General features: G+C 71.5%; 102 protein-coding genes and 1 riboswitch. Of the genes, 50 read left to right on the forward strand and 52 right to left on the reverse strand.

What is annotated here, in order from left to right:
* Window positions 1–164: 164 nt before the first annotated feature.
* The 9 genes from ACGFZS_RS03565 to ACGFZS_RS03605 form a co-directional block, all read right to left on the reverse strand.
* Window positions 165–1,736 carry a DUF1996 domain-containing protein gene (locus ACGFZS_RS03565; protein WP_365680125.1) on the reverse strand — a complete coding sequence of 524 codons (1,572 nt, stop codon included), beginning with the start codon at window positions 1,734–1,736 and terminating at the stop codon, window positions 165–167.
* Window positions 1,737–1,910: 174 nt separating this feature from the next.
* Window positions 1,911–2,561 (reverse strand): response regulator transcription factor, encoded by a 651-nt coding sequence (locus ACGFZS_RS03570; RefSeq protein ID WP_359225918.1) that lies wholly within the window; start codon window positions 2,559–2,561, stop codon window positions 1,911–1,913.
* On the reverse strand, window positions 2,546–3,817 hold the full coding sequence (locus tag ACGFZS_RS03575) for a sensor histidine kinase (RefSeq protein WP_393793731.1): 1,272 nt from the start codon (window positions 3,815–3,817) through the stop codon (window positions 2,546–2,548). Before ACGFZS_RS03575 ends, ACGFZS_RS03570 begins: the two co-directional genes overlap by 16 nt.
* Before the next feature lie 174 nt (window positions 3,818–3,991).
* Window positions 3,992–5,002, reverse strand: a complete 1,011-nt coding sequence (locus ACGFZS_RS03580) for an NAD-dependent epimerase/dehydratase family protein (protein ID WP_393793732.1) — start codon at window positions 5,000–5,002, stop codon at window positions 3,992–3,994.
* A gap of 66 nt (window positions 5,003–5,068) precedes the next feature.
* A complete protein-coding gene (locus tag ACGFZS_RS03585) occupies window positions 5,069–5,659 on the reverse strand; it encodes a winged helix-turn-helix domain-containing protein (RefSeq protein WP_355729705.1) in 591 nt (196 codons plus the stop codon).
* A 118-nt stretch (window positions 5,660–5,777) separates the two neighbouring features.
* Window positions 5,778–5,900, reverse strand: coding sequence for a hypothetical protein (locus ACGFZS_RS03590; protein WP_355729704.1), 123 nt, complete (start codon window positions 5,898–5,900; stop codon window positions 5,778–5,780).
* Window positions 5,901–6,088: 188 nt separating this feature from the next.
* Entirely contained in the window at window positions 6,089–7,120 is a 1,032-nt protein-coding gene (gene glnII, locus ACGFZS_RS03595; RefSeq protein WP_393793733.1) for a glutamine synthetase, read from the reverse strand.
* A gap of 285 nt (window positions 7,121–7,405) precedes the next feature.
* Entirely contained in the window at window positions 7,406–8,110 is a 705-nt protein-coding gene (locus ACGFZS_RS03600; RefSeq protein WP_393793734.1) for a hypothetical protein, read from the reverse strand.
* Between the two features lie 119 nt (window positions 8,111–8,229).
* Complete coding sequence (locus tag ACGFZS_RS03605) at window positions 8,230–8,598, reverse strand: arsenate reductase family protein (protein ID WP_393793735.1); 369 nt, start codon at window positions 8,596–8,598, stop codon at window positions 8,230–8,232.
* Between the two features lie 231 nt (window positions 8,599–8,829).
* On the opposite strand from ACGFZS_RS03605, the gene ACGFZS_RS03610 reads away from it, so the two are divergent.
* The gene (locus ACGFZS_RS03610; RefSeq protein WP_355729697.1) at window positions 8,830–9,144 is read left to right on the forward strand and encodes a hypothetical protein; all 315 of its coding nucleotides are present in this window, start codon (window positions 8,830–8,832) and stop codon (window positions 9,142–9,144) included.
* A gap of 288 nt (window positions 9,145–9,432) precedes the next feature.
* Here ACGFZS_RS03610 and ACGFZS_RS03615 read toward each other — a convergent pair whose 3' ends face one another.
* Complete coding sequence (locus ACGFZS_RS03615) at window positions 9,433–10,617, reverse strand: winged helix DNA-binding domain-containing protein (RefSeq protein WP_393793736.1); 1,185 nt, start codon at window positions 10,615–10,617, stop codon at window positions 9,433–9,435.
* A gap of 168 nt (window positions 10,618–10,785) precedes the next feature.
* Here ACGFZS_RS03615 and ACGFZS_RS03620 point away from each other — a divergent pair, with 168 nt between their 5' ends.
* A complete protein-coding gene (locus ACGFZS_RS03620) occupies window positions 10,786–12,126 on the forward strand; it encodes a DUF2252 domain-containing protein (RefSeq protein ID WP_393793737.1) in 1,341 nt (446 codons plus the stop codon).
* Window positions 12,127–12,447: 321 nt separating this feature from the next.
* Here ACGFZS_RS03620 and ACGFZS_RS03625 read toward each other — a convergent pair whose 3' ends face one another.
* Genes ACGFZS_RS03625 through ACGFZS_RS03640 form a run of 4 tightly spaced genes read right to left on the reverse strand, consistent with a single transcriptional unit; the run spans window position 12,448 to window position 16,105 of the window.
* A complete protein-coding gene (locus ACGFZS_RS03625; protein WP_393793738.1) occupies window positions 12,448–14,178 on the reverse strand; it encodes a phosphoenolpyruvate--protein phosphotransferase in 1,731 nt (576 codons plus the stop codon).
* Complete coding sequence (locus ACGFZS_RS03630) at window positions 14,178–14,447, reverse strand: HPr family phosphocarrier protein (RefSeq protein ID WP_365680149.1); 270 nt, start codon at window positions 14,445–14,447, stop codon at window positions 14,178–14,180. Before ACGFZS_RS03630 ends, ACGFZS_RS03625 begins: the two co-directional genes overlap by 1 nt.
* 9 nt (window positions 14,448–14,456) lie before the next feature.
* A complete protein-coding gene (locus ACGFZS_RS03635) occupies window positions 14,457–15,077 on the reverse strand; it encodes a histidine phosphatase family protein (RefSeq protein WP_393793739.1) in 621 nt (206 codons plus the stop codon).
* Window positions 15,068–16,105: a Gfo/Idh/MocA family protein gene (locus ACGFZS_RS03640; RefSeq protein ID WP_393793740.1), complete on the reverse strand. Its 1,038-nt coding sequence runs from the start codon at window positions 16,103–16,105 to the stop codon at window positions 15,068–15,070. The genes ACGFZS_RS03635 and ACGFZS_RS03640 overlap by 10 nt, the downstream gene beginning before the upstream one ends.
* Before the next feature lie 439 nt (window positions 16,106–16,544).
* On the opposite strand from ACGFZS_RS03640, the gene ACGFZS_RS03645 reads away from it, so the two are divergent.
* From ACGFZS_RS03645 to ACGFZS_RS03665, 5 genes are all read left to right on the forward strand, one after another.
* Window positions 16,545–18,461 carry a beta-glucoside-specific PTS transporter subunit IIABC gene (locus tag ACGFZS_RS03645; RefSeq protein ID WP_393793741.1) on the forward strand — a complete coding sequence of 639 codons (1,917 nt, stop codon included), beginning with the start codon at window positions 16,545–16,547 and terminating at the stop codon, window positions 18,459–18,461.
* An 8-nt stretch (window positions 18,462–18,469) separates the two neighbouring features.
* Entirely contained in the window at window positions 18,470–19,915 is a 1,446-nt protein-coding gene (locus ACGFZS_RS03650) for a glycoside hydrolase family 1 protein (protein WP_393793742.1), read from the forward strand.
* Window positions 19,916–19,994: 79 nt separating this feature from the next.
* Complete coding sequence (locus ACGFZS_RS03655; protein ID WP_393793743.1) at window positions 19,995–20,861, forward strand: PRD domain-containing protein; 867 nt, start codon at window positions 19,995–19,997, stop codon at window positions 20,859–20,861.
* Window positions 20,848–21,174 (forward strand): PTS transporter subunit EIIB, encoded by a 327-nt coding sequence (locus tag ACGFZS_RS03660; RefSeq protein WP_393793744.1) that lies wholly within the window; start codon window positions 20,848–20,850, stop codon window positions 21,172–21,174. The genes ACGFZS_RS03655 and ACGFZS_RS03660 overlap by 14 nt, the downstream gene beginning before the upstream one ends.
* Before the next feature lie 235 nt (window positions 21,175–21,409).
* The gene (locus ACGFZS_RS03665) at window positions 21,410–21,694 is read left to right on the forward strand and encodes a hypothetical protein (protein WP_355725993.1); all 285 of its coding nucleotides are present in this window, start codon (window positions 21,410–21,412) and stop codon (window positions 21,692–21,694) included.
* A 21-nt stretch (window positions 21,695–21,715) separates the two neighbouring features.
* Here ACGFZS_RS03665 and ACGFZS_RS03670 read toward each other — a convergent pair whose 3' ends face one another.
* From ACGFZS_RS03670 to glnA, 4 genes are all read right to left on the reverse strand, one after another.
* Window positions 21,716–22,300 (reverse strand): hypothetical protein, encoded by a 585-nt coding sequence (locus ACGFZS_RS03670; protein ID WP_355726073.1) that lies wholly within the window; start codon window positions 22,298–22,300, stop codon window positions 21,716–21,718.
* A gap of 2 nt (window positions 22,301–22,302) precedes the next feature.
* The gene (gene htpX, locus ACGFZS_RS03675) at window positions 22,303–23,223 is read right to left on the reverse strand and encodes a zinc metalloprotease HtpX (RefSeq protein ID WP_355725996.1); all 921 of its coding nucleotides are present in this window, start codon (window positions 23,221–23,223) and stop codon (window positions 22,303–22,305) included.
* A 150-nt stretch (window positions 23,224–23,373) separates the two neighbouring features.
* On the reverse strand, window positions 23,374–23,631 hold the full coding sequence (locus ACGFZS_RS03680; RefSeq protein ID WP_355725999.1) for a hypothetical protein: 258 nt from the start codon (window positions 23,629–23,631) through the stop codon (window positions 23,374–23,376).
* A 114-nt stretch (window positions 23,632–23,745) separates the two neighbouring features.
* A complete protein-coding gene (gene glnA / locus ACGFZS_RS03685; protein WP_355726002.1) occupies window positions 23,746–25,155 on the reverse strand; it encodes a type I glutamate--ammonia ligase in 1,410 nt (469 codons plus the stop codon).
* 211 nt (window positions 25,156–25,366) lie between these two features.
* Here glnA and ACGFZS_RS03690 point away from each other — a divergent pair, with 211 nt between their 5' ends.
* The gene (locus ACGFZS_RS03690) at window positions 25,367–25,834 is read left to right on the forward strand and encodes an RDD family protein (protein WP_393793745.1); all 468 of its coding nucleotides are present in this window, start codon (window positions 25,367–25,369) and stop codon (window positions 25,832–25,834) included.
* Between the two features lie 89 nt (window positions 25,835–25,923).
* Here ACGFZS_RS03690 and ACGFZS_RS03695 read toward each other — a convergent pair whose 3' ends face one another.
* Window positions 25,924–27,555: an FAD-dependent oxidoreductase gene (locus ACGFZS_RS03695; protein ID WP_393793746.1), complete on the reverse strand. Its 1,632-nt coding sequence runs from the start codon at window positions 27,553–27,555 to the stop codon at window positions 25,924–25,926.
* Between the two features lie 212 nt (window positions 27,556–27,767).
* Between ACGFZS_RS03695 and ACGFZS_RS03700 the strand changes: the two genes are divergently transcribed.
* The 7 genes from ACGFZS_RS03700 to ACGFZS_RS03730 all read left to right on the forward strand — a co-directional run bounded on the left by ACGFZS_RS03700 (window position 27,768) and on the right by ACGFZS_RS03730 (window position 32,964).
* The gene (locus ACGFZS_RS03700; protein WP_365680171.1) at window positions 27,768–28,838 is read left to right on the forward strand and encodes a SchA/CurD-like domain-containing protein; all 1,071 of its coding nucleotides are present in this window, start codon (window positions 27,768–27,770) and stop codon (window positions 28,836–28,838) included.
* A 39-nt stretch (window positions 28,839–28,877) separates the two neighbouring features.
* Complete coding sequence (locus ACGFZS_RS03705; RefSeq protein WP_355726012.1) at window positions 28,878–29,291, forward strand: cupin domain-containing protein; 414 nt, start codon at window positions 28,878–28,880, stop codon at window positions 29,289–29,291.
* The gene (locus ACGFZS_RS03710) at window positions 29,288–30,556 is read left to right on the forward strand and encodes a beta-ketoacyl-[acyl-carrier-protein] synthase family protein (protein ID WP_359225948.1); all 1,269 of its coding nucleotides are present in this window, start codon (window positions 29,288–29,290) and stop codon (window positions 30,554–30,556) included. Before ACGFZS_RS03705 ends, ACGFZS_RS03710 begins: the two co-directional genes overlap by 4 nt.
* Window positions 30,553–31,797 (forward strand): ketosynthase chain-length factor, encoded by a 1,245-nt coding sequence (locus tag ACGFZS_RS03715; RefSeq protein ID WP_393793747.1) that lies wholly within the window; start codon window positions 30,553–30,555, stop codon window positions 31,795–31,797. Before ACGFZS_RS03710 ends, ACGFZS_RS03715 begins: the two co-directional genes overlap by 4 nt.
* Window positions 31,798–31,864: 67 nt before the next feature.
* On the forward strand, window positions 31,865–32,116 hold the full coding sequence (locus ACGFZS_RS03720; protein ID WP_355726020.1) for an acyl carrier protein: 252 nt from the start codon (window positions 31,865–31,867) through the stop codon (window positions 32,114–32,116).
* Window position 32,117: 1 nt separating this feature from the next.
* The gene (locus ACGFZS_RS03725; protein WP_359225952.1) at window positions 32,118–32,597 is read left to right on the forward strand and encodes an SRPBCC family protein; all 480 of its coding nucleotides are present in this window, start codon (window positions 32,118–32,120) and stop codon (window positions 32,595–32,597) included.
* A gap of 34 nt (window positions 32,598–32,631) precedes the next feature.
* Window positions 32,632–32,964, forward strand: coding sequence for a TcmI family type II polyketide cyclase (locus ACGFZS_RS03730; protein WP_355726025.1), 333 nt, complete (start codon window positions 32,632–32,634; stop codon window positions 32,962–32,964).
* 75 nt (window positions 32,965–33,039) lie between these two features.
* Here ACGFZS_RS03730 and ACGFZS_RS03735 read toward each other — a convergent pair whose 3' ends face one another.
* The 6 genes from ACGFZS_RS03735 to lipB all read right to left on the reverse strand — a co-directional run bounded on the left by ACGFZS_RS03735 (window position 33,040) and on the right by lipB (window position 38,449).
* Window positions 33,040–34,035 carry a methyltransferase gene (locus ACGFZS_RS03735; protein ID WP_393794113.1) on the reverse strand — a complete coding sequence of 332 codons (996 nt, stop codon included), beginning with the start codon at window positions 34,033–34,035 and terminating at the stop codon, window positions 33,040–33,042.
* Window positions 34,036–34,150: 115 nt separating this feature from the next.
* Complete coding sequence (locus tag ACGFZS_RS03740) at window positions 34,151–35,236, reverse strand: nitrous oxide reductase family maturation protein NosD (protein ID WP_393793748.1); 1,086 nt, start codon at window positions 35,234–35,236, stop codon at window positions 34,151–34,153.
* 150 nt (window positions 35,237–35,386) lie between these two features.
* A complete protein-coding gene (locus ACGFZS_RS03745; RefSeq protein ID WP_393793749.1) occupies window positions 35,387–36,088 on the reverse strand; it encodes a DUF4191 domain-containing protein in 702 nt (233 codons plus the stop codon).
* A gap of 69 nt (window positions 36,089–36,157) precedes the next feature.
* Entirely contained in the window at window positions 36,158–36,355 is a 198-nt protein-coding gene (locus ACGFZS_RS03750; RefSeq protein ID WP_089101191.1) for a hypothetical protein, read from the reverse strand.
* A gap of 249 nt (window positions 36,356–36,604) precedes the next feature.
* Window positions 36,605–37,570: a lipoyl synthase gene (gene lipA / locus ACGFZS_RS03755; RefSeq protein WP_365680183.1), complete on the reverse strand. Its 966-nt coding sequence runs from the start codon at window positions 37,568–37,570 to the stop codon at window positions 36,605–36,607.
* 75 nt (window positions 37,571–37,645) lie between these two features.
* On the reverse strand, window positions 37,646–38,449 hold the full coding sequence (gene lipB / locus ACGFZS_RS03760; protein ID WP_393793750.1) for a lipoyl(octanoyl) transferase LipB: 804 nt from the start codon (window positions 38,447–38,449) through the stop codon (window positions 37,646–37,648).
* Window positions 38,450–38,696: 247 nt separating this feature from the next.
* Here lipB and ACGFZS_RS03765 point away from each other — a divergent pair, with 247 nt between their 5' ends.
* Window positions 38,697–40,178 carry a regulator gene (locus tag ACGFZS_RS03765; RefSeq protein ID WP_393793751.1) on the forward strand — a complete coding sequence of 494 codons (1,482 nt, stop codon included), beginning with the start codon at window positions 38,697–38,699 and terminating at the stop codon, window positions 40,176–40,178.
* A 258-nt stretch (window positions 40,179–40,436) separates the two neighbouring features.
* Here the strand turns inward: ACGFZS_RS03765 and ACGFZS_RS03770 are convergent, their stop codons facing one another.
* Both ACGFZS_RS03770 and ACGFZS_RS03775 read right to left on the reverse strand, forming a co-directional pair.
* Window positions 40,437–41,792 (reverse strand): NAD(P)/FAD-dependent oxidoreductase, encoded by a 1,356-nt coding sequence (locus ACGFZS_RS03770; protein WP_393793752.1) that lies wholly within the window; start codon window positions 41,790–41,792, stop codon window positions 40,437–40,439.
* Between the two features lie 160 nt (window positions 41,793–41,952).
* On the reverse strand, window positions 41,953–42,846 hold the full coding sequence (locus tag ACGFZS_RS03775) for a TIGR01777 family oxidoreductase (RefSeq protein ID WP_393793753.1): 894 nt from the start codon (window positions 42,844–42,846) through the stop codon (window positions 41,953–41,955).
* Between the two features lie 74 nt (window positions 42,847–42,920).
* Between ACGFZS_RS03775 and ACGFZS_RS03780 the strand changes: the two genes are divergently transcribed.
* Window positions 42,921–43,409, forward strand: coding sequence for a GNAT family N-acetyltransferase (locus tag ACGFZS_RS03780; RefSeq protein ID WP_393793754.1), 489 nt, complete (start codon window positions 42,921–42,923; stop codon window positions 43,407–43,409).
* Window positions 43,410–43,421: 12 nt separating this feature from the next.
* Here ACGFZS_RS03780 and ACGFZS_RS03785 read toward each other — a convergent pair whose 3' ends face one another.
* On the reverse strand, window positions 43,422–44,606 hold the full coding sequence (locus ACGFZS_RS03785; protein WP_393793755.1) for a MarP family serine protease: 1,185 nt from the start codon (window positions 44,604–44,606) through the stop codon (window positions 43,422–43,424).
* 191 nt (window positions 44,607–44,797) lie between these two features.
* On the opposite strand from ACGFZS_RS03785, the gene ACGFZS_RS03790 reads away from it, so the two are divergent.
* The gene (locus ACGFZS_RS03790) at window positions 44,798–45,649 is read left to right on the forward strand and encodes a peptidoglycan recognition protein (RefSeq protein ID WP_393793756.1); all 852 of its coding nucleotides are present in this window, start codon (window positions 44,798–44,800) and stop codon (window positions 45,647–45,649) included.
* A 72-nt stretch (window positions 45,650–45,721) separates the two neighbouring features.
* Window positions 45,722–45,970 (forward strand): hypothetical protein, encoded by a 249-nt coding sequence (locus tag ACGFZS_RS03795; protein WP_393793757.1) that lies wholly within the window; start codon window positions 45,722–45,724, stop codon window positions 45,968–45,970.
* Between the two features lie 3 nt (window positions 45,971–45,973).
* Here ACGFZS_RS03795 and ACGFZS_RS03800 read toward each other — a convergent pair whose 3' ends face one another.
* The 7 genes from ACGFZS_RS03800 to ACGFZS_RS03830 form a co-directional block, all read right to left on the reverse strand.
* Window positions 45,974–46,492 (reverse strand): DUF4240 domain-containing protein, encoded by a 519-nt coding sequence (locus tag ACGFZS_RS03800; RefSeq protein WP_365681014.1) that lies wholly within the window; start codon window positions 46,490–46,492, stop codon window positions 45,974–45,976.
* Window positions 46,493–46,548: 56 nt separating this feature from the next.
* The gene (locus ACGFZS_RS03805) at window positions 46,549–47,538 is read right to left on the reverse strand and encodes a helix-turn-helix transcriptional regulator (RefSeq protein WP_393793758.1); all 990 of its coding nucleotides are present in this window, start codon (window positions 47,536–47,538) and stop codon (window positions 46,549–46,551) included.
* A 169-nt stretch (window positions 47,539–47,707) separates the two neighbouring features.
* Window positions 47,708–50,410, reverse strand: a complete 2,703-nt coding sequence (gene aceE / locus ACGFZS_RS03810; RefSeq protein ID WP_393793759.1) for a pyruvate dehydrogenase (acetyl-transferring), homodimeric type — start codon at window positions 50,408–50,410, stop codon at window positions 47,708–47,710.
* Window positions 50,411–50,889: 479 nt separating this feature from the next.
* Entirely contained in the window at window positions 50,890–51,513 is a 624-nt protein-coding gene (locus tag ACGFZS_RS03815) for a GntR family transcriptional regulator (protein WP_359225980.1), read from the reverse strand.
* 159 nt (window positions 51,514–51,672) lie between these two features.
* Window positions 51,673–53,469 carry a 2-oxoglutarate dehydrogenase, E2 component, dihydrolipoamide succinyltransferase gene (gene sucB / locus ACGFZS_RS03820; RefSeq protein ID WP_393793760.1) on the reverse strand — a complete coding sequence of 599 codons (1,797 nt, stop codon included), beginning with the start codon at window positions 53,467–53,469 and terminating at the stop codon, window positions 51,673–51,675.
* 68 nt (window positions 53,470–53,537) lie between these two features.
* Window positions 53,538–54,926: a dihydrolipoyl dehydrogenase gene (lpdA, locus tag ACGFZS_RS03825; RefSeq protein ID WP_365680207.1), complete on the reverse strand. Its 1,389-nt coding sequence runs from the start codon at window positions 54,924–54,926 to the stop codon at window positions 53,538–53,540.
* Between the two features lie 302 nt (window positions 54,927–55,228).
* Window positions 55,229–56,779 carry a leucyl aminopeptidase gene (locus ACGFZS_RS03830; protein ID WP_393793761.1) on the reverse strand — a complete coding sequence of 517 codons (1,551 nt, stop codon included), beginning with the start codon at window positions 56,777–56,779 and terminating at the stop codon, window positions 55,229–55,231.
* 393 nt (window positions 56,780–57,172) lie between these two features.
* Here ACGFZS_RS03830 and ACGFZS_RS03835 point away from each other — a divergent pair, with 393 nt between their 5' ends.
* Window positions 57,173–57,955: an endo alpha-1,4 polygalactosaminidase gene (locus ACGFZS_RS03835; RefSeq protein ID WP_393793762.1), complete on the forward strand. Its 783-nt coding sequence runs from the start codon at window positions 57,173–57,175 to the stop codon at window positions 57,953–57,955.
* A gap of 54 nt (window positions 57,956–58,009) precedes the next feature.
* Here the strand turns inward: ACGFZS_RS03835 and ACGFZS_RS03840 are convergent, their stop codons facing one another.
* On the reverse strand, window positions 58,010–58,804 hold the full coding sequence (locus ACGFZS_RS03840; protein WP_393793763.1) for an adenosylcobinamide-GDP ribazoletransferase: 795 nt from the start codon (window positions 58,802–58,804) through the stop codon (window positions 58,010–58,012).
* Window positions 58,805–58,933: 129 nt separating this feature from the next.
* On the opposite strand from ACGFZS_RS03840, the gene ACGFZS_RS03845 reads away from it, so the two are divergent.
* Window positions 58,934–59,701 carry a hypothetical protein gene (locus ACGFZS_RS03845; RefSeq protein WP_393793764.1) on the forward strand — a complete coding sequence of 256 codons (768 nt, stop codon included), beginning with the start codon at window positions 58,934–58,936 and terminating at the stop codon, window positions 59,699–59,701.
* Here ACGFZS_RS03845 and ACGFZS_RS03850 read toward each other — a convergent pair.
* The 3 genes from ACGFZS_RS03850 to cobT all read right to left on the reverse strand — a co-directional run bounded on the left by ACGFZS_RS03850 (window position 59,638) and on the right by cobT (window position 63,524).
* A complete protein-coding gene (locus ACGFZS_RS03850) occupies window positions 59,638–60,375 on the reverse strand; it encodes a hypothetical protein (protein WP_393793765.1) in 738 nt (245 codons plus the stop codon). The two genes, ACGFZS_RS03845 and ACGFZS_RS03850, sit on opposite strands and share 64 nt — an antisense overlap.
* A 49-nt stretch (window positions 60,376–60,424) precedes the next feature.
* Window positions 60,425–62,206: a phosphatidylglycerol lysyltransferase domain-containing protein gene (locus ACGFZS_RS03855; protein ID WP_393793766.1), complete on the reverse strand. Its 1,782-nt coding sequence runs from the start codon at window positions 62,204–62,206 to the stop codon at window positions 60,425–60,427.
* Between the two features lie 238 nt (window positions 62,207–62,444).
* Window positions 62,445–63,524, reverse strand: coding sequence for a nicotinate-nucleotide--dimethylbenzimidazole phosphoribosyltransferase (cobT, locus tag ACGFZS_RS03860; protein WP_393793767.1), 1,080 nt, complete (start codon window positions 63,522–63,524; stop codon window positions 62,445–62,447).
* A 153-nt stretch (window positions 63,525–63,677) separates the two neighbouring features.
* On the opposite strand from cobT, the gene ACGFZS_RS03865 reads away from it, so the two are divergent.
* Window positions 63,678–64,652 (forward strand): class I SAM-dependent methyltransferase, encoded by a 975-nt coding sequence (locus ACGFZS_RS03865; protein WP_365680224.1) that lies wholly within the window; start codon window positions 63,678–63,680, stop codon window positions 64,650–64,652.
* Window positions 64,653–64,735: 83 nt separating this feature from the next.
* Here the strand turns inward: ACGFZS_RS03865 and ACGFZS_RS03870 are convergent, their stop codons facing one another.
* Window positions 64,736–65,935 (reverse strand): bifunctional adenosylcobinamide kinase/adenosylcobinamide-phosphate guanylyltransferase, encoded by a 1,200-nt coding sequence (locus ACGFZS_RS03870; RefSeq protein ID WP_393793768.1) that lies wholly within the window; start codon window positions 65,933–65,935, stop codon window positions 64,736–64,738.
* Between the two features lie 202 nt (window positions 65,936–66,137).
* On the opposite strand from ACGFZS_RS03870, the gene ACGFZS_RS03875 reads away from it, so the two are divergent.
* Window positions 66,138–66,350: a hypothetical protein gene (locus ACGFZS_RS03875; protein ID WP_234542644.1), complete on the forward strand. Its 213-nt coding sequence runs from the start codon at window positions 66,138–66,140 to the stop codon at window positions 66,348–66,350.
* Window positions 66,351–66,402: 52 nt separating this feature from the next.
* Here ACGFZS_RS03875 and ACGFZS_RS03880 read toward each other — a convergent pair whose 3' ends face one another.
* The 3 genes from ACGFZS_RS03880 to ACGFZS_RS03890 form a co-directional block, all read right to left on the reverse strand.
* Window positions 66,403–67,485: a S1C family serine protease gene (locus tag ACGFZS_RS03880; RefSeq protein ID WP_393793769.1), complete on the reverse strand. Its 1,083-nt coding sequence runs from the start codon at window positions 67,483–67,485 to the stop codon at window positions 66,403–66,405.
* Between the two features lie 71 nt (window positions 67,486–67,556).
* Complete coding sequence (locus tag ACGFZS_RS03885) at window positions 67,557–68,258, reverse strand: methyltransferase domain-containing protein (protein ID WP_359209434.1); 702 nt, start codon at window positions 68,256–68,258, stop codon at window positions 67,557–67,559.
* A gap of 83 nt (window positions 68,259–68,341) precedes the next feature.
* Window positions 68,342–69,016, reverse strand: coding sequence for a DUF3043 domain-containing protein (locus tag ACGFZS_RS03890; protein ID WP_393793770.1), 675 nt, complete (start codon window positions 69,014–69,016; stop codon window positions 68,342–68,344).
* Window positions 69,017–69,216: 200 nt separating this feature from the next.
* Between ACGFZS_RS03890 and ACGFZS_RS03895 the strand changes: the two genes are divergently transcribed.
* From ACGFZS_RS03895 to ACGFZS_RS03920, 6 genes are all read left to right on the forward strand, one after another.
* Entirely contained in the window at window positions 69,217–70,008 is a 792-nt protein-coding gene (locus ACGFZS_RS03895) for a PspA/IM30 family protein (protein ID WP_365680235.1), read from the forward strand.
* A gap of 28 nt (window positions 70,009–70,036) precedes the next feature.
* Window positions 70,037–70,315 carry a hypothetical protein gene (locus ACGFZS_RS03900; RefSeq protein ID WP_294008958.1) on the forward strand — a complete coding sequence of 93 codons (279 nt, stop codon included), beginning with the start codon at window positions 70,037–70,039 and terminating at the stop codon, window positions 70,313–70,315.
* Window positions 70,316–70,436: 121 nt separating this feature from the next.
* Window positions 70,437–71,681, forward strand: a complete 1,245-nt coding sequence (locus tag ACGFZS_RS03905) for a sensor histidine kinase (RefSeq protein ID WP_393793771.1) — start codon at window positions 70,437–70,439, stop codon at window positions 71,679–71,681.
* On the forward strand, window positions 71,678–72,361 hold the full coding sequence (locus ACGFZS_RS03910; RefSeq protein WP_393537259.1) for a response regulator: 684 nt from the start codon (window positions 71,678–71,680) through the stop codon (window positions 72,359–72,361). The genes ACGFZS_RS03905 and ACGFZS_RS03910 overlap by 4 nt, the downstream gene beginning before the upstream one ends.
* A 172-nt stretch (window positions 72,362–72,533) precedes the next feature.
* Complete coding sequence (locus tag ACGFZS_RS03915; protein WP_393793772.1) at window positions 72,534–75,647, forward strand: efflux RND transporter permease subunit; 3,114 nt, start codon at window positions 72,534–72,536, stop codon at window positions 75,645–75,647.
* A gap of 200 nt (window positions 75,648–75,847) precedes the next feature.
* Window positions 75,848–78,112 carry a PQQ-binding-like beta-propeller repeat protein gene (locus ACGFZS_RS03920; RefSeq protein WP_393793773.1) on the forward strand — a complete coding sequence of 755 codons (2,265 nt, stop codon included), beginning with the start codon at window positions 75,848–75,850 and terminating at the stop codon, window positions 78,110–78,112.
* A 15-nt stretch (window positions 78,113–78,127) separates the two neighbouring features.
* Here ACGFZS_RS03920 and nadA read toward each other — a convergent pair whose 3' ends face one another.
* The gene (gene nadA / locus ACGFZS_RS03925; RefSeq protein ID WP_393793774.1) at window positions 78,128–79,324 is read right to left on the reverse strand and encodes a quinolinate synthase NadA; all 1,197 of its coding nucleotides are present in this window, start codon (window positions 79,322–79,324) and stop codon (window positions 78,128–78,130) included.
* A 245-nt stretch (window positions 79,325–79,569) separates the two neighbouring features.
* On the opposite strand from nadA, the gene ACGFZS_RS03930 reads away from it, so the two are divergent.
* A complete protein-coding gene (locus ACGFZS_RS03930) occupies window positions 79,570–79,926 on the forward strand; it encodes an iron-sulfur cluster assembly accessory protein (RefSeq protein WP_355726892.1) in 357 nt (118 codons plus the stop codon).
* A gap of 72 nt (window positions 79,927–79,998) precedes the next feature.
* On the opposite strand, the gene ACGFZS_RS03935 is transcribed toward ACGFZS_RS03930, so the two are convergent.
* Together ACGFZS_RS03935 and ACGFZS_RS03940 are read right to left on the reverse strand one after the other, a co-directional pair.
* Window positions 79,999–81,930 carry a hypothetical protein gene (locus ACGFZS_RS03935; protein WP_393793775.1) on the reverse strand — a complete coding sequence of 644 codons (1,932 nt, stop codon included), beginning with the start codon at window positions 81,928–81,930 and terminating at the stop codon, window positions 79,999–80,001.
* A 112-nt stretch (window positions 81,931–82,042) separates the two neighbouring features.
* Window positions 82,043–82,252: a hypothetical protein gene (locus ACGFZS_RS03940; protein ID WP_393793776.1), complete on the reverse strand. Its 210-nt coding sequence runs from the start codon at window positions 82,250–82,252 to the stop codon at window positions 82,043–82,045.
* 133 nt (window positions 82,253–82,385) lie between these two features.
* Here ACGFZS_RS03940 and ACGFZS_RS03945 point away from each other — a divergent pair, with 133 nt between their 5' ends.
* Window positions 82,386–83,360, forward strand: a complete 975-nt coding sequence (locus tag ACGFZS_RS03945) for a carbohydrate kinase family protein (protein WP_393793777.1) — start codon at window positions 82,386–82,388, stop codon at window positions 83,358–83,360.
* Between the two features lie 87 nt (window positions 83,361–83,447).
* Here ACGFZS_RS03945 and ACGFZS_RS03950 read toward each other — a convergent pair whose 3' ends face one another.
* On the reverse strand, window positions 83,448–84,827 hold the full coding sequence (locus ACGFZS_RS03950) for a cysteine desulfurase/sulfurtransferase TusA family protein (protein WP_393793778.1): 1,380 nt from the start codon (window positions 84,825–84,827) through the stop codon (window positions 83,448–83,450).
* 325 nt (window positions 84,828–85,152) lie between these two features.
* Here ACGFZS_RS03950 and coxB point away from each other — a divergent pair, with 325 nt between their 5' ends.
* From coxB to ACGFZS_RS03970, 4 genes are all read left to right on the forward strand, one after another.
* The gene (gene coxB, locus ACGFZS_RS03955) at window positions 85,153–86,115 is read left to right on the forward strand and encodes a cytochrome c oxidase subunit II (protein WP_355723396.1); all 963 of its coding nucleotides are present in this window, start codon (window positions 85,153–85,155) and stop codon (window positions 86,113–86,115) included.
* Window positions 86,112–87,845: a cytochrome c oxidase subunit I gene (gene ctaD / locus ACGFZS_RS03960; RefSeq protein ID WP_355723393.1), complete on the forward strand. Its 1,734-nt coding sequence runs from the start codon at window positions 86,112–86,114 to the stop codon at window positions 87,843–87,845. Before coxB ends, ctaD begins: the two co-directional genes overlap by 4 nt.
* The gene (locus ACGFZS_RS03965) at window positions 87,842–88,240 is read left to right on the forward strand and encodes a cytochrome c oxidase subunit 4 (RefSeq protein WP_355723390.1); all 399 of its coding nucleotides are present in this window, start codon (window positions 87,842–87,844) and stop codon (window positions 88,238–88,240) included. Before ctaD ends, ACGFZS_RS03965 begins: the two co-directional genes overlap by 4 nt.
* Before the next feature lie 155 nt (window positions 88,241–88,395).
* A complete protein-coding gene (locus tag ACGFZS_RS03970) occupies window positions 88,396–89,658 on the forward strand; it encodes an Ig-like domain-containing protein (RefSeq protein WP_393793779.1) in 1,263 nt (420 codons plus the stop codon).
* An 80-nt stretch (window positions 89,659–89,738) separates the two neighbouring features.
* Here ACGFZS_RS03970 and ACGFZS_RS03975 read toward each other — a convergent pair whose 3' ends face one another.
* Window positions 89,739–90,140, reverse strand: coding sequence for a hypothetical protein (locus ACGFZS_RS03975; RefSeq protein ID WP_393793780.1), 402 nt, complete (start codon window positions 90,138–90,140; stop codon window positions 89,739–89,741).
* Between the two features lie 178 nt (window positions 90,141–90,318).
* Between ACGFZS_RS03975 and ACGFZS_RS03980 the strand changes: the two genes are divergently transcribed.
* The 7 genes from ACGFZS_RS03980 to ACGFZS_RS04010 all read left to right on the forward strand — a co-directional run bounded on the left by ACGFZS_RS03980 (window position 90,319) and on the right by ACGFZS_RS04010 (window position 99,665).
* Complete coding sequence (locus ACGFZS_RS03980; RefSeq protein ID WP_355723383.1) at window positions 90,319–90,939, forward strand: heme-copper oxidase subunit III; 621 nt, start codon at window positions 90,319–90,321, stop codon at window positions 90,937–90,939.
* Window positions 90,940–91,015: 76 nt separating this feature from the next.
* Window positions 91,016–91,828, forward strand: a complete 813-nt coding sequence (locus ACGFZS_RS03985) for a cytochrome c (RefSeq protein WP_365680259.1) — start codon at window positions 91,016–91,018, stop codon at window positions 91,826–91,828.
* On the forward strand, window positions 91,825–92,883 hold the full coding sequence (locus ACGFZS_RS03990; protein ID WP_359209475.1) for a Rieske 2Fe-2S domain-containing protein: 1,059 nt from the start codon (window positions 91,825–91,827) through the stop codon (window positions 92,881–92,883). The genes ACGFZS_RS03985 and ACGFZS_RS03990 overlap by 4 nt, the downstream gene beginning before the upstream one ends.
* On the forward strand, window positions 92,880–94,517 hold the full coding sequence (locus tag ACGFZS_RS03995; protein WP_393655229.1) for a cytochrome bc complex cytochrome b subunit: 1,638 nt from the start codon (window positions 92,880–92,882) through the stop codon (window positions 94,515–94,517). Before ACGFZS_RS03990 ends, ACGFZS_RS03995 begins: the two co-directional genes overlap by 4 nt.
* A 133-nt stretch (window positions 94,518–94,650) precedes the next feature.
* Complete coding sequence (trpD, locus tag ACGFZS_RS04000) at window positions 94,651–95,715, forward strand: anthranilate phosphoribosyltransferase (protein ID WP_393655231.1); 1,065 nt, start codon at window positions 94,651–94,653, stop codon at window positions 95,713–95,715.
* A gap of 91 nt (window positions 95,716–95,806) precedes the next feature.
* Window positions 95,807–95,923, forward strand: a riboswitch (SAM riboswitch).
* A 164-nt stretch (window positions 95,924–96,087) separates the two neighbouring features.
* Window positions 96,088–97,449 (forward strand): aminotransferase class V-fold PLP-dependent enzyme, encoded by a 1,362-nt coding sequence (locus tag ACGFZS_RS04005; RefSeq protein WP_393793781.1) that lies wholly within the window; start codon window positions 96,088–96,090, stop codon window positions 97,447–97,449.
* Between the two features lie 68 nt (window positions 97,450–97,517).
* Complete coding sequence (locus tag ACGFZS_RS04010; RefSeq protein ID WP_393793782.1) at window positions 97,518–99,665, forward strand: PQQ-binding-like beta-propeller repeat protein; 2,148 nt, start codon at window positions 97,518–97,520, stop codon at window positions 99,663–99,665.
* A gap of 20 nt (window positions 99,666–99,685) precedes the next feature.
* Here ACGFZS_RS04010 and ACGFZS_RS04015 read toward each other — a convergent pair whose 3' ends face one another.
* Together ACGFZS_RS04015 and ACGFZS_RS04020 are read right to left on the reverse strand one after the other, a co-directional pair.
* Window positions 99,686–99,967 carry an Lrp/AsnC ligand binding domain-containing protein gene (locus tag ACGFZS_RS04015; protein ID WP_355723363.1) on the reverse strand — a complete coding sequence of 94 codons (282 nt, stop codon included), beginning with the start codon at window positions 99,965–99,967 and terminating at the stop codon, window positions 99,686–99,688.
* The gene (locus ACGFZS_RS04020) at window positions 99,964–100,716 is read right to left on the reverse strand and encodes a rhomboid family intramembrane serine protease (RefSeq protein ID WP_393793783.1); all 753 of its coding nucleotides are present in this window, start codon (window positions 100,714–100,716) and stop codon (window positions 99,964–99,966) included. The genes ACGFZS_RS04015 and ACGFZS_RS04020 overlap by 4 nt, the downstream gene beginning before the upstream one ends.
* Window positions 100,717–100,869: 153 nt before the next feature.
* On the opposite strand from ACGFZS_RS04020, the gene ACGFZS_RS04025 reads away from it, so the two are divergent.
* From ACGFZS_RS04025 to ACGFZS_RS04045, 5 genes are all read left to right on the forward strand, one after another.
* Entirely contained in the window at window positions 100,870–101,109 is a 240-nt protein-coding gene (locus ACGFZS_RS04025; RefSeq protein WP_207821641.1) for a hypothetical protein, read from the forward strand.
* 39 nt (window positions 101,110–101,148) lie between these two features.
* The gene (locus tag ACGFZS_RS04030) at window positions 101,149–102,492 is read left to right on the forward strand and encodes an NYN domain-containing protein (RefSeq protein ID WP_393793784.1); all 1,344 of its coding nucleotides are present in this window, start codon (window positions 101,149–101,151) and stop codon (window positions 102,490–102,492) included.
* Between the two features lie 211 nt (window positions 102,493–102,703).
* Window positions 102,704–103,738 carry an NlpC/P60 family protein gene (locus ACGFZS_RS04035; RefSeq protein WP_355723355.1) on the forward strand — a complete coding sequence of 345 codons (1,035 nt, stop codon included), beginning with the start codon at window positions 102,704–102,706 and terminating at the stop codon, window positions 103,736–103,738.
* A gap of 263 nt (window positions 103,739–104,001) precedes the next feature.
* Window positions 104,002–105,018: an NlpC/P60 family protein gene (locus ACGFZS_RS04040; RefSeq protein WP_393793785.1), complete on the forward strand. Its 1,017-nt coding sequence runs from the start codon at window positions 104,002–104,004 to the stop codon at window positions 105,016–105,018.
* Between the two features lie 66 nt (window positions 105,019–105,084).
* The gene (locus ACGFZS_RS04045) at window positions 105,085–106,245 is read left to right on the forward strand and encodes a hypothetical protein (RefSeq protein ID WP_393793786.1); all 1,161 of its coding nucleotides are present in this window, start codon (window positions 105,085–105,087) and stop codon (window positions 106,243–106,245) included.
* Window positions 106,246–106,266: 21 nt separating this feature from the next.
* On the opposite strand, the gene ACGFZS_RS04050 is transcribed toward ACGFZS_RS04045, so the two are convergent.
* Window positions 106,267–107,502 (reverse strand): glycosyltransferase 87 family protein, encoded by a 1,236-nt coding sequence (locus tag ACGFZS_RS04050; RefSeq protein ID WP_393793787.1) that lies wholly within the window; start codon window positions 107,500–107,502, stop codon window positions 106,267–106,269.
* Window positions 107,503–107,612: 110 nt separating this feature from the next.
* Here ACGFZS_RS04050 and ACGFZS_RS04055 point away from each other — a divergent pair, with 110 nt between their 5' ends.
* Window positions 107,613–108,755, forward strand: a complete 1,143-nt coding sequence (locus ACGFZS_RS04055; protein ID WP_393793788.1) for a glycosyltransferase family 4 protein — start codon at window positions 107,613–107,615, stop codon at window positions 108,753–108,755.
* A gap of 127 nt (window positions 108,756–108,882) precedes the next feature.
* Window positions 108,883–110,466: a GMC oxidoreductase gene (locus ACGFZS_RS04060; protein WP_393794114.1), complete on the forward strand. Its 1,584-nt coding sequence runs from the start codon at window positions 108,883–108,885 to the stop codon at window positions 110,464–110,466.
* Between the two features lie 25 nt (window positions 110,467–110,491).
* Here the strand turns inward: ACGFZS_RS04060 and ACGFZS_RS04065 are convergent, their stop codons facing one another.
* A complete protein-coding gene (locus ACGFZS_RS04065) occupies window positions 110,492–112,288 on the reverse strand; it encodes an AMP-dependent synthetase/ligase (RefSeq protein WP_365680280.1) in 1,797 nt (598 codons plus the stop codon).
* Window positions 112,289–112,604: 316 nt separating this feature from the next.
* On the opposite strand from ACGFZS_RS04065, the gene ACGFZS_RS04070 reads away from it, so the two are divergent.
* Window positions 112,605–113,402, forward strand: a complete 798-nt coding sequence (locus ACGFZS_RS04070; protein WP_393793789.1) for a metallophosphoesterase — start codon at window positions 112,605–112,607, stop codon at window positions 113,400–113,402.
* Window positions 113,403–113,439 lie beyond the last annotated feature (37 nt).

Consider the following 113,439-nt stretch of genomic DNA (forward strand, 5'->3'; position numbering starts at 1 on the left):
CCCGGGCCGCCCCCCCGGGGGGGGGGGGCGGGGTCCCCCCCCCCCCCCCCCCCCCCCCCCCCCCCCCCCCCCCCCCCCCCCCCCCCCCCCCGGGCGGGGGGGGGCCCCCCCCCCCCCCCCCCCGCTTCTTCGTGCTACCGGCTACCGGTCAGCCGGTGCTCCGACTACTGGCACTTCTTGCCGGAGTTGATGCAGTTGGCGATGGTGGTCGCCAGGTTGTTCTTGAAGACCGCGATGAAGTCGTCGTGGTCGGTCGCCGACTTGTGCAGCTGCTCCGGGAAGCCGTCCACCGCGTAGGCGTTCTTCACCTGGCCGTTGACGATGCTCGGGGGCGTGACGTTGTAGACCAGACGCATCGTCAGCTGGGGGATCGCCTTGAAGCCGTTCCCGCAGACACCGCTCGCCGGGTCCGCGAACGCGACGTGCGTGCGGTGGTTGGCGCTGTCGATGTTCGTGCCGTCCCAGCAGCTCTGGAAGGCGAAGGTGCGGACCACCTGGCTGCCCTGCGGGCAGATCGGGTACTGCTCGGTCAGCTGGACCTTGTTCTCGAAGCCGGTGCAGCTCCAGTGCGCGTTGGCGTTGGCCAGACCGTTGGTCGTGGTCTTGGCGTCACCGGTGATGATGCGCAGGAACTGCGGCATCGCGGTGACCTTGCTGGCCGGGGAGCCGACGTACTTGATCTGCGCCTGGACCGGGGTCAGGATCTTGCCGACGTTGCCCTCGGTGCCACCGCCGGCCGCGTTCTGGTCGAAGTCCTGCGAACCGTCCTGCTCACGGACGACCGGCCAGTAGTACGCCGACAGGTCGCTCTGGTTCTGGCAGCTGGTCTGGTCCGCGATCAGCGTGTCGTTGGTCGCGAACGCGTCGACCTTCTGGTTGCCGACGTAGTCGTGCAGGTGGTGCGCGCCGTTGGTCACGCCGGGCGCCACGATCACGTTGTCGGTGTTGTGGTTCTTGTTCGCGTTCACACCGCACTTGGTGGTGAAGGAACCGGTCGACGCCTGCTGGCCGTTCTGCGGCTTGCCCTGGACGTTCGCGGCGACCTTCGTGATGTCCACGAAGTCCGCGGCGGTCGGGCCGTTGCCGGCCTGTCCACCGATGCCCACGTCGACCGGGGTGCTCGCGCTGGCGCTCGGGGCGGCGGTGGCCTGGCCGCCGCCGTTGTTCTGACCGCCGTTGTTCTGGCCGCCGTTGTTGTTCTGGCCGTTGTTGTTGTTCCCGCGGCCACCGTTGTTGCCCCGGCCACCGCCGGCGGTGGTCTGGTTCGCGGTCTGCGTGGTGCAGGCCGCGAGCTGCGCCAGCGAGCTGTTGAACTGCCCGCCGACCCGCGTGATGTCGAGCCGGATCCGGTCGATCGTGGCCGCCCGCTTCTCCTTCAGGGGGCCGACGATCGCGTTCTGCACGAAGTTGGCGTCGTTCGCCTGCGCCTGGCGCGTGGAGGCGAGCCGGGAGTAGGCCTCGGTGATCTGCTTGTCGAGGTTGGCCAGCTCCGTCGCCACCCCCTGCTTGGCCTTGGCCGGCACGCTCGTCAGCTTCTGGCCGACGTCCGGGCAGGCGATGGTCGCGACCGTGGCGGCAGCGGCTTTGGTGTAGTTCTGGGCAGAGTTGTTCGACTCGTGAGCCGAAGCGTTCATCTGTGCCCAGAGCAGCCCGCCCCCGCCAAGCGCTATGGCCGCCGATGCGGCAATGGCCTTGACGGCCAGCGGCGAACGGCGTTTGCGTATGTTGCGTCCCATGGAACTCCTCAGACCTTCCTTGCGGGGCGGCATCGAGGCGCCCGACAGGAGTGAAGCGGCGCCTTCTCATACGCACCTCATCTCAGAGGTGTTCAGCCGCCTCACAAATTCATCAGAGTTTTGTTACGCACTTGCGGCACAACTGCCGTTTGAGCTGCGGAAGTTCCGGGAAAATCAGCGATCGCGGTCCAGGTAGGCCAGCACTGCCAGGACGCGCCGATTGTCGTCGTCCGACACCTCAAGTCCGAGTTTGGTGAAGATGTTGGAGGTGTGCTTGGCGATGGCCCGTTCCGTGACCACGAGCTGCGCGGCGATCGCCGCGTTCGAACGGCCCTGCGCCATCAGCTCCATGACCTCCAGCTCGCGCGCCGTCAGGCCGCCGAGCGGCCGGTCGTCCGCCCGCCGGGACAGCAGCTGCTGGATCACCTGCGGGTCCATGGCCGTACCGCCGGCCGCGACCCGCCGTACCGCGTCCACGAACTGCTCCGCGTCGAACACCCGGTCCTTCAGCAGATAACCGACCCCGCCACTGCCGTCGGCCAGCAGCTCCCGCGCGTACAGCTGCTCCACGTGCTGGGAGAGCACCAGCACCGGCAGCCCCGGCCGGTCCCGCCGCGCCCTGAGCGCGCACTGCAGCCCCTCGTCGGTGTGCGTCGGCGGCAGCCGTACGTCCACCACGGCCACGTCCGGCTCCAGCTCGGCCAGCGCCCGGGTGAGTTCGGGGCCGGACTCGACGGCGGCGGCGATCTCGAAGCCGTAGGCCTCAAGCAGCCGGACCAGCCCATCCCGGAGAAGGAACAGGTCTTCGGCTAGGACAACACGCACGGGATCTCCATGGTGACCATGGTGGGACCGCCCGCGGGGCTGCTGACGGCCAGGACGCCGTCGAATGTACCCAGCCGCCGCTCGACCCCCGCGAGCCCCGACCCGGCGCCGATCACCGCGCCGCCCCGGCCGTGGTCGGTGACCGTCGCACGCAGCATGCCGTCACTGTGGTGCAGATCCACCCAGATCCGGTCGGCGCCGGAGTGCTTCACCGCGTTGGTGAGCACCTCGCTCACCGCGAAGTACGCGGCCGACTCCACCGGCGCGTCCGCCCGGCCCGGCAGCTCCACCGTCACCTCCGTCGGCACCGGCAGCCGCAGCGCCAGCGCCCGTACGGCGTCACCCAGCCCGCGCTCGGCCAGCACCGGCGGATGGATCCCCCGGACCAGGTCCCGCAGCTCGCCCAGGGCCTCCACGGACGCCTGCCGGGTCTGGGCGAGAAGCCGCTTGGCCTGCTCCGGATCCCGGTCCATGAGCATCTCGACGGTCCCGAGATCCATGCCCATAGCCACCAGCCGCGCCTGCGCCCCGTCGTGCAGGTCCCGCTCGATCCGGCGCAGCTCGGCCGCCGAGGTGTCCACGGCGTCCTTGCGGGTCTCGGTCAGCACCCGTACCCGCTCCACGAGTTCGCCCTTGCCCGGGTCGAGGACGGCGGCGGTGAGCCGGAAGTGGGCGGTGAGGAGGGCCGGGACGTAACGGAAGGCGACGACCAGGACGACGGCGCCGAGCGCGGCGGCGGCCAGCGCGGTCGGCTGGTCACTGACCGGCACGAACCCGTACCAGTACGTCTCCCCGTCCGCGAGCACCCGCCACAGCCCGGCCGCCAACGCGAACCCCTCGACCGGGTAGACCAGCAGCACCGCCGGCAGCAGCGCGGTCATGAACCCGGCCGTCATGTCCACCGGCAGCCACAGCAGATCCCGCCAGACCTGCCGGTCCTGGATCATCACCAGCGTCCTGGTCCACGGGTTGGCGCCCTCCGGGACCGCCCGGTACCCCGACCGGATCCGCACCCCGCACCACTCGTACGCGAGCCGCCGCCGCACGTCCGCCACGTCCCGCACCCCGCCCAGGACCCACGGCGTGGTGACCACCCCGACGCCGATCGGGATCAGCGCGAGGGAGACGGCGGTCAGCGTGAAACAGAGCACCGAGACCGGCAGGACCACCAGCGCCAGCACCAGCCCCCGCACGGCGGCCGGCAACACCTCCCGCGCTCGCACGCGAAAGCCGCCACCGTTCTTGTTCGTCGTCATGGCGCCAGTCTGTCCGACCGTCCCGGCGGCGGTCACTGGCCCGAAGCCCCATGTCAGGGGGTGGTGCCAGGTACACCCCGGGGACGTGAAGCGCCCCCGAAGGGGCGCGGGGCCGTGCCAGACATGCGGCTCCGCCGCGTGGGCGCGACCAGCCCCCACCGGCCCGCACACTCATCACAACCCACCCCTCGAAACCCCCAACACCCGCGCCTCGACCTCCGGGTCCAGCCCCGGCGCCGTACGATCCGCCCGCACCGGCCCCGCACCCCCGACCTCCCGCAGCCAGCGCCACGTGTCGGCCACCGTCTCCTCCGCCGGCCGGCACACCAGCCCCGAGGCCAGCGCCCGCGACACGTCCGCGCGGTGCACACCGTCGTACGACTCGCTGCCCTGCGGCACCCACACCGGCAGCTGGGTCCACGGCTCGATACCGGCCGCGAGGATCGGCTCCGGGTCCGTCCAGCGCAGCTCGGCGTCCGAGCCGGTGACCCGCCGGCAGGCCTCAAGGAGTCCGCCCATCGTGGTGATGCCGCGCGGGCCGATCAGGTTGTACGGCCCGGACAGGCCCCGCTCCACCGCGCCGAGGGTCCACTCGGCGAGGTCGCGGGCGTCCACGAACTGGACGGGCAGCTCGCGGGGGCCCGGCGCCAGCACCGGGCCCCCGCGAGCGATCCGGTTCAGCCACCACGGCAGCCGGCCGACGTTCTCGTACGGCCCGAGGATCAGCCCGGCGCGTACGAGGACCGAGCCGTCCGGACCGAAGGACTCGACGGCGGCCAGCTCACCGCCCCGCTTGTCCTGGGGGTACTCGGTCCGCTCCGCGTCCGCCGCGGCCCCCGTCACCAGGGTCGCCTCCTCGGTGTAACCGGCCGGGCGCGGCCACGCGTACACCGAGAGGCTCGACACGTACGCGTACCGTCCGGCGCGGCCCCGCAGCAGCCGTGCCGCCTCCCGTACCGCCCGGGGCGCGGCCGACCAGGTGTCCACGACCGCGTCCCACTCGGTGCCGTCGTCGAGGGCGGCGAGGCCCCCGGGCGCGGTGCGGTCGCCGTGCAGCGACCGCACCCCGGGCGTGGGCCGGTTGCGTCCCCGGTTGAGGACGGTCACCTCCCAGCCGCGCCCGAGCGCCGCCTCGACGACCGACCGTCCCACGAACTCCGTACCGCCCAGCACAAGAAGTCTCATGCCGGTGATCGTGCCCGGCCGCGGCGCCCGGGGGAACGGGACTCTGCCGAGGGCAGAGCGGGTTCCTCAGCGGCCGGTCGGCGGGGTGTACTTGTAGCCGACCCGGCGCACCGTCTGGATCGCCTTGCGGTGCTCCGCGCCCAGCTTGCGGCGCAGCCGGGCGACATGGACGTCGACCGTGCGGCCGTCGCCGACATGGCCGTAGCCCCAGACCGTGGTGACCAGCTGGTCGCGGGTGTGCACCCGGTTCGGGTGCGTCACCAGATGGGCGAGGAGCTCGAACTCCAGGTAGGTGAGGTCGAGTTCGCGCCCGTCGACCTGGGCGGTGCGCTGCGCGGTGTCGACGGTGACGAGCGGCCGCGGGCCGCCCTGCCCGGCCGCCGGGTCCGGCGCGGCGGCCGGCTCCGGGCGGTCCGGGACGGCGACCGGCAGGAACGGCGGCTGCTGGTCCGCCGGGACCAGCACCAGGTAGCCGATCATCGGCGGCTGGCCCGGCAGGGTGGGCAGGGTGTGCTGCGGGGCGGGCAGCCAGGTGGCGCCCGGCGGCAGCAGGTCCGTCATGTCCACGACCTCGTCCCGGTCGACGGCACGCAGCCGGTGCCGGGCCGGTGAGGAGGCGAGGGCGGGAGCGGGGGAGAGAGAACGAGTGGTCGCCATGAGACGTCAGCTCTTTCGCGCGAGGAGTTCGTCGGTCGGGACGACGGCCGCGATTCGTGGTCGGGCGCGCCGGGGACGTACTGCGTTCCGCGCTGGCCGAAGGCCGGGGTGTACGGCTTTAGAGGGCCCGCGCGTTCATCGCGCGGCAACACACCCGGTCGAAGTCGTGGTGCTGACGGGAAGGCCAGAACGGCTCCAGGTCATGGCGACCCGTCGCGGTGTCCTTCTGGAAGCTGGCCATGGGCCCATTGAAGCAGACACAGCCCCGAAACAGGACCCTCCTCTCACTGCTTGGACGCCTCCTTGGCGAGATGTTGACGCCGCTTGCCCGGCCGGACGGACCGGCGGCGGTGCGGACGTGCTCACGGGCATGCGGAAGGGGCGCCCACCGCACGCGGTGGGCGCCCCTTCTGACGAACTGTCCGCGGATCAGACCTGGTCGGCCTTCTCCAGGGCGGAGCAGCAGGTGTCGACGATCAGCCGCGTCACGACGTACGGGTCGACGTTGGCGTTCGGGCGGCGGTCCTCGATGTAGCCCTTGCCGTCCTTCTCGACCTGCCACGGGATACGCACCGAGGCACCGCGGTTGGACACGCCGTAGGAGTACTCGTTCCACGGGGCGGTCTCGTGCAGACCGGTCAGGCGGTCGTCGATGCCGGCGCCGTAGTTCTTGACGTGGTCCAGCGGCTTGGAGCCCTCACCGAGCGACTCGCACGCGGTGATGATCGCGTCGTAGCCCTCGCGCATCGCCTTGGTGGAGAAGTTGGTGTGCGCGCCGGCGCCGTTCCAGTCGCCCTTGACCGGCTTGGGGTCGAGGGTGGCGGAGACGCCGAAGTCCTCGGCGGTGCGGTAGAGCAGCCAGCGGGCCACCCACAGGTGGTCGGAGACGTCCAGCGGGGAGACCGGGCCGACCTGGAACTCCCACTGGCCGGGCATGACCTCGGCGTTGATGCCGGAGATCGCGAGGCCCGCCTTCAGGCAGTTGTCCAGGTGCGCCTCGACGATCTCGCGGCCGAAGATCTCGTCGGCGCCGACGCCGCAGTAGTAGCCGCCCTGGGGGGCCGGGAAGCCGCCCTCGGGGAAGCCCAGCGGGCGGGAGCCGTCGAAGAAGGTGTACTCCTGCTCGATGCCGAAGATCGGCTCCTGCGCGGCGAACTTCTCCGCGACCTCGGTCAGCGCGGCACGCGTGTTGGAGGAGTGCGGGGTCATGTCGATGTCCAGGACCTCGCACAGGACGAGGATGTCGTCACCGCCGCGGATCGGGTCCGGGCAGGTGAAGACCGGCTTCAGCACACGGTCCGAGGAGTGCCCCTCGGCCTGGTTCGTGGACGACCCGTCGAAGCCCCAGATCGGCAGCGTGTCGAGACCGGCGGGAGCACCCGCGATGATCTTCGTCTTCGAACGCAGCTTGGCCGTCGGCTCGGTGCCGTCGATCCAGATGTACTCAGCCTTGAAGGTCACGGGCCACATCCTTCGGGGTGGGTCGGGCGCACATGCGGGTGCTGCGGCGCTACGGCACTGGGGCGCCAGCGTTGATGTGCGCGAGCCTGTCAACAGGCGATTTCCCGATCATTGCTCGAATGTGAACCCCGTGTTACCTGGCGGTTCTGTGGCACGACTCACGTTGTGGGGCCGGTACGGGCGGGGTACGGAGCCCATTTCGGACGCCGTCCCGCGTCCGAGCGCGGCGGTCGCCGGCTTTCCCTCCGTGAAAGCCGGCGACCGTGCCTCGGCGTGTGGTTCGGGTCAGCCGACCTTCTCGATCACGGCGCGGCGGATCAGGAACTTGCCGGGTTCCCGGACCTGTTCGAAGGCCGCGTTGTTGAGCAGGACGCAGCTGCCGGAGACCGAGGTGACCTTCACCGTCGTGGACTTGTTGTTGTCCAGGTTGGTGACCTTCAGCGTGGTTCCCGCCGGGAACTGGTTGCTGGAGGCGGCCGGGGCGCCGGCCTCGCCGGAGAGCGTGACGGTCGAGCCCTTGCAGACCTGCTGACCGGCGGCGGCACCCCCGGTGTTGCCCGTGTTACCGGTGGCCGCGCTCTTCGAGGGCGCCGGCGTGGCCGCCTGCTGCCCGGTCTGACCGGTCTGGCCCGTCTGCGTCCCGTTCGCCGCCTGGGAGCCCTGAGCCGACTCCCCAACGACGCAACCGGACGCCTTCTGCTGGACCTTGATCTGGTCGATGACCGCCTGCCGGTTGGCGATCCGGGCCGCCGACTGGGCGTCCGGGTTCGCCTGTTGCCCGGCGATGAACTTCTCGTTGTTGCCGAGGGCCGTGGCCAGCCCCGAGCAGACGGTCGAGTCCGCGGCCGACGACAGTGTCCTGGCGTTCTGCGGGGTCTGCGCGGCGTTCGAGGTGGACGCCAGGGCGAAGGCCCCGCCGCCCGCCACCGCGGCGGCGCTGACCAGCAGTGCGACCTTCTTCTTTGCGCTGAGTGTTCTCCTACGCGACATGCGCGCCTCCTGAGGAAGTGGGGGAGCGTACGTCGGTAGGTACGAGATATCGAACGGCGTTACTCAGCGGTTACCGGAGTTGCCGAAGTAACCTGTGTCACACCTGTGTTGAGGATTGTTCAGCTCTGTTTCCTGGCCAGCGCTTCCCGTACGGCGTCGTCGGTGCGGGCGACGAGCGCCGTCCCGTCGTCGGCGGTGATGATCGGCCGCTGGATGAGCCGCGGGTGCTCGGCGAGGGCCGCGATCCACCGGTCCCGCGATGCCGCGTCCCGCGCCCACTCCTTCACCCCCAGCTCCTTCGCCACCGCCTCCTGGGTGCGGGTGATGTCCCACGGCTCCAGCCCGAGCCGTTCGAGTACGGCCCTGATCTCGTCCTCGCCCGGCACGTCCTCCAGATAGCGGCGGACGGTGTAGTCGGCCCCCTCGGCGTCCAGCAGGCCGATCGCGCTACGGCACTTCGAGCAGGCGGGATTGATCCAGATCTCCATGCGCACGACGGTACGCGAGCCGCTGTCCGAAGCCGCTCTGTTCGATTTGGGGGAGTGTCGTGGGAGTTTCCCCGAGTCCATCCCGCCCCAGTCGAAATACCCTTTCCCACCTGGGCTGTTCAGTGTCTCGCGGGCTGTCTCGTTGTCAGTGGTGGCCGGTACACTGGAAGCAGTGTTCGAGAGAGTCGCCGGGGCGTCCGGAGGCTCTCCGTCCGCGACAGGAGGATGCCCGTGCCCGCTGCCGCACTGAAGCCGAAGCCGTTGCCGACCCAGTCCACCGCCAAGCGCGCCGTCCTGCTCGACTCGCCCTACGCGCCGGCGGAGAAGCGCCCGCTGCCGGCCGGGCGGCCACGCGAGTGGTATGTCACGCACAACCGCCGCCTCAAGGCCATGCGCCTCGCCATCGCCCTGCTCGACTCCGGCGTCTACCTGCCCAACCAGGCGCGCAACGAGACGATACGGAGCACCGCGCAGGACATCGGCATCCACCCGCCGTCGGACACGACGTGCCACATGGTGCGGGCCCTGATGCGCTACTCCCGCTGAACCGCAGACGCCGGGTGCCGCACACTCGCACGGCACCCGGCGTCCGGCACCCTTGCGGGGCTCAGCCGAGTCCCTGCCGGCCCACCCGGCGTCCCTGCCGGGCTCGCCCGCGCCCTTGCGGGGTTCAGCCGAGTCCCTGTCGGCCCACCTGGGGTCCCTGCCGGGCTCGCCCGCGCCCTGCCGGGCTCGCCCGCGCCCTGCCGGGCTCGCCCGCGCCCCGCCGGTCCCACCCGCGCCCCGCCGTGCTCAGCCGCGCCCCGCCGTGCTCAGCCGCCCCCCCCGCCATGCTCAGCCGCTCAACTCCCGTTCCAGTGGCGTTCGGAACCGTGGTGTGACCTTTGTGGTTCCCAGCCAGCCGCGCAACCGTGCCGCCGCGTCCGCGACCGCCTCCTCGGCGTCCCGGCGTACGCCGGGATCGAGGAACCGCCAGACGATCTCCCCGTCGGTCCGCTGGGCCCACCCGCCGACGACGCGCCCGTTCCACCACACCGTCGGCCCCACGTTGCCGCTGCGGTCGAAGAGCGGTGGGCGCAGTTCCGGCGCCAGGTACCAGTCGCGTTGCCGCCAGGCCATCGCCGTCGGGTCGAGGCCGGGCAGGAGGGCGGCCCAGGGTTCCGGCGGGGCGACGACCGGCGCGAGGTCGTCGGCGGCGACGTAGCCGGTGGTGCCGTCGTCCAGGGACACCGGCCGGGCGCCGACGGCCGCCAGGGTCCGGCGGACCTCGGTCACCCGCCACCCCGTCCACCACTGGAGGTCCGCCTCCGTGGCCGGGCCGCAGCTGGCCAGCCAGCGGTTCAGCAGGACGGCCCGGGCCTCGGCCGGGTCCGTCTCCGGATGCTCCGGCGCCACCGCCCAGCGGAACTGGCTCGACGTCCACGAGCCCAGCGGCCGGCCCCGCACCACCTTGCCCTCGACGCCCAGGACCCGCAGCAGGCGGGTCGAGACGGTGTGCACCCCCTCGTAGCTCCGGCCCGCCGCGTAGGCGAACTGCTCGCGCAGGCGCGGTTCGTCCGCGGCCAGCTCCGCCGCCGTCGCCTGGCCGCGCCGGGCCAGCGCGGCCAGCGCCGACGTCTCGACCTCCGCCAGCCAGGCCGCGTCCGGGGCACCGGCCGTGGCCATGTCCTTCAGCAGGGCGGCCCGCTCCCGGGCGGCCACGGTCAGGCCCGTCGAGGCGTGCACGACCGCGGTGAGGTCCGCCGGGAACACGAACACCGTGTGCCGCATGCCGTGCATCCGCACCAGCGTGCGGTCCGTGTACAGCGCGCGCTCCGTCTCCGGCACGGTCTTCGCCGGGTCGGCCAGCCGCGCCCCCACCGCCAGGTGCACCGTCGCCGGGTCCGAGCCGTGCAGGGCGACCAGCGAGTCCGCGACCTCCTCCGGACCCGCCGCCCGCGCCGGACCCGCCAGCCGGTGGCGCACCGCCAGCCGGGCCCGCCGCTCCGCCACCCCGATGTGCCGCTCCGCGCCGCCCATACCGACCTCCAGACCCCCGCGAGACCCCCGTGGACTCCCGTACCGCATCCTGCCCGACGCCTCTGACAGTCACCTGTTCGCCGGACTCGACATGCGGACGCCCCCGTCTCTCCCGTTCACTGCGATCAGCAGGTGACGGAGGGAGCAGTCGACCGAGGGGAGCGCAGCGTGACCACACCCGCCGACCGGGCCGCCCGCGGCAGGGCCGCCCGGAAACGCGCCCCCCGCTCCACGCACGCCTTCTGGCTGCCGTCCGTCGACCGGCCCGACCCCGTCACCGTCCTGGAACGGCAGGGCCGCGACCGGGTGCCCGAGCTGCTGCCCATCCGGTACGGGAGGATGGCGGCCTCGCCGTTCGCGTTCCTGCGCGGCGCGGCCGCCGTGATGGCGGCGGACCTCGCCGCCCAGCCGAACTCCGGACTCGCCGTGCAGTTGTGCGGCGACGCGCATCTGCTGAACTTCGGGCTGTACGCCTCCCCGGAACGGGCCCTGGTCTTCGATCTCAACGACTTCGACGAGACGTTCCCCGGCCCCTTCGAGTGGGACGTGAAACGGCTCGCCGTCTCCGTCGCCGTCGCCGCCCGCGAGAACGGGCACAGCGATCCGCAGGCCCGGTCCGCGAGCCGGGCGGCGGTGGCCGGGTACCGGACCGCGATGCGGCGGCTGGCGGGCCTCGGCGAGCTGGCCGTCTGGTACGAGCGGATCGACGCCGACGGACTGCTGCCCCTGGTCCGCTCCGCGCGCCGCCGGTGCCGGATCGAGGACAGCCTCACCCGGGCCCGGCGCCGCACCAGCCTGCACGCGCTCGGCACGCTCACCGAGGTGGTCGGCGGCCGGCGCCGCATCATCCAGGACCCGCCGCTGCTCGAACCCGCCGGCGCGTCCGACATGGCCTCGCTGCGCAAGATCTTCAGCGACTACCGCTCCACCCTCGCCGGGGAGCGCCGGCTCCTCCTGGACCGCTACCGCTTCGTCGACGCGGCCCGCAAGGTCGTCGGTGTCGGCAGCGTCGGCACCCGGTGCTTCATCGTCCTGCTGGCCGGCCGGGACGCCGACGACCCGCTCTTCCTGCAGATCAAGGAGGCCCGGACGTCCGTACTGGAGCAGCATCTGCCGAGCGGACCGTACGCTCATCCGGGCCATCGGGTCGTCGCCGGGCAGCGGCTGCTGCAGGCCGCCGCGGACATCTTCCTCGGCTGGATGACCGGCCCCCAGGGCCGCGCCTTCTACTGGCGCCAGTTGCGCGACATGAAGGGCGCCGCGGAGGTCGCCGCCATGGACCCGAAGGGCCTGCGCGCCTACGCCGCCCTGTGCGGTACGACGCTGGCCCGCGCCCACGCCCGCTCCGGCGACCGCATCGCCGTCGCCGCCTACCTGGGCGGCACCGACACCTTCGACCACGCGGTCACCGACTTCGCCCTCGCCTACGCCGACCAGACCGCCACCGACCACGCCACCCTCGACGCGGCCGTCACCGCGGGAATGCTGTCGGCGGCGCGGGGGGTCTGAACAGGCCCCGCCGCCGTGCGGCACCGCCCATCCCGGCGAGATGCCGGACACCGCGCGAGCGGCAGGCCCGCGTGAGGTCTCCGGCACCGACAGCGTGGGCCTGCAAGGGCGCCGGCGGAGGCCGGCTCACCGATGGCGCCGGACTGCGCGGCGTGCCCCCCCGTGCGGCGGCGTCGCCCGCGACACGGCCGCACGGTCTGGCAGGACCGGCCGTTGCGCGGGACCGTCGTGCCGGGACCGGCCGTTGCGCGGGACCGTCGTGCCGGGACCGGCCGTTGCGCGGGACCGTCGCGCTGTGTCCGGGCGGTCGGGGCCCGGTCCTCAGGCACCGGCGTCATCGAGCCGGAGCAGGCCGATCACGTCCGGATCCGCGAGGGCGAGGGCGGCGGCGCGCGCCTCGGGGGCGCTCCGCGCGGACAGGGCCGCTTCCGCGATCTGCGCGCACCGGGCGAAGGAGTGACGGCGCAGGGCGTGACGCACCGCGGGCAGCGCAGGCGCGGACATCGACAGGCTCGTGACACCCAGGCCGGTGAGGGCCAGCGCCATCAGGGGATCGGAGGCCGACTCGCCGCACACCCCGACCGGCTTGTCCGCGGCGGTCCCGGCGCGGGCGACCATCGCCACGAGGTCGAGCACGGCAGGCTGCCACGGGTCCAGCAGGTCGTGCAGGCCGCCGGTGAGACGGTCGGCCGCCATCGTGTACTGGGCGAGGTCGTTCGTGCCGACCGAGACGAAGTCGACCTCGGCGAGGAACGACGCGGCCCGCAGCGCGGCCGCCGGGACCTCGATCATCACCCCGACGGTCTCGACGCCGTGGGCGCGCGCGAGCCGGGCGAAGACACGGGCCTCCTCCGCGGTGGAGACCATCGGAGCCATCACCCGGACCCGGCCGCGATCGGCCGACGGCAGCGCGCGGGTGGCCGCGCCGAGCGCGGCGAGCTGCTCCTCCAGCAGTTCCGGCATCGTGCGGACGAGGCGATGGCCGCGTACACCCAGCGCCGGGTTCTCCTCGGGTTCCTGGCGGGCGAACGCGAGGGGTTTGTCCGCGCCGGCGTCGAGGGTGCGTATCGTCGTCGCGGCACCCCGGGCCGCCGCGAGGGCGCGCGTGTACACCGGGGTCTGCCGGTCGCGCGACGGCGCCCGTACCGCGTCCAGGAAGAGCACCTCGGTGCGGAAGAGCCCCACCCCCTCGGCCGCCGAAGGGCCGAGCTGTTCGATGTCCTCGACGGTGCCGACGTTGGCGAGCAGGGCGACCGGGCGGCCGTCGGCGGTCGCGCCGGGTGCGGTGTCCTCGGCCAGCGCCCGCTCGGTTCGCGCCCGTGCGCGCAGGGAGCCGATCAGGGAGTCGTCCGGGTCCGCCGTGACCGTTCCGGTCGCGGCGTCGACCGCGACGAGGGTCCCCTCGGGGATCAGCGTCACCCCGGCCGCCCGCACGACGCACGGGATGCCGAGCTGCCGGGCGATGATGGCCGTATGCCCCGTGGGACCGCCGGACTCCGTGACCAGGGCGGCCACTCTCGTCAGGTCGAGCGAGGCCGTGTCGGCGGGGGAGAGATCGACGGCACAGACCACGGACGGCTCGCGCAACTCGGGCAGGCCGGGAGCCGGCAGCCCGAGGATCCGGGCGACCGCGTGGTCGCGCACACTCCTCAGGTCGGTCGACCGCTCGGCGAACAGGCCCCCGGCGGCCGAGAGCAGCGCGATGATCTCGCCGACGGCGCCGTCCACGGCGGCGGCCGGTCCCTCCCCCCGGCTGATCCGGGCACTGATCCGGTCGGCCAGATCCGGATCGGCCGCCATGCCGGAGGTGGAGCGCAGCACGTCGCCGAGCGCGCCCGGCGCGCCGGTGGCCCGCCGGAGGAACTCGTCGGCCACCTCGGCCAGCGCCCGCAGGGCGGTTTCCCGCGCGGGCCCGGCGTCCGCGGGGTCGCTCAGCCGCAGCGCGTCCGGCGGGATCAAGGGCGCGGGCCGGACCACGGCGAGCGGGGCGACCGCGGCCGAGCGGCCGACGCCGAGTCCGGACGTCGTACGGGGCTGGTCGGCGGTCGTCATCACTGTCCGTCGAGTTCGGTGGCGAGCAGGGCCGCGAGCCGGTCGAGCGCGGGTCCCGCCGTCTCGTCGTCGGAGGCCAGGACGACCTCCTCCCCCTCCTTGAGGCCCAGGCTCATCAGCATCAGGGTGCTGCTGACCGAGACGGGGTCCCCGCCGCTCCTGCGGATGGTGATCCGGTAGCCGCTCCCGGTCGCCGCGCGGGCGAAGGTGGCGGCCGGTCGGGCGTGCAGCCCCTGCGAGCACAGCACGGTGGCATGGCGTTCCGGCATTTCCGGCTCCTAAGAAATAGAGGGCTCAGCGGTGGAGTACGGGGGTTCGAAACCCACGTCGACCGGCTGCGCGCGGAACCCGTCGAACTCGACGACGGAAACGCTGCAATTGCCGAGCGGTACGACGCCGGAGGCTCCGGCGAGTGTCAGATACGTGACGAGCGTGATGCCGTGACTGACGACGAGGACGTCACCTTCGGGGTGGGCGCGCGTGATCCGTCCGAAGGTGCCGGCGATCCGGGCGAGGTACTCCGCGGCCGGTTCCCCGCCGGGAAGTCCTGGATGCGTTCCGTTGATCACATCCGCAAAGAACTCGCGAGGTTCGACATGGTCGAAGAGTTCGCTCTCGGGGCGGCCGTCCAGTGCGCCGAACGCGTACTCCCGCAGTCCGTCGTCCGTCCTCAGCCGTAGTCCTGCGTGGTGGCGCAGGATCTCCCGGGCGGTGGCCGTCGTCCGTCCGGAGGGGCTCGCCCAGGCCGCGGTGAACCGGACGCCGGCCAGGTGCTCGGCGGTGGCGCGCAGCCGGGGCAGGCCGTCGGGGACCAGGGGCGAGTCGCACCAGCCCTGGAGCCGCCCCGCCGCGTTGTACTCGGTGCGCGCGTGCCGGACGAGGTGCAGTCTCAGTCCCATCGCCGTCCCGCCGGCCGCGCGGGGACGGCCCCCGGTACCGGTTCCGCGCCGCCGAGCACGGCGGCGCGGATCTCGTCCAGGGCCCGCATCACGGCGACGCTCTCGTCGAGCGGCGCGAGCGGGCTCTCCGGCACGCCCTCGCGCAGGCACCGTTCCACCTCCAGAGCCTGGAAGTGCAGGCCGCGGCCGGCTGTCCGCGGTGGGTCGTAGCGGCGCAGGACTCTGCCGGGGCGCCCGGCGTCGTACCGGGTGAAGCCCGTGCCGGTGAACCAGTACGGGTGGAGTTCGATCCAGCCCTCCGTGCCGATCACCGCGGCACTGTTCGGGCCGGGCGTGTCCATGCCGGTGAGGGTGGTGGAGGAGGTTCCGCCGTCGTGCCGCATCCGGACCGACGCGCTCGTGTCGACGCCGTCCGTCGTCGCGGAGCCCGTGGCGGTGATGCGGTGCGGGGCGCCCAGGAGGTGGAAGGCGCACGAGATCCCGTACACCCCGAGGTCGGCGACGGCGCCGCCGCCGAGCGCCGGGTCGTAGTGCCGCCCGGTCGGTGAGTCGTCCAGCCTCTGGAAGTGGTGGGTGACGAGGCTCCTGAGCTCCCCGACCGAGCCGCGGGCCAGTTCGGCGCGGAGTTCGGCGAAGGCCGGCAGGAAGCGGGTCCACATCGCCTCCATCAGGAACACCGAACGGCTCCGCGCCGAGGCGACGAGCCGCTCCGCCTCCGGAGCGTCGGCCGTGAACGACTTCTCCACCAGCACCGCCCGGCCCGCCTCGATCGCGAGGAGCGCGTGCTCGGCGTGGAAGGGCTGCGGAGTGGCGACGTACACGGCGTCCACGTCCGGATCCGTGACGAGGGCCTCGTAGGAACGGTGGGACCGGCCGATCCCGGTCTCCCGCGCGAACCGCGCCGCACGGCCGGGGTCGCGTGCCCCGACCGCCGCGACGCGCAGGCCGGCGGCGGCGAGATCGGCCGCGAAGACACGGGCGATCTTGCCCGCCCCGAGGATCCCCCACTGGACGTCATGTGTTCGCAAGCGCACACTCCCTTGGCCGTCGATTGCCCCTGCGACCGGACGCAGGCACAAAAAAAGACCCGGGAGCGAGTGCCTCACGACAACTCGTCCCAGGTCTTGCCCGGCTGGCGCCGGTCACAATCCGTGCCCCGAACCGTAGCCGCGGCTCCACCGGGAGTCAACGGCGGCCACCGCCGGGTCGTATACGAAGCCGAAACCGGCCCGGCCGCGCAATTGGGTCCGTCGGAAGTCTGGACACCGATAAAACATGCCGTCTACTGTCTCGCCCCAAGACACCTCCAGGTGTCCTGGAAAAGCTGGGATTGTTACTGGACCACAGGCAAAACCCAAGCTGAGATCTGTCCTTCCCCTTCGGGGGAGACGGTCACGGCTTGGGTTTTTTTGTTGCCCGGCACTTCGGTGCGCGGGTCCGGAGACAGCGGGGCTTCGAGGAGGAGCCGTGGCAACAGACAAGTACGCAACGATCGCCGAAGACGTCCTGAGGGGCGTCGGAGGCAAGGACAACGTCAGATCCCTCGCCCACTGCGCGACCCGGCTGCGTTTCGTTCTGGTCGATCCGTCCAAGGCCGACAAGGCCGCCGTGGAGGCGACCAAGGGAGTCATCACCGTCGTCGAGGCGGGCGGCCAGTTCCAGGTCGTCATCGGCAACACGGTGAGCAAGGTGTACGAGGAGGCCGTCGCCCAGGGCGTGGACGGGGGCGGGGGCGGCGCCGGCGGCTCCGGAAACCTGCTCGCGCGGACGATCGACCTCGTCACGAGCATCTTCACCCCCTTCCTGTGGACCCTGGCCGCCGTCGGCCTGCTCAAGGCGTTCCTCGCGGTCGCGGTGAAGATCAGCCCCGGCTTCGGCGCCACGTCGACCTACGCGATCTGGTTCGCGACCGCCGACGCGGTCTTCCAGTTCCTGCCGATCCTGCTGGCCGTCACCGCGGCCAAGCGGTTCAAGGCCAACCAGTTCACGGCGGTCGCCGTCGCCGGCGCCCTGATCTACTCCGCGACCATCGCCGTCATCCCCGGCCCCAAGGGCGTCGCGATGACGCTCCAGGCCTTCGACGCGGCCGGCGGAAAGCTGACCTTCCTCGGCATCCCGGTCGTGATGGTCAACTACCTCTCCGCCGTCATCCCGACCATCCTCGCCGTCTACTTCCAGTCGCAGGTGGAACGCCTGGTGGAACGGGTGGCACCGGCCGTGCTGCGCAACTTCGTCACTCCGCTGGTCACGCTCGCCGTGGTCGTCCCGGTCTCCTACCTCGCCATCGGCCCCGCCTCCACCTGGGTCGGCGACGGCCTCGCCTCCGGCGTCGACCGGCTGTGGGGCCTGGCCCCGTGGGCGGCCGGCGGTGTGCTCGGCGGTCTCTGGCAGGTCTTCGTCCTCTTCGGCGTCCACTGGGCCTTTGTCCCGATCATGGCCCAGCAGCTCGCGACCACGGGCCACTCCGACCTGACGGGTGCGCTGTTCGCCCCGGTGCTGGCGCAGTCGGCCGCGACCTTCGCGGTGTTCCTCAGGACCCGTAACCGCGATCTGAAGGGCGTGGCCGGTCCGGCCGCCGTCTCCGCCTTCCTGGCGGGCATCACCGAGCCGGCGATCTACGGCGTCACCCTGCGGCTCAAGCGTCCGTTCGTCTTCGCCTGCGTCGGCGGCGCGATCGGCGGCGCCGTCGCGGCGGCGGGCGGCTCGGCGGTGGACGGTTTCGTCGTGCCCGGCGCCATCACCGTGACCGCCACTCTGGGCCTCGGCAACTTCGCCCTCCAGCTGATCGGCTGCGCGGTCGCCATGGCCGTGGCCTTCGCCCTGACGCTCGTGTTCGGCTTCAAGGACCTGCCGGTGGCGGACGCGAGGACGGTCACCGGCGACGAGGCGGCGAAGGGCGCGGGAGCCGCCCCCACCGGCACGGCCGCCGAGGACGTGGTCGCCACGCTCCAGACGCCGGTCGCGGGCCGGGTCGTTCCGCTCGCCGAGGTCCCCGACCAGGTGTTCGCCTCCGGGGCGATGGGGCAGGGCCTCGCGGTCGTCCCCAGCGAGGGCAAGGTCTACGCCCCCGTCTCCGGGACCCTCGTGAGCGCCATGCCGCACGCCTTCGGCATCCGTACCGACACCGGGGTGGAAGTCCTCGTCCACATCGGCCTGAACACCGTCGAACTCCAGGGCCGGGGCTTCACCCCCGCCGTCACCCAGGGGCAGCGCCTGAACGCCGGCGACCTGCTCGCCGACGTCGACCTCCAGGTGATCACGGACGCGGGCTACGACCCGATCACCGTGCTGATCGTGACCGACCCCGGCGGTCACAGCGCCGTCGTCCCCACCGCCACCGGCGACGTGGCCCGCCGCCACGCCGCACTCGACCTCATCGGCTGAGGAGCCCCATGACCGACCCGACCACCGCCCACCGCCCCTTCCCCGCGGACTTCCTGTGGGGCGGAGCGACAGCCGCCAACCAGATCGAGGGCGCCCACGACGTCGGCGGCAAGGGCGTCTCCATCCAGGACGTCCTGCCCCGGGGCCTGGCCGGCCCGCGCACCCAGCACCCCACACCCGACAACCTCAAGCTGGAGGCCGTCGACTTCTACCACCGCTACGCCGAGGACATCGCGCTCTTCGCCGAGATGGGGTTCTCCGTCTTCCGCTTCTCCATCGCCTGGAGCCGCATCTTCCCCCACGGCGACGACGAACTGCCCAGCGAGGAGGGGCTGGCCTTCTACGACCGGGTCCTCGACGAACTGGAGAAGCACGGGATCGAGCCCCTGGTCACCATCTCCCACTACGAGACGCCGCTGGCCCTCGCGGAGAAGTACAACGGCTGGGTGAGCCGCGAGCTGATCGGCTTCTACGAGCGGTACGTCCGCGTCCTCTTCGACCGCTACGGCCACCGGGTGAAGTACTGGCTCACCTTCAACGAGATCAACTCGGTGCTGCACGCCCCCTTCATGAGCGGCGGCATCGCGACCCCGAAGGAGGAACTGTCCCGGCGGGACCTCTTCCAGGCCGTCCACCACGAACTCGTCGCCAGCGCGCTGGCCACCAAGATCGCCCACGAGACGGTACCGGGCATCCAGGTGGGCTGCATGGTCATCGCCATGCCCCTCTACCCGCTCACTCCCGACCCCGCCGACGCACTGGCCGTGATGCACGCCGACCACGCCAACCTGATGTTCGGCGACGTCCATGTGCGCGGTGCCTACCCCGGCTACGCCCTGCGCCATCTGCGCGAGAACGGCATCGAGCTCGACATCACCGACGAGGACCGTGAACTCCTCACCCACACCGTCGACTTCGTGTCCTTCAGTTACTACATGAGTATCTGCGAGACCGCCGACCCCGAACGCCGCAAGGCGGGCGAGGGCAACATCATGGGCGGTGTGCCGAACCCGACGCTGCAGGCCAGCGAGTGGGGGTGGCAGATCGACCCGACGGGTCTGCGCATCGTGCTGAACCAGTTCTGGGACCGCTGGCAGAAGCCCCTGTTCATCGTGGAGAACGGCCTCGGGGCCAAGGACGAACTGGTCGTCGTGGACGGCCGGCCGACGGTGCGGGACGACTATCGCGTCGCCTACCTCAACGACCACCTGGTGCAGGTCGGCGAGGCGATCGCCGACGGCGTCCACGTCCTCGGGTACACCACCTGGGGCTGCATCGACCTCGTCAGCGCCAGCACCGCCCAGCTGAGCAAGCGCTACGGCTTCATCTACGTCGACCGCGACGACGACGGCGAGGGCACCCTCGCCCGGTACCGCAAGCAGTCCTTCCACTGGTACACCGACGTCATCCGCAGTCAGGGCGCCACCCTGGAGCGGGGCGACGGGAGCTCCTAGTCCCCGGCACGACCTCGGCACGGCTCAGGGGCGCGGTTTATGCTGCCCCTGGGCCGTGCCAGTAAGGACTCACGCAACGATGCGCGTCAAGAAGATCTTCAACAACAACGTCGTGCTCGGAGTCGACGAGAACGGCACCGAGACGGTTTTCCTCGGGCGGGGACTGGGATTCCAGGTCAAGCCCGGCGACGCCGTGGACGCCGGCCGGGTCGAGCGCCAGTTCGTGGCCCAGGCGATGCCCGCCGAGCGCCTCGCCGCCCTGGCCGCCGAGATACCCCTCGACGAGATCGAGGTGATGGAGGAGGTCGTCGCCACGGCGCGGGCCAGGCTCGGTGAGAAGATCAGCGCACACGTCCTGCTGCCCTTGGCCGACCACGTCCACTTCGCGATCGCCCGCGCCCGCGCCGGAGCCTCGATCGAATACCCCCTGAAATGGGAGATCGAGAACCTGTACCCGGCGGAGGCCGAGATGGGCGCGGTGGCCCTGGAGATCATCGAGCGGCGGCTCGGCGTACGGATGGCGGAGAACGAGGCCCTGCCGCTCGCCCTCCACTTCGTCAACGCCCAGATCGGGTCCGGCGACATCGCCGCGACCGTGCAGCTGACCCAGTGGCTCAGGGTCGCGCTGGAGACGATCGGCGAGGACTTCGGCGTCATGATCGACCAGCGCTCGCTCCCGGCGGCCCGGTTCCTGACCCATCTGCGCTACCTCTTCCTGCGGGCCCGGGACGGCAAGCAGTCACCCGCGGTGGCCGACCAGGTCGGCGAGGCGGTCAAGAGCGCCCGGCCGCTCGCGTACGCCTGCGCCGAGCGGCTGGCGCTGCGCATGGAGGAACTCTTCGAGTGGAACGTCGGCCGGGAGGAGATCCTCTACCTCGCCCTGCACGTCAGCCGGCTGACGGCACGGACCGACGACCCGGCCGAGGACACCCATGTCGGAGCGTAGCGACGCGTCGGCCTCCGCCGCCGAGTCGGCCGCCTCGGTCGAGTCGGCCGCCTCGGTCGACTCCGCCGCCTCGGCGATTCTGTCGGCCGTCGGCGGCCGGGAGAACGTCGCCGGGCTGACCCACTGCTTCGTCCGCCTCCGCTTCCGGCTCCGTGACGCGGCGGCCGCCGACCTGGACACCCTCGGCGCGCATCCCGAGGTCGCCTTCGCCGTGTGGCAGGCGGACGAACTGCACGTGGCACCCCGCCGCGGCCTCTTCGCCCTGGCCGCGCGGCTGCGGGAGACCTTGAACGGCGGCACCACCGCGCCCTGACGGCATCGCCCTGCGGACGGCCCTCGCGCCCGTGCGGAAAACGGGATGCACGCCCAGTGACCGGATCCCTACGCTGGATGCGCGTTGCGGAGTCGGCCACCACCGCTTTCCACAGGAACGTCCGCACCCCGGGGGTGCGGGGCTACGCTGCTGCGCAACCGACGGACGGCCGCCCGTCCCCCGCGTGCCGTCGGATCCGTCGACCGCTCACACACCCACGCCACGGAGACCCGTCATGGGCACCATCGTCCTATCCGGAACCGTCGTTCTGGTCATCCTCGGCTTCGGCAACCACAACTGGTGGCTCGCCGCCGTCGCCCTGCTCTTCCTGTACGTCCAGTACGGGCGGAACTCGTCGTCGGCCTCCTCGTCGGGCGGTTCGTCCGGCGGGGGAGGGGGCATGGCCAGCGACTACAAGACCTACCGCGAACGCCGTGACCAGCAGGCCAAGTGGGAGCGCCGCTACCGCCGCGAGCGCCCCTTCGAGGTCCGGCGCCAGCAGAACGAGAAGGGCAAGTAGCGGGCGGCTGCTCCCGGCCGGTCAGAGGCCGGGGGCACCCCACACCGGGAACCAGCGGCTGAGGTCCTGCTCGGTCCTCAGGTCGTTCGCGAGTGCCGCCTTCACCTGCAACTCCAGTGCGCTGTCCCGCCGTTGACCGGATCCGGGCAGCGGAGCGAAGGGATAGAAGGTGCCCCGCTTGTAGAGATAGACGAGCGCGAGCCTGCGCTCGCGCTCGTCCTCGAAGGCGGCCAGGGAACAGAGCAGTTGCGGGCCGAAGCCGTTGACCTCCATCGAACTGTTCACCGCGTGCAGGTCGTTGACCAGCTGCGGGAGCTGGTCGGGGGTGCGCCGGGAGATCAGCCAGGAGTATCCGTAGTCGTCCTGGTGCAGCTCCACCGGCGGACCCGCGCGGTCCGCGTCGGCGTCGAGCAGCGCCTGCACCTCCCGGTGGGTCTGCTCGAAGGCCGCGCCCTCCACCGTGGCGAAGCACACCGCGCCCTCGCCGGTCGGCGTGAACCCGGCCGCGGCCTGCAGTGTCACCGCCGCCGAGGGCAGCGCGAACAGCTGGTCGAGGTCGGGTGCGACGGGCTTCGTACGGCCGAGCAGGATGTCCAGGAACCCCATGCTCACCCGGCCTTCCCGGGCGTCGCCGCCTCGCCCAGCTCCGCCGAGATCCGGCCCAGCTGCTCAAGCCGCTGCTCCAGGGGCGGGTGGGTGGAGAAGAAGCGCTCGATGCCGGGCTCCTTGCCGGTGGCCGGAGTGAAGTAGAAGGCGTTGAAGGCCTGCGCGGTGCGCAGGTCCTTGGTCGGGATCCGGGCGATGTCGCCGGAGACCTTGGTGAGCGCCGACGCCAGCGCGGACGGCCGGCCGGTGAGCTGCGCGGCCGCGCGGTCGGCGGCCAGCTCGCGGTACCGGCTCAGTGCCCTGATCAGCAGGAAGCTGATCGCGTACACGGCCGCGGAGACCCCGATGACGGCGGCGAACACGGCGGCCGTGTTCTGGTCCCGCCGGCCCCCGCCGAAGAGCTGCGAGTAGAAGGCGAACCGCACGATCAGCCCGGCGATCACGCCCAGGAAGGAAGCGATCGTGATCACGGCGACGTCCTTGTGCGCCACGTGCGACAGCTCGTGCGCGAGCACGCCCTCCAGCTCGGCGGGCTCCAGCCGCCGCAGCAGCCCGGTCGTCACACACACCACGGCGTGATCGGGATTGCGCCCGGTCGCGAACGCATTCGGCATGTCCATGTCGGACACGGCGACCACCGGCTTCGGCATGTCCGCGATCGCGCACAGCCGGTCCACCACGGCATGCAGCTCGGGATACTCCTCCCGCTCCACGACCCGTCCGCGCATGGCGAACATCGCGATCCGGTCGGAGAACCAGAACTGCGCCACGAACATCGCGCCCACCAGCACCACGACCAGCAGCCACGACTTCAGCAGCACGATCAACGCGGCAACGAAGCCGACGTACAACAACCCGAGCAGGAACAGCGTGACCGTCATCCGTACGGTCAGCCGCCGGTCGCTCCGGAAGCGGCTCTGCATCTCGCCTCACCCCGCAGTCAGGCACTCGTCCCGCTGTCCAGTGTGCACCTGCCCGGGCCCATGGAAAGGTTCCGAACGTCCCTAGTAGCGGCAAAAGCTCCCTGTGAGCCCGGGTCCCCCTTTTACGCGGCCAGTACCGGCCAGTACCGGCTAATACGGCGCCCGCGTCTGTATGTACCCCAGCAGCAGGATCACCGCCGCCACGCACCCCAGCACCAGAGCCGTCGACATCCAGGGCGAGCGCCGCGGCGCCACCGGCCCCGGATCCGCCCGGAACGGCGCCGGCTCCGGCGGATTCTCCTTCCACCGCGCCGCCAGCATCCGCGCCCGCGCGGACGGCTCCTTGTGCTCCGCCTGATCGGCCCAGCGCAGATCGAACTCGCGCTCCTCGTCCCCCTGTTGCGTCATCCGCTTCCCCCCCGTCTCGAACATCAGTACCGACGCACGATACGACGGCGCCCCCGCCCGGAGAAACCGGAACGGGGGCGTCGAGGAACGGCTCAGGCGTCGATCACACGTCGATCACACGTCGAAGTACAGCTCGAACTCGTGCGGGTGCGGGCGCAGCTGCAGCGGGGCGATCTCGTTGGTGCGCTTGAAGTCGATCCACGTCTCGATCAGGTCGGGCGTGAAGACGTCGCCGGCGAGCAGGAACTCGTGGTCGCGCTCCAGGCGGTCGAGGACGGCCGGGAGGGAGGTCGGGACCTGGGCGACGTTCGCGTGCTCCTCGGGAGCCAGCTCGTAGAGGTCCTTGTCGATCGGCTCGGCCGGCTCGATCTTGTTCTTGATGCCGTCCAGGCCCGCGAGCAGCAGGGCCGAGAAGGCCAGGTACGGGTTGCCGGAGGAGTCGGGCGCGCGGAACTCGACGCGCTTGGCCTTCGGGTTCGAGCCCGTGATCGGGATACGCATCGCGGCCGAGCGGTTGCGCTGCGAGTACACCAGGTTGATCGGGGCCTCGAAGCCCGGGACCAGACGGTGGTACGAGTTCACCGTCGGGTTGGTGAAGGCGAGGAGGGAGGGGGCGTGCTTGAGGATGCCGCCGATGTAGTAGCGGGCGGTGTCCGACAGGCCCGCGTAGCCGGCCTCGTCGTAGAAGAGCGGGGAGCCGCCGGCCCACAGGGACTGGTGGACGTGCATGCCCGAGCCGTTGTCACCGAAGATCGGCTTCGGCATGAAGGTCGCGGTCTTGCCGTTGCGCCAGGCCACGTTCTTCACGATGTACTTGAAGAGCTGCAGGTCGTCCGCGGCGGCGAGCAGCGTGTTGAACTTGTAGTTGATCTCCGCCTGGCCGGCGGTGCCCACCTCGTGGTGCTGGCGCTCGACCTGGAGGCCGGACTTGGCCAGCTCCAGGGAGATCTCGGCACGCAGGTCGGCGAAGTGGTCGACCGGCGGGACCGGGAAGTAGCCGCCCTTGTAGCGGACCTTGTAACCGCGGTTGTCCTCCAGCGCGCCCGTGTTCCAGGCACCCGCCTCGGAGTCGATGTGGTAGAAACTCTCGTTCGCCGAGGTGGCGAAACGGACGCTGTCGAAGACGTAGAACTCGGCCTCGGGACCGAAGTACGCGGTGTCCGCGATACCGGTCGACGCGAGGTAGGCCTCGGCCTTCTTCGCCACGTTGCGCGGGTCACGGGAGTACTGCTCGCCCGTGATCGGGTCGTGGATGAAGAAGTTGATGTTGAGCGTCTTGTCCCGGCGGAACGAGTCCACCCGGGCGGTCGACAGGTCCGCGCGCAGCGCCATGTCGGACTCGTGGATCGCCTGGAAACCACGGATCGACGAACCGTCGAACGCGAGCTCCTCGTCCGGGTCGAACGCCTCGACGGGCAGCGTGAAGTGCTGCATGACGCCCGGCAGGTCGCAGAAACGGACGTCGATGAACTTGACGTCCTCGTCCGCGATGAACTTCTTGGCCTCGTCGGCGTTCTGGAACATCCAGCTCCTCCTACTCCCGGCCGTTCCCGTGCCGGGGTGGTAGTTCGTTTGTGCGGCCAGTGCGGTGGCACACGCTGTCCTCGACCCTAGGGACGGGTGATTTCTCGGGCGTGACCCATTTGTTTCGCTGAAGTTAACCGGGCTCGCTTCCACGGTAGCCCGTGGCACCCCGCCGACCCTGGTGCCCGGCCGGGCCCAGTACCGTGGACGGGTGGACAACAGGCAAGCAATCGGATCGTGGCTCTCCGGACCCCGCGCGGCCATGGAAGAGGCGGGCGCGGAGTTCGGGTACCGGGGCGAGCAGCTCGGTCTGCCGGAGCAGGGACCGGGCTCCATCGCCCGCCCCGGCAGGCGGCTCGGCGCGCTGGTCGTGGACTGGGCGCTGTGCGTGCTGATCGCATACGGCCTGATCACCGACGGCTACAGCCCCGCCACCAGCAACTGGGCACTGCTCGTCTTCCTGATCCTGGGCGTCCTCACGGTGGGCACGGTCGGCTTCACGCCGGGTAAGCGGCTCTTCGGGCTGCGGGTGGTCGGTGTCGAGACGGGCCGGGTGCAGCCGCTGCGCGCGATCGCCCGCACGGTGCTGCTGTGCCTCGCGGTTCCGGCGCTGGTGTGGGACCGGGACGGCAGGGGGCTGCACGACCGGCTGGCGAAGACCGTAGAGGTACGGGTCTGAGGTAGGCCTTCGGCAGCCGGCCGGTGGGGGCTGAGCGCGCCCGCGCGGCGGAGCCGCATGTCGATACGGCCCCGCGCCCCTTCGGGGCGCTACCTCTTCCGCAGAACCTGCCCCAGTACCTCCCGCAGCTCCGCCTCCGCGTCGCCCTCCGCCGGGCCCTCCGCGCGCCAGGCCACGAAGCCGTCGGGCCGGACGAGTACCGCGCCGTCGGCCGTGACCCCGTGCGCTGCCGCCCAGTCGGTGTCCTCCGTGTCGTACACGAGATCACCGGTCGGCCCGATGCCGTACGCGTCCAGGCGTACCCGCTCCGTGTCCGCGATCCGGCGGGCCGCCATGTGCCAGGGGGAGGCGGCGTCGCTGAGCAGGACCAGTGAGCGTTCGTAGAGGTCGAGGGTGGAGACGCGGTCGCCCGCGCGGCGCAGCCACAGGTGCGGGGCGCGGCTGCCCGGCTCCCCCGTCAGGTTCATCCCATCGGGTACGACCGGCCGGCCGGGGTCGGCGCCGAGCACCGCGCCCTTCGGGTAGCGGTAGCCGAGGACGATGTTGAGGATGCCGCCGCGCTTGCCGGCGCCGATGCCGGGGGCGGGCGCGAAGCCCGGGTGGCTGTGTTCCACCGAGCGGGCGGAGGCGCGGGCGCTGGTGGCGAGGGCGACCGGGCGGCGCTCTGCGTCGTAGGAGTCCAGGAGCCCGGGGCCGGCCCAGCCGTCGAGGACCGCGGCCAGCTTCCACGCCAGGTTGTGGGCGTCCTGGATGCCGGTGTTGGAGCCGAAGGCCCCCGTCGGGGACATCTCGTGCGCGGAGTCGCCGGCCAGGAAGACCCGCCCGGACGCGTACCGTTCGGCCACCCGTTCGGCCGCCCGCCAGGAGGCCCGGCCGGTGATCTCGACGTCGAGGTCGGGGACGCCGACGGCGCGCCGGATGTGCCGGGTGAGGCGCTCCTCGGTGAACTCGTCGAGGGTCTCGCCGCGTTCGGGGTGCCAGGGCGCGTGGAAGACCCAGCGCTCCTTGTTGTCGACGGGGAGGAGGGCGCCGTCGGCCTCCGGGTCGGTGAGGTAGCAGCAGATGAAGCGGCGGTCCCCGACGGTCTGGGCCAGCAGCTTGGAGCGGAAGGTGATGCTGACGTTCGCGAACAGGTCGCCGGGGCCCGTCTGGCCGATGCCGAGCCGGCCGCGGACGGGGGAGCGCGGGCCGTCGGCGGCGACCAGGTAGTCCGCCCGGACGGTGTACATCCGGTCGGAGTCACGGTCGCGGACGTACGCCGTCACTCCTTCGGGGTCCTGTTCGAAGGACTCCATCTCCTGGAAGTAGCGCAGTTCGCCGGTGAGGGACTCGGCCGCCTGGCGGAGTACCGGCTCCAGGTCGTTCTGGCTGCACAGGCACCAGCCCGTGGGGCTGAACCGGGCGAGTCCGCCGCCCGGGTCGATCTCCTTGAACAGCCATTCACCGGCGTCGCCGACCAGCGTCGGGGTCTGCAGGATGCCGTGGTTCTCCGCGAGGAGTGAGGCCGCGGACTTGATGTCGGGCTCGATGCCCGCCTTCCGGAACAGCTCCATCGTCCGCACGTTGTTGCCCCGGCCGCGTGGGTGGATCGAGGTCCCGGAGTGTCTCTCGACGAGCATGTGGCGGACGCCCAGTCGGCCCAGGAAGAGGGACATGGACAGGCCCACGAGGGAGCCGCCCACCACGAGGACGGGGACCTGGTGATCGGTTTTCCGGTGCATCGGGCACTCCAGAGGCGGGTGTTGGTGCGGCAGGTGCGTTGCAACGTCCATGCCCGTCCGGGCCCCCTCGGGAGGGGTTCCGCGTGCTCAATCACCCACCTGGTTCACGCGAGTCGCGCGCTTCGGAGGACCGGCACAGGATCAAGAAGCGCTGACGCCGCGTCATCGGCGAAGGCGCCCGCCGCTGCCCCCGCGAAGGAGATGTACGAAGCATGACGACGCTCTCGGAAAAGGTTTCGGAAAAGCCGACCCGAACGACCCGCCCGCTGTCGACCCGGGTCTCCCAGTCCGTGTTCGACGGCTCCCGGCTCCGGGTCGTCCTGCTGGTCGACGTCTACGACGGCGCACAGCAGCAGTTCCTGGAGGCCTACGAGCAGCTGTGCAACCAGGTCGCCCAGGTGCCCGGTCACGTCAGCGACCAGCTCTGCCAGTCCATCGAGAACCCCTCGCAGTGGCTGATCACCAGCGAGTGGGAGAGCGCCCCGCCGTTCCTCGCCTGGGTGAACAGCGAGGAGCACGTGGAGATGGTGAAGCCGCTGCACAACTGCGTCCGCGACACCCGCTCGCTCCGCTTCCACGTCGTCCGCGAGACCGGCGGCCCGGCGGCGGACTCCGTACGCACCCTGCAGGCCGAGCCGCGGATGGGCGACGGCGTGATCCGCCACGCGCTCACCTTCACGGTCCGGCCGGGCAGCGAGGCCGAGGTCGCGAGGATCCTCGCGGACTACGCCTCGCCCGAGGCGAAGGTCGACGACTCCACCCGGCTGTGCCGCACCTCTCTCTTCATGCACGGCAACCGGGTGGTGCGCGCCATCGAGGTGCGCGGCGACCTGATGGCCGCCCTGCGCCACGTCGCCCGGCAGCCCGAGGTGCGGGCCGTCGAGGAGGCCATCAACCCCTATCTGGAGCAGGACCGCGACCTCGACGACCAGGACTCCGCACGGGTGTTCTTCACCCGGGCGGCGCTGCCGGCCGTCCACCACGTCGGCGCCGAGGACCCGGCCGAGGGCGAGCGCCACGCGCTGTACTACCCGGCCCGTCCCGGCTGCGGGATGCGGCTGGCCGAGCTGCTCGCGCAGCAGGACGAGGGCGCGGCCGAGGACCCGGCGAGCCCGGTGCTGCACAGCACGGTCTTCCAGCGCGACGACGTCGTCGTACGGCTGGTCGAGCAGCGGCCCGGCACGCCCGTGGACGTCACTCCGGCGCACGCCCTGACCGCCCTGCTGGACGGCGACGCGGTGCGCATGCAGCTGATCACCGACCGCCGCTCGCCGGACGCCTGACCCCCCACCGCCGCATCACCCCCAGGGAGGAACGCAGACATGCAGCCCATTCCGAAGATCGTGGACCTCAGCGAGGTCGAGCCCAACACCAAGCGCGGCGGCGATCTGCGCGCCATGCTGACGCCCGCCACGGTGGGCTCCACCAGCGGTTTCATGGGCGTGGCCATCGTGCAGCCGGGCGACCGCATCGGCGAGCACTACCACCCGTACTCCGAGGAGTTCGTGTACGTCGTCTGCGGCGACCTGGAGGTCGACCTGGACGGCGAGCCGCACCCGCTGCGGCCCGAGCAGGGACTGATGATCCCGATCAACATGAAGCACCGCTTCCGCAACGTCGGCAATGTCGAGGCCCGGATCGTCTTCCACCTCGGCCCGCTGGCCCCGCGCCCCAGCCAGGGTCACGTCGACACGGAGGAGACGGAAGCCGTCGCCGTGGGGCAGGTCCGGTCGTGACCCGGCGCGTGGCGGTTACGGGCATAGGCATCGTGGCTCCGGGGGGTGTGGGCGTACCGGCGTTCTGGGACTTGCTCGCCTCCGGCCGGACCGCGACGCGCGGCATCACCTTCTTCGACCCCTCCGGCCTCAGGTCGCGGATCGCCGCCGAGTGCGACTTCGACCCGGCGGCGCACGGCCTGGACGCCGAGGAGATCGAACGGGCGGACCGTTACATACAGTTCGCCCTGGTCGCCGGCGACGAGGCGGTCCGGGACTCGGGGCTCGACCTCGGCCGGGAGGATCCCTGGCGGGTCGGCGTCTCCCTGGGGACGGCCGTGGGCGGCACCACCCGCCTTGAGCACGACTACGTCCTGGTGAGCGGCGCGGGTCAGCGCTGGGACGTGGACCACCGGCAGGCGCAGCCCCAGCTGCACCGGGCGTTCTCCCCGAGCACCCTCGCCTCCGCGGTGGCGGAACGCTTCGGCGCCCAGGGTCCGGTGCAGACCGTCTCCACCGGCTGCACCTCGGGCCTGGACGCCGTCGGCTACGCCTTCCACACCGTCCAGGAGGGCCGCGCCGACATCTGCATCGCCGGTGCCTCGGACTCCCCGATCTCCCCGATCACCATGGCCTGCTTCGACGCGATCAAGGCCACCTCACCGAACAACGACGACCCCGAGCACGCCTCGCGCCCCTTCGACAACCGCCGTGACGGGTTCGTCATGGGCGAGGGCGGCGCGGTGCTCGTCCTGGAGGAGGAGGAGCACGCCAAGGCCCGCGGCGCGCACATCTACTGCCTCCTCGACGGCTACGCCACCTTCGGCAACGCCTACCACATGACCGGTCTCACCAGCGAGGGCCTGGAGATGGCCCGCGCCATCGAGACCGCCCTGAACCACGCCCGCCTCGACCCCACCGCCATCGACTACGTCAACGCGCACGGCTCCGGCACCCGGCAGAACGACCGCCACGAGACCGCTGCCGTGAAGAAGGCGCTCGGACAGCACGCGTACAGCACGCCGATGAGCTCCATCAAGTCCATGGTGGGCCACTCGCTCGGCGCGATCGGCGCCATCGAGGTCGTCGCCTGCGTGCTCGCCCTGGCCCACCAGGTCGTCCCGCCCACCGCGAACTACGAGACCCCCGACCCCGAGTGCGACCTCGACTACGTGCCGCGGGTCGCCCGCGAACGCAAGCTCGGCGGCGTCCTGTCCGTGGGCAGCGGGTTCGGCGGCTTCCAGTCCGCGGTGATCCTGACCCGGCAGAGAGGACGGACACGATGAGCGAACCGCCTGCCCGGCGGGCGGCCGTCACCGGCATCGGTGTCGTCGCGCCCAACGGATCCAGCACCGAGACCTTCTGGAAGTCCGTCCAGGAGGGACGCAACGTCCTCGACAAGGTGACCCGCGAGGGCTGCGAGCACCTGCCCATGAAGGTGGCCGGCGAGGTCCGCGACTTCGACCCGGCGGCCGCCGTCGAGGAACGCCTCATCGTCCAGACCGACCGCTTCACGCACTTCGCGATGGCCGCGGCCGACCTGGCACTGGAGGACGCCCGGCTCGGCCGCGCCGACACCGACGGCGCGCCGTTCGACATCGGCGTGGTCACCGCGGCCGGCTCCGGCGGCGGCGAGTTCGGCCAGCGCGAGCTCCAGCAACTGTGGGGCAAGGGCAGCCGGTTCGTCGGCCCCTACCAGTCCATCGCCTGGTTCTACGCGGCCAGCACCGGCCAGATCTCCATCCGGCGCGGCTTCAAGGGACCCTGCTCGGTGGTCGCCGCCGACGAGGCCGGCGGTCTGGACGCCCTCGCCCACGCCGCCCGCGCGGTGCGGCGCGGCACGGACGTCATCGTGGCCGGCTCCACCGAGGCGCCGATAGCTCCGTACTCGGTGGTCTGCCAGCTCGGCTACGAGGAGCTCAGCCGGGAGACCGACCCGGCCCGCGCCTACCGCCCGTTCACCGAGCAGGCCTGCGGGTTCGTGCCGGCCGAGGGCGGCGCCATGCTCGTCGTCGAGGACACCGGCTCGGCCCGTCGGCGCGGACTGCCGGTCCGGGCCACCCTCGACGGGCACGCCTCGACCTTCACCGGGGCGTCCCGCTGGTCCGAGTCCCGGGCCGGGCTCGCCCAGGCCATCCGCGGGGCACTGGCCGAGGCCGGCTGCGCCCCCGAGGAGGTCGACGTGGTCTTCGCCGACGCCCTCGGCGTCCCGGAGGCCGACCGGGCGGAGGCGCTGGCCATCACCGACGCCCTCGGCGCGCACGGCAGACGCGTGCCGGTCACCGCACCCAAGACCGGGATCGGCCGGGGCTACTGCGCGGCCCCCGTCCTGGACACCGCCGCCGCGGTGCTCGCGATGGAACACGGCCTGATCCCGCCGACCCCGGGTGTCTTCGACATCTGCCACGACCTCGACCTCGTGACCGGCAGCGCCCGCGCCGCCGCACCACGCACGGCGCTGGTCCTCAGCCGGGGACTCATGGGGTCGAACTCGGCGCTCGTGCTGCGCCACGGCGCGGCCGGGTGATCCGGAGAAACATCCGGAGAAAACCAGCTGCCCAGCAGCGAAGGCAGCGGAGAAGAAGGAGTTCCCTATGAGCATCACCGTGGACGAACTGTCCGAACTCATGAAGAAGGCCGCCGGCGTCACGGTCTCCCCGACCGACCTGCAGGAGCGGTCCGACAGCGGCTTCGACGCCCTCGGCGTCGACTCGCTCGGCCTGCTCGGCATCGTCGGCGAGCTGGAGAACCGGCACGGCGTGCCCATGCCGGTCGACGCCGAGCGGTGCAAGACGCCCCGCCAGTTCCTCGACCTCGTCAACAGCGCCATGCCCGCGGGAGCCTGACATGACCGGACACACCCAGAACGAGATCACCATCGCAGCCCCCGTCGATCTGGTCTGGGACATGACCAACGACGTGGCCAACTGGCCCCAGCTGTTCAGCGAGTACGCCAGCGCCGAGATCCTGGAGGAGGAGGGGAACAAGGTCACCTTCCGGCTGACCATGCACCCCGACGAGAACGGCAAGGTGTGGAGCTGGGTCTCCGAGCGCGAGACCGACCGCCCCGGCCTGAGCGTCCGGGCCCGCCGCGTGGAGACCGGCCCCTTCGCGCACATGAACATCCACTGGCGGTACGAGGAGGTACCGGCCGGCACCCGCATGGTCTGGACCCAGGACTTCGCGATGAAGCCGGAAGCCCCCGTCGACGACGAGTGGATGACCGACAACATCAACCGGAACTCCAAGGTCCAGATGGCCCTGATCCGGGACAAGATCGAGAAGGCGGCCACCGGCCGTCGCCCCGACCCGGCCCTGGCCGACTGAGCCCGGCCGTCGCAGGACAGGAACGGAGAGACACGTGCACCAGGCCCTGATCGTCGCCCGTATGGCACCGGGCTCCGCGCCCGACATCGCGAAGGTGTTCGCGGAGTCCGACCGGGGAGAGCTGCCGCACCTCGTCGGGGTCACCCGGCGCAGCCTCTTCCAGTTCGGTGATGTGTACATGCACCTCATCGAGTCCGAGCGCGAGCCGGGACCGGCCATCGCCAAGGTCACCTCGCACCCCGAGTTCAGGGACGTCAGCGACCGTCTCACGGCGTACGTCAGCGCGTACGACCCGGAGACCTGGCGCTCCCCGAAGGACGCGATGGCGCAGCGCTTCTACCTCTGGGAGCGCGACGGCGGTTCCTGAACCGCCGTCCAGCCAACGGTGCCGGACCCGCGTACGACGCGGGCCCGGCACCGGCGTGTGCGGGGGAGCCGCCGCTCAGGCGGGCACCACACAGTCGAAGGCGTGCAGATACGGGTTGACGGGACTGATGTCCCGGACGGTCAGCCCCGCGTCGGTCAGCCGCCGCACCATGCTGTCGGTGGTGTGCTTGGCCCCGCCGACGTTCAGGAGCAGCAGCAGGTCCATCGCGGTGCTGAACCGCATCGACGGGGTGTCGTCGACCAGGTTCTCGATCACCACGACCCGGGCGCCGGGCCCGCCCGCCGCGATCACGTTGGCGAGCAGCCGCGCGGTGGACTCGTCGTCCCACTCCAGGATGTTCTTGATGACGTAGACGTCCGCGTCGACCGGCACGGCCTCCCGGATGTCACCGGGCACGATGCGCGCCCGGTCCTCCAGGTCACCGCCCGGACGCAGCCGGGGCAGCGCCTTCTCCACCACCTTCGGCAGATCCAGCAGGTACCCCTTCATCGCCGGGTACTTGTCGAGCAGGCTGGCCACCACATGTCCCTGCCCGCCGCCGAGGTCGGCGACCGACCGGCTGCCGGACAGGTCGAGCAGGGCGGCGACCTCACGGGCCGACTGCTCGCTGGAGGTGGTCATCGCCCGGTTGAAGACGTCCGCCGACTCCGGTGCGTCCTCGTTCAGATAGACGAAGAACTCCTTGCCGTAGAGGTCCTCGACGACGTTGCGGCCGCTCTTCACGGCCTCGTCGAGCTTCGGCCAGGCGTCCCAGGTCCACGGCTCGGTGCACCACAGAGCGATGTAGCGCAGGCTGTGCGGGTCGTCCTCGCGCAGCAGCCGGGAGGTGTCGGTGTGGGCGAACGTCCCGTCCGGGCGCTCGGCGAAGACGCCGTAGCAGGACAGGGCGCGCAGCAGCCGGCGCAGCGGCTTGGGGTCCGTCCTCACCGTGGCCGCCAGGCTCTCCACGGTCATCGGGGCGTCCCCGAGCGCGTCGGCGACGCGCAGCCGCGCGGCCGCGCGCACGGCGGCGGCACACGCCGCCCCGAACACGAGCTCGCGCAGCCGCATCGACGGCGGCGGTGCGCCCTCCGCCTGCGCCTGCCGCAGCGGCGCCGAGAGGTCACGTGCTGGTGCGGTCATGTGCCGCCTTCCTTCCTTGTGGGGGTGTCGTACGGCCGTCCGGTCAGCACAGACCCGCGGGCTTGGACTTCTTGCAGGTGTTCTGCTTGAAGGAGTTGCCGTGCTTGGTGGCTTCCTGGTTGACCAGGTCGGCGGGGGCGTTGCCCGACAGCTTGTTGCGGGTGACCTGGTTCTTGTCGCTGCTGGCGCCCACGAAGCTCTTGAAGAGCACGACGCCGCCGGACAGCGGGGACTTGCCGGAGTTGCCGGTGACCGTGTTCCCGGTCACCAGGGTGTCCTCGGTGCCGGTCAGCACGATGCCGGAGCCCTGCAGGAAGGCCAGCCGGGCCGTCTTCTTGCAGTACTTGTTGTTCTTGACGACCTGGTTGTCGGCGACGGTGATGCGACCGGCCTTCGGCTTGTTCTCGTCGCCGACGACGAACACGCCCGCGCAGTTGCCGGTGACCGAGTTGTCCGAGACGGTCAGGTTGCGCAGCCGGCGCACGGTGACGCCGATCCGGTTCTTCTCCAGCAGGTTGTGCTCGATCACCGTGCCGTCGGTGTCGGTGGCGCCCTTCTCCGTGGTGACGGAGTTGGCGAGGAAGAGGCCGGCGTCGCCGTTCTCCCGGGCCACGTTGTTGCGGTAGGTGCTGTGCACCGAGCGCTCCTCGGCGAGGCCCCACTGCCCGTTCTTCACGGCGGCCACGCCGTGCACGTGCAGGTTGGCCGTGCCCACCGACATGACGCCGATCCGGGAGAACCCGGTGACGGTCATCCGGGCGATGGTGACGTCCTCGAGGCGCTTGTTCTTGGCCCCGACCACGCAGATGCCATTGCCCATCTCGGCGCAGGACTTCTGGGCGGCGGCCTTCTTCCCGCTGCTCCTGACCTTCTTGGCCGGCTTGAGCACGGTGCCCGCGCCCATGCCGCGCAGGGTGATTCCGGGGGTGGTCACCTTGACGCTCTCGCGGTAGGTGCCGGCCGCCACCAGGACCGTGTCGCCGGGCTGGGCGGCGTTCACCGCCTTCTGGATCGACTCACCGGGGTGCACCATCAGGGTGCGGTGTACGGCGGACGCCGGAGCGGCGCCGAGGAGGGAGCCGCACAGGGCGGCACTGCACGCGAGGTATGTGATATGGCGTTTTGTCACATGGGGAAGATTAGGAGCGGATGACCCGATAACCCGCCTGATGCTCCATTCGGTGGCGTGTCCCCGCGGTCGGGGCGGACGTACGACGACGATGGGGGCACCCGGAGTGATCCGGGTGCCCCCATCGTCGTGGCAGTCGAGTGTGCGAGGTCAGCGGGCCTTGCCGCCGCCCTTCGGCATGCGCATGCCCTTGGGCATCGGGCCCTTGGGGAGCGGCATGTTGGACATCAGGTCGCCCATGGCGCGGAGCCGGTCGTTGGTGGTGGTGACCTGGGGGCCGGTGAGGACGCGCGGGAACTTGAGCATCGTGGTGCGCAGCTTCTTCAGCTCGACCTGGCCCTCGGCCGTGCCCACGATCACGTCGTGCACCGGTACGTCGGCCACGATGCGGGCCATCTTCTTCTTCTCGGCGGCCAGCAGGGTCTTCACCCGGTTCGGGTTGCCCTCGGCGACCAGGACGATGCCGGCCTTGCCGACCGCCCGGTGCACCACGTCCTGGCTGCGGTTCATCGCCACCGCCGGCGTCGTCGTCCAGCCCCGCCCGATGTTGTCCAGTACCGCGGCCGCGGCGCCCGGCTGGCCCTCCATCTGGCCGAAGGCCGCCCGCTCGGCCCGGCGGCCGAAGACGATCGCCGTCGCGAGGACGGCGAGCAGCAGGCCCAGGATGCCCAGATAGACCGGGTGGCCGATCAGGAAGCCGATCAGGAGGAAGACGGCAAGGGTGCCGAGACCGACACCCGCGAGTACAAGACCGATCGTCTTGTCGGCCTTGCGGGTCATCTTGTACGTCAGGACGATCTGCTTCAGTCGTCCCGCATTCGCAGCGTCCGCTGCCGGTTCCTGCCTCGCCATGCCCCGAAGTCTACGTGGCCCCGGGAGTGCCGACGACGGCAGTGCCCGGACAGGGGCGGCGGAAGGGCGTCAGGAGCGGCCGGCGGCCTGCTCCAGGAAGTGCTGCGCCTCGACCCGGTCCTTGGCGCGACGGCGGTCCTCCAGCACGGAGGTCCAGGCGTTCTGGCGGGCGGTGCGCTGGCCGCCGCTCATCAGGAGCGACTCGACGGCGCGCAGCGCGTCGGTGAAGGACGGGATCGCGGTGGCGCGAACGGGCGCGGCCTGCATGGTGGAGGTCCCCCCTCGAAGTGGGTGTACGAGCTGTGATACCAGGGTCACTGTTCGGTGTTACCAGGGCGTGACCGACCGGTCAAACGGCAATGAAGCCTTGATGCGAGGGCCCGGAACGCCGACGCGGCCCTGACGTATGTCCTCATCAGCGAGGACGGTCAGGACCGCGTCCATTCGGTCATTACTGGCCGGTAGTGGCTTGTGCGTGAATTCACACGCTCGGAGCCCGGGGGTGTGAGGCCGCCGTCAGACCGCCTGCACGGCGACGAACGAGCCCCGCTTCTCGATGGCCATCCGGTAGAGGCGTCCGGCCCGGTAGGAGGAGCGGACCAGCGGCCCGGACATCACCCCGGAGAAGCCGATCTGCTCGGCCTCCTCCTTCAGCTCCACGAACTCCTGCGGCTTGACCCAGCGCTCCACGGGGTGGTGGCGGACGCTCGGGCGCAGGTACTGCGTGATGGTGACCAGCTCGCAGCCGGCCTCGTGCAGCTGCCGCAGCGCGTCGCTGACCTCCTCGCGGGTCTCGCCCATGCCGAGGATCAGGTTCGACTTGGTGACCAGGCCGAAGTCGCGGGCGGCCGTGATGACCTTGAGCGAGCGGTCGTAGCGGAAGCCGGGGCGGATGCGCTTGAAGATCCGGGGCACGGTCTCGACGTTGTGCGCGAAGACCTCGGGGCGGGACGAGAAGACCTCGGCCAGCTGCTCCGGGACCGCGTTGAAGTCGGGCGCGAGCAGCTCGACCTTGGTGCGGCCCTCCTCGCGCTGTGCCGTCTGCGCGTGGATCTGACGGACCGTCTCCGCGTACAGCCAGGCGCCGCCGTCCGCCAGGTCGTCGCGCGCGACGCCGGTGATGGTGGCGTAGTTGAGGTCCATGGTGACCACGGACTCGCCCACGCGGCGCGGCTCGTCACGGTCCAGGGCCTCGGGCTTGCCGGTGTCGATCTGGCAGAAGTCGCAGCGCCGGGTGCACTGGTCGCCGCCGATGAGGAACGTCGCCTCGCGGTCCTCCCAGCACTCGTAGATGTTCGGGCAGCCGGCTTCCTGGCAGACCGTGTGCAGGCCCTCGCTCTTCACGAGGTTCTGCATCTTCGTGTACTCGGGGCCCATTTTCGCCCGGGTCTTGATCCACTCGGGCTTGCGCTCGATGGGGGTCTGGCTGTTGCGGACCTCCAGGCGCAGCATCTTGCGTCCGTCGGGTGAGACTGCGGACACGACCGGCTCCCTAGCGATTGATTCTTCGGCGTGCTCCAGCGTACGCCCGTGGATTCGAAAGCCCGCTGGGCGGAGTCAGGCCGCCGGTGTCTTCTCGATCACCCTCGGCGCGAGCTCCGCGTTCTCCAGTACGTCCTTCAGGTGCCGCTCCACCACCGGCAGCACCTCGCCGATGGTCACGTCCCGGCCCAGCTCGCCCGCGAGCGAGGCGACGCCGGCGTCCCGGATGCCACAGGGGATGATCTTGTCGAACCACTTGTTGTCGGGGTTCACGTTCAGCGCGAAGCCGTGCATCGTGACGCCCTTGGCGACCCGGATGCCGATCGCGGCGATCTTCCGGTCCTCGCGGCGCTGGCCGGCGTTGGAGGGCGCGTACTCCGGGCCGTTCAGGCGCGGGTCGAACTCCTCGTCGTGCAGCCGCGGGTCGAAGTCCAGGGAGAGCCCCCCGAGGGCCTGCGGCCGCTGCTCGACCGGGTCGCCGAGCACCCACACCCCGCTGCGCCCCTCGACCCGGGTGGTCGCCACGCCGAACTCGGCGCAGACCCGGATCAGCGCCTCCTCCAGACGCCGTACGTGCGCGACCACGTCGACCGGGCGCGGCAGCTTCTGGATCGGGTAGCCCACCAGCTGGCCCGGGCCGTGCCAGGTGATCTTGCCGCCGCGGTCCACGTCGACGACCGGGGTGCCGTCGAGCGGCCGCTCGTTGTCCGCGGTGCGGCGGCCCGCCGTGTACACCGGGGGGTGTTCGAGCAGCAGGACCGTGTCGGGCACCTCGTCGGCGAACCGCGCCGCGTGCACCCGGCGCTGCTCGTCCCACGCCTCCTGGTACTCGACGGCATCCGCCCCGAACCCCATGCGGACGAACCGCAACTCACTCACGGCAAGCGCCTCCCTCGGCGACGAGTGTGTCAGGCACATAACGCGCCCAAGCCACTGTACGTCCGGCCGTCGCGCGTCAGCCCCGGGGGCAATCCTCACACGATCGGATGAATGAACGTCGAAGTGTGCGATCGGGTGCTCACTCTCCGCTACATTCGCGCCGTCCAAGAGCGCCAAAAGGGCTGCTCACCGGCAATCCGGGCACAAGCCACCGAGCTGAGCCAGAAGGCAGGAGACCCCACCCCAGATGACGGACCGACCCGCGCAGCGCACCCCCAACCGCCAGCTCGCCGCGCTCATCGCAGAAGCGGGGTTCTCCAACGCGGGTCTGGCCCGTCGCGTCGACCAACTCGGTCTCGAACACGGGCTGGATCTCAGATACGACAAGACATCCGTCACCCGGTGGCTGCGCGGCCAGCAGCCCCGGGGCACCACCCCCGCCCTGATCGCCGAGGTCTTCACCCGGCGCCTCGGCCGCCGGCTGACCGCGCAGGACCTGGGGCTCGACGCGTGCGCCCCGGTGTACGCCGGGCTGGAGTTCGCGGCCACCCCCGAGGAGGCCGTCGACATCGTCAGCGGGCTGTGGCGCAAGGACTCCGGCAGCCATGCCGAGCTCCGGAAGATCGCGTTCACCCCGGCCGGGCTCGTGGTGCCCAGCCGGGACTGGCTGATCGGCCGCGCGGACGACAAGGTGGCCCGCGGTGAGCCGGCACCGGGGGCGACGGCGACGGTCCGGGTGCCGGCGCAACTGCGCCCCGCCGCGCTGCCCAAGCAGCCGGCACCCGTGCCGGGGCGGCCGCGCGGGCAGGCCGACCGCGGACCCGGCCAGAAGGTCAGCGGCGGCGACATCGCCGCGCTCCGCTCGGTCGGCGAACTCTTCCGCACCCTCGACGACGCCTACGGCGGCGGGCACGCGCGCCAGGCGCTGGTGCGCTACCTGGAGCACGAGTGCGAGCCGATGCTGCGCGGCACCTACGGCGAGCAGACCGGCCGCCGGCTGTTCGGCGCGGCGGCCGACCTGACCCGGCTCGCGGGCTGGACGTCGTACGACATCGCCGCGCACGGCCTGGCCCAGCGCTACTTCGTCCAGTCCCTGCGGCTCGCCCAGGCGGCCGGGGACCGCGCCTACGGCTCCTACGTCCTGGTCACCATGAGCCGCCAGGCGGTCTATCTCGGCCACGGCCGGGAGGCGGTCCAACTGGCCCGGGTGGCCCAGCAGGGCGTCGGCACCAGCGCCCCGCCGGTCGTCCAGGCGCTGCTGCACGCGGCCGAGGCCCGGGCGCACGGGGTCCTGGGGGAGGTGCGGGCGTGCACCGGCGCGCTGGTCCGGGCCGAACGCGCCCTGGAGGCGGCCCGTCCCGGCGACGACGTCCCCCACTGGGCGCGCTTCTTCGACGAGGCGCAGCTGGCCGACGAGTTCGGCCACTGCCACCGGGACCTCCAGCAGTTCCGCGCGGCCGCCCAGCACGCCGAGCGCTCCCTGCAGCTCCGTGCGCCCTCCTACGCCCGCAGCCGCCTCTTCTGCCGTGTCGTCCTCGCCACCGCCCGCCTGGGCCTCGGCGAACTCGACCAGGCCTGCGCGCTCGGCGTGGAGGCGGCGGGGGCGGCGGCGGAGATGCGGTCGGTCCGCGCGCTCGAATACGTCAAGGACTTCGAACGACGCCTTGAGCCCTACAAGGACGCGGCACCGGTGAAGGGCTACCGCGACAAGGTCGCCGCGCTCGGCTAGCCGACGGTCGGCTTTCTCGGCCGCGGTCAGCTTTCTCGGCCGCGGTCGGCTTTCTCGGCCGCGGGCACTTTTCTCCGCCGCCGAACTTTTCCGCCGCGACGGTGATCAGCCACGGCGGTGTTGTTCGGCGGCGCCGAGCCGGGCGCTGCCACTCGCCGTTGCGGGTGGCGGTGGTCGGCTCGGTGCTGCGCCGTCGTGGCTGGTCGCGCCCGCGCGGCGGAGCCGCATATCAGATGCAGCCCCGCGCCCCTGGGATTCCTACGCCGCCCGGCGTTGCAAAGGTTCCGCTGTGTTCAGGGAACCCGCTGTTCCGAGGTCGGCCAATATCGCGGCCGTGGCCCGGTGGGCCGAGTGGAGGGCTCCCTGGACGGTGCTGGTGTCGCGGTGGTCGCCGCAGACGTAGAGGCCGGCGAGGAGGCGGACGGGGCGGTGGAGGTCGTGCGGGGGGCGCATGGCGGGGATGGCCTCGGGGGTGTGGTGGACGGCGAGGGTCTCCCAGCGGCGCGTCGAGGTGCCGTAGAGGCGGGCGAGGTGCATGCGGACCGAGGTGTCGATGTCGGAGGGGGGCGTGCCGAGGACCGTGGAGGAGATCAGCGCGCGGCCCTGCGGGGCCCGGCTCGGGTCGATGTTGCTGACGACCGAGGTGTGGGCGACGGGGCCGCCCCGGTCGGCGTCCAGGAGGAGGGACGTGCCGGTGGTGAGGGCCGACGGCTCGTCCGTGGTGTGGTGGACCACCGTCACCTGGTGGAAGTCCGGGACGCGCAGGCCCGGGAGGAGTCCGGCGGCGGCGCGGGCGTCGGTGGCCAGCAGGACCGCCCGGCAGCGGATCACGCCGTGCTCGGCGGTGGTCACCGAGGTGGTCGAGACCGAGGTGACCCGTACGCCGGTGTGCACCGTGCCGGGCGGGAGGGCGCGGGCGAGGAGCTCGGGGAGGACCTCGGCGCCGCCCTCCGGCACGCACAGCCGGCCGCTCGCGAAGGAGCGCAGGGCGAGGTCCGCGCAGCGGCTGGACGTCGTCAGCCCGGGGTCGCAGAGCAGGGCCGCGAGCAGCGGGCGCAGGAAGCCGTCGATCGTGCGGGCGGATATCCCGCGTTCCGCCAGCGCGATGGCGGCGGGGAGTTCGGGGCGGGCCAGCAGCCGCTCGACGGGGGTGGCGGCCATCCGGCCCAGCGCCGCGCCCAGGCGGGCCTGGTCGACCGCGCTGCCCATCGGCGCGGTCGCCCGTGCCGGGGCCACCGCGGAGCCCCTGGGGGCGCTTGCCAGGGCGCGCACCGCATACAGTGCGCCCCTCGCGCTCCCCGCACCCGCCGGAGCGCCCGCCCGGTGCCTGCGCCCGTCGCGATGCAGCAGCACGCCGGGCGCGAACCGGCGCAGAACCAGGGCGTCCAGTCCCGGTGTGAGCCGTAGCTCCGGGTAGGACGTGGACAGGAGCTGCCCGATCCGGTCGAGCCGGAAGCCGTCGACCTTCTCGGTCGACATCCGTCCGCCGACGTAAGGGGCGGCCTCCAGGACCGCGGTCGTTACTCCTGCGCTGTTCAGCCGATGAGCCGCGGAGAGTCCGGAGACACCGGCTCCCACGATGACGACGTCCGCCTGGTACGCGGGCTCATGCACGAGGCCCCTCCTCGATTGCGCGTCCGGTGGAGACGTGATGCCCCCAACCCGCTCCGGGGATACCCGAGTTCGGGTCGAGGTTAAGACGGTGATCGGTCAAGGGCAGTCGCGCATGAACAGGGCACGGTCGCACGCCGGTCGCATACGGTCACATGGGCCGTCAGGCTGCACGAATCGCGTCCTCGATGCCCGGGAACGCGAACGTGAACCCCGACTCCAGCAGCCGCTTCGGCACCACCCGTTGACTGCCCAGGACGTCCCCGGCCATCTCGCCCAGCGCGGCCCGCAGCACGGGGGAGGGCACCGGGAAGAGAGCCGGGCGGCGCAGCACCCGGGCCATCGCCGCGGTGATCTCACGGTTCGTCAGGGGCTGCGGCGCGGTGAGGTTGAAGGGCCCGGACAGGCCCTCGCTGTCCATCAGGAACCTGATCGCGGCCACCTCGTCGTGCAGCGCGATGAACGACCAGTACTGGCCGCCGTCGCCCAGCCGGCCGCCGAGTCCCGCCCGGAAGAGCGGGAACAGCCGGCCCCAGGCCCCGCCGCCGCGGGCGACCACCAGGCCCGTGCGGGTGAACACCGTCCGTACGCCCGCCTCCTGCGCCGGGGCCGCCGCCTCCTCCCACTCCACGCACAGCGACGGCAGGAAGCCGTCCCCGGGCGGCGCGTCCTCGTCCACGGCCCGGTCACCGGTGTCGCCGTAGAAGCCCATCGCGCTGCCGCTCACGAACACCCGGGGCGGCTCCGGAAGGGCCGCCACGGCCTCCGCGAGCGCGGCCGTGCCGAGGACCCGGCTGTCCCGGATCTCGCGCTTGTACGCCGCCGTCCAGCGCCGGTCGCCGACCCCGGCCCCGGCGAGGTTCACCACCGCGTCGCAGCCGATCAGCCCGGCCGCGTCCACGTACTGCCCCTCGGGGTCCCAGCAGACCTCCCCGATGCCCCGGGAGGCGCGCCGCACCAGGCGCACCACCTCGTGCCCGTCCGCCCGCAGGGACCGCACCAGGGCGCTGCCGATGAGGCCGGACGCACCGGCCACCGCGATACGAGAACGTTCCATGCGTCCCAGCATGCCGGTGCGGACGGCGGAAAACCCGATGGGGTCCGGGGCACCGGCGTCCTAGGGTGATCCGCATGCCAGAGCCGTACATACGCACCGCCCTGCCCGACGACGACGAGGAACTCTCCGCCCTCGACCGCGCCACCTGGTCGTACCTGCACGCGGTGCTGCCCGAGCCGCAGCCGCCGTACGACCCCTTCTTCAGTGACCGGCACGCCCCCGAGGACACCCTGGTCGCCGAACTCGACCGGCGCATCGTCGGCTATGTGCGCCTCGGGCTCGCCTACAAGGTCGCCTCCAACGCGCACGTCCGGCAGATCCAGGGCCTCGCCGTCGCCGAGGAGGCTCGCGGCCGGGGGGTCGCCCGGGCGCTGCTGCGCGCGGTCATGGACGAGGCCCGCCGCCGGGGCGCCCGCCGGATCAGGCTGGGCGTCCTCGGCCACAACGCCCCGGCCCGCCGGCTCTACGCGTCGGAGGGCTTCGCCGTCGAGGGCGTGCTGCCGGAGGAGTTCCTCCTGGACGGCACGTACGTCGACGACGTGATCATGGGCCGGTCGCTGTGACGGCCGCGGCGGTCAGGACGTGATCAGGTCGCCCGTGTCCACCGGCCGGGTCGCGTCCGCGCCGCGCTGAGCGTCGGTGGCCACCTCGTCGGCGGTCAGCACGTACCCCGTCTCGTTGTCCGAGGTGGAGCGGGCGAACACCACGCCGTAGACCTTGCCGCCGGTGGTCAGCAGCGGGCCGCCGGAGTTGCCGGGGCGGACCGTGGAGCGGATCGAGTAGATCTCCCGGGTCACCGTGGCGTCGCTGTAGATGTTCTGGCCGGTCGCCTGCACCTTGTTCGCCACCGTGGCCGCCTGCAGGTTCAGGTCGCCGTCCTGCGGATAGCCGGCCACCACCGCGGAGTTCCCGCGCGCCGCCGTGGTGTCGAAGCGCAGCACCGGCGCGCGCAGCTGCGGCACGTACAGCACCGCCACGTCCCGGTCCGGGTCGAAGAGGACGACCTCCGCGTCGTACGCCGGCCCGACCCCGCCGATCCGCACGCTCGGGTTGGAGATGCCGGCCACCACGTGGGCGTTGGTCATCACATGCTCCGGCGCGTACACGAACCCGCTGCCCTCGCGGCCCTGGGTGCCGGAGGAACCCTCGATCTTGACCGTGCTGCGCTTGGCCGCGTTGGTGGCGGCCGCCGTGACGTTGTCGCCCGAGGGCTTGGCGACCTCGGCCGTCGACTCGTTCTCGAACGGGTTGAAGACCTGCGGGAAACCCGCCTCGGTCAGCGCCGAGGTGGCCCGCGAGAACCAGGCAGGAGTGGTGTCCGGCATGGTGTTCTGCACCGCGCCGAGCAGCTTCGAGTCCCGGATCGCCGTCGTCACCGCGGGCGACGAGGAGGCACCGAGGACGCTCGCCGCCACCCAGGCCACGATCAGCACCGCCACCGAGTTGGCGAACGCCCCGCCTATCCCGTCGGCCACCCGCAGCGGACCCTCGTCCAGCTCCCGGCGCAGCCGCAGCGCCAGCCGCCCCGCCAGCTCGTGCCCCACCACCGCGGGCACCAGCACGGTCAGCACCGCGACCACCGTCGCCGTCGCCGTGCCACGGGTGACCAGCTCCATCACCCACGGCAGCACCCACACGCCGATCACCGCACCGCCGACGAACCCGGCCAGCGAGACGCAGCCGGCCACCAGCCCGCGCCGGTAGCCGGACGCCGCGTAGACGAGGACCACCAGTACCAGCGCCAGGTCGAGCAGGTCCACGGAGCCGCCTTTCTCTCGGTGCCCTCTCATACGGCCGGGACAGGCCCGGTGATCAGTTCACGCGCGCGGGGCCCCCGGGAACCGGCCACGCGTACGTGTACCTCCTGAAACGCCCCGGACCAGGACGATGGTTCCACCAGGTGGCACAGCACACATCGCGGGCGCGGTGGATCGACCCGAGAGTGAGTGCCATGCGTGTCTTCCCAAGATCGGGGCGGCGCACCCGGCTCACCGTCCTGACGCTGCTCGGCTGCCTGCCCGGCCTCGCCGCGGCGCTCGCGCTGGTGCTGTGCGCCCAGGGCGCCGACCACCCCGCCGCGATCCGGCTGGCCGCCCCCGCGCCCGCCAGCCCCGCCACCCGCTACCGGGCGCCCCGGCCGCACATCGTGCCGCGCTCGGCCTGGCTCGACGCCACCGTCCGCCGCACCCAGCCGCCCCCGCGCTACGACGACCAGGTCGTCGCCGTCTTCGTGCACCACACCGACTCGCCCAACGGCTACTCCTGCGCCCAGGCACCCGAGATCATCCGCCGCCTCTACACCGGCCAGACCGGCGACCGCGCGTGGGACGACATCGGCTACAACTTCCTCGTCGACCGCTGCGGCACCATCTACGAGGGCCGCGCGGGCGGTGTCGAGCGCGCCGTCACCGGCGCCCACACCCAGGGCTTCAACCACCGCACCGCCGGCATCGCCGCGCTCGGCACCTTCACCGCCGGAGTGCCCGTGCCGCGCGCGATGACCGACGCGATCGCCGCCCTCACCGCCTGGAAGCTCGGCCTCGCCGACATCGACCCGCGGGCCGGCGCCCGCCTGGTCTCCAGCAACGGCCTCAGCCGCTACCAGGAGGGCACCGCCGTCGCCCTGCCCGCCGTGGCCGCCCACAAGGACGGCTACCGGACCAACTGCCCCGGCGCCGCCCTCACCGAGCGCCTCCCCGAGATCAGGGAGGCGGCCGCCCGGCTGCAGGGCAGGGTGCCCGCGGCGACCGCGGTCCCGACCCCTCATGGAACATCCGCGAAAGCGCCCACAGGAACGCCATAGGCGGCACGCAGGCTGCTCAGATCCCCACGTCCTACCGTCAAGGACATCAGCAGCCGACTGGAGGTGGGGATCATGAACAGCAGTCGTACCGGAGCCCGTACGGAGACCACGCAGGGTACGGAGAAGGCCGGCCGGGTCAGGTCGTCCCGGGGACCCTGGGCGGTGGTCTGCGCGGTCGCGACGGTCGTCCTCGGCCCGGCCGCGGTCACCGCGTCCGCCCTGGACCAGGCCAACGCGGCGCCGATGCACCACGCGGTCAAGGCCGAGCAGACGCAGGCGTACATCCCGTCGGACGCCACCCGCCGCCGTACAGCCGCCTAGCGCTCACTCCTTGAAGCGGTCCCAGAGCCGGGGGAACCGCTCGGCGAGCGCCCGCTCGTTCTCGAAGTCGACCGGGGTGCCCTCCGGTTCGGAGGGCGCGGGGGCGATGCCCAGGTCCGGGGCCACGGTCCCGGTGAGCTGCTCGTACGCCTCGTCCGCCGCGTACCCCAGCTCCTCGCCGTCGCCGTCGATCTCCTCGTCGAAGTCGTCCAGCAACTCCGCCAGGGTGTCCGGATCGTGCACGGCCCCCTCGTAGATGTCCCGGCCCTGGCCGATCAGCCAGCACCGGAAGAAGTCGAACGCGTCGTCGCTGGCGCCGTCCAGCAGCACCCAGGCGGCACCCCACAGGTCCCAGCGGTAGGCGCGGTTGTAGCGGGCCTCGAAGTGACGGGCGAAGTCCAGCACCAGGTCCGGCTCCAGCTGGAGCAGCCGCTCCACGAGCAGGTCGGCCTGGTCCTCCGGGTCGCCCTCGGCGGCCTCACGGGTGGCGTCGACCAGCTCCCAGAACTCCGTCTCGTCCATCACGGGTCAAGCATCGTGCCTGGGCGCCGGGGCCGCACGCGGAGTGGTGCGGATTGTTATCCGCCGTCGCCCTGCCGCGCGTAGAGCTCCGCCAGCCGGGTGGCGTCGGCCGCGAAGCGCGCCCGCAGCCGGGGCGGCGCCAGCACCTCGGCCTCCGGGCCGAGCGCGGTCAGCTGGCCGTGCGCGACCTCCTCGTTCTCCACGGGCAGGGTCACCGTCACCCACCCGCGCGCGTCCGGGACTCCGGCGCCCGCGAGCGCCTGCCGGGCGGCGACCGGATCGACGGCGTACGCCAGCCTGCGCACGCCGACCGCCGACAGCCGCACCACCACCTCGGCGTGCAGGAGCGAGTGCGCGAACTGCTCCGCCCGCTGGTTCCAGAACCCCGGCAGGTCGAACTCCTCGTCCCGCCCGAACCGTTCCTCGCCGGCCTCCACGGAGGCGAACCGGTCGATCCGGTACACCCGGTAGGAGTCGCTCTCCGCGACCCGCGCGCACAGGTACCAGACCCCGGCCTTCAGCACGAGCCCGTACGGTTCCAGCTCCCGCCGCACCTCCGACTCCCCGCGCCGGTAGCGCGCGACGACCCGCCGGTCGTCCCACACCGCGTCGGCCACGTCGGGCAGCAGCGCCGGGGTCTCCGGCTCGGTGAACCAGTTCGGCGCGTCCAGGTGGAAGCGCTGGGAAGCCGTCCGCGAAGCGTCCCGCAACGACGGCAGCAGCGCGGCGGACACCTTCAGCCGGGCCGCGCTGGCCGCGTCCTCCAGCCCCATCTCCCGCAGGGCGCCCGGCAGCCCGCTCAGGAACAGCGCCTCGGCCTCGCTCCGGCCCAGCCCCGTCAGCCGCGTCCGGTACCCGCCGACCAGCCGGTACCCGCCCCCGCGCCCCCGGTCCGCGTACACCGGAACGCCCGCCTCCGACAGCGCCTGCGCGTCCCGCATCACCGTCCGCTCGGACACCTCCAGCTCACCTGCCAGCTCGGCGGCGGTCATGGCGGACCGGGACTGCAGGAGAAGCACCATCTTGATGAGCCGGGCGGCGCGCATACGTCTCATGATGCCGGGGAGCACTGACAGCGGGCCCGCGAGCGGTCCGGCACCGCCGGAATCCGCCGTCGTGGCCGGGCGCCGTCGCGGCGGAGAGAAAGAAGCGGTGAACGACCACGACAGCGCGGCCCGGCGATCCGGACCGCGCTGTCGTGATGACGCCGGTTTCCTACAGCCCGTACTTCTCGCGGGCTTCCTTCACCGCCGTGGCCTTGACCTCGCCGCGCCTGGCCAGCTGCGCCAGGGCCGCCACGACGACCGACTCCGCGTCCACACCGAAGTGGCGGCGGGCCGCCTCACGGGTGTCGGAGAGACCGAAGCCGTCGGCGCCCAGCGAGGACCAGTCCTGCTCGACCCACTGCGCGATCTGGTCCGGGACCTGGCGCATGTAGTCGGAGACGGCCAGCACCGGGCCCTCGGCACCCTGCAGCGCCTGACGGACGTACGGCACCCGCTCCTCACCGCGCAGCAGGGCCGCGTCGGCCTCCAGCGCGTCCCGGCGCAGCTCCGTCCAGGAGGTCGCCGACCAGACGTCGGCCGCCACGCCCCACTCCTCGGCGAGCAGCCGCTGCGCCTTCAGCGTCCAGTGGATCGCCGTACCGGAGCCGAGCAGCTGGATGCGCGGGGCGTTGGCCGGGACGGTGACGCCCGCGGACTCCGCCGTGTTGAAGCGGTACAGGCCCTTGACGATGCCCTCGTCGATACCGAGCCCGGCCGGCTTCGCGGGCTGCGGGAGCGGCTCGTTGTAGACGGTCAGGTAGTAGAAGACGTTCGGGTCCTCGCCGGGGGCCGGCTCGCCGTACATCCGGCGCAGACCGTCCTTGACGATGGTCGCGATCTCGTAGGCGAAGGCCGGGTCGTACGACAGCGCCGCCGGGTTGGTCGCGGCGATGACGGGGGAGTGGCCGTCCGCGTGCTGGAGCCCCTCGCCGGTCAGCGTCGTACGGCCGGCCGTCGCACCCACCAGGAACCCGCGGCCGAGCTGGTCGCCGAGCTGCCACATCTGGTCGGCCGTGCGCTGCCAGCCGAACATCGAGTAGAAGATGTAGAACGGGATCATCGCCTCGCCGTGCGTCGCGTACGCGCTGGACGCGGCGATGAAGTCGGCCATCGAACCGGCCTCGGTGATCCCCTCGTTGAGGATCTGGCCGTTCTTGGCCTCCTTGTAGTACATCAGCTGGTCGCGGTCGACCGGCTCGTACGTCTGCCCCTTGGGCGAGTAGATGCCCAGCGACGGGAAGAGGCTCTCCATGCCGAAGGTGCGCGCCTCGTCGGGGACGATCGGCACCCAGCGCTTCCCGGTCTCCTTGTCCCGGACCAGGTCCTTGACGAGCCGGACGAAGGCCATGGTCGTCGCCACGTTCTGCGTGCCGGAGCCCTTGTCGAAGGAGGCGAAGGCCTTGTCGGCGGGGGCGGGCAGGGGCGCCAGGGCGTGGGTGCGGCGGGCCGGGGCGGGACCGCCGAGGGCCGCGCGGCGCTCCTGGAGGTAGCGCACCTCGGGGGAGTCGGCGCCGGGGTGGCCGTAGGGCACGACCCCGTCGACGAAGGCGCTGTCCGGGATCGGCAGCTCCAGCAGCTCCCGCATCGTCTTGAACTCGTCCACCGTCAGCTTCTTCATCTGGTGGTTGGCGTTCTTCGACGCGAAGCCCTCGCCCAGGGTGTGGCCCTTGACCGTCTGGGCCAGGATCACGGTCGGCGCGCCCTTGAACTCGACGGCGGCCTTGTAGGCGGCGTACACCTTGCGCGCCTCGTGACCACCGCGGGAGAGGTGGAAGCACTCCAGGATCTTGTCGTCGCTCAGCAGCTTCGCCATCTCGACGAGCGCCGGGTCCTTGCCGAAGAAGTCGGCGCGGATGTAGGCGGCGTCGCGGGTCTGGTACGTCTGCACCTGCGCGTCCGGTACCTCGCGCAGCCGGCGTACGAGCGCGCCGGTGGTGTCGAGCTGGAACAGCTCGTCCCAGGCGCTGCCCCACAGCGACTTGACGACGTTCCAGCCGGCACCGCGGAACTGGGCCTCCAGCTCCTGCACGATCTTGAAGTTGGCGCGGACCGGGCCGTCGAGGCGCTGCAGGTTGCAGTTGATGACGAAGGTGAGGTTGTCGAGGCCCTCACGGGAGGCGAGTGCGAGCGCCGCCGTCGACTCGGGCTCGTCCATCTCGCCGTCGCCGAGGAACGCCCAGACGTGGGACTGCGAGACGTCCTTGATGCCGCGGGCGGTCAGGTAGCGGTTGAAGCGGGCCTGGTAGATGGCCGAGAGCGGGCCGAGGCCCATGCTCACCGTCGGGAACTCCCACAGCCAGGGCAGGCGGCGGGGGTGCGGGTACGACGGGAGGCCGTTGCCGCCGGCCTCCTGGCGGAAGTTGTCGAGGTGCGCCTCGGTGAGGCGGCCGTCGAGGAAGGCGCGGGCGTAGATGCCGGGGGAGGCGTGGCCCTGGATGTAGAGCTGGTCGCCGGACCCGTCGGCCTCCTTGCCCTTGAAGAAGTGGTTGAAGCCGGTCTCGTACAGCCAGGCGGCGGAGGCGAAGGTGGCGATGTGGCCGCCGACGCCGTGTTTCGAGCCCCGGGTGACCATCGCGGCCGCGTTCCAGCGGTTCCACGCGGTGATCTTCCGCTCCATCTCCTCGTCACCGGGCACGGCGGCCTCGGCGGCGGTGGGGATGGTGTTGACGTAGTCGGTCTCCAGCAGCTTCGGCAGCGCGATGCCGTCCGCCTCGGCGCGCTCCAGCGTGCGGCGCATCAGGTACGCGGCGCGGTGCGGCCCGGCCTCCCTGGCCACGGCGTCCAGTGAGGCCTGCCATTCGGCGGTCTCCTCCGGGTCCCGGTCGGGGAACTGGTCGAGCGCGCTCGGCTGGATGGCCTGGGGGTCGGTCATGTCGCCGCCTTCCTCAGTCGAAGGGGGTTCCCTCATCGGTAAGGGTTCGGGGTGCCCTTGGTCTTTGGCAGGACAGGGCAGAGGGCCCGGGTGCGAGCCCGTCGGCGACTCTAACTCCCTGATCGATGATCGATCAAAGGGTTCAAGGGCAAAACTTCTCGATTCCGAGAAAGTCGGCACGGGGTGCCTTCGGCGATGGCACCGGGTGACGCTCCGGAGAGGGGTTTTCGCAGGTGGGACGGCGTGTGAGCGGGGGAGCGCTCTTGTGTGGGAGGGGCGCGGGCTGTCGGTTTGGTGCCGCGCCGTCCTGGCTGGTCGCGCCCACGCGGCGGAGCCGCATATCAGATACAGCCCCGCGCCCCTACGGGGCGCTGTTCGGGTCGGCTCTTCTCCCCGCGCGCCCTTGTTTTTCCGCCGCGACGGCGATCAGTTGGGACGGCGGTTTTCGGCGGTGCCGGGCCTGCCGGGGCCCCGTGGGCTCACGGCCTCGGGGCGCAGCCCAGGACGTGGGACTTGACGATGTCGGCGATGCGCGGGTCGCGGCGCTGGAAGGCGGCGACCAGTTCCTGGTGTTCTTCGGCGTACGACTGCTGGACCGTTCCCAGCCAGCGGATGGAGAGGGCGGTGAAGACCTCGATGCCCAGGCCCTCCCAGGTGTGCAGGAGGACCGAGTTGCCGGCCGCCCGGACCAGCTCGCGGTGGAAGCCGACCGTGTGGCGGACCTGGCCCGTGCCGTCGGCGTTGCGGTCGGCCTCGTAGAGCGCCGCCACGTGCGGTTCGAGGGCCGAGCAGTCCTCCGCCAGCCGCTCCGCCGCCAGCTCCGCCGCGATCGCCTCCAGACCGGCCCGCACCGGGTAGCTCTCCTCGAGGTCCGCCGCCGTCAGGTTCCGCACCCGCACGCCCTTGTTCGGCGCGGACTCGATCAGCCGGAGGGACTCCAGCTCCCGCAGCGCCTCCCGCACCGGCGTCTGGCTGACCTCCAGCTCCGTGGCGATCCGCCGCTCCACGATCCGCTCGCCCGGCTTCCAGCGCCCGCTGACGATTCCCTCCACGATGTGCTCGCGGATCTGTTCGCGCAGCGAGTGGACAACGGGCGCGGTCATGGGAGCTCCTTAAGGGCGTTTGACGTTTAGACAATAAGGCCGGACCGCCTTTCGGGAGAGGCGCACGGGGGCGCTTTCATGCAGGTGAGACGAGACTTACACGACGGTGCCCCGTCCGGAGGAACTCCGGACGGGGCACCGTGGGGGACCTGCTGAGGCCTACAGACCGAGCTCGACCTCGAACTCGCCGGCCTCCAGGATCGCCTTGACGGCCGTCAGGTAACGGGCCGCGTCGGCGCCGTCCACCAGGCGGTGGTCGTAGGACAGGGTCAGGTACGTCATGTCGCGGACGCCGATGACCGTGCCCTCCTCCGTCTCGATGACGGCCGGACGCTTGACCGTGGCACCGATGCCGAGGATCGCGACCTGGTTCGGCGGCACGATGATCGTGTCGAACAGCGCGCCGCGCGAGCCGGTGTTGGAGATGGTGAAGGTCGCGCCGGACAGCTCGTCCGGGGTGATCTTGTTGGCGCGGACCTTGCCGGCCAGGTCGGCCGTGGCCTTGGCGATACCGGCGATGTTGAGGTCGCCCGCGTGCTTGATGACCGGGGTCATCAGGCCCTTCTCCGAGTCCACCGCGATACCGACGTTCTCGGTGTCGAAGTAGGTGATCGTGCCCTCTTCGACGTTGATCCGGGCGTTGACGGCCGGGTGGGCCTTCAGCGCCTGGGCCGCCGCCTTCACGAAGAACGGCATCGGGGAGAGCTTGACGCCCTCGCGGGCCGCGAACGAGTCCTTGGCCTGGGCGCGCAGGCGCATCAGGCGGGTCACGTCCACCTCGACCACCGAGGACAGCTGCGCCTGCTCGTGCAGCGCCTTGACCATGTTGTCGCCGATGACCTTGCGGATGCGGGGCATCTTGACGGTCTGGCCGCGGAGCGGGGAGACCTCCAGCGCCGGGGCCTTCCTGGCAGCGGCGGCGGCCGGAGCGGCGGCGGCCACGGGGGCCGGAGCGGCGGCGGCGGCCTTCGCGGCCTCGGCGGCGGCGAGCACGTCCTGCTTGCGGATCCGGCCGCCGACGCCGGTGCCCTTGACGGCGCCCAGGTCGACGCCGTTCTCGGCGGCGAGCTTGCGGACCAGCGGGGTGACGTAGGCACCCTCGTCGACCGGAGCGGCCGGAGCCGGAGCCGGGGTGACGGGGGCGGCGGCCACCGGCGCGGGGGCCGGGGCCGGGGCGGCCGGAGCCGGAGCGGCGGCGACCGGGGCGGGAGCCGGGGCCGGGGCGGCGGGCGCGGGGGCCGGAGCCGCCGGGGCGGGCGCGACCGGGGCAGCGGCGACGGGCGCCGGGGCCGGAGCGGCCGGGGCCGGGGCAGCCGCCGGAGCGGCACCCGGGGCGCCGATGACGGCGAGCTTGGCGCCGACCTCGGCGGTCTCGTCCTCGCCGACCACGATCTCCAGCAGGACACCGGCGACCGGCGCCGGGATCTCGGTGTCGACCTTGTCGGTGGAGACCTCGAGCAGGGGCTCGTCCTCGCCGACCTCGTCGCCGACCTGCTTCAGCCAGCGGGTGACGGTGCCCTCGGTGACGGACTCACCGAGCGCGGGCAGGACCACGTCCGTACCGGACGCGCCACCGGCCGGAGCGGCGGGGGCAGCGGCGACGGGGGCCGGGGCCGGGGCAGCGGGGGCCTCGGCGACCGGCGCGGGGGCCGGGGCGGCCGGGGCCGGCGCGGCCACGGGCTCGGCGGCCGGGGCCGGAGCGGCCACGGGGGCGCCGGTGCCGTCGTCGATGATGGCCAGCTCGGCGCCGACCTCGACCGTCTCGTCCTCGGCGACCTTGATCGAGGCCAGGATGCCCGAGGCGGGGGCCGGGATCTCGGTGTCGACCTTGTCGGTCGACACCTCGAGCAGCGGCTCGTCGGCCTCGACGCGCTCGCCCTCGGCCTTCAGCCAGCGGGTGACAGTGCCCTCGGTGACGCTCTCGCCGAGCGCCGGAAGGGTTACGGAAACCGCCATGGTTTCGGTTGCTCCTTACGAATTGCGGAAGTCTGTGTTCAAGCGGAGTCGCTTGTGTCGACCGAGGGTCAGTCGTGCGAGTGCAGGGGCTTGCCGGCCAGGGCCAGGTGGGCCTCGCCGAGCGCCTCGTTCTGCGTCGGGTGGGCGTGGATGAGCTGGGCGACCTCGGCGGGCAGCGCTTCCCAGTTGTAGATCAGCTGGGCCTCGCCGACCTGCTCGCCCATGCGGTCGCCGACCATGTGGACGCCGACCACGGCACCGTCCTTCACCTGGACGAGCTTGATCTCGCCGGAGGTGTTCAGGATCTTGCTCTTGCCGTTGCCCGCCAGGTTGTACTTCAGCGCGACGACCTTGTCCGCACCGTAGATCTCCTTGGCCTTGGCCTCGGTGATGCCGACGGAGGCGACCTCGGGGTGGCAGTACGTCACCCGCGGCACGCCGTCGTAGTCGATCGGGACGGCCTTCAGACCGGCCAGGCGCTCCGCCACCAGGATGCCCTCGGCGAAGCCGACGTGCGCGAGCTGGAGGGTCGGGACCAGGTCGCCGACGGCGGAGATGGTCGGGACGTTGGTCCGCATGTACTCGTCGACCAGGACGTAGCCGCGGTCCATGGCGACACCCTGCTCCTCGTAGCCGAGACCGGCGGAGACGGGGCCGCGGCCGACGGCGACGAGCAGGACCTCGGCCTCGAACTCCTTGCCGTCGGCGAGGGTGACCTTGACGCCGTCGGCGGTGTACTCGGCCTTCGAGAAGAAGGTGCCCAGGTTGAACTTGATGCCGCGCTTGCGGAACGCGCGCTCAAGAAGCTTGGAGGAGTTCTCGTCCTCGACCGGGACGAGGTGCTTGAGGCCCTCGACGACGGTGACGTCGGCACCGAAGGACTTCCACGCGGAGGCGAACTCGACGCCGATGACACCGCCGCCCAGGATGATCGCGGACTTCGGCACGCGGTCCAGGACGAGGGCGTGGTCGGAGGAGATGACGCGGTTGCCGTCGATCTCCAGGCCCGGCAGCGACTTCGGCACGGAGCCGGTGGCGAGGAGCACGTGGCGCCCCTGGATCCGCTGGCCGTTGACATCCACGGAGGTGGGGGAGGACAGCCGCCCCGTCCCCTCGATGTACGTCACCTTGCGCGAGGCGATCAGACCCTGCAGGCCCTTGTACAGGCCGGAGATGACACCGTCCTTGTACTTGTGGACGGCGGGGACGTCGATGCCCTCGAACGTGGCCTTGACGCCGAACTGCTCGCTCTCGCGGGCCTGGTCGGCGATCTCGCCCGCGTGCAGCAGGGCCTTGGTGGGGATGCAACCCCGGTGCAGGCAGGTACCGCCGACCTTGTCCTTCTCGATCAGGGCGACGTCCAGGCCCAGCTGCGCCCCGCGCAGGGCCGCGGCGTAACCGCCACTACCACCGCCGAGGATCACTAGGTCGAAAACGGTGCTGGCGTCGTTCGCCACGTCACGTCCTCCATGCATGTGCGCCGTACGCCGGTCTCCAGCGACCGGGCGGCGGCTGGTGTCCGGCCGCTCTTCTTCGGCCCTGTGGGTGGGGCCCTGTCCTGCCGAGCCCCATCTTCGCACTTGTCGGAGGTGAACGAGACGCGGGGCCGGGGTGTGAGACACCACACGCAGCGCCCCGCAGGGGCGCGAGGAACTGCGCGATCAGCCCCCACGGCCCGCAGCCGCCGTACGACGGAATGGACCGAGTCAATGGGCGACGGGACCCCGCCCTACCCGCGCGCGAGGTCCCGTCGGCGACATCAGCCCAGGTCACCCTCGGCCGTCAGCTCCGCCAGCCGCACCAGCGTCCGCACCGCCGACCCCGTGCCGCCCTTCGGCGTGTACCCGAACGGCCCGCCCTCGTTGAAGGCGGGACCGGCGATGTCGAGGTGCGCCCAGGTGATCCCCTCACCCACGAACTCGCGCAGGAAGAGCCCCGCGACCAGCCCGCCGCCCATCCGCTCGCCCATGTTCGCGATGTCGGCGGTCGAGGACTCCATCCCCTTGCGCAGGTGCTCCGGCAGCGGCATCGGCCAGGCCGGCTCGCCGACCTCCTCGGCCGCCTCGTGCACCGTGGAGCGGAACGCGTCGTCGTTGGCCATGACCCCGAACGTCCGGCTGCCCAGCGCCAGCATCATCGCCCCGGTCAGCGTCGCCACGTCCACGATCGCGTCCGGCTGCTCCGCCGACGCCGCCCACAGCGCGTCGGCGAGGACCAGCCGCCCCTCCGCGTCCGTGTTCAGCACCTCGACCGTCTTGCCGCTGTACATGCGCAGCACGTCACCCGGCCGCACGGCGGACCCGGACGGCATGTTCTCGGCCAGCGCCAGCCACCCGGTCACATTGACCTGGAGACCGAGCCGCGCCGCCGAGACGACGGCGGCGAAGACCGCGGCCGCCCCGCTCATGTCGCACTTCATGGTCTCGTTGTGGCCGGCCGGCTTGAGGGAGATGCCGCCCGAGTCGTAGGTGATGCCCTTGCCGACGTAGGCGAGGTGCTTCTCCGCCTCGGGGTGCGTGTACGACAGCTTCACCAGCCGCGGGGTCGCGGCCGAGCCGCCGCCGACGCCGAGGATGCCGCCGTAGCCGTCCTTGGCGAGCGCCTTGTCGTCGAGCACCTGCACCTTGAAGCCGTGCTCCTTGCCCGCGCCCTGCACGATCGCGGCGAACGCGGCCGGCGTGAGGTCGTTCGGCGGGGTGTTGATCAGGTCACGGGCGCGGTTGAGCTCCTCAGAGACGGCGGTGGCGCGGGCCACGGCCGCCTTGTGGGCCGCGTCCCGCGGCTTGCCGCCGAGCAGCGTGGCCTCGGCGAGCGGCGCCTTGGCAGTCTTGGCCTTGGCGGCGCCCGCGGCCTGCCGGCCGTTCTCCTTGTACGTGTCGAAGGAGTACGCGCCGAGCAGCACGCCCTCGCCGATCGCGCCCACGGCGGCCGCGTCCTCGACGGGCAGCGCGAAGGCCGCCTTCTTCGCCCCGTTCAGCGCGCGGGCGGCGACACCGGCCGCCCGGCGCAGCGCCTCGGCGGTGTACTCGGCGTCCTTGCCGGGCGCGGCGCCCAGGCCCACCGCGATGACGAGCGGGGCCTTGAAGCCGGCCGGGGAGGGCAGCTTCGTCAGTTCGCCCTCGGCACCCGAGGCACCGAGGGTCTCCAGGACGTCGGCGAGCCTGCCGTCGTAGGCCTCGTCCACGGCCTCCGCGCCCGGCGCTACGAGCAGGCCCCCGGACTTGGAACCTGTGCCCTTGGCGACACCGATCACGATCGCGTCGGCCCGGAGGCCGGGCGCCGCTGAGGTGCTGAGAGTGAGAGCAGTCACGGTGGTGGAATCTCGCTTCCGATGTTGAGTTGCTGTGGCCGAGTGGGTGGGTCGACCGGGCCCGGGAAGCGACCCTAGAAGCCTTCGCGGGGCGCGTTGCGACCGGGGCCTTCACCCTGTCGGCGAACACCCGGGACGAGCCTACGCGTGTGTATGCGTTCGCTCATTCCTGCGGTCGTTCACCTGGGGGTGGCGTCGTCGCCATTTCCCGCCCCTCCCCAGGGTGCGCGTGGGACACACTCGCCGGGATCCGGCGGGCGCCCCGGCGCGGCGTTCGCCGAAGTCACCGCCGGGCTCCGGGAGTCGGGGGTGCGGGGCCTCGGTGTACCGCGCGGTCCCCGGGGTGGGAGATCATCCCTGGGGTACCCTGCCGCACACTCTGGAGTCCGACCGGTGAAACCCCGCCCCGCATCCCTGCCGGCCCTGCTCGCCCTGCCTGCCCTGCTCGCCGGCTGCACCCGGGCCTCGGACGACGCCGGACGCTGGCAGCCGAGACCCGGGGTCAGCTGGCAGTGGCAGCTCAGCGGCCGTGTCGACACCTCCGTCAAGGCGTCGGTCTACGACATCGACGGCTTCGACCAGTCCGAGGCGACCGTCGGCAAGCTGCACGACGCGGGCCGCAAGGTCATCTGCTACCTCTCCACCGGCGCCTACGAGGACTGGCGCCCCGACGCGAAGAAGTTCCCCAAGTCGGTGCTGGGGCGCGGCAACGGCTGGGAGGGCGAGCGCTGGCTCGACATCCGCCGCACCGACGTGCTGAAGCCGTTGATGGCGGCCCGCCTCGACATGTGCAAGGAGAAGGGTTTCGACGCGGTGGAGCCCGACAACATGGACGGCTACAAGAACCGCACCGGCTTCCCGCTCAAGGCCGCCGACCAGCTCCGCTACAACCGGCTCATCGCGCGGCTCGCCCACGACCGGGGCATGGCGGTGGGCCTGAAGAACGACCTGGACCAGATACCGCAGTTGGTGGGGGACTTCGACTTCGCGGTGAACGAGCAGTGCGCCCAGTACGGCGAGTGCGCGGACCTGGTGCCCTTCGTCAAGGCGGACAAGGCGGTCTTCCACGTCGAGTACGAACTGCCGACGAGCAAGTTCTGCGTGCAGTCACGGAAGTTGGGGCTCAGCTCGCTGGAGAAGAAGTACGAACTGGGGGTGTGGCGCAAGACCTGCTGAGACCGGTCACCTCAGGCACCGGTCACCTCAGGCACCGGTCACCTCAGGCACCGGTCACCACAGGCAGAGGACGACCAGGGCGGTCGTCGCGGCCGTCTCCGCGAGCGCCCCGAAGACATCCCCGGTCACCCCGCCGAAGCGGCGCCTGCAGTGTCGTAGCAGCCCGTCGGTCACCATCTCCGCGCCCACCACCGCGAGCAGCGCCTGCAGGCTGTAGTCCGAACCCACCAGCGCCCCGGCACCCGCCGCCGCCACCATCACGGCGATCGTGACCACCGACGCGCCCACCTTCGGCACCACCCCGGCCACCGCCGCCCCCAGCCCCTCGGGCCGGGCGGCGGGCACCCCGTCCACGGCGGCCAGGGTCAGCGCCAGCCGGGCCACCACCGCGGCGACGACGGCGGCGAGCACCCCGCGCCGCCACCCGTCCCCGTACGCCTGGGCCAGCGCGGCCACCTGGGCGAGCAGCACGAACACCAGGGTGATCACGCCGAACGGCCCGATGTCCGACTGCTTCATGATCCGCAGGGCGTCCTCGGCGGGCTTGCCGCTGCCCAGGCCGTCGGCCGTGTCGGCGAGGCCGTCCAGGTGCAGGCCCCGGGTGAGCACGGCCGGTACGGCGACGGCGGCCACCGCGGCCACGAACGCGCTCGCACCGGTCAGCAGCAGCAGTGCGCCGGCCGCACCCGCGCAGAGCCCGACCGCGAGGCCGGCCAGCGGGGCGGACAGCATGCCGCCGCGGGCCGCGTCACGGTCCCAGCGGGTGACCTTCACGGGGAAGACGGTGAGCGTGCCGAAGGCGAAGCGGAGGCCGTCAAGCCAGGGAGTCGCAGGTGTCGTCGCAGCCACCGGCGCAGGTTACCCGGTGGTCAGGAAGACGCTTGCCCCGGCCATGCTTCCGACCGGGCTTCCGGCCGTGCCTCCGGCCGGACTTCGGCCGGACTCCGGGCCGAACCACGCCGGGGATAAAGTGCGCACATGGGACATTGGCTGGAGCGGAACATCATCGAGCCGGGCAAACTCCCCCTGCTGCTCGCCCTGACCGCCTTCGTCCTGACCTTCGTGATCACCCGGACCATCACCCGGCTGATCCGCGCCGGAAGGGGCCCGTTCGGCAATGTGAAGGCGGGCGGGCTGCACATCCACCACGTGGTCCCCGGGGTCGTCCTGATCGTCGTCGGCGGGTTCGGCGCGGTCGGCAGCGGCCGCCACGGACCCGGCGCGGCCCTCGCCGCGATCGTCTTCGGGATCGGCGCCGGCCTCGTCCTCGACGAGTTCGCGCTGATCCTGCATCTCAACGACGTCTACTGGACCGAGGACGGCCGCAAGAGCGTCGAGGCCGTCGTCATCACCGCCGCGCTGGTCGGGCTGCTGCTCGCCGGGTTCTCCCCGTTCGGCGTCAACGACCTGTCCGCCGACGAACTCCAGGACCGCGGCACCGCCATCGCCAACATCGGGGCGAACTTCCTCTTCTCGCTCGTCGCCCTGAGCAAGGGCAAGACCCGCACCGCGATCTTCGGCGTGATCGTCCCGCTGGTCGGGATCGTCGGCGCGGTCCGGCTGGCCCGCCCCGGCTCCGCCTGGTCCCGCCGCTTCTACCACGACCGGCCGCGCGCCCGGGCCAGAGCCGGACTGCGCGCCTACCACCACGACCGCCGCTGGTCCCGGCTCAGCCGGACCCTTCAGGACTGGATCGGCGGCAAGCCCGACCGCCCCGAGCCGCTCCGGCTGCCCGGCCGCCGCTGACCCCCGCGGCGGCGCCGCCGGTGCCGCAGCCGTCGCAGCGCCACCGACGCCCCGCACAGCGCCGTCACACCCGCGATCGCCGCGAGGTGTTCCTTGCCGGCGAGGTTCTCCTTCACCGCGACCTCGACCACCATCGCGGCCACCACCGCACCGGCGGTGGTGTACGCGCCGTAGCGCCAGCCCAGATACACCGCGAGACCGACCACGGCGGCCGACGGACCGGTGTCCACCACCAGCGCGTCCGAGGCCGGCAGGCCCAGCGGGCCGTGCGGACCGATCGCGATGCCGAACCGGGCGTACAACGTCCCGGCGAGGGTCGCCACATAGGCGATGGCCAGCGTCCGCCACCAGCCCAGGCACACCTCGGCGATGCCGAACACCACCAGGATCTGCGCCAGCGCGCCCCACACCGGCAGATCCAGCGCCGGCACGAACAGCGACAGGGGAGTGCGCAGCAGGGCCTGCCAGAGCGGGTCCTCGGCGCGCACCGCCCCGAGATCCTGCACGAACCGGAAACCCCACGGCCGGTTCTGGGCGAACTGCAGCAGCGCGGTCAGACACACCGCCGCCACCGTCATCGGCACCGCCCGCAGCCGCCGCTTCGCCAGCGGGCCGCGCACCGTGGCGTACAGCAGCCCCCACTCGGCGCGGGCCCAGCGGGCGAGCGGTGTCATACGGCGGTCCTCATCTGTGCGTGTCGCGCGGCCGGTTGCCCCGCGTGCCTCATCGCGTGTCGAGGTGCTTGCGGTTCACCCACCCCGGCAGCCCCGGAACCTCCAGGAACCCCTCCGCGCGCGCCGACGCCAGGCCGATGCGCGGCAGGTCCGCGCTCTTCTCGAAGAGCAGGAACCGGGGCTCCCAGATGGGCCGGTACTTGGCGTTCGCCCGGTACAGGGACTCGATCTGCCACCACCGGGAGAAGAAGCTCAGCAGGGACCTCCACAGCCGCAGCACCGGCCCCGCGCCGAGACGCGCACCACGTTCGAAGACCGACCGGAACATGGCGAAGTTGAGCGAAACCTGCGTGATCCGGATCTCTCCGGCGCGCCGCAACAGCTCGATGACCATGAACTCCATCAGTCCGTTGTCGGAGTCCCGGTCCCGGCGCATCAGATCGAGCGACAGCCCGCCCGGCCCCCACGGCACGAAGGACAGCAGCGCCCGCAGCTCACCCGCCCCGTCCGTGCACTCCAGCATCACGCACTGCCCGTCCCGGCCGTCCCCGAGCCGGCCCAGCGCCATGCTGAACCCGCGCTCGGTGGCCCCGTCCCGCCAGTCGTCGGCGCGCCGGACCAGATACGACATCTCGTCCGCCGGGATGTCCTCGTGCCGGCGGATCCGCACCGTGTACCCGGCCCGCTTCACCCGGTTGTAGGCCTGCCGGACGGTCCGCATGGCCCGTCCCTCCAGCGTGAACTCGGCGACCTCCACGATCGCCTCGTCCCCGAGCTCCAGGGCGTCCAGCCCGTGCCGCGCGTACACCGTCCCGGCTTCCTCGCTCGCCCCCATCACCGCCGGGATCCACCCGTGCGCCCGCGCCTCGTCCAGCCACGGCGCGATCGCGCCCGGCCAGGCCTCCGGATCCCCGAGCGGATCCCCGGAGGCGAGGCTGACCCCGCCCAGCACCCGATAGGCCACCGCCGCCTTCCCGGTCGGCGACCACACCACGCTCTTCTCCCGCCGCAGCGCGAAGTACCCGAGCGAGTCCCGCTCCCCGTGCCGCTCCAGCAGCGCCCGCAGCCGCTTCTCGTCGTCCTCGGTGAGCGGGTCGACGGCGCGGCGGGAGCGGAAGGCGGCGTAGAAGACGGCGAGCACGAGGAGCGTGCTGAGCACGTTGATGACGACGTTCACCCAGGTGGGCGGGGCGATGTACGGGAACCGGGAGGGGTCGGCGGCGACCGACACCAGGCGCAGGGTGCCGTAGTGCCAGCGCTCCAGGAACGTCGAACGCGCGGCGTGCGGGGCCTGGTCGGTGACGGTGACGAGCAGGGCGGCGAGCAGCGAGGCGGCCACTCCGCCGCCGACGGCGACGGTCGCGGCGAGCCGCGGGTTGGCCCGGTCGCCCTTCGCGTAGAACTCCCGCCGCCCGACGAGCAGCGCCGCCACGAAGGCGGCCGTCAGCACGATCGAGATCCAGTTCTGCGGATACCGCCGGATCTCCGGGAACGCCATGGCGAACGCGAACAGCGCGAGGAAGAGCCCGCTCAGCACCAGGTTCAGGATCCACGCGGCCCGCTTGCGGCGCCGCATGGTGATCGCGAGGAACGCGGTGAACACACCGGAGGCGAAGCCGGCGGTCAGCAGGTACGGCGTGAAGAAGTTCTCCTGGTTGTGCCGCCGCACGTCCTGCCCCAACGACACCCACACCGCACTGAGGAAGTTGACGAACGCGACGCCCCGCAAGTACCACACGGCAAACCCGGCGGCCCGCTGCGAAACCCCGACGCCCCACCGCCCCCGCTCACGACCATCACACCGCTCAACGGCAATTCGGGCATCTCCCATGGAGAGCGATCATATGGGCGCCCTCCCGACGAACCACGCCACCCGGGCCAGCAACGCCAACTTCCCGACCAACCGGCCTCCCTCTTCCCCGGTCTCCCTGTTCCGCCGGTCTCCCCCTCCCGCCGGTCTCTTCTGTCCGCCGCAGCGGCGATCAGCCGGGACGGCGCAACCCGGCGGTGCCGTCCCGGCCGTACCCACTGGCCCCCGTAACGCGCCGGTCTCCGTGTCCCGCCGGCCTCTACTCCTCCGGCTTCTCCTCGGGTTCGGGCTTTTCCGGCTTCTCGGGCAGGTCTGCTGACAGGGCCGCTGCGGCCTGGACCAGGGGCAGGGCGAGCAGGGCGCCCGCGCCCTCGCCCACGGTCACGCCCTGTTGGAGGAGGGGTTCCAGGGCCATCCGGTCCAGCGCCTTCGCCTGGCCCGGCTCGCCGCTGTCGTGGCCGGCCAGCCACCAGTCGGGTGCCCGGAACGCGATCCGCTGGGCGACAAGGGCGCACGCGGCCACCACGACCCCGTCGAGCACCACCGGCAGCTTCCGCACCGCGGCCTGCAGCAGGAACCCGGTCATCGCCGTGAGGTCGGCCCCGCCGACCGCCGCCAGCAACTGCAACTGGTCCCCGAGCACCGGCCGCGCCCGCCGCAACGCGTCCCGGATCGCCGCACACTTCCGCATCCACGCGAGGTCGTCGATGGCGAGCCCGCCCCGCCCGGTCACCACGGACGCGTCCGTCCCGCACAACGCGGCCACCAGCACGGAGGCCGCCGTGGTCCCGCCGACGCTGATGTCGCCGAGCACCACCAGGTCCGTCCCCGAGTCGGCCTCCTCGTCGGCCAGCCCGACGCCCGCCCGGAAGGCCGCCTCGGCCTCCTCCGCCGTCAGCGCGTCCTCGATGTCGATCCGGCCGCTGCCCCGCCGCACCCGGTGCCGTACGACCTCCTCGGGCAGCGCGTCCGGGTCGCAGTCCAGCGCCATGTCCACGATCCGCACCGGCACCCCGAGCCGCCGGGCGAGCACCGCCACCGGGCTGGCGCCCTCCAGGACCGCCCGCACCAGCAGCTCCGCACTGCCCGCGGGCCGCGCGGAGACGCCCAGTTCGGCGACGCCGTGGTCGCCGGCGAAGAGCAGGACCCGCGGCCGTTCCACCGGCCGTACCGGTACGGAACCCTGCGCGGCGGCCAGCCACTCGCCCAGGTCGTCGAGGCGGCCCAGCGCCCCGGGCGGCACGACCAGCCGCTCCCGGCGCGCCTCGGCGTCCCGGCGTACACCGCCGTCGGGGCGCTCGATCAGATCGGTGAAGTCGTCGAGATTAAGCGAGCTCATTCGCCGAACAGTACCGGCACGGAACCAACGGTTCGGTGCCAGATCGCCACCACACCCGCACGGCGTCTTGGCAGGCAAGATCGGTATCCCATACGTTCCGGTTTGCAGTGGATTGCGTACAGGGACGCGTACCGGGAGCACAGGGAGCCGCCCATGCCGCCCAGACCCGAACTCCACCCGGGCACCGACCGGTTCCACGAGCCGCGCCGCCAGGACTGCCCCTGGTGCGGCTCCAGACGCCTGCGCACCCGGCTGCGCACCCCCGACCTCCTCCACCACCGCCCGGGCACCTTCGTCCTCGACGAGTGCCGGGACTGCGCGCACACCTTCCAGAACCCCCGGCTGACCTGGGAGGGCTTCGGCCTCTACCACCGGGACTTCTACGAGGGCCGGCTGGCGGACTACACCGAACGCGGCCACACCACCCGAGCCGGCCGCCGCCGGCACCGCGCCGCCGTCCGCGCCACGCGGGCGCTGCCGGAGCCGGAAAGCTGGCTGGACATCGGCACCGGCCACGCCCACTTCCCGCACACGGCGAAGCAACTGCTGCCCTACACCGCCTTCGACGGCCTCGATCCGACCCTGCGCATCGTGCGGGCCCAGGCGGCGGGCCGGGTCGAGGAGGCCCACCTCGGCCATCTGACCACCCCGGAGGTCCTGACCCGGCTGCGCGCCCGCTACGACGTCGTCAGCATGTTCCACCACCTGGAACACGCCCCCGACCCCCGGGCCGAACTCCGCGCCGCCCTCACCGCGCTGCGCCCCGGCGGCCTCCTGCTCGTCGAGACCCCCGACCCGCGCAGCCCGTTCGCCCGGCTGCTGGGCAAGTGGTGGTTCCCGCACGGCCAGCCGCGCCAGCTGCACCTGCTGCCGCCCGCCAACCTCCGGGCCGAACTGGAGGCCCAGGGCTGCGAGATCCTGACCACCGACCACCGGGCCCCGCACCTGCCGTACGACCTCTCGGCCGCGGTCGCCCTGCTGTTCGGCCGGCTCCTGCCGAAGCGGTGGCCGCGCGCGAAGGCCCCACTGGTGGCGACCGTGGCGGCCGTTGACCACGCCCTGGCCCCCGTCCTGCGCCGCACCCGCTTCTCGAACACCTACCGGATCATCGCGAGAAAGGGACGCTGAAGGGGTCTTGAAGGGACGCCGTGGGAGGCCTTGAAGGGACACCGAGGGGCGCTGAAAGAGGGCGTCGGAGGGCGGCCGCACGGCTACCTCAGCACCATCGCCTGCCCCGCCACCACCAGCAGCACGCTCTCGCACTCACCCGCGAACGCCGCGTTCAGCCGCCCCAGTTCGTCCCGGTACCGCCGCCCCGACGCCGTCGCCGGGACGATCCCCGACCCGACCTCGTTGGAGACGGCCACCAGCGTCCGCCGGGTCGCCCGTACCGCGTCCGTCAGCTCCCGCACCCGCTCCCGCAGCGCCTTCTCCCCGCCCGACGCCCACTCCGTGTCGTCCCACGCCCCGACGGAGTCCATCGCGTCGGTCAGCCACAGCGACAGACAGTCGACCAGCAACGGCGGCCCGTCCTCCGCCAGCAGCGGCACCAGTTCGCAGGTCTCCGTCGTACGCCAGGACCCCGGCCGCCGGTCCCGGTGCAGGGCCACCCGCGCCGCCCACTCGGTGTCCCCGCCGCGTGTCCCGCCCGTGGCGACGTACAGCACGTCCGGGAAGGACTCCAGCCGCCGCTCGGCCTCCACGGACTTCCCGGACCGCGCCCCGCCCAGCACCAGCGTCCGGCGCGGTACGTCGGGCACGTCCTCGTACACTCCGACCGTCAGCGTCGTCCCGTCCGGCACCGCCCGGGCCCCGGCCGCCGCCAGCCGCCGCCGGGACTCCGCGCCGGGCGGCACGTCGTGGTCCAGATGCACGGCGACGACATCCGTGGCAGGCCCCACCGCACCCACCGCCCGCAGCCGCGCCAGCGCGTCCGGGCGCCCCACGACGTCGAGGAGCACCAGGTCGTACGAGTCCACGCTCCCGTTCTCCAGCCCGGCCGGTGCCCCGCCCGGCGGCAGGTACAGCAGCCGCTGCCCGTCGGGACCGGTCACCGCGTACCCGGTGCCGCCCGCGTCCATCGCCACCGCCCGCACCCGATGCCCCGTCAGCAGCGCCAGCTCCCGCCCGTCCGGCACCCGCACCGGCTGCGGCAGCCCGGACGGCACCTCGACGGCAGGCCCGTCGTGCGGATGCGACAGCAGCGCCTGGCGCACCGCGCCGAGCGACCGCCCGGCCCGCGCCGCCGCGAACGCCGCACCCGGCGTCAGATCCAGCAGCAGCGTCCCGTCCACCAGCACCGAGGTCGCGGCCCGCGCCTCCGCCCCGACGGCACGGGCACACACCGCACACGGACAACCAGGACGAGGCAGCCCCTCAGGAGCACCGGTACCGAGCAAAGTCACTTCCACGCCATGATTTTCACCCGTACCGACGGTTCTCGCTTCAGCGGACGCCCCGAACAACGCGCCCCGAAGGGCGGGGGCTGTATTGATATGCGGCTCCGCCGCGTGGCGCGCTCAGCCCCCACCGAGCCCGCACACAAGCCCACAACCAGCGGAGTTTTTCCCGGCACCCTTATACGATGCACCAGTTGGATCAAAGGAGGCCTACATGGCGGCATGGACGTGGCGGTTCGAGAAGGCCGACGGGACGGAGGTCCAGCCCGCGGTGGAACCCGAGGAGTTCACCACCCAGGGCGACGCCGAGTCCTGGATCGGCGAACAGTGGAAGGCCCTGCTGGCCGGCGGCGCCGACCAGGTGAGGCTCTACGAGGACGCCACCGAGATCTACGGCCCGATGAGCCTGCACGCGGACGAGTCCTGAGACGTGCCGGTCCGGGGCGGCCCGCACAAGGCCGCCCCGCCGTCACTGCCCGCTACTGCTCGCTCAGTGTCACATCCACCGTCCGCCGGACGCCGTCCCGGCTGTACGTCACCGTCGTCCGCTGCCCCGGCCGGTCCGACGCGAGCGACACGGCCAGTGAGGTGATGGTGGTGATGTCGTCCTCACCCACCTTGGTGATGATGTCCCCGGCCCGGATGCCCGCCTTGTCGGCCGCGCCCCCCGGCCGCACGTTCACCACGGCCACCCCGGCGGGCTGGTAGTTCTCGTCGACGACGGTGCGCCCGGTGATGCCCAGCGCGGCCCGCCCCGAGTCGGTGACCTTGCCCTGCTTGATGATCTGGTCGGCGACGGTCCGCACCATCGACGCCGGGATGGCGAACCCGATCCCGGGCGCCGCGCTGCCGCCGAGGTCGGGGTCGCTCGCGGCGAGCGTGGGGATGCCGACGACCCGGCCGTCCAGGTCGACCAGCGCACCGCCGCTGTTGCCGGGGTTGATGGCCGCCGAGGTCTGCACCATGTTGGGGATGGTGGCGCCCGTACCGCCGCCCTCGCGGTTCTCGCTGACGGTCCGTCCGGTCGCCGAGACGATGCCCTCGGTCACGCTGGACGACAGCCCGAGCGGCGAGCCCATGGCGAGGGTGATCTGCCCGACCTGGACCTTCTCGGTGTCCCCGAAGGAGGCCGCCTTCAGCCCGTCCGGGACCTTGTCGAGCCGGATGACCGCCAGGTCCTGCTCGGGATAGGAGTAGACGAGCGTCGCGGTGAGCGGTTCCTCGTTGTTGGCGGTCGTCACCCGGAACGTCTTCTCGTTCCCGACGACATGCGCGTTGGTGACGATGTGCCCGGCGCCGTCGTAGACCACGCCCGAGCCCAGGTCGCTGCTGGCCTGGATCTGCACGACCGACGGCAGGACGTCCTTGATCACCTTCTGGTACTGGTTCTGCAGATCGGTCGCCGACATCGGGACGGCCGCCGCCCGGGCCGCCCCGGTCGAGGTGTCTTCGGCCGCTCCGCCGCCGAGGGCGGAGCATCCGGAGACGGCGAGGACGAGGCAGCAGGAACCGAGCGCGGCGGCCGTACGAAGGGTCGTCCGGCGGGCGGGGGAAGCGTCCATGTCCCGAGTCTCGTCGCGCCGCTGACGGTCCGGCGCGTGCTGCTGATCCGAACGAGCGGCGCCCGCGGAGCTCAGCCGCGGACCCCGCACAGATGCAGCAACGCGGCGACGGCCCGGTACGGATCGGTCCGCCCGGCCCGCTCCTCCGCCGCGAGGAGGGTCTCCACGTCGTCGGGTATCTCCGCGTCGTCCGCGGCCGTGTCCGTGAACACCCGTACGCCGTACCAGGAGTGCAGGGGCGCGCCGATCCCGGCGAGGGCGTCGGTGAGCGTGCCCAGCCGGTCGGCCCGGACGTCCAGGCCGAGCCGGTTGCGGTAGGAGACCGAGTCGAAGGCGCCGAACGCGCCCGCCCAGTCGCCGCTCAGCCCCGGCCGCATGGCCAGCGCGTCCGCGTTGCGCACCAGCAGCGACAGCAGTCCGCCCGGCGCGAGCATCCGGGCCAGTCCGGCCAGCAGCGCGTCGGGCTCCTCGACGTACATCAGCACACCGTGGCAGAGCACCAGGTCGAAACTGCCCGGCAGGAAGTGGACGCCGGTGTCCCGGCCGTCCCCCTCGACGATCCGCACCCGCTCGCGGATGCCCTCCGGCTCACCGGCCAGGGCCTGGCGCGCGGCCGTGACCATCGCCGGTTCCTGCTCGACCCCGGTCACCTGGTGCCCGGCCCGGGCCAGCCGCAGCGCCTGCGTGCCCTGGCCCATCCCGACGTCGAGCACCCGCAGCCGCTGCCCCACCGGGAACCGCCCGGCTATCTGCTCGTCGAGCTGACGGGCCACCAGCTCCTGTCGTACGACATCACGCAGCCCGCCCAGCCTGGTCAGCCAGACCTTCGCCGCACCCCCGGAGAACGGCTCTGTGCTCAGGGCCGCTCTCCGCGCTTGACCTGCGGCTTGGGCAGCCGGAGCCGGCGCACCTGGAGGGAGCGCATCAGCCCGTAGGCGACCGCGCCCTTCTTGTTCTGGTCGGGGAAGCGCTCGGCCAGGCGCTTGCGCAGCCGGAAGCCGCTGACGGCCGCGTCGAGCACGATCAGCACGATCACGATCAGCCACAGCAGCAGCGCGATGTTCTTGATCGCCGTGTTGTTGATCACGCTCATGATCAGGATGACCACGGCCAGCGGCAGGAAGAACTCCGCCACGTTGAAGCGCGAGTCGACCCAGTCACGGGCGAACCTGCGGACCGGCCCCTTGTCACGGGCGGGCAGGTACCGCTCGTCGCCGGTGGCCAGCGCCTGGCGCTGCCGCTCCATGGCGGCGCGCCGGTCGTCGCGCTGACGCTTCGCGGCGTCCTTGCGGGTCGTCGGCGTGTTGGCCACGCTGCGCCGCTGGGTCTGGGCCTCACTGCGCTTGGGCGTGGGCCTGCCCTTCGGGGCCTGCGGGTCACGGGTCTGCTTGGAGTCGGTCACCGCCGCCTTGTCGGCGGGGGCCTTCTCTTCCTTGGCACGGCTACGGAACACAAAACCCAAGGGTACGGGGTGGCGGGGTGTGGGCCCTAGTCGGGCGGGGAACGATCCCGCAACGCCAGTCGTCTCCATGGGGGACAGAGGGGATGTCGCAGGCGTTCGGCTCGGGGAGTCACTCTCCTACCTGTGCCGGAGCGGGACTGTCCGCAGTCGTCCTTGGGGATGAGCGCATCGGTCCCCGAACAGTGCGGTAATGGAGGCAGGGCCCGTACTGTGGGTTCTGTCGCAGGATCGGTGAGCTGGAGTCCGTCAGAAGGGGGCGCGCGAAGCCCATGAGCGGTGTCATGAAGCGTATGGGGATGATCTTCCGCGCGAAGGCGAACAAGGCCCTGGACAGGGCCGAGGACCCGCGCGAGACCCTCGACTACTCGTACCAGAAGCAGCTCGAACTGCTGCAGAAGGTCCGCCGGGGCGTCGCCGACGTGGCGACCAGCCGCAAGCGGCTCGAACTCCAGCTGAACCAGCTCCAGCAGCAGTCCTCCAAGCTGGAGGACCAGGGCCGCAAGGCGCTCGCGCTCGGCCGTGAGGACCTCGCCCGCGAGGCGCTGTCCCGCCGCGCCGCCCTCCAGCAGCAGGTCACCGACCTGGAGACGCAGCACGCCACCCTCCAGGGCGAGGAGGAGAAGCTCACCCTCGCGGCGCAGCGCCTCCAGGCCAAGGTGGACGCCTTCCGTACGAAGAAGGAGACCATCAAGGCCACCTACACCGCCGCCCAGGCCCAGACCCGTATCGGCGAGGCCTTCTCCGGCATCTCCGAGGAGATGGGCGACGTCGGCCTCGCCATCCAGCGCGCCGAGGACAAGACGCAGCAGCTCCAGGCCCGGGCCGGCGCCATCGACGAACTCCTCGCCTCCGGCGCCCTGGACGACCCGACGGGCATGGCCAAGGACGACATCGCCGCCGAGCTGGACCGGCTCTCCGGTGGTACGGATGTGGAGCTGGAACTGCAGCGCATGAAGGCCGAGCTCGCCGGCGGTTCGCCCCAGCAGGCGATCGAGGGCGGCACCGGCCAGGGCCAGCAGGCACAGCAGCCGCAGGACACCCCGCGCCTCGACAAGCAGTAGCCGACGCCTGGAGGGCGACATGGCCGACATGGTCGTAAGGATCATGGGGGAGGGCCAGGTGAGGCTGGCCGACAGCCACCTCACCGAACTGAACAAGCTGGACGACGAACTCCTCGCGGAGACCGAGTCCGGTGACGAGGCGGCCTTCCGCCGTACCCTCACCGCCCTCCTGGACAAGGTCCGAGAACTGGGCACGCCCCTGCCCGACGACGCCCTGGAGCCCTCGGACCTCATCCTCCCGTCCCCGGACGCGACCCTGGAGGAGGTCCGGGCCCTGCTGAGGGACGACGGCCTGATCCCGGGCTGACGCGGCGCCCGGACCCGGGCTCTTCGGCCGACCGGGACGGGTGGGTGGGAAACCCGGCGGTGCCCGCGGCGGCCCGAGCGGACAGTTCCGGTCGGCACGAACCGGCCGTACTGTTCAGACCGTGAGCACCTTCGAACGAGCCCGGTGCACGGCCGGCGCCCATCCCCTCGCCGTGGACGCGGTCATCGCCGCCGGCGTCCTGGGGTGCATGGTCGTCAGCTCGTTCGCGGTGCCGCACGGTGCGCACGGTGTCGCCTGGGGCATCCGTACCCCGGCCCCGCTCAGCCTCGCCCTGATGACCCTGGCCGCCGCGGCCCTGGTGTTCCGCCGGTTCGCCCCGAAGACCGTGCTGGCCGTCACCGGCGCCGCCGCCGTCGTCGAGTGCGTCACCGGCGACCCCCGCGCCCCCGTCGCGATGGCGGCCGTCGTCGCCCTCTTCACCGTCGCCGCCACCACCGACCGCCGCACCACCCTGCGGGCGGGCCTGCTCACCATGATCGTGCTGACCACCGCCGCGATGGCCGCCGGACCGCTCCCCTGGTACGCCCAGGAGAACCTCGCGATCTTCGCCTGGACCGGCATCGGCGCCACCGCCGGGGACGCGGTCCGCAGCCGGCGCGCCGTCGTCCAGGCCATCCGGGAGCGCGCCGAGCGGGCCGAACGCACCCGCGAGGAGGAGGCCCGGCGCCGGGTCGCCGAGGAGCGGCTGCGGATCGCCCGCGACCTGCACGACGTCGTCGCCCACCACATCGCCCTGGTCAACGTGCAGGCCGGGGTCGCCGCGCACGTCATGGACAAGCGGCCCGACCAGGCCAAGGAGGCCCTCGCCCACGTCCGCGAGGCCAGCCGCTCCGCGCTCAACGAACTCCGCGCCACCGTCGGCCTGCTCCGCCAGTCCGGCGACCCCGAGGCGCCCACCGAGCCCGCCCCCGGCCTGCACGTCCTGGAAGAGCTCGCCGACACCTTCCGCAACGCGGGACTCCAGGTCGAGGTCGCCCGCGCCGACCACGGCACCACCCTGCCCGCCGCCGTCGACCTGGCCGCCTACCGGATCGTCCAGGAGGCCCTGACCAACGTGCAGAAGCACGCCGGATCCGAGGCCAAGGCCGAGGTGAGCGTCGTACGCGTCGGACCGCACATCGAGGTCACGGTCCTCGACAACGGCTCCGGCGAGGACACCGCCCCCGAGGCCGGCGGCGGCCACGGCCTGCTCGGCATGCGCGAGCGCGTCACCGCCCTGCGCGGCACCCTCACCACCGGCCCCCGCTACGGCGGCGGCTTCCGCGTCCATGCGATCCTGCCGGTCAAGACCGACACCGACGGCCGCAGTAACGGCCGTACGGCCGCCCTGGGGGATTCCGTATGACGATCCGTGTCCTGCTCGCCGACGACCAGGCACTGCTGCGCAGCGCGTTCCGCGTGCTCGTCGACTCCGAGCCCGACATGGAGGTGGTCGGCGAGGCCTCCGACGGCGCCGAGGCGGTCCGGCTGACCCGGGAGCAGCAGGCCGACGTCGTCCTGATGGACATCCGGATGCCGGGCACCGACGGACTGGCCGCGACCCGGCTCATCAGCGAGGACCCGTCCCTCGACCGGGTCCGGGTGGTCATCCTGACCACCTTCGAGGTCGACGACTACGTCGTCCAGGCACTGCGCGCCGGCGCCTCCGGCTTCCTCGGCAAGGGCAGTGAACCCGAGGAGCTCCTGAGCGCCATCCGGGTCGCCGCCGGCGGCGAGGCACTGCTCTCCCCGACCGCCACCAAGGGCCTGATCGCCCGCTTCCTCGCCCAGGGCGACGCCGGCGACGACGGCCGCGACCCGGCCCGCACCGAGCGCCTCGACGCGCTCACCTCCCGCGAGCGCGAGGTCCTCGTCCAGGTCGCCGGCGGGCACTCCAACGACGAGATCGCCGAGCGCCTGGAGGTCAGCCCGCTGACCGTGAAGACGCACGTCAACCGGGCCATGGCCAAGCTGGGCGCCCGGGACCGGGCGCAGCTCGTGGTGATCGCGTACGAGTCGGGCCTGGTCCGCCCGAGGATGGACTGATCTCCACCCGGGCGTACTGCGGCCGGAGTAGGAACCGGATAAGGGAACGGGACCCAGGGCCTACGTGAGCAGGGTCCCGCATGGGTGAGGGTGGTGGGGTGGGCGCTCACAGGTGCCCCCTGTGCCGCTCATCTGCCGCTCACAGCAGCTCACCGAAAAGAGACCCTGACCCATGTCCTGGCTGTCCAGATTCAGCCTCGCGCAGCGGGCCCTGATAGGCCTCATGTCCCTGATCGCGCTCGTCTTCGGGGCGATCGCCATCCCTCAGATCAAGCAGCAGCTGCTGCCGACCATCTCCCTGCCCGTGGTGTCGGTCATCGCCCCGTACCAGGGGGCGGCGCCCGACGTCGTCGAGAAGCAGGTCATCGAGCCGATCGAGAACAACCTCGAAGGCGTCGACGGCGTCACCGGCGTCACCTCCACCGCGAGCGAGGGCAACGCCGTCATCATGGCGTCCTTCGACTACGGCAACGACACCAAGCAGCTGGCGGCCGACGTCCAGCTGGCCGTCAACCGCGCCCAGCTCCCGGACTCCGTCGACCCGCAGGTCGTCTCCGGCTCCACCGACGACATGCCGACCGTGGTCCTCGCCGTCACCTCCGACAAGGATCAGCAGGCCCTCGCCGACCAGCTGGACAGGACGGTCGTCCCGGACCTGAAGAACATCGACGGCGTCGGCCGCGTCCAGGTCACCGGCGTCCGCGACCTCCAGGTCACCGTCACCCCGCAGGACGCGAGGCTCGCGCGGGCCGGGCTCACCTCCGCCGCCCTCGCCCAGTCGCTCCAGGCGGCCGGCGCGACCGTGCCGGCGGGCTCCTTCGACGAGGACGGCGCCAACCGCACCGTCCAGGTCGGCGGCGGCCTCACCTCGCTGCGGCAGATCGAGGACCTGATGGTCACCGGGCAGGGCGGGAAGAAGCCCGTGCGCCTCGGCGACGTGGCCACGGTGAAGGAGCAGGAGGCCCAGGCCGACTCGATCACCCGCACCGACGGCCGCCCCAGCCTCGCCGTGAACGTCACCATGGACCACGACGGCAGCGCGGTCTCCATCTCGAACGCGGTCAAGGACAAGCTGCCCAAGCTGCGCCAGGACCTCGGCTCCGGCGCCACCCTCACGGTCGTCAGCGACCAGGGCCCGGCGGTCTCCAAGTCCATCAAGGGCCTCACCACCGAGGGCGCCCTCGGCCTGGTCTTCGCGGTCCTGGTCATCCTGGTCTTCCTGGCCTCGGTCCGCTCGACCCTGGTGACGGCGGTGTCCATCCCGCTGTCGGTCGTCCTCGCGCTGCTCGTGCTGTGGACCCGCGGCCTCTCGCTCAACATGCTCACCCTCGGCGCGCTCACCATCGCCATCGGCCGGGTCGTCGACGACTCGATCGTGGTCCTGGAGAACATCAAGCGCCACCTCGGCTACGGCGAGGAACGGCAGTCCGCCATCCTCACGGCGGTCCGTGAGGTGGCCGGCGCGGTCACCTCCTCCACCCTCACCACGGTCGCCGTCTTCCTGCCGATCGGCCTGGTCGGCGGCATGGTGGGCCAGCTGTTCGGCCCCTTCAGCCTCACCGTCACCGCGGCCCTGCTGGCGTCCCTCCTGGTCTCCCTGACCGTCGTACCGGTCCTCGCGTACTGGTTCCTGCGGGCCCCCAAGGGCACCGCCGAGGACACCGCCGAGGCCCGCCGCAAGGCCGAGGAGAAGGAGGCGAACAGCCGCCTGCAGCGCGCGTACGTCCCCGTCCTGCGCTTCGCGACCCGGCGCCGCCTCACCAGCGTGCTGATCGCGATCGTCGTCCTGGTCGTCACGTTCGGCATGTCCGGGCTGCTGAAGACCAACTTCTTCGACCAGGGCGACCAGGAGGTCCTCACCGTCAAGCAGGAGCTGAAGCCCGGCACCAGCCTGGCGGCGACCGACGCCCAGGCGAAGAAGGTCGAGAAGCTCCTCGCCTCCATCGACGGCGTCAAGGACTACCAGGTCACCGTCGGCTCCTCCGGCTTCATGGCGGCCTTCGGCGGCGGCACCGACACCAACCAGGCGTCGTACTCGGTGATGCTGGACGACGCGAAGTCGTACGACAAGGTGCAGAGCGCCATCGAGGAAGGCCTGCACAAGCTGTCCGGCATCGGTACGACCACGGTGTCGGCCGGTGACGGCTTCGGCAGCCAGGACCTGAGCGTCGTCGTGAAGGCGGCCGACGGCGATGTGCTGCGCAAGGCCGCCGAGCAGGTCCGGGCCACGGTCGCGGGCCTCGACGACGTCACCGACGTCACCAGCGACCTGGCGCAGAGCGTGCCGCGCATCTCGGTGAAGGCCAACTCCAAGGCAGCGGCGGCCGGTTTCGACGACCAGACGCTGGGCGCCGCCGTCACCCAGGCCGTGAAGGGCACGACCGCCGCGAAGGCGACCCTCGACAACACCGAGCGGGACGTCGTCGTGAAGTCCGCCGAGCCGACCGAGACCCTCGCGCAACTGCGGGCGCTCAAGCTCGGCCCGGTCAGGCTCGGCGACATCGCCACCGTGAAGCTGGTGGACGCGCCGGTGTCGATGACCCGGATCGACGGCCAGCGCGCCGCGACCGTCAGCGCGAAGCCCACCGGTGACAACACCGGCGCGGTCAGCACCCAACTCCAGTCCAAGATCAAGGCGTTGAAGCTCCCGGCGGGCGCCACGGCCTCGATCGGCGGGGTCACCTCGGACCAGGACAGCGCGTTCAAGAACCTGGGCCTGGCCATGCTCGCGGCGATCGCGATCGTCTTCATGCTGCTGGTCGCGACCTTCCGCTCGCTGGTCCAGCCGCTGATCCTGCTGGTCTCCATCCCGTTCGCGGCGACCGGCGCGCTCGGCCTGCTGATCGTCACCGGCACCCCGATGGGCGTCCCCGCGATGATCGGCATGCTGATGCTGATCGGCATCGTGGTGACCAACGCGATCGTCCTGATCGACCTCGTCAACCAGTACCGGACGCAGGGATACGGCGTCGTCGAGGCCGTGATCGAGGGCGGCCGGCACCGGCTGCGGCCCATCCTCATGACGGCCCTGGCGACCATCTTCGCCCTGCTCCCGATGGCGCTGGGCGTCACCGGCGAGGGCGGGTTCATCGCCCAGCCGCTGGCGGTGGTCGTGATCGGCGGTCTGATCACCTCCACCCTGCTCACCCTGCTGCTCGTGCCGACGCTCTACGCGATGGTCGAGCTCCGCAAGGAGCGCCGGGCCGGGAAGCGGGCCGCCAAGAAGGGCCAGGGGGCCACGGAGTCCGCCCCCACGTCCGAGGAGCCGCAGCCCGCGGCCGTCTGACGGTCCCCGCCGACGGCGGCCGGTTCCCGGCACACCACCGGGAACCGGTCGCCGCCCCTGGACGCCTGGCCATCGGCCCCGGGTATCGGCCCCGGCTATCGGCCCCGGGCCTCGGCCGCCAACCCGGCCACCGATCGTCCGACACCGGCGTTCCGTATGCTGGCGCCGCGAACTGCCGGTCGTGGAAGGGGAATCGACGTATGCCGCTGCACAAGGACGATCCACGGTCCCTGGGCGGCTACAAGCTGGTCGACCGGCTGGGGGCCGGCGGCATGGGCATCGTCTACCGGGGCCGGTCGCGCTCCGGGCGTGAGGTCGCCGTCAAGGTGGTGCACGCCCAGTACGCCGAGGACCCCGTCTTCCGGGCCCGGTTCCGGCAGGAGATCGAGGCCGCCCGCCGGGTCAGCGGCGCCTTCACCGCGCCCGTCCTGGACGCCGATCCGGACGCCCGGGCGCCCTGGATGGCCACCCAGTACGTACCCGGCCAGTCCCTCGCCGCCCGCATCCGCGCCCATGGCGCCCTCCGTGTCGCCGAGTTGCGCCCGCTGGCCCTCGGCCTGGTGGAGGCGCTGCGGGACATCCACCGGGCCGGGATGGTGCACCGCGACCTGAAGCCGGCCAATGTCCTGATGGCCGGCGACGGCCCCCGGGTCATCGACTTCGGCATCTCCCGCGCGGCCGAGAACCACAACACCCTCACCGAGACCGGGCAGATGGTCGGCACCCCGCCGTTCATGTCCCCGGAGCAGTTCACCGACGCCCGTAGGGTCGGCCCCGCCTCGGACGTCTTCTCGCTCGGCGCGCTGCTGGTGTACTGCGTCACCGGACGCGGCCCCTTCGACGCCGACAGCCCCTACCTCACCGGCTACCGGGTGGTCCACAACGAACCCGTCCTGGACGGCGTCACCGGCCCGCTGCGCGCGGTCCTGGAACGCTGCCTGGCCAAGGACCCCGCCGACCGGCCCGGACTCGACGAACTGGCCGGGGAGTTCGCGGCGGCCCTGCCGGAGCCGGCCCCCGGCGAACCGGAGACGATGACCCTGCGGCTGCCGTCCGCCCGGGCCCTGGACGCCGCCACCGCGCCGACCGACGCGACGTCCGGTCCGGGGGCCGACGGCGACCGCACGACCGGCACCCGCTCCGGCCGCCGCCGGGTCCGGGGCCGCCGTACCCTCTGGGCGGTGGTCGGCACGGTGGGCGCGCTGACACTGGGGCTGCTGTGGTACGTCCGGTTCGGACCGGGTTTCGCGGACGGCCCCGGGGCGGCGGGCTCCTCCTCGGCCTCCCGCTGGGCCGCGGTGCCCACCGGCTGGCAGCCCTGGCAGACGACGGTGTACAAGCCGGCGGACCGGGGCGAGGTCAACGCGCTCGGCACGCCGGCGGACGGCCAGGCGGACTGCCTGAGCCAGGGCGGCAGCGTCTACTGCGGAGGCCACGGCGTCCTGCCGGTGCGGCTGGACGGCAGGACCGGCAGGACCCTCTGGCGCGCCGCGCTCGCGGCGCCGGGGGACGATCCCAGCCGGTACGACTCCTGGGTCCTCGGGGTCTCCGCCGGCACGCTCCTCGTCCGGGAGACCCTCACCGAGGAAGGTGCCGAGAACAACCCCACCTTCATCGTGGCCCTCGACGCGACGAGCGGTTCGCAACTGTGGATCCGCAAGGTCAACGACGAGAACGTCGACCTGATCATGGCCGGTGACGTCGTGCTCACCGCCGAGAGCGACGGCCGGACGGTGACGGCCCGCTCCCCGCGCACGGGCAAGGCGCGCTGGGAAATGACGCTTCCGGCCCGCACCTACTGCACGTTCCTGCCGGGCGGAACCGACGTGTACGCGCAGTGCTTCCCCACCGAGCAGAACGCCACGTACTCCTCGCTCCTGCAGCTGGACCGCGGCGACGGAACGGTCCTCGCGCGTCGGCAGATCCCCTTCGAGAGCGGCTTCCTCGGTGTCGTCGACGGTCACCCGGCCTTGGTCCTGGCCGACGAGGAGAGCGGCTCGACGTCCCTGCAGGACTCCAGGTTCACCAGGATCCTCCTGACGGACCCGACGACCGGCGGCCGGACGACGACGAAGCTCGCGAAGACCTACGAGGGCTCGGTGACGCTCGCCTCGGACACCCTCTGGATCACGGGCGCGAACGGCGAGGTGGCGGCGGTGTCCCCGCTGACCGGCAAGGAGCTGTGGCACACCCGCACCAGCGTGGAGAACTCCGGCTCCCCGACGTACGACTCCCGTACCCACACCCTCTACCTGGCCAGTCCCAGCGGCCGGGTGGCAGCCCTGGACACCCGCAAGGGCACCCTCCTCTGGCAGACGTCCCCGCGCGTCGCCACGGCCGCGACGGGCGACGCGTCCGATCCCAAGGCACTGCTCTACGAGGGCGTGGTGACCGTCATGACCCCCGACGGCACCCTCTTCAGCCTCGACCCCGCGCACCCCGAGCGGAAGTCCGGCTCGGGGTGACACAGGGGCGTACGGCTACGGCAGTGCCAGCATCCGCTCCAGGGCCAGCTTGGCGAAGGCCTCGGTCTCCTGGTCGACCTCGATGCGGTTGACGAGGTTGCCCTCGGCCAGCGACTCCAGGGTCCAGACCAGGTGGGGGAGGTCGATGCGGTTCATGGTCGAGCAGAAGCAGACCGTCTTGTCGAGGAAGACGATCTCCTTGCCCTCGGGGGCGAAACGGTTCGCGAGACGGCGGACCAGGTTCAGCTCGGTGCCGATCGCCCACTTGGAGCCGGCCGGGGCCGCCTCCAGGGCCTTGATGATGTACTCGGTCGAGCCGACGTAGTCCGCCGCCGCCACGACCTCGTGCCGGCACTCCGGGTGGACGAGGACGTTCACGCCGGGGATGCGCTCGCGCACGTCGTTGACGGAGTCCAGGCTGAAACGGCCGTGGACCGAGCAGTGGCCGCGCCACAGGATCATCTTCGCGTCCCGCAACTGCTCCGCGGTGAGCCCGCCGTTCGGCTTGTGCGGGTTGTAGAGGACACAGTCCTCCAGGGACATGCCCAGGTCCCGGACGGCGGTGTTGCGGCCCAGGTGCTGGTCCGGCAGGAACAGCACCTTTGTTGCCGAGGGCTCCCCCTGCTCGAAGGCCCACTCCAGCGCCCGCTGCGCGTTCGACGAGGTGCAGATCGTGCCGCCGTGCTTGCCCGTGAACGCCTTGATGTCCGCGGACGAGTTCATGTACGAGACGGGCACGACCTGCTCGGCCACGCCGGCCTCGGTCAGCACGTCCCAGCACTCGGCGACCTGCTCGGCGGTGGCCATGTCCGCCATCGAGCACCCGGCCGCCAGGTCCGGCAGGACCACCTTCTGGTCGTCCGAGGTCAGGATGTCGGCGGACTCGGCCATGAAGTGCACACCGCAGAACACGATGTACTCGGCCTCCGGGCGGGCGGCCGCGTCCCGGGCCAGCTTGAAGGAGTCGCCCGTGACATCGGCGAACTGGATGACCTCGTCGCGCTGGTAGTGGTGGCCGAGCACGAACACCTTGTCGCCGAGTTTCTCCTTGGCCGCGCGGGCGCGCGCGACCAGATCCGGGTCGGACGGCGAGGGCAGGTCGCCGGGACACTCGACGCCCCGCTCACTCCTCGGGTCGGCCTCACGGCCGAGCAGCAGCAGGGCGAGCGGAGTCGGCTGTACGTCGAGTTCCGGGGTCTGGGCGGTGGTCACGACACGCACCCTTTCTACTTTTCGTCGTTCTGACGTTATCTATCATAACTGCTTCATGTCACTTTGACGATGGCCATTGCGTCGATGTGACGTGAATCCCGGCGCCGCTGTGCGTGACTTCGGGCGTGTGCGAGCATGAAGAAGTAGAAAACGCGAGAACGCGAATGCCGGGCCGGAATGAAACAGCGGACCCGCCGGTTGCACTCGTCGGCAAGCAGTCTCCGTACAACCCGGGAGAGATGTAGATGTCCGTATCGGACGAGACCAGCACCGCCACCGACGGCATCATCCTGAGCGACGCCGCCGCGGCCAAGGTCAAGGCCCTGCTCGAGCAGGAAGGCCGTGACGACCTCGCCCTGCGCGTCGCCGTCCAGCCCGGTGGCTGCTCCGGCCTGCGGTACCAGCTCTTCTTCGACGAGCGGTCCCTCGACGGCGACGTCGTCAAGGACTTCGGCGGGGTCAAGGTCGTCACCGACCGCATGAGCGCCCCGTACCTGGGCGGCGCGTCGGTCGACTTCGTCGACACCATCGAGAAGCAGGGCTTCACGATCGACAACCCGAACGCGACCGGCTCCTGCGCCTGCGGCGACTCCTTCAGCTGAGCCCAGCGGCTGACCGAAACGAAGGCGGCGGCCCCTCATCGCGAGGGGCCGCCGCCTTCGTGCTGTCCGCGCTCAGCCGTCCTGCGGGGTGAGCGTCGTGGCCTTCTCCTTCGGGACCGCGCCACCGTCCGTGCCGACCACCTTCCGGCCGTCCAGCGGCGCGTCGAGACGCACCGTCTGGTGGTACTGCTTGGCGATCAGGATGCAGATCTTGTCCGGCCAGGGCGTCTCGGTGACCTTGACCACCACCTGCTCCGAGCCCTCGTCCACCGTCGCCTTGTAGTCGGCGCACACCCCGCCGGTGAAGGCGACGGTCAGCTCACGGCCCTCGGCCGTGTACCCGTCCACCTTCACGTTCTTCTGCGCGGCACTGGCACTCGCCGAGGGCGTCGACGCGGACGCCAGGTACTTCGGGTCCACCGCCGGATAGGTGACGGTGTACGAGTCCGCGGCCCCGCGCACCTGGAACAGCCAGGACGGCACCAGCGCCTGCTGCCCGGCGACGGACTGGGCCGCCAGCCCGAACACCGCCTTCTCGATCACCGCCGAGGACGCGGACGGCGACGCCGCCGACGACGTCGACGCGGCGCACGGCTGCTCCAGGCGGTCCTTCAGCGGTACGGGACTGGCGCAGCCGCCGATGCCCATCCGGTGGTCGGAGCGCGGCGCCGCGTTCATCAGGTCCAGCGTCTTCGCGGCGCTCAGCACCGGATACGTGGCGCCCTCGGCCGGCGTCGCCAGCATCCCGTTGCCACCGACCACCTCGCCCTGCTTGCTGACGGTCAGCCCGGTCGTCCAGCCGTACGTCGGCAGCCCGCCGACCACCGGATCGGCGTTCACCACCCGCTGCGCACCCATCACCTGGCTCGTGTCGAGCTTCGCGTCGTCCTGCCCGAGCGCCTTCAGCACCGGCGCCGCCGCCTTCTCGGCGTCGGCGACGCTCACCGGGTCACCGGCCGGCGCCGCCGGGTCCTGCGCGCACACCAGGGCGCTCTTGCAGTTGTCGGTGCCGGGGGCGTAGCGGCTGTACGTCCAGATGCCCGGCGCGGCCCGGTTCACCTGGAGACTCCCGCCGGAGCCGTCGTTGTCCGTACCGACCTTCCACACCGTGCCCTCGGCGACCGGGGTCCCGTCGACCCCCAGCGCCTTCGCCAGCGCCGCGACCCGGTCCGCGGAGACCGCGCCGGACGGCTGGTACACCGCGGCCGAGCCGGGACCGCCGGGGAGCGTCCCGCTCGCCGTGTAGCTCACGCCGTAGGGATTGGGCTCACCGGGGGCGATGCCGTTGCCGCCGCCGGAGGAGGAGTAGCCGTCCAGGGCCAGGGGCGGGGGAGTGGAGCCACCGGAGGCACCCGGGGCCGCCCCGCCGCCACCGGAACCGTTGCCGCCGCTGCCACCGCTCGACGTGAGGTAGGCGCCACCGCCGCCTATCAGAAGCACGGCGGCGGCCACCGAGGCGATGACGAGGGCGGGGGAGCGGCGCCGGGCGGGGTGGTCACCGGCGTCGGAGGGCTCGAACGCCTCGGGAGCCGCGGGCGGCGCGGACGGTCCGGGCGCCTCGGGAGCCGCGGGCGGTTCGGGCGCCTCGGATGCCTCAGGTGACTCGGCCGCCGTGGGTGTACCGGTCGCCTCGGTCGCCTCGGGGGTGCCGGGCGCGTCGAGAGCGTCCGGGCCGTCGGACGTGTCGGCGAGATCGGGGATGCCGGTATCGGTGAGGCCAGGGGTACCCGGCGTGTCGGCGTGAGAGGCGGCTTCCGGCTCGGCTTCCGGCTCGGGCGCAGGTGCGGCCTCGGCGGCAGGGGCCACCGCGGGGCCGGGAGTCTCTTCCGGCTCCGGGGCCACGCTCGGCCCGGGCACGTCCGCATCCGGCGCGGGGGCCTTCTCCGGCTCGGTCGGCTCAGTCGGCTCGGCCGGTTCCGGAACCTCTTCCACGGCGTTCTCGGGGGGCTCCCCGGTGGTGCCGGCGGCCGCGTCCTCGTCGTTGTCGGGTCGCTCGCTCTTCACCGCATCGCTCCTTGCCGTGTCGTATCCCGCCTCCCCTTCACGGGGGACGGCGATGGGACGCGGGAGGGGAGCGCGCGGTTCCCTGGAAACGCGCCGGGCGGAACCCGGCCGCTCAGTCGCCGTAGTCGGACATCGCGTCCAGGAGTCTGGCGGACTTCTTCGGCACGGTCACCCCGTGGATGAGTGACGGCGGCACCGGACGGGCATCGCTGTGATCAGGAACCACCCAGTGCGGGGCCATCCGCGCGCAGTCACCGCGCAGCGACGCCAGGTCGCCGTCGAGGTCGGCCGGAGCGGGGGCGTGGACCTTGAGGTTCGTCATGACGGAACCGTAAGCACGTCGAGGGCCGCGAAGAAAGATCTACTATCGGGTAGTTTTGGCACCTTCAGGGTGCCCACGCCGACCCGGTAGCGTTAACTGTCAATTACGCCTCCCCCTCAGGAGAGTCCCAGCCGTGCGCATCGCAGTCACCGGCTCCATCGCCACCGACCACCTCATGACTTTCCCCGGCCGCTTCGCCGACCAGCTCGTCGCGGACCAGCTGCACACGGTCTCGCTGTCCTTCCTGGTCGACAACCTGGACGTGCGCCGGGGCGGCGTCGGCGCGAACATCGCGTTCGGCATGGGACAGCTCGGCACCCGGCCGGTCCTGGTCGGCGCGGCGGGCTTCGACTTCGACGAGTACCGTGCCTGGCTCGACCGGCACGGCGTCGACACGGACTCCGTCCGTATCTCCGAGACCCTGCACACCGCGCGTTTCGTCTGCACGACCGACGCCGACCACAACCAGATCGGCTCCTTCTACACGGGCGCGATGAGCGAGGCCCGCCTGATCGAGCTCAAGACGGTCGCCGACCGGATCGGCGGCCTCGACCTGGTCCTGATCGGCGCGGACGACCCCGAGGGCATGCTCCGCCACACGGAGGAGTGCCGGGCCCGGACGATCCCCTTCGCCGCCGACTTCTCCCAGCAGATCGCCCGGATGAACGGCGACGAGATCCGGATACTGCTGGAGGGCGCGACGTACCTCTTCTCCAACGAGTACGAGAAGGGTCTGATCGAGACGAAGACCGGCTGGACCGACGAGGAGATCCTCGCGAAGGTCGGCCACCGGGTCACGACGCTGGGCGCGCGGGGCGTGCGCATCGAGCGGGCGGGGGAGGACCCGATCGAGGTCGGCTGCCCCGACGAGGAGCGCAAGGCCGACCCGACGGGCGTCGGCGACGCGTTCCGCGCCGGGTTCCTGTCCGGGCTCGCGTGGGGGGTCTCGCTGGAGCGGGCGGCCCAGGTGGGCTGCATGCTGGCGACCCTCGTCATCGAGACGGTGGGGACGCAGGAGTACCAGCTGCGGCGGGGACACTTCATGGAGCGGTTCACCAAGGCGTACGGGGACGAGGCCGCCGAAGAGGTCCGGGGTTATCTGGTCTGAGTTTCGGGTGCGGGTGCGTGGGGGCTGGTCGCGCTCACGCGGCGGTAGCCGCAAATCGACTCAGCCCCGCGCCCCTGACGGGGCGCCTCAGCTGACCCGGCGGACCAAGTAGGCCGTTCCTCGCTCCGCCTTCTCCTCGCCCTCGTACTCCTGGCCCCGCATCTCGCACCACGCCGGGATGTCGAGTCGTGCGGCCTCGTCGTCGGAGAGGACCCGGACCCTGCCGCCCACCGGCACGGTGCCGATGACCTTCGCCAGTTCGATGACGGGGATCGGGCAGCGCTTGCCGAGTGAGTCGACGACGACTTCCGCTGCCTGCGGCACGGCAGCCGTCTGCGTGGGCGCCCCCAGCTTCTCCCGCACCCCCGCCACCACCCCCGGCAGCACCGCCAGGAACCGCTCCACATCCGCCTCGGCCGCGCCCGTCGGCAGCGACACCCGGACGTTCCCCTCGCTCAGCACACCCATCGCCCTGAGCACATGGCTCGGCGTCAGCGTGCTGCTCGTGCAGGACGATCCGGACGAGACCGAGAAGCCCTCCCGGTCGAGCTCGTGCAGCAGTGTCTCTCCGTCGACATAGAGACAGGAGAAGGTGACGGTCCCGGGCAGCCGCCGCTCCGGGTCCCCCACCACCTCCACGTCCTCCACCAACTCCGGTACCCGCGCCCGGATCCGCGCCGTCAGCGCCCGCAGTCGTACGGCCTCCCGCTCGGCCTCCGCCCGCACGGCCCGCAGCGAGGCGGCCGCCGCGACGATCGCCGGCAGGTTCTCGAAGCCGGGTGCCCGCCCCGACTCCCGCTCGTCCGAGGCCCCTTGGGCGGCGAACCGCACCCCCTTGCGCACCACCAGCAGCCCGACCCCGCTCGGTCCGCCCCATTTGTGCGCACTCGCCGTCAGCAGCGACCAGCCGCCCTCGACCCGCCCCCACCCCAGCGACTGCGCCGCGTCCACCAGCAACGGCACCCCGGCCGCCCGGCACACCTCGGCGACGGCCGCCAGCGGCTGCTCCGTACCCACCTCGTGGTTGGCCGACTGGAGACAGGCGAGCGCGGTGTCGGGGCGGAGCGCGGCCTCGTACGACTCGACGTCCACCGCACCCGTCCGCCGCACCGGCACCCGGGTCACCTCACCGCCGTCGGCCTCCCACACCTCCGCCGAATGGAGTACCGAGGAGTGTTCGACGGCAGACACGATCAGGTGACGTCCCGTCCGACGCCGACCGGCCAGCGCCCCCGCGATGCCCGTGTGGACCGCCCGCGTCCCCGACGGGGTGAAGGACAGCTCATCGGCCCGGCACCCGACCGCCTCGGCAGCCGCCTCCCGCGCGGCATCCAACAACATCCGCGCTTTCCGCCCCTCCCGATAGAGACGAGAGGGATCGGCCCACCCGTCGTCGAGGGCGGCCAAGAGCGCCTGACGGGCAACAGGGTGAAGGGGAGCAGCGGACGCAGCGTCAAAGTAGGACACGCAGCAACGTTAAAACGTCTCCGGGGGCAGCCCACCCAGGGGCGCGGGGCTGTGCCGATATGCGGCTCCGCCGCGTGGGCGCGACAAGCCACAACGCACCCGCACCCGCACCGCAAACCGCACCAACCCGAGCTATTGGGCGCCCATTCCCACCCCTACGGAGTGACAGGCGGCGCGTATGCCCCCCTCCCCGCGAACCCCCGAAGGGCGTCGGCTAGGGTTTGGTCCGCATAAACATCCAAACCCCTGCCCGACGCAGGGCGGCGACCGACCAGCGAGAAGGCCGCAGCCGAACCGCCGGGCGAGACTCTCGGGAAGGCGCTACGTGAGTCCCAACGGCTCCGACCGCTCGCCGCGGCGCCCGATGCGGCGGAAGCTGCTGCAGGCAATGACCGCGGGCCTGGTCCTTGCGACCGCTACCGGTTGCACATACAAGGACTTCCCCCGCCTTGGTATGCCCACCCCGACCACGGAAGAGGCTCCGCGGATCCTCTCCCTGTGGCAGGGCTCCTGGGCCGCCGCGCTCGCCGTCGGCGTGCTGGTGTGGGGTCTGATCATCTGGAGCGCCATCTTCCACCGGCGCAGCCGCACGAAGATCGAGGTCCCGGCACAGACCCGGTACAACATGCCGATCGAGGCGCTGTACACGGTGGTCCCGCTCATCATCGTCTCGGTGTTGTTCTACTTCACCGCGCGGGACGAGACGAAGCTCCTCAGCCTCACCGACAAGAAGCCGGACGTCACGGTCAACGTGGTCGGCTTCCAGTGGAGCTGGGGCTTCAACTACATCACGCCCGTCGACGGTGTCACCGGCGACGCGAAGACCGACGAGAACCTGGCCGCCATCCCGGACCGGTTCAAGAAGGAATTCCCGGCCGCCGCCGGTGGTGTCTACGACGTCGGTACGCCGGGCACGAAGAACCCGCAGACCGGCAACCCCGGTCCGACGCTCTGGCTCCCCAAGGGCGAGACCGTCCGCTTCGTCCTCACCTCGCGTGACGTCATCCACTCCTTCTGGGTGGTGCCGTTCCTGATGAAGATGGACGTCATCCCGGGTCACACCAACGCGTTCCAGGTGACTCCCAACCAGGAGGGCACCTTCCTCGGCAAGTGTGCCGAGCTCTGCGGCGTCGACCACTCCCGGATGCTGTTCAACGTGAAGGTCGTCTCCCCCGAGCGGTACCAGCAGCACCTCAAGGACCTCGCCAAGAAGGGGCAGACCGGTTACATTCCCGCCGGCATCGCGCAGACGAGCCACGAGAAGAACCGGGAGACGAACAACCTGTGAGCATCCTCAACGAACCCCAGGGTGCCGCGGCAGCTGAAGGCTCTTACGCAGATGAGCTGCCGGTCAGGCGCAAGCAGCCCGGCAACGTGGTCGTCAAGTGGCTCACCACCACCGACCACAAGACCATCGGAACGCTGTATCTGGTCACGTCGTTCGCGTTCTTCCTGATCGGTGGAGTGATGGCGCTGCTCATGCGCGCCGAGCTCGCTCGCCCCGGTCTGCAGATCATGTCGAACGAGCAGTTCAACCAGGCGTTCACGATGCACGGCACGATCATGCTGCTGATGTTCGCGACGCCGCTGTTCGCCGGCTTCACGAACTGGATCATGCCGCTGCAGATCGGCGCGCCGGACGTCGCCTTCCCGCGACTGAACATGTTCGCCTACTGGCTGTACCTGTTCGGCTCGACCATCGCCGTCGGCGGCTTCCTCACCCCGCAGGGTGCGGCCGACTTCGGCTGGTTCGCCTACTCCCCGCTGTCGGACGCGGTCCGCTCGCCGGGCATCGGCGCCGACATGTGGATCATGGGTCTGGCCTTCTCCGGCTTCGGCACCATCCTCGGCGCGGTCAACTTCATCACCACGATCATCTGCATGCGCGCACCGGGCATGACGATGTTCCGCATGCCGATCTTCGTGTGGAACGTGCTGCTGACCGCCGTGCTGGTCCTGCTCGCCTTCCCCGTCCTCGCCGCCGCGCTCTTCGCGCTGGAGGCGGATCGGAAATTCGGGGCACATGTCTTCGACGCGGCGAACGGCGGAGCACTGCTCTGGCAACACCTCTTCTGGTTCTTCGGCCATCCAGAGGTGTACATCATCGCGCTGCCGTTCTTCGGCATCATCTCCGAGGTCATCCCGGTCTTCTCCCGTAAGCCGATGTTCGGCTACATGGGCCTGATCGCCGCCACGATCTCGATCGCGGGTCTGTCCGTGACGGTGTGGGCGCACCACATGTACGTCACCGGCGGTGTGCTGCTGCCGTTCTTCTCCTTCATGACCTTCCTGATCGCGGTACCGACCGGTGTGAAGTTCTTCAACTGGATCGGCACCATGTGGAAGGGCTCGCTGTCCTTCGAGACACCGATGCTCTGGGCCACCGGCTTCCTGATCACCTTCACCTTCGGTGGTCTGACCGGTGTCATCCTGGCCTCGCCGCCGATGGACTTCCACGTCTCCGACTCGTACTTCGTGGTGGCCCACTTCCACTACGTGGTGTTCGGTACGGTCGTCTTCGCGATGTTCTCCGGCTTCCACTTCTGGTGGCCGAAGATGACGGGCAAGATGCTCGACGAACGCCTCGGGAAGATCACCTTCTGGACGCTGTTCATCGGCTTCCACGGCACCTTCCTGGTCCAGCACTGGCTGGGCGCCGAGGGCATGCCCCGCCGCTACGCCGACTACCTGGCGGCCGACGGCTTCACCACGCTGAACACGATCTCGTCGATCAGCTCCTTCCTGCTCGGCCTGTCGATCCTGCCGTTCCTCTACAACGTCTGGAAGACGGCGAAGTACGGCAAGAAGGTCGAGGTCGACGACCCGTGGGGCTACGGCCGTTCGCTGGAGTGGGCGACCTCCTGCCCGCCGCCGCGCCACAACTTCCTCACCCTGCCGCGGATCCGCAGCGAATCGCCGGCCTTCGACCTGCACCACCCTGAGATCGCCGCCCTGGAGCAGCTGGAGCACGGTCACGCCGCCGCCGCTGTCACGGGCAGCAAGGAGGCCGGCAAGTGAAGATCCAGGGCCGCATGTTCGTGTGGCTGAGCGTCTTCGTCCTCGCCATCGCGATCGTCTATGGCGTGTGGTCGAAGGAGCCGGCCGGTACCACGGCGCTCTTCCTGGCCTTCGGCCTGTGCATCATGATCGGCTTCTACCTGGGCTTCACGGCCTCGCGGGTGGACGCCGGTGCCCAGGACAACAAGGAGGCCGACGTCGCGGACGACGCCGGTGAGCTGGGCTTCTTCAGCCCGCACAGCTGGCAGCCGCTCGCGCTCGGCGTCGGCGGCGCGCTGGCCTTCCTCGGTGTCGCCGTCGGCTGGTGGCTGCTGTACTTCTCGGTGCCCATCATCCTGATCGGCCTCTTCGGCTGGGTGTTCGAGTACTACCACGGTGAGAACCGCACCCAGTAGGCAAGCAGTGCACCGGGAGCCCGGACCCTCCACAAGGAGGGTCCGGGCTCCCGTCGTTACGGCCTCACGGCCGGTTCCCGTCCCCGGAGCGGTGTCCGTCCCCCGTCCGGACTACCTGTCGTGCCGGTACGCAAAACATCTCATAGTGTGATCATATGAGTCACTCTCCGTGCGCCCGTACCGTCGTCAGCTGCACCCTGCTGGTGATCGCCCTCGGCGCGGGCGTCACCGCCTGCGGTTCGGACGGCAACCCGCTGGCGGGCAAGCCGAACGACGCGGCGGACCAGCTCTCCTTCAACACCCCCACCGGCAAGGGGAAGCGCGTCGATCCGGACAAGCCCCTGGAGGTCGTCGCCAAGAGCGACGACGACCGGATCACGGACGTCACGGCCCAGGACGCCACCGGTCGCTATGTGGCGGGCGAACTCGACGCCGACGGCAGCCGCTGGCACAGCACCTCCCCGCTGGCCGCCAACGCCCACTACACGGTCCAGGTGAGCACCGAGGACGAGGACGGCGTCCCCGGCCGCAAGGTCCTCACCTTCGACACCAGCGTGCCCGCCACCAAGCAGCGGCTGAAGGTCACCTTCGGCCCCAAGTCGGGCGAGTACGGCGTCGGCCAGCCCATCACCGCCCAACTCGACCACGAGGTCAAGGACAAGGCCCAGCGCGCCGTCGTCGAGCGCGGCCTGAGGGTCGACTCCATCCCCGCCGTGGACGGCGCCTGGTACTGGGTGAGCGACAAGGAACTCCACTACCGGCCCAAGGAGTACTGGCCCACGCATGCCACCATCCAGGTGCACAGCGACCTGGACGGCGTCAAGATCAGCGACCGCCTCTGGGGCGGCACGGCCAAGCCCCTGAAGATCACCACCGGCGACAAGCTCCTCGCCGTCACGGACGCCGGCGCCCATCAGATGACGATCTACAAGAACGACAAGGTGATCAACACCATTCCGATCACCACGGGAAAACCCGGCTACGAGACCCGCAACGGCGTCAAGGTCGTCCTGGAGAAGCAGTACTTCGTACGCATGCGCGGCACCACGGTCGGCATCGCCGAGGGCACCTCGGACTCCTACGACCTGCCGGTCTACTACGCCACCCGGGTCACCTGGTCGGGCGAGTACGTCCACGCCGCGCCCTGGTCGGTCGGCTCCCAGGGGTACGAGAACGTCAGCCACGGCTGCACCGGCATGAACACCTCCAACGCCGAGTGGTTCTTCGACACCTTCCACCCGGGGGACCTGGTGAAGGTCGTCAACTCCAACGGCAAGGAGATGGAGAACTTCGGCAACGGCTTCGGCGACTGGAACCTCGCCTGGAAGGACTGGCGCAACGGCAGCGCCCTCATCAACGGCACCCCGGACGGCCCGAAGCCCCAGGACGCGGTGAGAGTCCAGCCGGTCGCCCTCTGAGCGCCCCGCAGGGGCGCGGGGAACTGCGCGACCAGCCACACACGGCCCGTACGCGCGCACTCACCGCGCCCCCCACCCCCTCAGGCGCTCTGCAGCTTCCTCTGCCGCAACAGAGACGCCAGCGCGCCCGCGAACTCCACCGGCTCCACCGGCAGCGTCACAGCCGCGTCCGCACGGCTCCACGTGGCCAGCCACGCGTCCTGCGGCCGCCCGATCAGCAGCAGCACCGGCGGGCAGTTGAAGATCTCGTCCTTGATCTGCCGGCACATCCCCATGCCCCCCATGGGCACGGCCTCCCCGTCGAGGACACAGACATCAACGCCCCCTCGGTCCAGCTCGCGCAGCACCGCCGCGGGTGTGGCGCACTCCAGGAACTCCACGAACGGCACATCGGGGGCCGGCCGCCGGCCGGCGGCGAGCCGTACCTGCTCGCGGGTGTTGGAGTCGTCGCTGTAGACCAGCACCGTGGCGGTCGGCTGCATTGTTCCTCCGAGACGTCAGCGTCGTACGGACAGGACCGATGGCCCGGATGCTACTCCCCCGAACACCTCGTCAACACCTGTTGGAACACCGCTTCGATGGGCCATCCGGGCAGTCCACACGCTGCGAACACTCCGAACGGCACCCCCCGGAGTGAGCGCGAGATAAGCGACCGACATAATGTCGGTCGTGGCGACAGCAACGACAGTAGAAACCGGGCACGCGCACCCGTCGGTCAACCGGCCGAACCTCACCAGCGTCGGAACCATCATTTGGCTGAGTTCCGAGCTGATGTTCTTCGCGGCCCTCTTCGCGATGTACTTCACCCTGCGATCGGTGACCGGTCCGGCGCACTGGAAGGAGATGGCGAGCCATCTCAACCTTCCGTTCTCCGCGACCAACACCACGATCCTGGTGCTCTCCTCCCTCACCTGCCAGCTCGGCGTGTTCGCCGCCGAGCGCGGGGACGTGAAGAAGCTCCGGGGATGGTTCATCGTCACCTTCATCATGGGTGCGATCTTCATCGGCGGTCAGATCTACGAGTACACCGAACTGGTCAAGAAGGACGGGCTCTCGCTCTCCTCCGACCCGTACGGCTCGGTGTTCTACCTGACCACCGGCTTCCACGGCATGCACGTGACGGGCGGCCTCATCGCCTTCCTGTTCGTCCTGGGGCGCACCTACGCGGCGAAGAGGTTCACGCACGAGCAGGCGACCGCGGCCATCGTCGTGTCCTACTACTGGCACTTCGTCGATGTCGTCTGGATCGGCCTCTTCGCCACGATCTACCTGATCAAGTAGCCGGGCCGGCACGCGCGCCGCAGAAGCGCACTTTCCAGAAGCATCGACGCAGAAGATCCTGACACCGGGGTAATCCGTGAAAAAGCTCTCCGCACGACGACGCCATCCGCTGGCGGCGCTCGTCGTCCTACTCCTTGCGCTGGTGGGCACTGGGGGGGCCTACGCCGCTCTCGCGCCCGCGAGCAAGGCGCAGGCCGATGAAACATCCCAGTCCCTGACCATCGAGGAGGGCAAGAAGCTCTACTCGGTCGGCTGCGCCAGCTGCCACGGCACCGGCGGTCAGGGTTCGTCCGACGGCCCCAGCCTGGTGGGCGTGGGCGCCGCGGCCGTCGACTTCCAGGTCGGCACCGGCCGTATGCCGGCCGCGACCTCGCAGGGCCCGCAGGTCGTCAAGAAGAAGAACATCTACACCCAGGCCCAGATCGACCAGCTCGCGGCGTACATCGCCTCGCTGGGCGCCGGTCCCTCGGTGCCGACCAAGGACCAGTACGGTCCGGACGGTGCCGACATCGCCGCGGGTGGCGAGCTGTTCCGCACCAACTGCGCGCAGTGCCACAACTTCGTCGGCTCGGGTGGCGCGCTGACCAAGGGCAAGTTCGCGCCGGACCTGCAGGGCGTCGACCCGAAGCACATCTACGAGGCCATGCAGACGGGCCCGCAGAACATGCCGTCCTTCCCTGACACGACGCTGTCGGAGAAGAACAAGAAGGACATCATCGCGTACCTCGACTCGGTCAACAGCAGCAAGACGGTGAACCCCGGCGGTCTCAACCTGGGCGGCCTCGGGCCGGTCAGCGAGGGTCTGTTCGCGTGGATCTTCGGTCTCGGCCTGCTGATCGCGGTCGCCGTCTGGGTCGCCGCTCGGACCGCAAAGGCCAAGAAGTCATGAGTAGCCAAGACATTCCAGAAGAGAACCTGCCCGCTGAGCAGGATCACGCGCACGGCGCCGTGAGCGTCGCGGACGAGAAGAACCCGTTCGCGGACCCGGGTCTGCCGCCCCACGAGCACCGGATCCAGGACATCGACGAGCGGGCCGCCAAGCGGTCCGAGCGCGTCGTCGCCCTGCTGTTCACGGTGTCGATGCTGGCCACGGTCGGCTTCATCGCGTCCTATGTGACGATCCCGAAGGACAAGGCGATCTTCGTCTTCCCCCTCGGTCACATCAGCGCGCTGAACTTCGCCCTGGGCCTGACGCTCGGTGCGGCCCTGTTCTGCATCGGCGCGGGCGCGGTCCACTGGGCCCGCACCCTGATGTCCGACGTGGAGGTCGCCGACGAGCGGCACGCCATCTCGGCCGAGCCCGAGGTCAAGGCCAAGGTCCTGGCCGACTTCAAGCAGGGTGCCAAGGAGTCGGCGATCGGCCGGCGCAAGCTGATCCGCAACACGATGTTCGGCGCGCTGACCCTGGTCCCGCTCTCCGGCGTCGTGCTGCTGCGCGACCTCGGCCCGCTGCCCGGCACCTCGCTGCGCCACACGGCGTGGTCGAAGGGCAAGCTGCTCGTCAACATGAACACCAACGAGCCGCTGCGTCCCTCCGACGTCGCCGTCGGCTCCCTGACGTTCGCCAAGCCCGAGGGCGTCGAGGAAGACCAGGAGGACTTCCAGAACGTCATGGCGAAGGCGGCCCTGATGATCATCCGGCTGCAGCCGGACAACATCAAGGACAAGCGCGAGCTCGAGTGGTCGCACGAGGGCATCGTCGCCTACTCGAAGATCTGCACCCACGTGGGCTGCCCGATCTCGCTGTACGAGCAGCAGACCCACCACGTGCTCTGCCCGTGCCACCAGTCCACCTTCGACCTCTCCGACGGAGCCCGAGTGATCTTCGGCCCGGCCGGCCACGCCCTGCCGCAGCTGCGCATCGGCGTGAGCGAGGAGGGCTACCTCCAGGCGCTCGGCGACTTCGACGAGCCCGTCGGTCCTGCCTTCTGGGAGCGCGGATGAGCACCAACGAGAACTCAGAGTCCCGCGAGCGCGGGAAGGCACCGGCCGGCGAGCGTGTCGCCGACTGGGCCGACGGACGGCTCGGGATCTACTCCCTGGCCAAGTCCAACATGCGCAAGATCTTCCCCGACCACTGGTCGTTCATGCTGGGCGAAGTGTGCATGTACAGCTTCATCATCATCATCCTCACGGGTGTGTATCTGACGCTGTTCTTCCACCCGTCGATGAACGAGGTGGCGTACCACGGCAGCTACGTCCCGCTCCAGGGTCAGCTGATGTCCGAGGCGTTCAACTCGACCCTGCACATCTCCTTCGACGTGCGCGGTGGCCTGCTCATCCGGCAGATCCACCACTGGGCCGCGCTGATCTTCCTCGCCGGCATGTTCGTGCACATGATGCGCGTGTTCTTCACGGGCGCGTTCCGCAAGCCGCGTGAGATCAACTGGCTGTTCGGCTTCCTGCTGTTCGTCCTGGGCATGTTCACCGGTTTCACCGGTTACTCGCTCCCGGACGACCTGCTCTCCGGCACCGGTGTCCGCTTCACCGAGGGCGCCATCCTGTCGATGCCGATCGTCGGCACGTACATCTCGTACTTCCTCTTCGGCGGCGAGTTCCCCGGCCACGACTTCGTGGCGCGGTTCTACTCGATCCACATCCTGCTGCTGCCGGGCATCATGCTCGGCCTGATGGTCGGCCACCTGATCCTGGTCTTCTACCACAAGCACACGCAGTTCGCGGGCCCCGGAAAGACCGAGAAGAACGTCGTCGGCATGCCGCTGCTGCCGGTCTACATGGCCAAGGCCGGAGGCTTCTTCTTCCTGGTCTTCGGTGTCATCGCGGCCATCGCGGCGACCACCCAGATCAACCCGATCTGGGCCATGGGCCCCTACCGTCCGGACCAGGTGTCCACCGGCGCCCAGCCCGACTGGTACATGGGCTTCGCCGAGGGTCTGATCCGCTACATGCCCGGCTGGGAGATCAACTTCTGGGGCCACACCCTGGTCCTGGGCGTCTTCATCCCGCTGGTCCTGTTCGGTCTGGTCCTGGGTGCGATCGCGCTCTACCCGTTCATCGAGTCCTGGGTCACCGGCGACAAGAGCGAGCACCACATCCTGGACCGCCCGCGCAACGCCCCGACCCGTACCGGATTCGGTGTCGCCTGGATCACCGTGTACATGGTGGGCCTGATCGGTGGTGGCAACGACCTCATCGCCACCCACTTCCACCTGTCGATCAACGACGTGACCTGGTTCGTCCGGATCTTCTTCTTCGCCGGACCGGTGATCGCGTTCCTCGTCACCAAGCGGATCTGCCTCGGTCTGCAGCGCCGCGACAAGGAGAAGGTGCTGCACGGCCGCGAGACCGGCATCATCAAGCGGCTGCCGCACGGTGAGTTCGTCGAGATCCACGAGCCGCTCTCGCAGGAGCAGCTGCACACCCTCACCGCCCACCACCAGTACGAGCCGGCCGAGATCGGCCCGGCGGTGGACGAGAACGGTGTCGAGCGCAAGATCAAGGGGTCCGAGAAGCTCCGCGCCAAGCTGAGCAACGCCTACTACGGCGAGGACAACCAGATCCCGAAGCCGTCCGTCGAGGAGTACAAGGAGATCACGAGCGGCCACGGCCACCACTGATCGACGGCGTCGCCACGCCACAGCCGAAGGGCCCCCGTCCGTACACCGGACGGGGGCCCTTCGCGGTGCCCGGGGCTGGATAGGGTAGGCCTCACAGGCACCATTTCCCGGTACGACGATCAGGAGCGGCCTTATGAGCGCTGTGACCCCCGCTGGAGGCGACACCGCGGCGGGCCGTTCCTGGCCCGAGGTACTGAACGCGCTGCTGTACGGCCAGGACCAGAGCGCCGAGGCCACGGCCTGGGCGATGGACCAGATCATGCGCGGCCAGGCGACCGACGCCCAGATCGCCGGCTTCGTGGTCGCGCTGCGGGCCAAGGGCGAGACGGTCGAGGAGATCAACGGCCTGGTCCGCACGATGTACGAGCACGCCAACCTCATCGAGGTGCCGGGCCGCACGGTCGACATCGTCGGGACCGGCGGTGACGGCGCGAAGACGGTGAACATCTCCACGATGTCGGCGCTGGTGGTGGCCGGCACCGGCGCGAAGGTCGTCAAGCACGGCAACCGCGCCGCCTCCTCCGCGTCCGGCGCCTCGGACGTCCTGGAGAAGCTCGGCGTCAACCTCGACCTGACCCCGCAGCGGGTCGCCGAGGTCGCCGAGGAGGCGGGCATCACCTTCTGCTTCGCCGTCAAGTTCCACCCGGCGCTGCGGCACGCGGGCGCCGCGCGCGGCCAGTTGGGCATCCGCACGGTCTTCAACATCCTCGGCCCGCTGACCAACCCCGCGCGGGTGCGGGCCCAGGCGGTCGGCGTCGCCGACCCGCGCATGGCCCCCGTCGTCGCGGGCGTCTTCGCCGAGCGCGGCCACTCCTCGCTGGTCTTCCGCGGCGACGACGGCCTCGACGAACTCACCACGACCGCCACGTCCCACGTCTGGGTCGTCCGCGACGGCAAGGTCACCGAGCAGACCTTCGACCCCCGTGACGTCGGCATCGACCTGGTCCCGGTGGAGGCCCTGCGGGGCGGCGACCCGTCGTACAACGCGGAGGTCGCCCGCAGGCTCCTGGACGGCGACCAGGGCCCGGTACGGGACGCGGTCCTGCTGAACTCGGCGGCCGCCCTGGTCGCCCTGGACCCGGGCCCGGGCACGCTGTCCGAACAGCTCCGCGCGGGCATGGCCAAGGCCGCCGACTCCATCGACTCCGGCGCGGCCAAGCACGCACTGGAACGCTGGGCGGCGGCGACGCACAGGTAGGGGCAACGGGGGTTCGGCACCGCCGGGCCCCCGTCCCGTCATCCGGACAGAAGTTGCGCGGTGGCGATCACTTCCCCTACGTTTCTTTCCAGGTCATGAGTGACAGTCATGAGGCCCCGGCCGACTGTCCGGCAACCCTCCGTCCGTGGCGGGGTGCCCCGGGTGAAGACCAGGTCGTAGGCAGCGAGGTCTACGGCAAGCGCGGACCCCTCGACACACCAGGGGTCCTGGTCGTACGAGGGAGCCCTCTGTGAGCAAGCGAATGCGATAGGGCGTAGAGCCCCGCCTCCGCGTACCCCTTTTCAGCTTTCCCCGTGCCGTCGACACACCGTCCGGCGCGGCGGTTCCGCTTACCCTCACAGGAGTTCCGCCATGTCCGTCTCCACCGCTGCCTCCGCCCAGTCCGTTTGTGCCCCTCTGTCCGTTCTGGGCCGGGATGTCACCGTCCCGCTGGTCACCGGCGGCGAGGTCACCTACGCCGCCCTCGACTACGCGGCCAGCGCCCCCGCCCTCCAGCGGGTCTGGGACGACGTCGCGGCGTACGCGCCGTACTACGGCAGCGTCCACCGCGGCGCCGGCTACCTCTCCCAGCTCTCCACGGACCTCTTCGAGAACGCCCGCCGGACCGTCGCCGAGTTCCTCGACTGCCGCCCCGACGACCAGCTGGTCTTCACCCGCTCCACCACCGACTCCCTGAACCTCCTGGCCCGCGCCCTGCCCGCCGACTGCCAGGTCTTCGTCTTCGAGACCGAGCACCACGCCTCCCTGCTGCCGTGGCAGGACGCCCGCGTCACCTACCTCAACGCCCCCCGCACCCCGCGCCAGGCCGTCGAGACCCTGGAGCGCGCCCTCGCCGACCGCGACCCCCACGGCCCGGCCCTGGTCTGCGTCACCGGCGCCTCCAACGTCACCGGCGAGCTGTGGCCGGTACGGGAGATGGCGGCCGCCGCGCATGCCCACGGCGCCCGGATCGTCCTGGACGCCGCCCAGCTGGCCCCGCACCACCCCGTCTCCGTCCAGGACCTGGACGTCGACTGGGTCGCCTTCTCCGGTCACAAGCTGTACGCCCCCTTCGGCTCCGGCGTCCTCGCCGGCCGCGCCGACTGGCTCCAGGCCGCCGAGCCCTACCTCGCGGGCGGCGGCGCCAGCCGCAAGGTCACCCGGCGCGAGGACGGGGGAGTGGCCGTGGAGTGGCACGAGAGCGCGGCCCGGCACGAGGCCGGCTCGCCCAACGTCATCGGCGCCTACTCCATCGCCTCCGCCTGCAAGGCGCTCACCGAGGCCGGCTTCGACACGCTGGTCGCCCGTGAGCGGCACCTGATCGAGACGGTGCGGGCGGGACTGGCCGAGGTCCCGGAGGTCCGGGTCCTCTCCCTGTTCGGCGACGACGCCCCGCGGGTCGGCGTGATCAGCTTCGTGGTGGACGGCTGGAACAGCTCCCACTTCGCCGCCGCCCTCTCCGCCGAGTACGGCATTGGCGTCCGCGACGGCCTCTTCTGCGCCCACCCGCTGGTCAGGACCCTCCTCGGCTCCGACCCGCAGACCCAGGGCGAGTGCGGGGCGCCGGAGGCGGCACCGGGCGAGAAGTCCCTCAACGCGATCCGCGTCAGCTTCGGGGCGGGGACCCCGGACGAGCACGTCGAGCGGTTCGTGGGCGCCGTACGGGAACTGGTCCGGGACGGCGCGAAGTGGAACTACCGCACGGAGGACGGCCGTTGCGTACCGGCCGTGTGACGGACTGACGTCCACTCGCGCGTATACGCTCACCTCGGCAGCTGTACGGAGAGCAGGGGGAGCGCGGAGTGCAGGAGCTGCGGGAGACAGACCCGCGGACCATCGGTCCCTACCAGGTCCTGGGCCGGCTCGGGTCCGGAGGCATGGGCGAGGTCTACCTCGCCGAGGCCCGGGGCGGCCCCCGGCTCGCGGTCAAGGTGGTGCGGGCCGAGCACGCGGAGGACCGCACCTTCCGGGCCCGGTTCCGGCACGAGGTGCGGGCCGCGGGGACGGTCGGCGGGGCGGGCACGTACACCGCACGGGTGGTGGACGCGGACACCGAGGCGGACCGGCCGTGGATGGCCACCGAGTACGTGGACGGCCCCAACCTGCGGGACGCGATCCTCGACGGCGGCCCGCTGACCGGGGACGCGGTACGGCTGCTCGCGGCCGCGCTGGGCGAGGCGCTGGCCGCGATCCACGCGGGGGGCCTGGTCCACCGGGACCTCAAGCCCTCCAACATCCTGCTGGCGCCGGACGGCCCCCGGGTCATCGACTTCGGCATCGTCCGGGCCCTGGAGGGGACGGCGCTGACCCGGACCGGGGTGATCGTCGGGTCCGTCGGCTATGTCTCGCCCGAGCAGATCCGCAACGGCGCCCAGGTCGGCCCGGCCAGTGACGTCTTCTCGCTCGGCGCGGTCCTCGCCTACGCGGCGGGCGGCCGGGAGCCCTTCGGCGAGGGGCAGGATTCGGTCGTTCTGCTGCGGATCCTGACCGGGGACGTCGACCTGTCCGCCGTACCGAAGGACCGTCTGGCGCTCGTGGAGGCGTGCCTGCGCGACGACCCCGACGCCCGGCCGACGCCCGCCGACGTGGTCGCGGCGGTGGGGCACACGGCGGACAGCCTGCGCGCGGGACTGCGGGCCGGGTGGTACACCGGCGGCGCCCCGACCCGGCCCGGGAACGCGGACGACGGCACCCGCTGGATGCCGGAGCACGGCTCGGGGGAGCGGGACAGCCGGGTCGAGTACATGGCGCCCGTGACGGTCACGGACACCCCGGCCGTCGCCCAGGGCCCCGTCGCCCCCTCCCGGCGCCGCCTGCTGGCGGGCCTGGCGGGCGGTACGGCGGCCGTGGCGGCCGCGGGCGCCGGCGGCTGGCTGTGGCTGCGGGGCTCCTCGGGGAGCACGGCCCGGCCGGGGGCGGGGGAGGAGAAGGGGACGACCGCGTCGGGCGCGCCCCTGACGGGCTGGCAGTACCAGGTCCAGGGACTGGGCGGGCAGCGCGGCCCCTGCGCGGCACTGTCCCCGGACGGGAAGCTGGTGTACGTCGGCGGCGCGGACGGCTCGCTGCACGCCCTGGACCCGTACGGCCGCGCCGTCCGGGCGACCCGGCTGGGCGGGCCGGTGATGTCCCCGCTCGCCACCGCCGCCGGTGTGTACTGCCTGCTGTACGACAACGGGGAGGGGTCCACCCGGCTCTGCGCCCTCGACCGGAACGGCAAGGTGCGCTGGACCAGGCCGGTCGCCGGCGACAGCCAGGTCCCGGTGGCCGCGGGCGGCCTGGTCCTGGTGTCGTACGGCTCCGCGGACAAGGGCGGGGTGCGTGCCTACGCCTCCGACGGCACCAAGGCCTGGGACATGCCGACCGGTCCCGCGCCCACCAGCGAGCCGCTGGCCGCGGACGGCGTGATCTACTGCGGCACCTTCGGCGACCAGCTCCTCGCCCTGGACGCGAAAAGCGGGCGGCGGCTGTGGGCGACGGCCGCCGGCAGCGACACCGGGCGGCCGACGCTGGTCGGGGACGTCCTGGTGGTCGGGTCGGGCGGCGAGCAGATGCTGCACGGCATCAGCCGCGCGGGCAAGCCGCTGTGGCACAAGTCGGGGAACGACCTGCCGGCCGGCAGCCGCTACTTCACGAGCGTGGCGTTCGGCGGCCTGGCCGTCACCGCGAGCGACTACGAGATCCTGGCCCTCGACCCCGCGGACGGATCGAAGGCGTGGGCGTCCTCGTTCACCGCCGACGGCAACCAGTACAGCGACCCCGCGGTCGCGGCCGGCACGCTCTACGTGCGCCAGGGCTCGACGCTCTTCGGCCTGAACCGCAAGGGCGGACGGACCTGGCGGAAGCGGGTCGAGGGCGGGGTGTCCACCGGGACCCAGAGCCCGGTCGTCCGCGACGGCCGCATCTACGTCGCGACCGCCGACGGCATCACCGTCCTCGCCCTGAAGGACTGAGGGGCTGAGGGGCTGAGGGGTTAGCTGTCCAGGCCGATCGCGAACGCCGCTTCCAGGTCGTGCTGGGAGTACGTGCGGAACGCGACGTGCGTGTCGGTGCCCTCCACGCCGGGGATCTTGCTGATGCGGCCGGGGATGACCTCGGCGAGGTCCTCGTGCTGCTGCACCCGGACCATGGCGATCAGGTCGTACGTGCCGGTGACGGAGAAGACCTCGCTGACGCTCTCCAGCGCGGCGATCTGTTCCGCGATCTCGGGGATCCGGTCCACGCTGGTCTTGATGAGGACGATCGCGGTGATCACGGCTGGTTCTCTCCCTCGGGTGCCGGGGCTGGGGCGGTCCTCACTTTAGTCGTACGGCCGTATCGCACCCACGCGTACCCGAAGCCGAGTCCGAAGCCGACCAGGTGGGCGAGGTAGGCGACGCCGGGGCCGGCGGGGGCCTGGCCGAGGGCGAGCCACTGCAGGGCCGCCCAGAAGGGGAGCACCACCCAGGCCGGGAAGCGCAGGGGCAGGAACAAGAGGAAGGGGAGAAGACTGGTCACGCGGGCGCTGGGGAACAGGTACAGGAACGCTCCGAGGACCGCCGAGATCGCCCCGGACGCCCCCACCAGCGACTGCTGGGACGAGGAGTTGGCGGCCGCGTAGCCGAGCAGCGCGAGATAGCCGCAGCCGAGGTAGAAGAGGGTGAACTCCACGCGGCCCATCCGCTCCTCGGTCATCGCCCCGAAGACGAAGAGGAAGAGCATGTTGCCGAGCAGGTGCACCCAGCTGCCGTGGATGAACAGCGCCGTGGCCGGGGTGAGCACCTCCCGCACCGGGCCGTCGAACAGGTCGGCGGGGACCACGCCCCAGCGCCGGAAGTACGCCCGCTGCGCCGCCGCCAGGGCGTCCCCGGTGCCGTAGGACGGCGTGAAGCCGGAGGCGGGGCCGAGCAGGAAGATCAGGCAGCACACCGCGATCAGCGTGTACGTCATGGGCGCCGACGTGCCCCGCAGGCTCCGCAGGCTCCGCAGGGTCCGGGCGGCCGTCGTGTTCCGGTTGCCGATCATGGACATAGAGCATGGCGTAACAGGACGCAGCGGTGCAGATCGCCTCGCCGCCTTGGACAGGGCGGCGTCCGGTACCCGCCAGGCCGTAGGGTAACGAGCCACACGCGTCGGGACGGCGCGTCACGGACACTAGAAGGAAGCGAACAAGCCACGATGACGGTTCCCCTGCCGACCGCCACGACGCGGTGGCGCTGCACCCTCTGCGGCAACCTCACGCGCTTCGACGTGACCCGCTCGTCGAAGGTCGTGGAGTACCTCCACCTCGACCTGGCCGGAGAGCCCAAGGTCGAGGAGCGCGAGGTGGTCAGTGAGACCATCGAGTCGGTGCGCTGCCGCTGGTGCAACGCGGTGGACCAGGTGGAACTCGTGGACAGGCCGGGTGCCGACTCCTGAGACCGGGAGACGGCCCCAACAGGTGATGGGGTGTGACGGATGGTGGAGACCACAGGCGGGGGGCCGGGCGACGGCACCGCCGAGGTGCTTGACCGTCCGTTGCCCGACGGCGTGCGGCGGCGGGTCGTACAGATCGTGTCGGACGGCTTCGGCGGGCTGACGATGGCCGAACTGCCCGCACAGCTGCGGCAGTACGCCCGGTTCGCCCCCAACCGGCGGGCCAAGTTCGCCGGGAACGCCATGGCGGCCGCGCTGGAGACCGACACCCTCTTCCGGCAGCGGATCGGGGAGAAGCTGAGAGAGGCCCAGCCGGAACTGGCCGGCGCCCTGGACTCCGGCTCCCCGCCCCCGGCCGCGGACCCGCTCGATGTGGCGGCCGCGGCCTATGTACTGCGCCCCACGGGCTGGGTGAAGCTCGTGACGGCGGCCGGCGAGGAGGCCCTGCGGGCCGACGCAGAGCGGGCCGACGAGGAGAGCCGCGCCGAACTGGAGCGGCTGCGCGAGGAGCTGGACCGGGCCCGGGAGCAGACCCGCGGCGAGACGGAGCGGCTGCGCACGGAGCTGGAGACGGCGAAGAGGGAAGCGGAATCGCTTCACCGCAAGCTGCGGGCGGCCCTCAGCGACGTCAAGCGGGGCGAGGCCGCCCTGCGCAAGCTGCAGGCCGAGATGGAGGCCGGGCGGGCCGAGGGGCAGGCGCACGTGTCCGCCGCCGAGAGCGAGAGCCGGCGGCTCAAGGCCCGGCTCGGCGAGGTGGAGGCCGCCCTGGAGGCCAGCCGCCGGGCCGCCCGCGAGGGACGCAGCGTCGAGGACATGCGGCTGCGGCTGCTGCTCGACACCGTCCTGGACTCGGCCCAGGGACTGCGCCGGGAACTGGCCCTGCCGCCGGTGTCGCTGCGTCCCGCCGACACGGTGGACGCGGTCGAGCCGGGGCGGATGACGCCGAAGGACATCGCCGCCCGGGCGTTGTCCGAGCACGACCCGGCCGTCCTCGACCAGCTGCTCGCCCTGCCGCAGGCGCACCTGGTCGTCGACGGCTACAACGTGACCAAGACCGGCTATCCGCAGATGCCGCTGGAGAAGCAGCGGCTGCGGCTGCTCGGCCAGCTCTCCCAGCTCGCCGCGCAGACCGGCGCCGAGGTCACCTGTGTCTTCGACGGCGCGGAACTGGCGGCCCCGGTGCTGCTCGCCCCGCCGCGCGGGGTCAGGGTGCTCTTCTCGAAGCCCGGTGTCACGGCGGACGAGCTGATCCGCCAGCTGGTGCGCGCCGAGCCGCCGGGCCGCCCGGTGATCGTCGCCTCGACCGACCGCGAGGTCGCCGACGGGGTCGCGCGGGCCGGTGCCCGTCCGGTGGCTTCTGCGATGCTTCTGAAGCGACTGTCCTGAACGTTCAACGTGCATATGCAATGCCCGAATTGGGTGGATCGTCACGCAACGTAGGGTCAATCGAGCATCACGGGACGTTAGTTATGTGCAAAGAGTGTGTTGCGTGACCAGATTTTTGGCTGTTGGGATTTGAACTGATCACAGGAGGGTCACTAGGGTCTGGGCTCGAACCTCCACACGGGTGATCACTCAAACGAAGGAGCCCGTCTCCGTGGCGTCCCATCGTCGACCCAAGCAGCCGAGCCGTGCGCGCGTGACCGTGCTCACCACCGCAGCGGCCGCAGCCGTAGTCCTCAGCGCCAACGCCGCCAACGCGGCGCCCAGCGAGAAGCTGAGCAAGGACGAGGTCAAGGCCAAGGTCGACAAGCTCTACGAGGAGGCCGAGCAGGCCACCGAGAAGCTGGACGGCGCCAAGGAGAAGCAGCAGAAGCTGCAGAAGGAGATCTCCACGATCCAGGACAACGTGGCCCGTGGTCAGGAGGACCTCAACAAGCTGCGGGACAGCCTCGGTTCGATGGCGACCGCGCAGTACCGCTCGGGCGGCATAGATCCGTCCGTCCAGCTCTTCCTCTCGTCCGACCCGGACGACTACCTCGACAAGGCCTCCACGCTCGACCAGTTGAGCAGCCAGCAGGTCGAGGCCCTCAAGAAGATTCAGGACAAACAGCGCGAACTCGCCCAGGAGCGGGCAGAGGCCACCGACAAGCTCAAGGACCTCTCCGCCACCCGCACCGAGCTGGCCAAGCAGAAGAGCGCCGTCCAGTCCAAGCTCGCCGACGCGCAGAAGCTGCTCAACACCCTGACGGCCAAGGAGAAGGCCGCGCTCGACGCCGAGCAGGCCCAGGCCGCCAGCCGCGCCTCCTCCCGCGTGGACCTCGGCAACACCGGCTCCGCCTCCAGCCGGGCCGCCGCCGCCTTCGCCGCCGCCCAGTCCGTGATCGGCTCGCCCTACGTCTACGGCGCCTCCGGACCCTCCTCCTTCGACTGCTCGGGCCTGACCTCCTGGGCCTACGCCCAGGCCGGCGTCACCATCCCGCGCACCTCCGAGGCCCAGGCCAACGCCGGCACCCGGATCTACAGCCAGAGCGACCTCAAGGTCGGCGACCTGGTCATCTTCTACGGCGACTACCACCACGTCGGCCTCTACGCCGGCAACGGCCAGGTGCTGCACGCCCCGCACACCGGCGCCGTGGTCCGCTACGAGTCGATCAGCAACATGACGTTCGAGTTCGGCGTCCGGATCTGACCCCATCCGGTTAAGCGGACACCCGTACGGCCGAAGATCAACTCCACGTTGCGCCCGAACGGGCGAATCGCGGCAACCCATACTGACTCCACGCCCCGCCGGTGACCTGCGTCAGCGGCGGGGCGTCACGTTGCGTGGCCGCCGGGGTCTTTGGCCGGGGTGTGGTCGCACGGCTACTGTCTGGCGCGTTTCCCCCGGCGCCCGGGCATCCCCGTCCCCGGCGCCGGGGGAAGCGGTACCTGTCCGCCAGCAGAAGGACCGCCGTGGGGTTTCATCGCCGTCTCGCACCGTCCGGGTTCAACCGGGGCGCAGGTGCCGCCCTCTGCGTGCTGTCGGCCGCGGCCGCCGCGCTCGGCGCCGTACCGGCGAGCGCCGCCCCGCATCCGGACGGCCGCGCCGAGGTGGACCGGCTGTACCAGCAGGCCGAGGAGGCGACCGAGGCCTACAACAAGGCCGACGAGCGGGCCGACGCGCTGCGCCACGAGGTCAACGACGCCCAGGACCGCATCGCCCGCCAGCAGCAGCGCATCAACACCATGCGGGAGGCGCTCGGTTCGCTGGCCGGCGCCCAGTACCGCTCCGGCGGCATCGACCCCACCGTGGCCCTGCTGTTCTCCGACGACCCCCAGGACTACCTCGACCGGGCCTCCCTGATCGACCGCATCGACGTCCGCCGGGCCGGACAGCTCAGGGAGCTCCAGGGGGCGATGCGCGAACTCGCCCAGGAGCGCGCCGAGACCGCCGGGAAACTCGCCGAGCTGGAACGCAGCCGCAAGGCCGTCGCCTCCCACAAGTCGACCGTGGAGAAGAAGCTCGCCAGGGCCCGGCAGATCCTCGACGGGATGCCCGCCGCCGACCGCGCCGCCTTCGAACACGCCTCCCGCGGCGACGACCGCGCCGACCTGCCCGACCTCTCCGGCGTCGCCGCCCCCAACGGCCGCGCCGCCGCCGCGATCGCCGCCGCCCGCGCCGCCCTCGGCAAGCCGTACGTGTGGGGCGCCAGCGGCCCCTCCGGCTTCGACTGCTCGGGCCTGATGCAGTGGTCGTACGCGCACGCCGGGATCCACCTGCCGCGCACCTCGCAGGAGCAGCGCTACGCCGGCCACCAGGTCCCGCTCTCCCAGGCGCAACCCGGTGACCTGGTCGTCTACCGCTCCGACGCCAGCCATGTGGCCATGTACGTCGGCCACGGCCAGGTCATCCACGCCCCCTACCCGGGCGCCCCGGTCCGCTACGACCCGGTCGGAATGATGCCGGTCTCCTCCGTCACCAGGCCCTGACTTCCGGGCCCCGCCCCGTACGATCGGAAAGTGGCTGGTGGCGGACGGGCGTGGCGCTCAGGAGCGGTGGGTCTCTGCCTGCTGCTCCTGCCGCTGACGGGATGCGGCGGCGGACGGACGGCGACCGGGACGGCGACGGCCGAGGTGCAGCAGGTCCTCGACCGGCGCGCGGCCGCCGTACTCGGCCACGACGAGCAGGCGTACGGCGAGACCGGCACCCGCGCCTCCTACGCCGCCCTGCGCGCCGTACCGCTCGCGGAGTGGGGCTACCGGGTCACCGCCGTGCACCGCGACGGCGCCGAGGCCACCGCCCAGGCGCAACTGCGCTACCGGATCCAGGGCTACGACAAGGCGCCGGTCACGACCGACCGCACCCTCACCCTCGACCGCACCGCCGACGGCCGGTGGTATGTCACATACGACAAGCCCGCCAAGAAGGCCGGCCAGCAACTCTGGGACCAGGGCACGGTGACCGCCGTCAAGGGCGCCCACAGCCTGGTCCTCGGCGTCGGCCAGTCCCAGGACACGCTGCAGGGCTACGCCCGCCTCGCCGACACCGCCGTCCCCGAGGTCTCCAAGGTCTGGGGCACGGACTGGACCGGGCGGGTGGTCCTGCTCGTACCCGCGTCGCTGAACGGCATGGCGGGCCTGCTCGGCGCCCCCGCCGCCAACTACCGGGGCATCGCCGCCGTCACCACGGGCGAGGCCGGAGGCTCCGGCAGGACCCCGGCGGACCGGGTCATCCTCAACCCGGAGGCGTACGCCGTCCTCGGCTCGGTCGGCAGACAGGTGGTGCTGACGCACGAGACCACCCACGTCGCCACCCGCGCCCACACCACGGCCGCCACCCCGCTCTGGCTCTCCGAGGGCTACGCCGACTGGATCGGCTATCTCGACACCGGCCGCACCCCCACCGAGGCCGCCCCCGAACTCACCCGCGCCGTCCAGTCCGGCGAGATCCCCGAGGACCTCCCCGCCGACAAGGACTTCGGCTTCACCGACGACCCCACCAAGCTGGCCGAGGCCTACGAGGGCGGCTGGCTGGCCTGCCGGATGATTGCCGCCCACTGGGGCGAGGAGCGGCTGGGCGCCTTCTACCGGGCCGTGGGCGCGCACCAGGGCCGCGAGGGAGCCGTGGAGGACGCGCTGGGGAAGGAACTCGGCACGACCCTGCCGGCCTTCACCGAGCGGTGGCGGGCGTACCTGGGCGAGCAGCTCGGCGGCTGACCGGGCCACCCGGGGCCGGGGTCAGGAGGAGACCGGGGTCTCCTTGGTGCGGGAGGCCTGGGCGGGCAGCCGGGTCTCCGGGGCCTCGGTCACCGTGGAGCGCCACAGCACCCGGGCCGCCCACACCGTCGCCGCGACGAGGAGGCCGTTGCGCAGCGCCAGCAGGGTGATGCCGTACCAGTCGCTCACCACGACGTGCGAGAAGCCGACCGGGAACTCCAGCACCGTCACGAAGGTCGCCAGCAGGACCAGCACCGCCGGCCAGGTCATCCGGCCGGCCCGGAAGCACAGGCAGACCGCGGCCAGGCCCACCAGCCACACCATGTACTGCGGGCTGATCACCCGGCTGGTGACCGTGAACATCAGGACGGCGGTGAAGGCGGCGTCCGCCAGCGTGTGGGACCGGAAACGGACCGCCGACAGCCGCCACAGCAGCAGCCAGCCGAACGCGAGCGCGGTCAGCAGCAGGGCCGCCGTGCTCACCGCCTTCACCTGCGGGCCCAGGAACTCGATCGAGCCGTAGTTGAGCAGCACCTCGCCGTGCCAGCCGTAGTGCCGGGCGACATGCAGGGCCAGCGCGCCCAGCGACTCCACCTCCGTGCCCCGGTCCCGCTGGAAGGTCAGGAAGGCGAACGCGCCGGGCATGGCCACCGCGAACAGCGCGCCGACCCCGGCCGCCGTGAGCGCCGCCGCGGCCCAGGCCCGCCGCCGTACGGCCCCCAGCAGCAACAGCGCCGGCCACACCTTCACCATCGCCCCGAAGCCCGCCAGCGCGCCCATCAGCCGGGGGTGCCGGGCCCCGGCGAGCAGCGCGGCCACGGCGACGGCGGTGACCAGCAGGTCGTAGCGGGAGTACACGGTCGGGCCGAGCAGCGGGACGCCGATCACCCAGACCCAGGCACCGCGCAGGGTGCGGCCGGGGCGCAGGCCCGCGTAGAGGAGGAGGGAGAGGACCACCAGGTCGGCCAGGAAGGCCAGCACGAAGAAGGCGGTCGGGTAGTCCAGGAAGGGCAGCAGCGCGGGGGCGAGGATCGCCAGGGCGGCCGCGGGCGGGTACTGCCAGGTGACGTCGTCCAGGGGAAACGTTCCGTGCCGCAGGACCTCGTACCAGCCCTGGTAGATCACCGACACGTCGGTCGTCACGTCCGCGCCCGGGAACACGAACACCTTCAGCACGAACAGCAGCAGCACCAGACGGCTGGCCCCCCAGGTGAGCAGCAGCAACGCGAGGGCACGCCGTACGCCCGTCCTGTCCACCCGGTCCCCTGTCCGTCGCCTGTCTGCGCGTGCGCCACATGATCCCCCGCCGGCCTGTGCGGGGGCCATGAAGCACGGCCGAACACCCTGTGCGGGTAGGGTCGGCGCCGATGGACAAGACCCTCGTCGTGACCAATGACTTCCCGCCCCGGCCCGGAGGCATCCAGGCCTTCCTGCACAACATGGCGCTGCGCCTGGACCCCGGGCGACTGGTGGTCTACGCGTCCACGTGGAAGCGGACCCGGGAGGGCGTCGAGGCCACCCGCGCGTTCGACGCGGAGCAGCCCTTCACCGTCGTACGCGATCGTACGACGATGCTGCTGCCCACGCCCGGGGCCACCCGGACCGCGGTCGGGCTGCTCCGGGAGCACGGGTGCACCTCCGTGTGGTTCGGGGCGGCGGCCCCGCTCGGGCTGATGGCGCCGGCGCTGCGGAAGGCCGGGGCGCGGCGGCTGGTCGCCACCACCCACGGGCACGAGGCGGGGTGGGCGCAGCTGCCCGCCGCGCGGCAGCTGCTCGGGCGGATCGGCGAGGCGACGGACACGATCACCTATCTCGGCGAGTACACGCGGTCCCGGATCGCGGGCGCGCTCAGTCCGGCGGCGGCCGGGCGGATGGTGCAGTTGCCGCCGGGGGTGGACGAGAAGGTCTTCCATCCCGGCTCGGGGGGCGCGGCGGTGCGGGCCCGGCTGGGGCTCACCGACCGGCCGGTGGTGGTGTGCGTGTCACGGCTGGTGCCGCGCAAGGGGCAGGACACGCTGATCCTCGCGATGCCGCTGATCCTGGCCGCCGAGCCGGACGCGGTGCTGCTGATCGTGGGGGGCGGGCCGTACGAGGGTGAGCTGCGGCGCCTCGCGAGGGAGACCGGGGTCGAGGCGTCGGTGCGGTTCACGGGGGCCGTGCCGTGGGCCGAGCTGCCGGCCCACTTCGGCGCGGGGGACGTGTTCGCGATGCCGTGCCGGACGCGGCGGGGCGGGCTGGACGTGGAGGGGCTCGGGATCGTGTATCTGGAGGCCTCGGCGACCGGGTTGCCGGTGGTGGCGGGGGACTCCGGGGGCGCGCCTGACGCGGTGCTCGACGGCGAGACCGGGTGGGTCGTGCGGGGCGGGTCGGTGGAGGAGTCCGCCGAGCGGATCGTGGTGCTCCTGGGGGATGCCGAGTTGCGCCGGCGGATGGGGGAGCGGGGGCGGTCGTGGGTCGAGGAGCGGTGGCGGTGGGATCTCCTCGCGGAGCGGCTGAAGGAGCTTCTGTAAAAGTCTGTTCCAAGGGCTTGCGGCAAACGTCGTCGTACCTCTAGGCGGAAGCCGAAAATCCGCACATGCTGCGCGCATGACAGTAAAACTGATGCAGCGTCAGCTGACGAGACGTCACATCCTGGGCATGATCGCCCTCCAGACCGCCGCCGCGGCCGGTCTCACCCGTATCGGCCTCCAGTCGGCGCAGGCCGCCGAGGAGGCCGCCGCCGTCGACAGCGCTCCGGCCATCGTGGTCGGCTCCGGGTACGGCGGGGCCGTGGCCGCGCTCCGGCTCGGCCAGGCGGGCGTACGGACCCTCATGATCGAGATGGGCCAGCTGTGGAACACGGCCGGCTCCGACGGCAAGATCTTCTGTTCCACCGCCGCCCCGGACAAGAGATCCATGTGGTTCAAGACCCGCACGGAGGCCCCGCTCGCCACCTTCCTCTGGCTGGACGTCGTCAACAAGGACATCCCCTCCTACGCGGGCGTGCTCGACCGGGTGCACTACGACAACATGTCTGTGTACGTCGGACGGGGTGTCGGGGGCGGGTCCCTGGTCAACGGGGGGATGGCGGTGACCCCGCTCCAGTCGTACTTCACCGAGCAGTTCCCGACCGTGGACGCGAGCGCGATGTACAGCACGTACTTCCCGCGCGCCCGCACCATGCTCGGCGTCAACACCGTCGACGCCACCTGGTTCGAGTCGACCGAGTGGTACCAGTTCACCCGGACGTCCCGGAAGGCCGCCGACAACACCGGGCTCAAGACCACCTTCGTGCCCAACGTCTACGACTTCGGGTACATGCAGCAGGAGGCCGCCGGCACCGCCACCAAGTCCGCGCTCGCCCAGGAGGTCATCTACGGCAACAACTACGGAAAGAAGAGCCTCGACAAGACCTACCTGGCCGCCGCCCTCGGCACCGGCAACGTCACCATCCACACCCTGGAGCGGGTCAAGTCCGTCACGCGGGCGAGCGACGGGTCGTACCTGCTGAGCGTCGACCGGATCGACACCAGCGGGAACGTCGTCGAGAGCAAGCAGTACAGCTGCACCTATCTGTTCCTGGGCGGTGGCAGCCTCGGGACCACCGAGCTGCTCGTCCGGGCCCGGGACACCGGTGCGCTGCCCGCGCTCAACTCCAGTGTGGGGGGCGGCTGGAGCACCAACGGCAACACCATGGTCGGGCGCGCCAACCACATCTGGGACACCACCGGCGCCAACCAGGCCACCATGCCGGTCATGGGCATCGACGACTGGGCCAACACCGACAACCCGGTCTTCGCGGAGATCGCCCCGCTGCCCATCGGCTTCGAGACCTGGGTGAGCCTGTACCTGGCGATCACCAAGAACCCCCAACGGGCCTCCTTCACCTACGACTCGGCGAGCGGCGGGGTGAAGCTCGGCTGGACCGCGGCGCAGAGCGCGGTCTCGGTCGCCATGGCCAAGAAGCTGTTCGACCGGATCAACGCGGCCAACGCGACGATCTACCGGTACGACCTGTTCGGGTCGAGCAGCAAGGTGTTCGCCGACGACTTCTGCTACCACCCGCTGGGCGGCTGCGTACTGGGCCAGGCGACCGACAACTACGGCCGGGTGAAGGGGTATTCGAAGCTGTACGTCACGGACGGCTCGCTGGTGCCCGGAAACATCGGCGTGAACCCGTTCGTCACCATCACCGCGCTCGCCGAGCGGACGATGGAACGGGTCCTCGCCGAGGACTTCTGAACCGTCAAGTGCCGTAAGGGGCCCGCTACTTCTGGTAGATGGCCTCGATCTCGTCCGCGTAGTCCTTCGCCACCACATTGCGCTTGAGCTTCAGGGACGGCGTCAGGTGGCCCGACTCCTCCGAGAACTGGGAGGACAGAATGCGGAACTTCCGCACCGATTCCGCCTTCGACACCGCGGCGTTGCCGTCGTCGACAGCGGCCTGGATCGCAGCGATCAGATCCGGGTCGTCACGCAGCGACGCCGCGGTGGCACCCGCCGGCTTGCCGTGGTCGGCCGCCCAGCGGCCCAGGAACTCCTCGTCGATGGTGACCAGCGCGCCCACGAACGGCCGCCCGTCGCCCACCACCATGCACTCCGCGACCAGCGCGTGCGCGCGGATCCGGTCCTCGATCACGGCCGGGGCGACGTTCTTGCCGCCCGCGGTGACGATGATCTCCTTCTTGCGGCCGGTGATCCTGAGGTAGCCGTCCTCGTCCAGGGTGCCGATGTCCCCGGTGTGGAACCAGCCGTCGGCAAGCGCCTCGGCCGTCGCGGCCTCGTTGTTCCAGTAGCCCTTGAACAGGTGCTCGCCGTGCAGCAGCACCTCGCCGTCGTCCGCGATGCGGATGACCGAGCCGGGCAGCGGCTGGCCGACCGTGCCGATCTTCTGCCGGTCCCAGGGGTTGAACGCGGTCGCCGCGCAGGACTCGGTGAGGCCGTAGCCCTCCAGGACCGTGAAGCCGATACCGCGGAAGAAGTGGCCGAGGCGCTCGCCGAGCGGGGCGCCGCCGGAGATCGCGTACTCGCCCTTGCCGCCGAGCACCGCGCGCAGCTTGCTGTAGACGAGCTTGTCGAAGGTCTTGTGTTTGATCTTCAGGCCGAGCGACGGGCCGGACGGGGTGTCCAGCGCCTTGCTGTACACGATCGCGGTGTCCGCGGCCTTGTCGAAGATCTTGCCCTTGCCGTCCGCCTGCGCCTTGGCGCGCGCCGAGTTGTAGACCTTCTCGAAGACGCGCGGGACGCCGAGCACCAGCGTCGGCCGGAAGGCGGCCAGTTCGTCGGTGAGGTTCTTGATGTCCGGGACGCAGCCCAGCTTGATCGGCGCCATCATCGGGGCGATCTGGACCAGGCGGCCGAAGACGTGCGCGAGCGGGAGGAAGAGGAGGACCGAACACTCGCCGGTGCGGAACAGCGGACGCAGCCGCTCCACGATGTTGCCGCACTCGGCGAAGAAGCTGCGGTGGGTGAGTACACAGCCCTTGGGGCGCCCGGTGGTACCGCTGGTGTAGACGATGGTCGCCGGGTCGTCCGCCTTCGCCTGCGAGCTGCGCTCGTCGACGGTCGCGTCGGTGACGCCCTGGCCGAGTCTGCCGAGCTCCTCCAGCGCGCCGGCCTCGATCTGCCAGACGTGCTTGAGGGCGGGCAGCGTCTCGCGCACCGACTCGACGGCGGCCGTGTGGCCGTCGAGCTCCACGATGCAGGCGGTGGCGCCGGAGTCGCTGAGGATCCACTGCACCTGCTCCGGCGAGCTGGTCTCGTACACCGGCACGGTGACCGCGCCGGCGCTCCAGATCGCGAAGTCGAGGAGCGTCCACTCGTAGCGGGTGCGGGACATCAGGCCGACCCGGTCGCCCGGCTGGATGCCGGAGGCGATGAGGCCCTTGGCGGCCGCGTGCACCTCGGCCAGGAAGGTGGTGGCGGTGACGTCCGTCCACACCCCCCCGACCTTGCGGGCCATGACGGCTACGTCGGGATGCTGCGCGGCGTTTCTGCGGACGATGTCGGTCAGATTGCCGTCCGCGGGGACCTCGTACAAAGCCGGAAGGCTGAACTCGCGCAAGACTGCTGCTCCTCATAGGGCGCCGACGCCACGACGTTGTGCGATGCGACGGTGCGGTCCAAGGCTCGGGCAGGTGCTCGGGGCTCACCCGCGGGCCACTAGATCCGTTGGTTGAAATCCTGAGCACGACTGGACTGCCCGGACGTTACCCGCCGGTATGGCTTCTTCGACAGGGGGTCCCGGCGAGATGTTCGGTGCGTCACACAGGTTGGTGTTCCTTCGCGTACGGTAGTCCACCCCTTTAGTGACTGACCAGTAACCGCAGCTCCGCCCACCGCCTGTTCACCTATGCCGCACAGGCCTACCCTTGATCACCATGGCAGCCACACCCACCGGCCCCCGAAGGACCCGCGTCCACGTGGTCAGCGACGTGCACGGCAACGTCCGTGACCTGTCCAGAGCCGGCGACGGCGCCGACGCCCTGATCTGCCTCGGCGACCTCGTCCTCTTCCTCGACTACGCCGACCACTCCCGCGGCATCTTCCCCGACCTGTTCGGCGTCGAGAACGCCGACCGCCTCGTCGAACTCCGCACCGCCCGCCGCTTCGAGGAGGCGCGGGAGCTGGGCGCCCGGCTCTGGGGCGGCATCGGCATGGACCGGGCCACGGCCATCGAGAAGGCGGTGCGCAAGCAGTACGCCGAGATGTTCGCGGCCTTCCCGGCACCGACGTACGCGACCTACGGCAATGTCGACATGCCGCAGCTGTGGCCGGAGTACGCCGGACCGGACACCACGGTCCTGGACGGGCAGCGGGTCGAGATCGGCGGGTGGGTGTTCGGCTTCGTCGGCGGGGGACTGCGGACGCCGATGCGCACCCCCTACGAGATCTCCGACGAGGAGTACGCGGCGAAGATCGAGGCGCTCGGCGAGGTCGACGTGCTCTGCACGCACATCCCGCCGGAGGTACCGGAGTTGGTGTACGACACCGTCGCGCGCCGTTTCGAACGGGGCAGCCGGGCGCTGCTGGACGCCATCCGCCGCACCCGCCCCCGCTATGCGCTCTTCGGACATGTCCACCAGCCGCTGGTGAAGCGGATGCGGATCGGCGTCACCGAGTGCGTGAACGTCGGGCACTTCGCCGGTACGGGACGGCCCTGGGCGTTGGAATGGTGAAGACCGCGGACGGCGGTGAAGTCGGCTGGTCGGACGC

The organism is Streptomyces sp. NPDC048288 (assembly GCF_043201555.1).
Classification (GTDB): Bacteria; Actinomycetota; Actinomycetes; order Streptomycetales; family Streptomycetaceae; genus Streptomyces.

What these genes read in the sequence shown, in the direction of transcription:
- ACGFZS_RS03700 (WP_365680171.1), top strand. Translation starts at nt 27,768, where the DNA reads ATGACGACGCTCTCGGAAAAGGTTTCGGAAAAGCCGACCCGAACGACC.
- ACGFZS_RS03775 (WP_393793753.1), bottom strand. Translation starts at nt 42,846, where the DNA reads ATGGAACGTTCTCGTATCGCGGTGGCCGGTGCGTCCGGCCTCATCGGC.
- ACGFZS_RS03915 (WP_393793772.1), top strand. Translation starts at nt 72,534, where the DNA reads ATGTCCTGGCTGTCCAGATTCAGCCTCGCGCAGCGGGCCCTGATAGGC.
- ACGFZS_RS03850 (WP_393793765.1), bottom strand. Translation starts at nt 60,375, where the DNA reads ATGACACCGCTCGCCCGCTGGGCCCGCGCCGAGTGGGGGCTGCTGTAC.
- sucB (WP_393793760.1), bottom strand. Translation starts at nt 53,469, where the DNA reads ATGGCGGTTTCCGTAACCCTTCCGGCGCTCGGCGAGAGCGTCACCGAG.
- ACGFZS_RS03800 (WP_365681014.1), bottom strand. Translation starts at nt 46,492, where the DNA reads ATGGACGAGACGGAGTTCTGGGAGCTGGTCGACGCCACCCGTGAGGCC.
- ACGFZS_RS03930 (WP_355726892.1), top strand. Translation starts at nt 79,570, where the DNA reads ATGTCCGTATCGGACGAGACCAGCACCGCCACCGACGGCATCATCCTG.
- ACGFZS_RS03630 (WP_365680149.1), bottom strand. Translation starts at nt 14,447, where the DNA reads ATGCCGGAACGCCATGCCACCGTGCTGTGCTCGCAGGGGCTGCACGCC.
- ACGFZS_RS04070 (WP_393793789.1), top strand. Translation starts at nt 112,605, where the DNA reads ATGGCAGCCACACCCACCGGCCCCCGAAGGACCCGCGTCCACGTGGTC.
- ACGFZS_RS03655 (WP_393793743.1), top strand. Translation starts at nt 19,995, where the DNA reads ATGCGCGTCAAGAAGATCTTCAACAACAACGTCGTGCTCGGAGTCGAC.
- ACGFZS_RS03695 (WP_393793746.1), bottom strand. Translation starts at nt 27,555, where the DNA reads ATGCACCGGAAAACCGATCACCAGGTCCCCGTCCTCGTGGTGGGCGGC.
- ACGFZS_RS03990 (WP_359209475.1), top strand. Translation starts at nt 91,825, where the DNA reads ATGAGTAGCCAAGACATTCCAGAAGAGAACCTGCCCGCTGAGCAGGAT.
- ACGFZS_RS03765 (WP_393793751.1), top strand. Translation starts at nt 38,697, where the DNA reads ATGACGGACCGACCCGCGCAGCGCACCCCCAACCGCCAGCTCGCCGCG.
- ACGFZS_RS04025 (WP_207821641.1), top strand. Translation starts at nt 100,870, where the DNA reads ATGACGGTTCCCCTGCCGACCGCCACGACGCGGTGGCGCTGCACCCTC.
- ACGFZS_RS03815 (WP_359225980.1), bottom strand. Translation starts at nt 51,513, where the DNA reads ATGACCGCGCCCGTTGTCCACTCGCTGCGCGAACAGATCCGCGAGCAC.
- ACGFZS_RS03995 (WP_393655229.1), top strand. Translation starts at nt 92,880, where the DNA reads ATGAGCACCAACGAGAACTCAGAGTCCCGCGAGCGCGGGAAGGCACCG.
- ACGFZS_RS03780 (WP_393793754.1), top strand. Translation starts at nt 42,921, where the DNA reads ATGCCAGAGCCGTACATACGCACCGCCCTGCCCGACGACGACGAGGAA.
- ACGFZS_RS03910 (WP_393537259.1), top strand. Translation starts at nt 71,678, where the DNA reads ATGACGATCCGTGTCCTGCTCGCCGACGACCAGGCACTGCTGCGCAGC.
- htpX (WP_355725996.1), bottom strand. Translation starts at nt 23,223, where the DNA reads ATGCAGAGCCGCTTCCGGAGCGACCGGCGGCTGACCGTACGGATGACG.
- ACGFZS_RS03940 (WP_393793776.1), bottom strand. Translation starts at nt 82,252, where the DNA reads ATGACGAACCTCAAGGTCCACGCCCCCGCTCCGGCCGACCTCGACGGC.
- ACGFZS_RS03855 (WP_393793766.1), bottom strand. Translation starts at nt 62,206, where the DNA reads ATGGGAGATGCCCGAATTGCCGTTGAGCGGTGTGATGGTCGTGAGCGG.
- trpD (WP_393655231.1), top strand. Translation starts at nt 94,651, where the DNA reads ATGAGCGCTGTGACCCCCGCTGGAGGCGACACCGCGGCGGGCCGTTCC.
- ACGFZS_RS03600 (WP_393793734.1), bottom strand. Translation starts at nt 8,110, where the DNA reads ATGTCGCGTAGGAGAACACTCAGCGCAAAGAAGAAGGTCGCACTGCTG.
- ACGFZS_RS03970 (WP_393793779.1), top strand. Translation starts at nt 88,396, where the DNA reads ATGAGTCACTCTCCGTGCGCCCGTACCGTCGTCAGCTGCACCCTGCTG.
- ACGFZS_RS03715 (WP_393793747.1), top strand. Translation starts at nt 30,553, where the DNA reads ATGAGCGAACCGCCTGCCCGGCGGGCGGCCGTCACCGGCATCGGTGTC.
- ACGFZS_RS04030 (WP_393793784.1), top strand. Translation starts at nt 101,149, where the DNA reads ATGGTGGAGACCACAGGCGGGGGGCCGGGCGACGGCACCGCCGAGGTG.
- ACGFZS_RS03880 (WP_393793769.1), bottom strand. Translation starts at nt 67,485, where the DNA reads ATGGACGCTTCCCCCGCCCGCCGGACGACCCTTCGTACGGCCGCCGCG.
- ACGFZS_RS04020 (WP_393793783.1), bottom strand. Translation starts at nt 100,716, where the DNA reads ATGATCGGCAACCGGAACACGACGGCCGCCCGGACCCTGCGGAGCCTG.
- ACGFZS_RS04060 (WP_393794114.1), top strand. Translation starts at nt 108,883, where the DNA reads ATGATCGCCCTCCAGACCGCCGCCGCGGCCGGTCTCACCCGTATCGGC.
- ACGFZS_RS03590 (WP_355729704.1), bottom strand. Translation starts at nt 5,900, where the DNA reads ATGGCCAGCTTCCAGAAGGACACCGCGACGGGTCGCCATGACCTGGAG.
- ACGFZS_RS03585 (WP_355729705.1), bottom strand. Translation starts at nt 5,659, where the DNA reads ATGGCGACCACTCGTTCTCTCTCCCCCGCTCCCGCCCTCGCCTCCTCA.
- ACGFZS_RS03725 (WP_359225952.1), top strand. Translation starts at nt 32,118, where the DNA reads ATGACCGGACACACCCAGAACGAGATCACCATCGCAGCCCCCGTCGAT.
- ACGFZS_RS03615 (WP_393793736.1), bottom strand. Translation starts at nt 10,617, where the DNA reads ATGGGCGGCGCGGAGCGGCACATCGGGGTGGCGGAGCGGCGGGCCCGG.
- glnA (WP_355726002.1), bottom strand. Translation starts at nt 25,155, where the DNA reads ATGTTCCAGAACGCCGACGAGGCCAAGAAGTTCATCGCGGACGAGGAC.
- ACGFZS_RS03795 (WP_393793757.1), top strand. Translation starts at nt 45,722, where the DNA reads ATGAACAGCAGTCGTACCGGAGCCCGTACGGAGACCACGCAGGGTACG.
- ACGFZS_RS03665 (WP_355725993.1), top strand. Translation starts at nt 21,410, where the DNA reads ATGGGCACCATCGTCCTATCCGGAACCGTCGTTCTGGTCATCCTCGGC.
- ACGFZS_RS03735 (WP_393794113.1), bottom strand. Translation starts at nt 34,035, where the DNA reads ATGCGGCTGCGCGAGCTCGTGTTCGGGGCGGCGTGTGCCGCCGCCGTG.
- ACGFZS_RS03745 (WP_393793749.1), bottom strand. Translation starts at nt 36,088, where the DNA reads ATGGCGAGGCAGGAACCGGCAGCGGACGCTGCGAATGCGGGACGACTG.
- aceE (WP_393793759.1), bottom strand. Translation starts at nt 50,410, where the DNA reads ATGACCGACCCCCAGGCCATCCAGCCGAGCGCGCTCGACCAGTTCCCC.
- ACGFZS_RS03805 (WP_393793758.1), bottom strand. Translation starts at nt 47,538, where the DNA reads ATGCGCGCCGCCCGGCTCATCAAGATGGTGCTTCTCCTGCAGTCCCGG.
- ACGFZS_RS03790 (WP_393793756.1), top strand. Translation starts at nt 44,798, where the DNA reads ATGCGTGTCTTCCCAAGATCGGGGCGGCGCACCCGGCTCACCGTCCTG.
- ACGFZS_RS03580 (WP_393793732.1), bottom strand. Translation starts at nt 5,002, where the DNA reads ATGAGACTTCTTGTGCTGGGCGGTACGGAGTTCGTGGGACGGTCGGTC.
- ACGFZS_RS03890 (WP_393793770.1), bottom strand. Translation starts at nt 69,016, where the DNA reads ATGGAGACGACTGGCGTTGCGGGATCGTTCCCCGCCCGACTAGGGCCC.
- ACGFZS_RS03565 (WP_365680125.1), bottom strand. Translation starts at nt 1,736, where the DNA reads ATGGGACGCAACATACGCAAACGCCGTTCGCCGCTGGCCGTCAAGGCC.
- cobT (WP_393793767.1), bottom strand. Translation starts at nt 63,524, where the DNA reads ATGAGCTCGCTTAATCTCGACGACTTCACCGATCTGATCGAGCGCCCC.
- ACGFZS_RS03625 (WP_393793738.1), bottom strand. Translation starts at nt 14,178, where the DNA reads ATGACGACCGCCGACCAGCCCCGTACGACGTCCGGACTCGGCGTCGGC.
- ACGFZS_RS03680 (WP_355725999.1), bottom strand. Translation starts at nt 23,631, where the DNA reads ATGACGCAACAGGGGGACGAGGAGCGCGAGTTCGATCTGCGCTGGGCC.
- ACGFZS_RS04055 (WP_393793788.1), top strand. Translation starts at nt 107,613, where the DNA reads ATGGACAAGACCCTCGTCGTGACCAATGACTTCCCGCCCCGGCCCGGA.
- ACGFZS_RS03660 (WP_393793744.1), top strand. Translation starts at nt 20,848, where the DNA reads ATGTCGGAGCGTAGCGACGCGTCGGCCTCCGCCGCCGAGTCGGCCGCC.
- ACGFZS_RS03900 (WP_294008958.1), top strand. Translation starts at nt 70,037, where the DNA reads ATGGTCGTAAGGATCATGGGGGAGGGCCAGGTGAGGCTGGCCGACAGC.
- ACGFZS_RS03720 (WP_355726020.1), top strand. Translation starts at nt 31,865, where the DNA reads ATGAGCATCACCGTGGACGAACTGTCCGAACTCATGAAGAAGGCCGCC.
- ACGFZS_RS03635 (WP_393793739.1), bottom strand. Translation starts at nt 15,077, where the DNA reads ATGGGACTGAGACTGCACCTCGTCCGGCACGCGCGCACCGAGTACAAC.
- ACGFZS_RS03705 (WP_355726012.1), top strand. Translation starts at nt 28,878, where the DNA reads ATGCAGCCCATTCCGAAGATCGTGGACCTCAGCGAGGTCGAGCCCAAC.
- ACGFZS_RS03980 (WP_355723383.1), top strand. Translation starts at nt 90,319, where the DNA reads ATGTCGGTCGTGGCGACAGCAACGACAGTAGAAACCGGGCACGCGCAC.
- ACGFZS_RS03575 (WP_393793731.1), bottom strand. Translation starts at nt 3,817, where the DNA reads ATGACGACGAACAAGAACGGTGGCGGCTTTCGCGTGCGAGCGCGGGAG.
- ACGFZS_RS03845 (WP_393793764.1), top strand. Translation starts at nt 58,934, where the DNA reads ATGGGACATTGGCTGGAGCGGAACATCATCGAGCCGGGCAAACTCCCC.
- ACGFZS_RS03895 (WP_365680235.1), top strand. Translation starts at nt 69,217, where the DNA reads ATGAGCGGTGTCATGAAGCGTATGGGGATGATCTTCCGCGCGAAGGCG.
- ACGFZS_RS03975 (WP_393793780.1), bottom strand. Translation starts at nt 90,140, where the DNA reads ATGCAGCCGACCGCCACGGTGCTGGTCTACAGCGACGACTCCAACACC.
- ACGFZS_RS03875 (WP_234542644.1), top strand. Translation starts at nt 66,138, where the DNA reads ATGGCGGCATGGACGTGGCGGTTCGAGAAGGCCGACGGGACGGAGGTC.
- ACGFZS_RS03605 (WP_393793735.1), bottom strand. Translation starts at nt 8,598, where the DNA reads ATGGAGATCTGGATCAATCCCGCCTGCTCGAAGTGCCGTAGCGCGATC.
- ACGFZS_RS04005 (WP_393793781.1), top strand. Translation starts at nt 96,088, where the DNA reads ATGTCCGTCTCCACCGCTGCCTCCGCCCAGTCCGTTTGTGCCCCTCTG.
- ACGFZS_RS03865 (WP_365680224.1), top strand. Translation starts at nt 63,678, where the DNA reads ATGCCGCCCAGACCCGAACTCCACCCGGGCACCGACCGGTTCCACGAG.
- ACGFZS_RS03750 (WP_089101191.1), bottom strand. Translation starts at nt 36,355, where the DNA reads ATGCAGGCCGCGCCCGTTCGCGCCACCGCGATCCCGTCCTTCACCGAC.
- ACGFZS_RS03650 (WP_393793742.1), top strand. Translation starts at nt 18,470, where the DNA reads ATGACCGACCCGACCACCGCCCACCGCCCCTTCCCCGCGGACTTCCTG.
- ACGFZS_RS03920 (WP_393793773.1), top strand. Translation starts at nt 75,848, where the DNA reads ATGCCGCTGCACAAGGACGATCCACGGTCCCTGGGCGGCTACAAGCTG.
- ACGFZS_RS03670 (WP_355726073.1), bottom strand. Translation starts at nt 22,300, where the DNA reads ATGGGGTTCCTGGACATCCTGCTCGGCCGTACGAAGCCCGTCGCACCC.